The organism is Halomonas sp. NPDC076908 (assembly GCF_050269715.1).
GTDB lineage: Bacteria > Pseudomonadota > Gammaproteobacteria > Pseudomonadales > Halomonadaceae > Vreelandella.
The window spans coordinates 57,480-170,812 of the sequence record NZ_JBNNIW010000002.1; the positions used below are offsets into that span (position 1 = coordinate 57,480).

The following is a 113,333-nucleotide window of genomic DNA, read 5'->3' on the forward strand; positions in this document are numbered from 1 at the left end:
TATGGCCCAGCCGATGGCCTGCCCTGGAGCGATGATGAAGAACACATCGAAGCCCCACAACTAGCCCAAGCCGAAGAAGTGCTCGATGCCGCGGGTTGGGAGTTACACGATGATGGCCTGCGCTATAAAGATGGCCTGCCCGCTCGCTTTCATCTCAACTACCCCTCTAGCGATACCACACGGCAACTGCTCGCAGAGGTAAGCGCTGAGATGGTACGTCCACTAGGTATCGAGATGCAGCCTACCGGCCGCCATTGGGATGAAATCCAGCGTGAAGCGCTGCACCAAGACGCCATTTTGTTTGGCTTTGGCAGTCACAGCCCACAAGAGGTTTACTACCTTTTCCACAGCCAGCATGCCGGCAATGGTTATTACAACAGCGGTTTTTACGCCAACCCAGCCGTGGATGGCAACCTTGACGCCGCACAGACAGCTGAAAGTATCGAGCAAGCCAACCAATACTGGCGTGCGGCCCAATGGGACGGCACTTCAGGTTACGGATTGCGTGGCGATAGTAGCTGGGCTTGGTTGGTTAATCTTGAGCATGTCTATTTTGCCAACACCTGTTTAGATGTCGGCGAGCTTGGCGTAGCGCCTCACGGCCATGGTTGGCCAATCACCACCAACTTGCTTGATTGGCGCTGGACGTGCGATTGATAGCCTCTCAATTGCTGTCATGTCGATTACTACCATCGATAGCAAAGCGCCTGGCTCGCCTGGTGTTGGTGCTGCTGTGTGTGGCACTGGTCTCATTTGGGCTGATGATGGCTTCGCCGATTGATCCGATCGATGCTTATTTAGGCCCTCAGATGGCGCAGGTAAGCCCTGAGCAGCGCGAATTAATCGCCCAGCGCTGGGGATTTGATGCGCCGCCTGCAGCGCAGTTTGGCCACTGGTTACGGCAGTTAGTGAGTGGTGATTTAGGCTGGAGCCACATATATAACCAGCCGGTTAGCGAGGTCATTGGCCAGCGCTTTCAACGCTCAATTTCGCTATTAGGCGGCGCGTGGCTGTTGTCAGCGCTACTGGGATTTGGCCTAGGCGTAGTGGCGGGTGCCAAAGAAGGCTCAGCGCTGGATAAGGTGATCAGCACCTACGCCTATATCACCGCCTCCACCCCCGCGTTTTGGCTGGCGATACTCGCCGTGCTGCTATTCTCAGTCACCCTAGGGTGGACACCGACCTGCTGCGCCGGCCCAACGGGCACCTTAAGCCAAGATGTCAGCTTCGCGACGCGCTTGCATCATTTAGTGCTGCCAATCGCTACGTTGGCACTGTTGGGTATCGCCAATATCACGTTGCATACGCGCACCCGAATGCTTGAGTTAATGCGCTCAGAGGTTGCCACTCACGCTTTCGCTCAGGGCGCTACTCGGATGGATGTCGCCTGGCGACATGGCCTTCGGCATGCCAGCTTACCGGCGGTAACACTGGCATTTGCCTCGTTGGGAGAGCTGTTTGGCGGCTCGATATTAATTGAGCAGGTGTTTGCCTACCCTGGGCTCGGCCAAGCCACGGTGGCAGCAGGCCTGCGCAGTGACATACCACTATTGCTGGGTATTGCGCTGTTTACTGCCTTGTTTGTTAGCGTCGGTAATATGATCGCTGACACGCTCTATAGCGTTATCGACCCACGCATTAACGTGAGTGGCACATGAGACACTCCCAGCCACGTCTTCGTGCCGCGTTCAGTCTGGGCATCACCAGCCTGTTGGTAATCAGTCTGATCGCAAGTCAATGGTTGCTAGGCGATACGCCCCAGCAAATGCAGTTTGACGCCCGCTTAGCCCCTCCCAGTGTTAATCACTGGTTCGGCACCGATGCGTTAGGGCGCGAGCTCTGGACGCGGACCCTGGCAGGGTTGGCACTAAGTTTCTGGGTGGGCTGTTTAGCCGGCCTATTGAGCACGCTAATTGCGCTAAGCCTAGCAGTACTGGCGACGCTTTCACGCAGGCTGGATGCGCTGGTCAGTCTGTTGATCGATACGCTACTCAGCGTGCCGCATCTGATTCTATTGATGCTGATCGCCTTTGCCCTGGGCGGCGGTACACAGGCGGTGATTATTGCGGTGGCAGTTACCCACTGGCCCAGTTTGGCCCGCGTATTACGCGCAGAACTACTGCAGTTGCGGCAAGCGCCCTATGTGCGTATTTCGCGTGCTTTAGGTAAATCGCGTTGGTTTGTGCTCCATCGTCATTTGCTGCCTCATTTGCTGCCTCACTGCTTAATCGGTGCCCTACTGCTATTTCCCCACGCTATTTTGCATGAGGCGGCGTTAACCTTTTTGGGCTTTGGCTTAAGCCCAAGCCAGCCCGCCATTGGGGTACTACTGGCGGATGCGATGCGCTATTTAAGCGGTGGTTACTGGTGGCTGGGAGTCTTTCCAGGCTTGGGACTATTGCTGATGGTGCTTAGCTTTGATCGCCTTTCCAGCCACCTGCGCCGCGCGCTTTAACGCTTTTAAGAAAACACTGCTAGGAGGCTTGCCATGTTAACGATTGAACAGGTATCGCTACAGTTACCCATGTATGCCTCCTGGTGGAAGCGTGAATGGGCAACCTGTTTAGATGAGCTCTCGCTGTGCTTTTCAGCAGGCGAGGTACATGCGGTAGTGGGCGCATCAGGTGCCGGAAAAAGCCTGCTTGCCTACGCAATAATGGGCTTACTGCCAGCGTCAGCACAATTAAACGGACAGCTTCACTATCAAGGAGAACCACTTGATAAAACTCGCCAACGCCAGCTTCGCGGGCGCGAGCTTGCTCTGATTCCACAGTCGCTTAACGCCTTAGACCCGCTAGTACGCACCCAGCGCCAAGTAGCCTGGGCCGCACAGCGTGCCGGTCACTCATCGGCGGCCGCCTGGCACTCTGCTCAGCAAGCGTTAAATCATTACCAGCTAGATGCCCGTGCGCAGCAGGCCTATGCCCATGAGCTGTCCGGCGGCATGGCGCGACGCGTGCTGACAGCCATGGCCCATGTTAGCCAAGCGCAGCTAGTCATTGCTGACGAGCCCACCGTTGGCCTCGACCCAGAGCAGCGCCAGCGCGTACTGGATGCGCTACGAGGCCTTGCCGATCAAGGTAAAGCCGTGGTTTTAATTACCCACGATCTACGACATGCCCTGCCGATTGCCGACCGCGTTACCATCATGCGGCACGGCAAGCAGGTCGAGACCGCGACCGCTCGCGCCTTTCAAGGTATTGGCGGCTTGCTGACCCAAGCCTATTCGCAAAGCCTTTGGCTGGCACTGCCAGACAATAACTTCTCGACCAATGCGTTAGGCATGGCGCCTGAGATGCAAAAGGAGGCCAACGTTGCTTGAAGCACGAAAGCTAAGCTTTCAGTTTTCACCCAAGATGCCGCTGATCCAGACAGTCTCACTATCGCTGAACGCGGGAGAATGGATAGGCTTAAGCGGCGATTCAGGGGCGGGAAAATCAACGCTGGGCAAGCTATTGGCTGGCTATTTAGCGCCCCAAGCGGGTGAGATCACGCTGGATGGCGAAGTACTGCCTGCAAAGGGCTTGCAGCCTGTCCAGTGGCTACCGCAATCGCCAGAGCTGGCGGTTAACCCACGCTGGCGGGTAGGGAAGATCCTACGGGAAGCCTGGACACCCTCTGAGGCACAGTGCGAAGCGTTTGGTGTGCAAGCGAAATGGCTATCGCGCTTTCCACAATCATTGTCAGGGGGAGAGTTACAGCGTGTATGTGTGCTGCGTGCATTAGCGCCAGGGGTACGCTTTCTAGTGGCCGATGAAATTTCGACCATGCTTGATCCGATTACACAGGTAGAGCTTTGGCAGGCCTTACAACAAGAGGCCGAACAACGCCAGCTGGGCGTGCTGGTGATTAGTCACGATAGCGCGCTACTGGCGCGGCTTTGCACACAGCATTACCACCTAAGCGACGGTAAATTGAAGCAATACCCGTATTGCCAGGGCAGGTTGCAGGTTAGCTAGCACTTGCTTAGCCAACTGACTGGCGACGCTCAAAACGCCATAGGCCGAAAGCAATCATTAGCGTAATGCTGAGCAGCAACCAAGAGCCTAGGCTGACCCCTACCCAACCGGCCCAGCGCCAGAACGGCTCCAACCAGAAGCCGCCTAAACTAGCACCTACATAGTAAAACACCAGATAGAGCGCCGAAGCACTGCCCCGCGCACCGCGGGCATAACGCCCGACCCAACTTGACGCCAATGAGTGCGCCAGAAAAAAGCCGAAGGCATTAACACTTAAACCGACAATAATCATCAACAAGGAGTTCGACAACGTGATCGCCGTGCCCAGCATTAAAATAATCACGCCCACCATCATGCAGACGGCAGGCGAAAACCGTCCGGCTAAACGCCCGGAAATCATCGAACCGAAGGTACCACCCAGATAGGTCAAGAAAATCAGCCCCAGGCCGCTCGCGGCCAACTGATAAGGCTCGGCCGCCAGACGAAAGGTGATATAGCTGTATTGATTTATAAAGATTAGAAAATTGATGCCGCCCAAACAGTAAGCAGCGAGCAGTACTGGATTACGCAAGTGGCCAAATAAATCGCTTGCCGCTTTGCGCAGTTCGAAACGCTGGGGAGTAAAAGCCCGGCTATTGGGTAGTAAGCGCCAAAACACTACGCAGCCGATCAGCGTTATCACGCCTACCGCCAGAAAGGCGGCGGTGGGGCCTCCTACTTCAGCTGCGGCACCGCCTACAATGCGCCCACTAATACCGCCAAGTGAATTGGCACCAATATAGAGTCCCACGGCGCTTAGCAGCGCAGGCTTCTCAAACTCATCGCCCATCCAGGCAATCGCGACTGCAGGTAATCCGCCCAGCACAAACCCCTGTACCAGCCGCAGCAGCAGTAAACTTTCAAAGGTAGGAGCGAAGGCTAAGGCAAGAGAGCAGCCACCTGCTAGCAGCAGGGTAATACGCATGATGCCTTCGCGCCCAATAGCATCCGAGAGTGGTCCGAATACCAGTAGCGCCAAGGCCAATGAGAGCGTCGATACCGACATGAGGAGGCTAACACCCAGGGTAGAGACGTCGTAAGTCTCCTTTAACCCTGGCAACAGCGGTTGCGGCGCATACAGATTAATAAAAACAAGAAATGAGCCGAGGCAAAGCGCCAAGGTGGCGCGCCACCAGGCGCGCGTTTTGGCTTCGATCATGCCATTCCTAAAGTGAGACTAACGATTAGAAGCACTACTCAACTAAAAAACACTACCCTACTAGAAAACACTACCACCCAGCTGAGCCAAATGGGTTGGCTCCAGCGCACGCCGTGCTTGCCAGTAATGGCGACGCCAGTAACTATTATCCAGGCTGGAAATAATCACCCCTCGCGAGGTCGACGCATGAAGAAAATAGCCATCGCCCACGTAGATGCCCACATGGTTATAACGACCCGGGGGGTTGAAGAAAACCAGATCGCCCGCCTGTAGCTCTTGGCGGTCGATCTGGCGTCCCTTATGCACTTGCCCATCGGTGGAACGCGGTAACTCGAAATTAAAGGTATCACGATAAACATTGCGAACCAGCGCCGAACAGTCAATTCCTCGTTCTGAGGTACCGCCAATTCGGTAAGGCGTCCCTGCCCAGCGTTTATGCTGTGCCAGTAGCGCTTCGCGAACGACTGTTGGTGGCGGAACTTGCATGCTACGCAACTGGGCATTGATGGGGTCAACCGGCGACATTAGCGGATTAACGCCCTTCCCCATTCCCGGTAACGACATAGAGAAGTAGTTGTCTGGGGCCTGCATACTACTTTGGCGAGAAGAACCAGCACAACCAGCGAATAAAGCAGCTAAAAAACAAACACTTAAAACACGGACAGCGGTCACAGCGGGGCGTGGCAACGCAACCATGCGATTAACCTCGGAACATTAATGACGTGGGCGACATGAGAAAACTCATTTTTCTCAGCCATGGACTATAAGCTAGTTATCATATGTTTGGCGAGCGTCAATGTAATGTTCGTTGATCACCCGGCAACGTGTCGATATGCAGCGGCGCAAAATGGCGCGGTTTATTGCCGGGAAAATCGAGGCTCACCCATGGTCCAGCCAGGATCGGCGCGCCACAGATCCACGCCACCAGAGCCTGCCGGAAGCCCGCTAAAAAGCTCTCCCGCTCAGGGGTTTCGCCCATAAAAAACGAGAACCCGGCATACATTCCCATGGCATACTCCTGCCATCCGGAGTAGTGATCCGCCGCCAGTTGGTAGGCGCTATCCAGCACTTGCGCAAAGGCAGCACCATCCAGCCAGCCTAGCTGCCGCGCCGCAATGGCTAAATCGACCAACTGAGCAATATCCCAGGCAGCCATATCCACCTCATTACAGCCATCCTCATTGTCGCGTACACGGCATAGCCGCAGTAGATGATGGCGCTCATCCTCAGCACAATCGCCGGATTCAAGAATAGCGATCTCGGCATCCAGCCGCTCAGGGTTGAGGGTATAAGGCGCATAGTTAATCTGATACTCCTGACGATCCCCCGACTCGAGCATGTAGGTTAAAAACTCCTGCATGTCCTCAGCGCTGTTTAAGTGGTAGTGACTATCCACCCACTCGCGAATCTCGGCGCACTCGCGAGCGCTTTCGGGCTGAGGCTCACTCCACACCGCGCTGTTAAGAGGGCCTACCAATGACATGGCAGTGAAGTGGCTCAAGGTAGGGCGGCTGCCGGGTTCGCACCACGCATCGTGTCGCCAATCCAGCCAGTGAAACAGGCTGCCAGGGTCTTCCATGTGCCAGATAATTTCATTCACCAATGAGGCATGCTCAGGCTCGGGCAAACAGCTTTCCCAGGCAAACCACGCATCTAATAAGCGTTTGGCGTTGGGGTAAAAGCGACACAGGCAGCTACGTAGTGCACTGGCGTACCCCATGAGTGGCTCTCGCTCTAACAAGCCGCTGTCTAATGACATATGCAGGTAGAAGGCGAATTTTTCCGCCATATGAATCGTCGCCGCGTGGCGACTCACGCCTTTGACGGCGTTGCGCTGCTTTAACTCTTCAGAGGTTGGCTGCCCAAACCAACTTTGCGACGGCGGCAATACGCCGTGCACTGCGTCAGCAGCCAATTGATTAAGATGGTGTGCCTGGGCAGGCAGCCAGTAGCGCGCTAACGCCTCAGCGCCCTCGTCAGCATGCAGGCCCAACGACTCCTGTAGATACATCGCGGCATCAGCACGCTGCTCTTCCGGCAGCGCCGCTGAAGGGTCGATCTGACGCAGCATGACATCGGGCTCACGGACACTTGCTAACGCTAACAGCCAGTGATGGGAGGTATTGCGCCATTGGCGTATACGCGTTTGAGCAGCCTTACGGGTTGGCTCATCTAATAGCTCTCCCGGTGGTCGCTTCCAGGGGCTGTAGGCGCTATGCAAGAGTAACTGATGGCGCTCGCTAGGCGTTTTGCCACGCCGATCAATGCCGTCAAACAGGCTTTGCCCCCGACCATAACTTTTCAAAACGGCGTACCAGTCGTGATAGCGGCGACTAATCAAATCAGCGGCGTGTCCCGCCAAGTCATCGGCCTCCTCCTGGCTGAGCCAACCACAGCACGCGCCAGCCCAGGCGAGTTCCACTAAACGTAACCAGTCCCAGGCTGCCCACTCCAAAGGCTCACCCTGAGTAACAAACTTATTCAGTACTGGCGCATAGGGTGACCCTTCTACCACGCTGCGCTGCCACTCCATGCGCTGAGCGTTGTCCATGCTTAATAGCTCGCGGGCCTCGATATCCCAACGCTGTCGTTCCCCTTGAGCGCCTAACCAAAGCATCGCCCCGAGTAGCGCGTCACGATCATGCACATCCCACACGTGAGCAAGCCACTCAGTGGCATCAGGCCAGTCCGTTTGACTGGCGGGATAAACGATAATCGGCCGGAACAGTGCGCATAGCCGCCAGCTTTGCGCCTGGGGCTGATGGGGCCATAGCGGAGCGGGCGCTGGAAGCTTACCCAGTGCATTTTCTAGTGTCTCCCAGGTAACTCCCTCGCCCTCCGCTTCTAAATTGGCCAGCGCTTGGCAGGCATCGATAAAGCGATCATCGGCTCCCACTTCCCAGCCTCGTGCGCCTAATGCACGACGTAAATCCGCCAACCAAGCACGCAAATCACCGTAATCACTGGTAATACGCCGCGTTAAGTGGTGCGCCCACGACCGCGCTTGGTCAGCCTCTAACCAGCCAGCGGCACCGGCAAGCGCCGCCCACTCAAGCGCGCCTAACAAACGGTCGGCATGGCCTGCGGGCGCTCCCAGTCCATGGAACAGCTGTTCGGCTAGCTCGCCTCGGCTGGTAGTGCCTAATTGCAGCAGGCGCTGTTCAGCTGCCCCTGCATCGACCGTCAGCGGATGAGGGGTAAACGCCCAATCACACAGCACGAGCTGTTGAGCCCACCAAGCATTTAACGCGTCGATCAAGAGGCACCTCGAAAAAACAACTGTGTCACCAACAATAGGTCACCGACAGTGAGCCGGGATAAAGTTGCCTAGTGTAACGGAAAGTGGCGCGAACACCGATAGCCACCGTTATGCTGGGGTAAAACGACACCGCCCGGCACAAGGCCGGGCGGTTGTTGATAGCTAGTGAGTCACTAGCTACGCACTTCTGACCTTACTAATCACCCACAACAGCACGACAGAACCCACGGTCGCGGTGACCAGCGAACCGATAAAGCCACCGGCTTGTAAGCCTAAAAGAGTGAATAGAAAACCACCGATAAGCGCGCCAATGATACCAACACCTATATTACCTAAGATGCCAAAACCACCGCCGCGCATGATGTTTCCAGCAATCCAACCAGCCAGACCACCAATGATTAACCATGCAATAAAGCCCATATAGTCTCCTTACTATTTCAAGTGCTATTTCAAGTACTGGTACAAGTACTGGTTCAACGACTAATTCAAGTACGGGTTTTAACGACGTACGTTAGGACGTGTTTTACCGCCCGTCATGCTTGTTCTACCATAGCACACAGCGCTACTGTTCGGCGCCTACTGGTGAAGATGTTAGGCAACTCTTAAAGGAAAATTCATGATCCCCGATTCGCTCAAACAATTGCTTAAAAGCACACAAGGACAGCAAACGGCCAGTTGGGAAGGTCGTGATGTTGTGCTTTTTAATATGCCTTGGGGGGAGTTGGTGATCAGCCTGCAGGGCGCTCAGGTACTCCACTTCTGCCCAGCAGAGGACACTGACTGGCTATGGTTGACGCCCACCCCTCAAGCACTGCCAGGGGCTATTCGCGGTGGCATTCCGCTCTGCTGGCCGTGGTTCGCCGACGAACGCTACGCCGATGAAAGCCCTGAGCGTGACGGCCCGTTCCATGGCCTCGCCCGTCATGCTACCTGGCGGTTAGACGCCGTCGATGAGCACGCGGAGGGAATCGAAATTCACCTTTCCCCTGAGCAGCAGCTGCATACCCAGCTCACCGCGCGTTTGGTGGTTCAGGCCAACGCCCAGCGGCTAAACGTGGAATTGATTAGCGAAAACATTGGCGAAACGCCGGTTAAAACCAGCGGTGCACTGCACACTTACCTCGCCGTTGCGGATATTCATCAGTGCCGTTTAGAAGGCCTTGCCGGTGCACGTTACCTCGACAAATTGCGCGGCTTTGCTGAAAGCGAGCAACAAGGTACGCTTGCAGTAAACGGTGCCGTTGACCGCATTTACCACACCAATCAAGCCGTGCTACTTAATGATGGCCAACGCAGCCTGCGCATTGGCAAACAGTCCAGCGACTCCACGGTCGTTTGGCACCCCGATAGCGAGCTGCCCAGCGACACACCCGCCGAAGCAGCGCGCTATTTTATCTGCGTTGAAGCCGCCAATACGCGTTTAGATCCTGTCTGGCTAGTGCCCGGTGCCCAACATTTACTGGGTACGACACTTAGCCGCGGTTAACCGCTGGTTCATCAATGTGTTGTTATCATTGCTGATATCAACGGAGGGGAAAACCGCTTAAGGAGCGTATATGAGTCCACAGGACTGGCTGGAAGCAGCGACGTTGGCATTTAACTTAATCGGCATGGTGGTGTGTATAGCCGGTCTTACCCTGGCAAAAAAGATGACCCGCCGCTGGCCAGGCTATGTTATTGCGGTAATCGGTTTTCAAATCGCTACGATGCCGATGTTTTATCAACTGGTGTTAATGTTACGTCAGTGAAAGTCAAGCCAGTGAAGGTTAAGCCCCCTACCCTCTATTAATGGATAAAGCATGCTCCAGCCGTTAAATCGCGAACTGAGCAACTTGTTAGAGCGTGGTCGTGACCGCCAACTGCGCCTAGCGGTGACCGGCCTTTCACAAGCGGGCAAAACCGCTTTTTTAACCTCGCTGGTCAATCAGTTGCGCCATGCAGGCGTAGAGGCTCGTCTCGATTTACTGCCCGCCGCCCGCGAAGGCCGCCTGTTGGGCGCTCAGCGACTTAACCAGCCTGACCTGGGCGTACCGCGTTTTCCCTATGACCCAGGCATGGCCGCACTGCGCGATATACCACCGCGCTGGCCAGAACCGACCCGCGGCATTAGCGAATTACGTTTACAGCTACGCTACCGCCCGGCCCGTAGCGGCTGGTTTACCCCGGAAATAGCCCATCTCACGCTCGATCTGTTCGATTACCCTGGCGAGTGGCTGCTCGACTTACCGCTGCTGCAACACGATTTTTACAGTTGGAGCCAAGCCCAAGCACTTCACCAAGGTGAACAGCGGCGTGGCCTGTTCACTGAGTGGCTGGCGGCGGTGGAGCCACTTGACCCCGCTGGTGAAGCAGATGAAGCTCAGCTCGCGGCGCTTGCCGAAGAGTATGCCCAAGGCCTACGCCGCGCCAAGGAGGCTGGTTTTTCCGACCTGCAGCCGGGGCGCTTTTTGCTGCCCGGCGAGCTGGAAGGCGCGCCGGTACTACAGTTTTTTCCGCTGCCGCAGCTAAATGTTTCCAAAGAGACGCTGGAAGCACTGCCCACCAACAGCCTCTATGCCACCCTGGCGGCGCGCTTTCGCTACTATCAGCAGCAGGTGGTGAAACCTTTTTACCGCGATCATTTCCGCCGCTTTGACCGCCAAATCGTGCTGGTGGATGTGCTTGGCGCACTTAATGCCGGCCCAGAACGCTTTGAAGATCTCTCCCGCGCGCTGCGCCAGTTAATGCACAGCTTTGACTACGGTAAACGTAGTCTGTTAACACGCCTATTCGCCCCTAAAATTGACCGGCTGGCGATTGCCGCTACTAAAGCGGACCACGTGACACCCGACCAGCATGGCAACGTGGTACAGCTATTAGAGGCCTTACTGGCAGAACCACTCAAAGACCTACGCTTTGCCAACGTGCCTGTAAAAGCACTTTCGCTGGCCGCTATTCGCGCCACCGAAGCCCGTGAGGTCACCCACGAGGGTAAGCGCTCACCTGCATTACGCGGCACCACCCTGGAAGGTGAAGACGTCTTGGTCTACCCCGGCGATGTGCCCGCCCGCTTACCGACTGCCGATTTTTGGCAGCAGCAGGGCTTTGACTTCCCAGGCTTTCGCCCGATGCCCACCACCTCAGAAGCGCTGGATCATATTCGCATGGACGCCGCCATCGACTGGCTGATTGGAGATAAGCTCACATGACCACCCCACAGCCGCGCCGTCACTTTAAGCTGGACGATAAGCCGGAAGAAGCCGCTGAAGTTGCGGCCTCCCTGCGCCAGCGCGAAGCGTTTGCCGGTACCAGCGAGCATCATCCGCTAGCCCCGCTTCCTGAAGAGAAAGCCCTACCTGCGGCGACGTTAGGTACACCGCGCAAACGCCGCTGGGGGCTGCTATTTGCGCTGACAGGTGGCGCTGCCCTAGGCACCGCCGAGCTGATCACTGGCATACCCGATGCAATAGCGCAATCCCAGTGGCTAGCCATTGCCTGGCAGCTGTTCGGGATCAGCCTAATTGGTTTAGGGGGGCTATCGTTACTTAAAGAGTTGGGGCGTTTACGCCGTTTGAAGCGCCACGACAAACTGCGTACCGATCTTGCTGAGCTGCCACAGCGCTCACCCCAGCAAGCCCGCGCCATGGCCGAGCAGCTTAGGCGCCAACTTAAACTCGCCGATGATGACCCCCACTGGCTGGCCTTTCAGCGCGCCAATCAACCCCACCATAGCGGTGAAGAGATCCAAACCCTGCTGCGTTACCACCTACTGGCGCCTCGTGATCGTGAAGCCCAGCGCCTGATTACCCGCATGTCCGGCGAAACCGCGATTATGGTGGCAATCAGCCCGCTAACCCTGGTCGACATGGCGTTGGTAGCCTGGCGCAGCTTGGCGATGGTGGATCGGCTCTGCCGCCTTTATGGGTTAGAGTTAGGCTACGCCAGCCGCCTGCGGCTATTTCGCAATGTGTTGCACAATATGGCGTTTGCCGGTGCCAGCGAACTGGCCACCGACGCCAGTATGGATATGCTTTCCCTCGACTTGGCGGCGCGTCTTTCCGCTCGTGCAGGGCAAGGCCTCGCCACTGGGCTACTCAGCGCACGCTTAGGTCTTCGCGCCCAGCGGCTGTGCCGCCCGGTGCCTTTCACCGCTGAGGAGCAACCCAAAATCGCCGATCTTCGCCAAGACCTGTGGCGGCAGATCAAGAGGCTCGACAAGGAGACGGTACCGCAAAGCCGCTAACAAAGTGACCGGCGATGAGCCTCTTTTCGGCAACAAGATGGGATTCAACGCTATTTATCCTCATGATAGGAAGTTGGGATTGCATCCTCCAGTGAGGCGTAGTTAATGAACAATACCCATGATTCTGTATCATCCTCAGTAGAAAGCGATATGCAGACCGACTATGTCGTCGGTCAGGATAATATAAAGGGTCACTTTGGCCCGTTCGGTTTTGATATCCACAACCGCGTCTTTGTAGTTTCAGCGCTTGCCTCAGCCATCTTCATTGTCCTCACCCTGCTCTTCCCTGAGCAAGCTGGCGGCATTTTCCAGTCTATCGTGGCCTTCTCTACGGGCACGTTGGACTGGTATTTTATGATTCTGGTCGATTTCTTTATTCTGTTTTGCTTAGCGCTGGTTGTTCTCCCTTATGGTTCGGTCAGACTCGGCGGTGCAGATGCGCGGCCAGACCATAGCTACCTCTCCTGGTTTGCCATGCTGTTCACTGCGGGCATCGGCATCGGCTTACTGTTCTTTGGTGTGCTTGAGCCGGTTTACCATGCCAACGTCTCCCTCCCCCTTGGCATTCCATCTCCCTTCGGGGCCAACGGCGAACTAAACACAGCCGCTATTGCTGACGCCAGTGCCATGGGCCTTGCGGGCACCTATCTTCATTGGGGTATCCATGGCTGGGCGGTGTATGTGGTGATGGCACTGGCATTGGGCCTGTTTACCTATAACAAGGGCCTGCCCTTCTCGATTCGCTCGGCGTTCTTTCCCATCCTCGGTGAGCGTGTCTGGGGCTGGTGGGGCCATGTGATCGATATCCTGGCGGTGTTTTCCACCCTCTTCGGGCTGGCAACGTCCCTCGGGCTCGGCGCCCAGCAGGCCAATGCGGGGATGAACTTTGTCTTCGGCCTGGAGGTGAGCACCACTACCCAAGTCATTGTGATCTTCTTAGTTACGGCAGTCGCGCTGGTGTCAGTATGGCGCGGGCTTGAGGGTGGCCTGAAGAAGCTCTCTGAGATCAACATGATTCTGGCTGTTTTGTTCTTCTTTTTCGTGCTGTTCGCTGGCCCTACATTGCTGGCCCTCAGCGGCTTCTGGTCGGGACTGACTACTTATGTTACTGACTTTATTCCTCTATCCGCACCTTTCGGTCGTGACGATGACGCCTATCGCCAGGATTGGACTATTTTCTACTGGGCATGGTGGATTAGTTGGGCACCTTTCGTCGGGATGTTTATCGCTCGTGTATCGCGAGGCCGCACGGTGCGTGAATTTGTACTCTGTGTATTGTTGGTTCCCAGCCTGTTTATCTTTATCTGGATGGGCGTCTTCGGTTCAACGGCGCTTGAGCAACTTTATGCTAACCCCGCTGGCAGCTTGGTCAAAGAGTATGTGATCGATAATTATCGGCCTGAATTATCACTATTCGGCATGCTCAACGAACTGCCGCTGACCGGCCTGATGTCGACCCTGGGTATCGTCTTGGCACTGATTTTCTTTGTCACCTCTTCGGATTCCGGCTCGCTAGTGATCGATACCATCACCGCCGGTGGCAAGATTGATGCGCCAAGGCCTCAGCGGATGTTCTGGGCGATCGTCGAAGGTCTGATCGCCATTGTGCTGCTTATTGGCGGGGGCCTAACAGCGCTACAGGCTGGTGTCACCGCCACCGCGATTCCGTTCTCCATCGTGCTATTGCTGATGTGCTACTCAATTATCAAAGCGCTCAATGGCGAGCTACGCCTTATTCGCTCCTGAAAAGTGAAACGATCATGAAAAGCAAAACAGCCCTGCTGACTTGAGCAGGGCTGTTTTGTATTTCAATGCAGGATTACACGCTAAACCGCTTCTTCAGCCACTCGGCAACCGCGGCTTCACCATGATGGCCGATGCGCTCAGCGCCCTTTATACGATCAAACAATGCCGGATGGGCATTGGCCATTACCTGGGCTTCCCCTGCTAAAACGAGCATTTCGGTATCGTTAAGGTTGTCGCCAAACGCCAAACAGTCTGTGGGCGTTAAGCCCAACCGTTCCAGCAGTGCCGCTAACGCCACGCCTTTATTTACCCCACCTGCCATGATCTCCAGAGAATCAATTGTTGAGTAAGTAATATGCAGTCCGTTGCCGTGGGCCTCATGGGCTTGGTTTTCCAGTTTTTTTAGAGCAATGGGGTCGCCTAAATAAAGTACTTTCCCCACGCCATTAATGTCCATCTGCGAGGGTGGCACTACGTCGTAGGTGAAGCCGGTGGAAGCGTGAAGTGAGAGCAACTGCGGGGCTTCCGCATCAATATGCCAACCACTTTCACGATATAAGCTGAGCCGCACCTGTGGAGGCCGCGGAAGCTCAATCAGCGTCTTTGCATGCTCAGGATCAACGTGATTAGCAGCCAGTAAGGCGCCTTTCGGATCATGCACATAGGCGCCGTTAGTACTGATCAGGTGCGCGGGGATGTCCAACTGATCACAAAATACTTTCATATCGTGATAGTGACGCCCGGAAGCAAGGGCGACATGATGGCCCTGCTTCACCAATGCACGTAGCACGTCAACGGTGCTGTCGTGAAGCGTGTGATCGCTACCTAGTAGGGTGCCATCCAGGTCAGAAACAATCAGCCGGGGTGTCATAACGCGCTCCATCGACATGGGCATTTAGCTTAACCGATTCATTCGAGTGCATGTAAGCCTTTGACTCGCCGTTACCAGCGACGACTTCACCTAGCGACAATTGGCGCGGCCCTTGGGAATCCGTATAGTGGCACCCTAACTCTCGCCAACTGATTGAGCTCATGCTTCAGAATAACGCCATGCTTGCCCAGCTCAAGCAACAGATTCGTCAAACCACCCCCCGTGCTGAAGGGGTGATCAAAGCCACCGACAAAGGTTTCGGGTTTCTCGAAACCGATGACGGTGAATCTTATTTCGTGCCACCGCCCGCTATGAAGCTCGTGATTCACGGCGATCGGGTGGAAGCGGTTATTCACGATAACGGTGACAAAAAGTCCGTTGAGCCTGAAAAGCTGATTGAAGCTGGGCTTGATCGATTTGTTGCCCGCGTGCAGAAACGCGAAGGCCGGCTGGCGGTGGTACCCGACCATCCCTCCATCAAGAACGTGCTCAAATCACGTATTAAACGCAGCCTGGATGAAGACAGCATTGCTGACGGCGACTGGGTCGTGGCACGGCTGGTACGCCACCCGCTGAAAGCCGACGACCGCGCCTTCTTTGCCCAGATTGATGAGTTGGTTGCCAAAAGCGATGACCCAGCAGTGCCGTGGCGCGTGACCCTGGCGCGCCATGCGCTGGAGCAAGAGTGCCCAGATGCAGGCACCGACTGGCCGCTGATGGATGAAGGCCTTACTCGCGAAGACTTAACCGCTACCCCCTTCTTCACCATTGATGGTGAGAAGACCCGCGATATGGACGATGCGTTGCACATTGCGACGCGTGCCGAAGGCGGCTGGCAGCTTAGCGTGGCGATTGCCGACCCAACCGCTTACGTGGCAGAAGGTCATGCGGCTGATTTAGAAGCGCGCACGCGTGCCTTCACCGTTTACCTGCCCGGCCAGAATGTCACCATGCTGCCGGAGCAGTTAGCGGATGATCTCTGCTCGCTGTGGGAAAATCAGGAGCGCCCCGCGCTAGCCTGCACGTTGGATATCAATGCCGACGGCAGCCTAGGTGACTACCGCTTCTTCGCAGCCAATGTTAAATCCCACGCCAAACTCGTTTATGACAACGTGTCTGATTGGATCGAAGGTCAGGGCGACTGGGCCCCGACTGATGAGATTGCTGAGCAGCTCACTGCTCTGCGTGATTTGACCGAAGCGCGCACGGCTTGGCGCAACGAACACGCGCTGGTGTTTAAAGACCGCCCGGACTACGTGTTTGACCTGGACCCTGCCGGTAACGTGCTGGCAGTGCGCACCGAAGAGCGCCGCATTGCCAACCGCATGATCGAAGAGTCGATGATTGTGGCCAATGCCTGCTGCGCGGATTTCCTAGCCCAGCATATCGGCCACGGTATTTTTAACGTGCACCGCGCTTTTGAGCCGGAGAAAGCCGAAGCCGCTCAGGAGTTCCTGGCAGGCCAGGAGATCGTGGTTGAACGTGAAGCGCTGACCGAGCTTGCCCGCTACACCGAGCTGAAGCGTGCGCTGGAAAGCCGCGACGACGCTTGGCTGGATGCGCGCCTGCGACGCTTCCAGGGCTTCACCATGATGTCCGCCCAGCCCGGCCCGCACTTTGGTTTAGGTTTGGCTGCCTATGCAACCTGGACCTCGCCGATTCGTAAGTATGGCGATATGGTCAACCACCGCTTGATCAAGCGTGTGTTGAAAGGCGAACAGGCGCCTGCTGAGGCGACCCAGCAGCTCACCGAGCAGTTGACAGAGCGCCGCCGCCTGAACCGTATGGCCGAACGCGACGTGAAAGATTGGCTCTACGTGCGTTACCTGACGCCTGCCGCGCAGAACCAGGACACCTTTGAGGCCGAAATCATGGCCATCAATCGTGGCGGTATGCGCGTTCGCCTGCTGGAAAATGGCGCGACAGCGTTTGTGCCTGCCCCCTTGATGCACAGTGACCGCAGCAAAGTGGTGATTGACGATAAAGAGGGCCGCATTCAGATCGAAGGCGAAGAGCGTTACAAGCTTGGCGATCCACTTCGCGTAGTGCTCACCGAAGCGCGCGAAGAGACTCGCTCGCTGGTTGCTAAACCCGCTGCTTGAGCCTTGATCCATCAGCTATACCTGCTAGACCATCAGTGAAAAACAACCACGGCGCCTTTGGGCGCCGTGGTTGTTTCTATGCGGGCAGTCGCTTTTAGCGAGCCTGCTGGTGCTGTAAGAAGAAACGCAGCATCTCTTTCGTCGCATCTGGCCCCTTGGGGTCGGTGTAGCTTCCTTTTGCGCTGCCGCCCGACCAAGCGTGGCCCGCCCCGTGTATCCGCCACTGCTCCATTTGAGGTTGGCCCTTCGCATTGTGGTGTGTGGTACGCGTGTAGGTATGGCCATTCGCCACCTTGCCCTGCTCCACCGCCGCCCCAGCTTGGCGCGATGTGCTGTATTGAGCAGCTACCCGATCCGCATTGCTGGGGTGTACGGTGGTATCACGGTCGCCATGAAAGATGATCGCGGGCACTTCCGACGCCCAACCGCTTCCTTTCGCTTTACCACCGCCAAGAGGGCCCGAGCCGCCTTGCATTGCGCCGAGCGCATCGGGAAGACTCTGGGCCACGCCGTGTGGAAGCCCAGAATGCACGCATACCGCCGCAAACAGGTCCGGATAAGTCATTGCCAGCGTCGTTGCCATGGCCGCACCTGCTGAAAGCCCAGCCACATAAACGCGGGAATCATCAAGCCCATGGGTATCGATGATCTGGCGGGCCATCCCAGCAATGATCGCTGGCTCACCGCCCTCGCGCTGCTGATCTTCAGCTTTAAACCAGTTCCAGCACTTCGAGCTATTAGCGCTCATCGGCTGGGCGGGATAAAGCACGCAGCACAGCTGTTCTTCCGCTAGTCGGTTCATATCGGTGCCGGCAGCGAAGTCATCAGGGTTTTGCGTGCAGCCATGTAGCATCACCACTAAAGGCAGTGCCTGGCCGTGATAGCCACTGGGGAGAAATAGCTTGTAGTCGCGCGTGCCAACCTGATTGGTAAAACAACCGGCAGTGAATGCACCGGGCTGTGGCTCCTCAATGGTGCCGTGCGATGGCTCGGATTGCGTCATTCCGCCGCGAAATTTCATCCACTTATCGCGCCATGCAGCAGGCATTTTAATGTCGCCAGTTGTGAATGATCCCGTTGGCGACTCAGCAGGTTCAGGCTTCGATGCCGTAACCTCTTCATCGATAACCTCGCAGGTTCCGTCGAAGGTATTGCCTCCCGGGTAAGTATTATCCGATGTTTCTTCACCACACTGGGCGGGCGTGGCGCCCTGAAGGAGTGCCATGGCCTCGTGCAGCTTTCCTGCACGCGTGAGCCGCGTCGCTTCTTCCATTCGCTTTGTCATAGTGGCATCGATCATTTTCAATATCCTTATTCAATGATTGCGTGGTGAGTGATTAAGTAATGAGTGCGTTAGTGGTTCAGTGGATTCGATCCGCCAGAGCGGCCTTAACCGCTTTGCTGGCGTGCAGTGCGCCCAGCACGACCACCGACTCAATGGTGGCGCGAGCAAGCTCTGGCGTTACGTCGTCGGCAATACTGGCCATGCCCAACACCTGTATCTGCAACATCTCCCTTGCCGCCTGCAGAGCTTCCAGGTCTGCGCGGCTATAGTGCTCAAGCCCCAGTACGAAGGCCTTGCGGGTCACGGTCTCTCTGACCACCTCGGCATGGGTCGCCAGCTGATTACGGATGGCGGTGCGAATCAGATCGGTTCGATTGGAGTAGAATCCCTCCTGAACCAGCAGATCAATCTGGCCCAAATCAACAACCCCCAGGTTGATGGTTATCTTCTCGCTGGCGTCACCGCTCTTGCGACGTAGTTCATGCACACTCATGTCTAATTCCTCGTTGACCTGACAGCGCAATACGCTGTTAGATTTCTATCGCAGGCGTGATATCCGACGCTAACAACATCCCACTGGAATCCATACGCCATCCAAATACCATCCATATGGATGGAATATTAGTCTATTCGAGCTAATAGTCAACAAATAACCAATGACAGCGTTCCATAGACAGCTAGGCCATTAGAGGGGGATGGGATAGAAATATAGCGAGTTGGAAGCGGTGGGCTGGAAATAAAATGCCATATAAAAATAAAGGCGCCCCGAGGGGCGCCCTTATAGCGTGCAGCTAAACGTCGCTAGCTTACCAGCCAGTGACTTCTTTCAGCGCATCGCCGATTTCAGCCAAAGAACGTACGGTCTTAACACCGGCGTCTTCTAGAGCAGCAAACTTCTCGTCAGCGGTGCCTTTACCGCCAGAGATGATTGCGCCCGCGTGGCCCATACGCTTGCCAGGAGGAGCAGTCACACCGGCAATGTAGGAAACCACAGGCTTAGAAACGTTGGCCTTGATGTAAGCCGCTGCTTCCTCTTCAGCCGTGCCGCCGATTTCACCGATCATGACGATAGCTTCGGTTTTCGGGTCTTTTTCGAACATCTCAAGGATGTCGATGAAGTTAGAACCCGGAATCGGGTCGCCGCCGATACCGACACAGGTAGACTGACCAAAACCGTGGTCAGTGGTCTGCTTAACGGCTTCATACGTCAGCGTACCAGAGCGCGATACGATACCCACGCGGCCTGGCTGGTGAATGTGACCCGGCATAATGCCGATTTTGCATTCACCCGGGGTGATAACGCCGGGGCAGTTCGGGCCGATCAGGCGTACGCCTAGCTCGTCGCACTTCACTTTGGCTTCGAGCATGTCTAGCGTAGCGATACCTTCGGTGATGCACACAATCAGCTTGATACCGGCATTCGCCGCTTCAAGGATTGAATCTTTACAGAACGGTGCCGGTACATAGATCACGCTGGCTTCCGCGCCAGTTTTCTCTACCGCTTCTTTAACGGTGTTGAAAACGGGCAAACCGAGGTGCTCTTGGCCGCCTTTGCCCGGTGTAACACCACCGACCATCTTCGTACCGTAGGCAATCGCCTGTTCGGAGTGGAACGTACCTTGGCCGCCAGTAAAGCCCTGGCAGATGACCTTGGTGTTCTTATCGATCAGGATGCTCATTACTTGCCCTCCGCCGCTTTAACGACCTGCTGAGCCGCGTCGGTCAGACTAGTAGCCGCGATGATATTCAGACCGCTAGAGGCTAATTTCTCAGCACCCAATTCGGCGTTGTTACCTTCCAGACGTACGACCACCGGTACGTTGACACCGACCTGCTCAACGGCACCGATAATGCCTTCAGCAATCATGTCACAACGTACGATACCGCCGAAGATGTTAACCAGTACGGCTTTAACATTGTCGTCAGATAGGATGATCTTGAACGCTTCTGCCACGCGCTCCTTGGTGGCGCCGCCGCCGACGTCCAAGAAGTTAGCTGGCTTGCCGCCGCTCAGGTTAACGATATCCATGGTGCCCATGGCCAAACCTGCGCCATTCACCATGCAGCCGATGTTGCCATCAAGCGCTACATAGTTAAGCTCCCATTTCGCCGCATCAGCTTCGCGTGAGTCTTCCTGAGACGGATCACGCATTGCCTGCAGGTCTGGGTGACGGTACAGCGCGTTGCTGTCCAGTCCTAGTTTCGCGTCGAGGCAGTGCAGATTGCCTTCTTCGGTCACTACCAGTGGGTTAATTTCTAACAGCGCCAAGTCTTTGTCGTGGAACAATTGAGAAAGACCTAGGAAAATCTTAGTGAACTGCTTAATCTGGTCGCCTTTCAGGCCCAGCGCAAACGCCAGCTCACGCGCTTGGTATGGCTGTGCGCCAACCAGCGGATCAATTTCGGCTTTAAGGATTTTTTCAGGTGTTTCTTCTGCAACCGTCTCAATTTCTACACCGCCTTCGGTAGAGGCCATGAAGACCACGCGACGGGTAGTACGGTCAACCACAGCACCGAGGTAAAGCTCATCGGCGATGTCAGTGCAGGTTTCAACTAGAATCTTAGCAACCGGCTGACCTTTTTCGTCAGTCTGGAAGGTGACCAGGTTCTTGCCCAACCATTTTTCAGCAAATGCTTTGGCTTCAGCCGGATCTTTGATCAGCTTAACGCCACCCGCTTTACCGCGGCCACCGGCGTGAACCTGGGCTTTAACCACCCACATGTCACCACCGATTTTTTTACACGCTTCTTCCGCTTCTTCGGGGGTGTCAACAGCAAAGCCTTTTGACACTGGTAGACCGTAATCGGCAAACAGCTGTTTACCTTGATACTCGTGAAGATTCATCGATTCATGCCATTGGTTGCATGTGACTCGAACGATGATCAGTCTATTTATAAGAACGTTTATAACGACGTTCTTTCAAAAACTGATCATCCCCGTTCTTTCGATCTTTGCTGTTTATGGCAAAGCCGAAAGTGTTGCGCCACCTAACGGTGGCGCTTCGTTGTTGCTTACTGAATTATTTACGCTTTTTGCGATTGGCCATGTGAATAGCGTGGCCATCAACCGCTAGAGCTGCTTCGTGTACGGCTTCCGACATGGTCGGGTGCGCGTAGCAGGTCAGCGCTAGGTCTTCGGCACTGGAGCCGAATTCCATAGCAATCACGCCTTGGGCAATCATTTCGCCAGCGTGTTGACCCACGATATGCATACCGAGAATGCGGTCAGTTTCTGCATCAGCGATGATTTTGGCGCTACCTTCGGTGGCGTTGTTAGCCATGGCACGACCGCTGGCCGCGAAGGGGAAGGTGCCGGTCTTAACTTCGATACCTTTGGCTTTCGCGTCTTGCTCGGTCATACCAACCCACGCCACTTCCGGGTAGGTATAAATAACGCTAGGAATAGTGTCGTAGTTCATCTCGGCTTTATGGCCAGCGATGATATCAGCCACCATGATGCCTTCTTCAGAGGCTTTGTGCGCCAGCATAGGGCCACGTACACAGTCACCAATGGCGTAAACGCCCGGGACATTCGTACGGCACTGGTCATCAACAAAGATGAAGCCACGCTCATCCAGCTCAATGCTGACACCATCGGCGATGACGCCTTTGGTGTAGGGGCGACGGCCAACACAAACGATAAGCTTGTCGAACGTCATCTCTTGTTCGCCATTGGCATCGCTGTATTTAACAACGACTTCTTCGCCTTTGACTTCAGAACCGGTCACACGGGCGCCCAGCTTAATATCAAGCCCCTGCTTTTTGAGCAGTTTTTGAGTCTCTTTAGCGACGGTGGTATCCACCATCGGCAGGAAGGAGTCCATGGCTTCAAGTACGGTGACTTCAGAACCCAGGCGATTCCATACGCTGCCCAGCTCAAGACCGATAATGCCCGCACCAATGACACCCAAACGCTTAGGCGTTTCGGTGAATTCCAGCGCGCCGGTCGAATCAACGATCAGGCCTTCGGTCAGCGGCGTCGGCGGAATTTCAACCGGCACAGAGCCTGCGGCGATGACGATGTTCTCAGCGTCATAAGTCGTGGTATTGCCCTCAGCATCGGTAACTTCAACTTGCTTGCCCGAGGTGACTTTAGCAGTACCTTCAATAGCGGTGACGCCATTGGCTTTGAACAGACCAGAGATGCCGCCGGTCAAGTTCTTAACGATCTTGTCCTTGCGAGCAATCATCTTGGTGACGTCCATAGTGACGTCGCCTGCCTGAATGCCCATCTCATCGAAATCGTGCTTGGCTTCGACGAACTTATGCGACGCTTCAAGCAACGCTTTAGAAGGGATACAGCCAACGTTCAAGCAAGTACCGCCATGAACAACGTTGCCTTCTTTACCGATCCATTTCTCGACACAGGCCGCTTTCAGGCCCATTTGTGCTGCACGAATGGCGGCTACGTACCCGCCAGGGCCGGCACCGATAACGATCACATCAAACTTATCAGCCATGTTGGCTCCTTTAGCTTGCTGGCCACCCGCCCTGTAGGGCGAGTGGCTGTGTGCGATTGCAGATATATCCTGGATTATGCATTAGCGTACTTAACCAATATGACGCTTATGCTCTTTTTAGACGTCCAGCAACAAACGTGCAGGGTCTTCCAGCAATTCTTTAAGGGTGACCAAGAATTGAACGGCGTCTTTACCGTCGATCATACGGTGGTCATATGAGAGCGCCAGATACATCATCGGGCGAATCTCGACCTTACCGTTCACTGCCATCGGACGATCCTGAATCTTGTGCATACCCAGGATGGCGGTTTGCGGCGGGTTGATGATCGGCGTCGACATCAATGACCCAAAGGTACCGCCATTGGTGATGGTGAAGGTGCCACCGATCATGTCGTCCATACCTAGCTTGCCGTCGCGGGCACGCTTACCGAAGTCGACGATAGTGCGCTCGACGTCAGCAATTTTCATGTTGTCCGTATCACGCAGTACCGGTACAACCAAGCCACGGTCAGTGGAGACAGCAACACCGATATCCTGGTAGCCATGATAAACGATATCGGTACCGTCGATGGAGGCGTTCACATCGGGGTAACGCTTGAGCGCTTCAGAAGCTGCTTTGACAAAGAAGCCCATAAAGCCCAGCTTGATGTCGTGAGCTTTTTGGAAGGTCTCTTTGTACTGCGCACGCAGGGCCATGATTTCAGTCATGTCCACTTCGTTATACGTGGTCAGCATGGCAGCGGTTTGCTGCGCCTGAACCAAACGCTTAGCAATGGTTTGACGCAGACGACTCATCGGTACGCGCTTCTCAACGCGGTCACCTTCAGCCACGGGTGCAGCCGCCGCTTTCGCCGGTGCAGCAGATTTTGCACTCTTCTTAGCGGAGCCGTCTTTTACTGCTTTCTGAACGTCTTCTTTCAAGATACGGCCACCTTTCCCGGTGCCCTCAATTTTGGCAACGTCCAGGTCATGCTCAGCCACCATCTTACGTGCAGAAGGGGCTAGGATCTTGTCGCCCACTTTCTCATCGGCGCCATCATCATCGCTGCTATCTGCTTTAGCGGGCGCTGAATCGCCGCCACTATCTCCAGCGCTATCTCCGCCAGCACCTTCGGTGAAGATCGCCAGAACCGCTTCGGATTCCACCTGGCTACCCTCTTCGGCTTTAATTTCAGCCAGGGCACCATCGGCTGGGGCGACAACTTCCAGCACTACTTTATCCGTTTCGATATCGGCCAATACTTCATCACGCTTGACCGCTTCGCCAACTTTTTTGTGCCACGTTGCTACGGTGCCTTCCTGGATAGACTCAGGGAAGCTGGGCGCTTTTACATCGTGCTTTTTGCCACCACCGTTACCGCTGCTAGCAGGTGTTTCTGAAGCGGTCTCTTTCGGTGCTTCAGAAGCGCTTTCTTCTTTCTTACCGCTGTCGCCAGAGGCACTGCCTTCACCGATTTTGCCTAGCACTTGCTCTGACTGAACGGTATCGCCCTCTTCGGCCATTACGTCAGTCAGGGTACCCGCTTCAGGTGCAACAACTTCGAGCACCACTTTGTCGGTTTCGATTTCAACAATCAGCTCGTCACGCTCAACGCTGTCACCCGGCTTTTTATGCCACGCCGCCACTGTGCCTTCGGCAACGGATTCCGGAAAGGTTGGCGCTTTGATATCAGTAGCCATGTCGTTTCCCTTATGTATTCTCTAAATCCAGTGGCCGCTTATAGATTAAAAGCGTCTTCCACCAGCTGGCGCTGCTGTTCAGTATGGACGGACATATAGCCAGCTGCCGGAGCAGCAGAGGCAGGACGTCCTGCAAATTTCAAATCGCGTCCGAAGCCATCTTTCAGCATATCGGCCACTGCACGCATGTGGTGCTGACTGGAGTACCAGGCGCCTTGATTCAGTGGCTCTTCCTGACACCACACGATGTCTTCTACGTTGGTATAGCCTTTAAGCGCTTCCAGAAGCTCTTCTTTCGGGAAGGGATAAAGCTGCTCAAGGCGCAATATCACCGTATCGTGACGCTCATTCTCAGCGCGCCACGCAGCCAAGTCGTAGTAGACCTTGCCAGCACAGAGAACAACACGCGTGACCTTCTCAGGTGCAAGATCGGCTTGGTCAGCAAGTACCATATGGAACTTGCCGTGAGCCAAATCTTCCAGACTCGAAATCGCTTCTTTATGACGCAGCAGCGATTTTGGTGTCATCACGATAAGTGGCTTACGCAGCGGACGAATTACCTGACGACGCAGTAAGTGATAAATCTGCGCGGGGGTAGTCGGCACACACACCTGCATATTGTGCTCGGCACACATTTGCAGGAAGCGCTCTAAGCGCGCAGAGGAGTGCTCAGGCCCCTGACCTTCGTAGCCGTGCGGCAGCAGCATGGTTAAACCACACACCCGGCCCCACTTCGTTTCACCCGAGGAGATGAACTGATCCACCACCACTTGCGCACCGTTAAAGAAATCGCCGAACTGAGCTTCCCAGATCACCAAGTCATTGGGCGCAGTAGTTGAGTAACCATACTCAAACGCCAGCACCGCTTCTTCCGACAGGAAGGAGTCATGAATAGTGAAACGCGGCTGACTATCGGCCATGTTCTGTAGCGGAACATAGGTAGTGCCGTCTTTCTGGTTGTGCACCACCGCATGACGGTGGGAGAAAGTACCGCGTCCGACATCTTGCCCGGTAATACGAATCGGGTGACCTTGTTCCAGCAACGTGGCATAAGCCAACGTTTCGGCAAAGCCCCAGTTAAGTGCCAAACCACCAGCCTGCATCTTACGCCGGTCTTCATAAATCTTGGCAACTTGGCGCTGTACCTCGACGCCATCTGGAACCTCACACATGCGTGCGGCTAACTGCTGCAGACGCTTCATATCGAAGGTGGTGTCTGCATCACCTGACCACTCGTGGCCCAGGTAGGGTGCCCAATCGACAAACAGAGAAGCGTTCGGCTCTTGTACTAACGCATTAGCAACGTGATTACCCGCCACTAAATCATTGCGATAGGTTTCCACCATCTCTTTGGCAGCGTCTTCAGACAAAACGCCCTGCTCCACCAAGCGCTTAGCGTAAAGCGAGCGCGCAGAGGGATGGTCTTTAATTTTGGCGTACATCATCGGCTGCGTGCCTGACGGCTCGTCAGCTTCGTTATGCCCACGACGACGGTAGCAGACCAGATCAATCACCACATCTTTCTTAAACTGCTGGCGGTAATCGAGGGCTACTTGTGTGGCATGCAGTACTGCATCAGGGTCATCGCCATTGACATGGAAAATAGGCGCTTGAACCATCTTGGCAATATCAGTGCAGTATTCGGTGGAGCGTGCATCCTGCGGATGTGACGTGGTAAAGCCCACTTGGTTATTAATCACAATGTGGACCGTACCACCGGTTTTGTAAGCACGGGTCTGAGACATCTGGAATGTCTCCATCACCACGCCTTGACCGGCAAAGGCAGCATCGCCATGGACGTTGATCGGCAGTACTTTGCTGCCCTCTTCGTCGTTACGACGATCCTGACGCGCACGTACCGAGCCTTCGACTACCGGTGCGACAATTTCCAGGTGCGATGGGTTGAACGACATTGCCAAGTGAACTTCGCCACCGGGAGACATGACGTTCGAGCTAAAGCCCTGGTGATATTTCACATCGCCGGAACCGCGTTCAATGACTTTTTTGCCATCAAACTCGTCGATCAAGTCGGCTGGGTTTTTACCCAAAATATTGACCAACAGGTTGAGCCGACCACGGTGTGCCATACCGATGACCACTTCTTTGGTGCCGTAACCGCCAGCACGCTGGATAAGCTCATCCATCATCGGCACAAACGACTCACCACCTTCAAGGCCAAACCGTTTGGTACCTGGATATTTTGATGCCAGGTAATTCTCCAAACCTTCGGCGGCCGTCAAGCGCTCAAGTACGTGCTTACGCACGTCGGCGCTGAATTCCGGCGCACTGCGCACCGATTCAAAACGCCGCTGCAGCCAGCGTTTCTCTTCCGTATCGACAATGTGCATGATTTCACAGCCGATGGAACGGCAATACGTACGCTCCAACGCATCCACGATCTCACGCAATGGCGCTTTGTCGATGCCTAAAAAGAAAGAACCAGTCTGGAACTCGGTGTCCAAATCAGCTTTTGAAAGCTGATGAAACGACAGATCGAGATCAGGAACGGGGGTGGGATTACGCAGTCCTAGCGGGTCGATATTGGCCTTCTGATGGCCACGGAAGCGGTAGGCGTTAATCAGTTGCAGGACTTTCACCTGCTTTTTATTCTCGCCGCTATCGGCAGCGGCAACTACACGGCCCGGACGGCTTTCGCGCCCCAACTGGTAGAACTGATCACGAACTGGGCTTAGTGGGACATCGTGGGAGGCACTGCCCTCGGAAGATGGCAACTGATCAAAATAGCTGCGCCACTCTTCAGGGACAGAGTCAGGATCTGCGAGGTACTGCTCGTAAAGCGCTTCCACGTAGTGAACATTGCCGCCACTAACGTGAGAGGAACGCCACATCAACTCCATTATGCCTTGTTGCATCTCTCGGTCACCCTGCACTGATGGGGTGGTATCGGTATCGTCGCAAAATGCGGCGACATCGCTATTGCCCTGCCGGCGGGGCGGGACTTTTGCCGGCGGCGCCGACCTACGGCCGGTAGCCCTGTTCATCTAGCTATTCGTTATCTAACTATCTTTCAACTAGTCGTACTTCAACTAGCCATACTTCGATTAACGGGTCATTCGGTCTTTCGTATTCAGTTCATGCTCGAAAGCCGGTACCCAAGGCACCGGCTTTCAAACTTGTCTGATCAGCAATGCGACGTGACGCCGCACTGCGTGACAAACCCTATGATAACAAGCGAAGCGCCATGATTTAAGTGGCATTGTTACCCAACTTAAGTGGCACTCGCTTTTTTACTCATATGTCATAGGTTTAGGTAGCATCCGCAAGTAGCATTTCGCGGATTTTACCAATTGCCCGCGTGGGATTGAGGCCTTTTGGGCACACCGCCACACAATTCATGATGCCGCGGCAGCGAAACACCGAGAACGGGTCTTCCAGGTTGCTCAAGCGCTCACTGGTGGCCGTATCACGGGAATCGGCCAAGAAGCGGTACGACTGCAGCAGACCGGCCGGGCCGACAAACTTCTCTGGGTTCCACCAGAACGACGGGCAAGACGTTGAACAGCATGCGCATAGAATACACTCATACAAGCCATCTAGCTTGTCGCGTTCTTCCGGCGATTGCAGACGCTCAATGGCAGGTGCCGGGGTGTCGTTCTGCAGGTACGGCTGAATACGCTCGTACTGCTTATAGAACAGCCCCATATCGACAACCATGTCACGAATAACCGGCAAACCTGGCAGCGGACGCAGCACCAGCTTGTTGTTTTTCACAACATCTGACAGCGGTGTAATACACGCCAAGCCGTTTTTGCCGTTCATGTTCATACCGTCTGAACCGCAAACACCTTCGCGGCAGCTACGACGGAATGCCAAACCGCTGTCTTGTTCCTTCATCATATGAAGAACATCCAGCACCATCACATCGCGGCCTTTGGTATCGACCTGAAACTCCTGCATATAAGGTGCGGAGTCGGTTTCCGGATTGTAACGGTATACGGATACCTGAAGATTGGACATAGTGACTCCCTCTCGTCAATGCGGAGTTTAGTAGGTACGAACCTTAGGCTCGAACGTATCAACAGTTTTCGGCTTGAAATTAACGTCACGCTGCTTCAACTGCTTAGTTAGCGGGAAGTAGAGTGAGTGCTTCAGCCAATTGACGTCATCACGGTCTGGATAGTCGTAGCGCGAGTGGGCGCCGCGGCTCTCTTTACGCTCAAGGGCAGCGATCGCCGTCGCTTCTGCCACTTCCATCAAGTTATCAAGCTCTAACGCTTCTACACGGGCGGTGTTGAAGGCGTTGGACTTGTCAGGCAGGTAGGCGTTGGCGATACGCTCACGCAGCAGCGCTAGCTTGTCGACGCCTTCCAGCATGTTTTTCTCTTCGCGGAATACGCCGAAGGAGGTCTGCATGATTTCCTGAAGCTCAGCTTTTAACTCAGGAATGCTTTCGCCACCCTCAGACTCGTTCCAGCGTGTGATGCGCTTCATGGCCGATTCAATGTCAGACTCGGAAGCGTCCAGATACTCAATGCCTTCGTTCAGCGCGCCTTCGATAAACATGCCAGCGGCACGGCCGAAGACCACGAGATCCAGCAGCGAGTTACCGCCCAAGCGGTTAGCACCGTGAACAGATACACACGCCGCTTCACCGCAGGCAAACAGACCGTTAACGATATGATCGTTACCGCTGTCATCTTGGGTAATCGCCTGGCCGTGAATGTTAGTCGGAATACCGCCCATCATGTAGTGGCAGGTCGGTACGACCGGGATCGGGTCTTTTGCAGGATCAACGTGAGCAAAGGTCTTAGAAAGCTCAACGATACCGGGCAGACGCTTGCCAAGAACTTCTTCACCCAGGTGATCAAGCTTCAAGAAGACGTGATCGCCCTTCTCGCCGCAGCCACGACCTTCCAGAATTTCCATGACCATCGAACGAGCAACCACGTCACGACCGGCCAAATCTTTGGCGTTCGGCGCGTAACGCTCCATAAAGCGTTCGCCGTCTTTATTGATCAGGTAACCACCTTCACCGCGGCAGCCTTCAGTGACCAGTGTGCCCGCACCGTAAATACCGGTCGGGTGGAACTGCCACATTTCCATATCCTGCATCGGGAAGCCGGCACGCATGGCCATACCGATACCATCACCGGTATTGATCAAGGCGTTGGTAGTAGAGGCGTAGATACGGCCTGCACCACCGGTGGCCAGCACGGTTGCTTTGGATTTAACGTGGACGACTTCGCCGGTTTCGATGCACATGGCAATACAACCGACCACGTCACCGCTGGCATTTTTGACCAAATCAACCGCGTACCACTCATTCAGGAACACGGTATTGTTCTTTAAGTTGTTCTGGTAAAGCGTGTGCAACAGCGCATGGCCGGTACGGTCAGCCGCTGCACAGGTACGCGCCGCTTGACCACCTTCACCAAAATTCTTGGACTGGCCGCCGAACGGGCGCTGGTAGATGCGACCATTATCTAAACGCGAAAACGGCAGACCCATGTGTTCAAGCTCAAATACGGCTTTCGGGCCTTCAGAACACATATACTCCGCTGCGTCCTGGTCAGCGATATAGTCACCGCCTTTAACGGTGTCATACATGTGCCAGCGCCAGTCGTCATTCGGGTCGTCGGACGCGATCGCGCAAGTAATACCACCCTGTGCAGAAACAGTGTGAGAACGGGTCGGGAAAACTTTCGATAACACGGCCGTCTTCTTGCCGGACTTCGCCAGCTCCAAAGCGGCTCGCAGGCCAGAGCCACCGCCACCAATGATAATGGCGTCAAACGTCAGGCTACGCAGATTAGACATGTAATCAAGCTCCCCACAGAATTTGAATGCCCCACACCAAGTACACGAAAATGCCCAGAATAATGATTGCTTGGGCACTTACGCGTAGGCGAGTGGACTTGAGATAGTCAGTGGTGACGGTCCACAGACCGATCCAGGCGTGTGCTGCTAAGGCGATAAATGCCAGTAGCGAGAAGATACGCATCCACGTTTGATTGAACAGGCCGCTCCAAGCGTAATAATCAAGGTTCGGATTAAACAGCAGGTAGGCAACGATAAAGACGGTATAAAGAGCCAAAATCACCGCGGATACGCGCTGCATCAGCCAATCAGACAGCCCACTACGGCCAAAACTTGTGATGTTAGTTACCATACCCAAACTCCTGCCAGAATAATCAGAACAGCACTGACCACCACGGTGATCTGCGCTTTTTGTACGCCTCCCTCAAGGGTTACTCCGATGTCAGCATCCATTAGCAGGTGTTTAATACCGGCGACAAAATGGAATGCCAGAGCGGATAACAGTCCCCAAGCAATCAATTTAGCCAAAAAGTTATTGGCCAATACATTGCTAACGGCGTCAAAACCCGCCGGAGATGACAAAGACTTGCCCAGCGCCCAAAAAGCGAAAATCAGGCCAACGAACAGGATGACACCCGTGATGCGGTGTGTGATCGACGTCAATGCCGGCAATGGGAAATGGATAGTAGAAAGATCTAGGTTTACGGGTCGTTTGCTATTCACGGCTTTGTACACACTCTCTTGGCCCGCTCTGCGACAGTTCGGGCATGGCCCGAGCGGGGCGGTGGTTGCTGGAAGGGGCTCGGCCGTTGCCAAGTCGGGCACGACCACCTGCCGGTCGCGCGCCGTGGATTATAAGAACCTTCGGCCTCGCTTACAAACCGAACTCAGGCCTAACTCGACTATGGTGCAAGAAAAATGCCTTCATACTGAGTCGATTTTGCGCTGCAGCATGGTTATAGTGGCAGTAGATCAGCAGTTTTGTAAGCCTGTTAACATATCATGTTAACCTATTGCCGCTCTTCTGACACAACACCAATCACAACAATGATTGACACAACATTAATGGTAGGTCTTTTCATCGTATACAAAAATTATCCATAACAATAATCTCTGTACAACTCATAACTAGCGCTTCGGCTAATTGACAAAATGTCGCACACTTCTATAGTGGGCAGGCCTTTTCGCCGGCGCGGTATGCGCAACAACGACTTTACGTCCCAACCCGAATTCGAAAGGAGGCCAGCATGGCTGACAGGAAAGCGACATTGACGGTAGACGGTCTAGATAAACCGATCGAACTACCCATGTATTCCGGCACACTTGGCCCCGATGTTATTGATGTACGTGGCTTAGGCGCTGAAGGCCTGTTCACCTACGACCCCGGCTTTATGGCCACTTCTTCCTGCCAGTCCGCCATTACCTATATTGATGGCGGCAAGGGCGTACTGCTACACCGCGGCTACCCCATCGACCAACTGGCCAAAGAATCTAACTTCGTAGAGGTCTGCTACACCCTGCTGTTTGGTGAGCTGCCTAATGACGAGCAGTACGCGGATTTTGAATCGCGCATTCGTAACCACACGATGGTTCACGATCAAATCAATAACTTCTTTAAAGGGTTTCGTCGCGATGCGCACCCGATGTCTATTTTATGTGGCGTTGTAGGCGGCTTAGCGGCTTTCTACCACGATCATATGGACATCACTCAGGAAGAAGATCGCATCATCAGCGCGATCCGCTTGATTGCCAAAATGCCAACGCTGGCGGCAATGTCCCACAAATATAACGTGGGCCAGCCGTTCAACTACCCTCGCAACGATCTGAGCTATGCAGAGAACTTCCTCTACATGATGTTCAGCAATCCGTGCGAAGAGTACAAAATCAATCCTGTGTACGCGAAAGCCATGGACCGCATCTTTATGCTGCATGCGGACCATGAGCAGAATGCCTCTACTTCGACCGTACGCCTGGCTGGCTCCACGGGTGCCAATCCGTTCGCCTGTATTAGCGCAGGTATCGCGGCACTTTGGGGTCCCGCTCACGGCGGTGCCAACGAAGCTGTTCTGGCCATGCTCGACGAAATCGGTGAAGATTCCGAAGAGAATATCCAGCGCTTTGTTGATAAAGCCAAAGACAAAGACGATCCGTTTAAGCTGATGGGCTTTGGTCACCGCGTATACCGCAACTTTGACCCGCGCGCCAAAGTCATGAAAGAGACCTGCGACGAAGTACTTGCAGAACTCGGCATGGCCGATGACCCGCAACTCAAAATTGCTAAGCGCCTTGAGCAGATCGCTCTTGAAGACGAGTACTTCATTGAGCGTAAGCTGTACCCGAACGTTGATTTCTATTCAGGTATTATCCTGAAAGCGATGGGCATTCCGACCAATATGTTCACCGTGATTTTCGCGGTATCGCGCACGATTGGCTGGATCTCCCATTGGCATGAAATGCTCAGCGAAAGCTATAAAATTGGCCGTCCGCGTCAGCTGTATATTGGCCATGACAAGCGTGACTACCCGAAGAAATAAACTGCACTATGCATAATCGCAGTTTATAGCAACTTAAAAGGCCACCTCCGGGTGGCCTTTTGCATTGATAGCATTTAAGCCTAAGACCTTGTCAGGCGCTTACTAGCTTATCGCTAACCCAAGCATGGTCTTGTGTAAGCACGCCACCCAGCAGCCCCTTATTAATCGCTATGCATGCAATTGAACAACGCCCACCCTCTCGACTTCTGTGATGAGCAAAGATTGGAATATTCTGCTGTCATGAAAACACTAACGTTAGCCCTAATAGCACTTGACTTTTGAGTCGCGGCACATTGATAAATGTTTTCCACACTATCTGTGGATAACCCTGTTCACAACCACTTTAAAACGTCCCAGAATCGCCATGGGCAGTGGGTCAGCCTTAAATTGGTTATTTTTTGACCTATCATAAGCCATTGTTTTTAAAGAGTTTAAGTTCTGTTCAAGTTTTTTTGCGTCAACAACAAGGGGTTGTGCACAACCTTGAAAGCCAAATTGCAAAAGTGGACAAGTCAAGCACAAAATCGTCCAAGAAAAGCCGTTTTTGGCTTTTTTTGTAGGTGATTTTGTAAGCGATAGAAACGCAAATATCCAGCACATGAGAAAACTCATTGCTAGGAAAGGATGATCAAGAAGGGAGTAGTAAAGTGATGGCGTCCCATAGGGGGTTCGAACCCCTGTTACCGCCGTGAAAGGGCGGTGTCCTAGACCACTAGACGAATGGGACGTATAACAAGCTGCTTCACGAACTGCTACTAGTTACTAATTGGTGGAGCCTAGCGGGATCGAACCGCTGACCTCAACACTGCCAGTGTTGCGCTCTCCCAGCTGAGCTAAGGCCCCACATGTCGCGAAGACGGAGCGTATAATACTGATTATGCAGGTCTTCGTCAACAAGAAAAACGCCAATTCCTAAAGGTAAGAAATTGGCGTTAAAATCACGATCAATCGCGGTTAGGCAATGTCACGAAACTCTTTCTCAAAACGCTTTGCCTGCTTCTTCGATACGCCGCCCAACACCTCAATCGCGTTGCGCAGTCGCGCCCGGGTAACGTCAGAGCCTAAAATAGCCATCGCATCCATCACCGAGGTGCTGGACGTACTGCTGGTAATGGCAATAAACACCGGCGCCAGAAAGGCTTTCATTTTTAGCCCGAAGTGTTCAGACAGGATTTTCACTTCTGCTAGCAACGCTTCTTTATGCCAAGCCGGAACACCCTCAAACCGCCAGACAAGGAACTGCAGCAACTTAACCAGCTCTTCCTCATCCAGCGTCACGCTCGCAAACGATTCTTCACTTAACGCTGGCAAGCCAGAGAAGAAGTGCCCGGCTAACGGCATTACCTGAGAGAGCGTTTCGACTCGCGGACGCACTTGGGGCAGTATCTGCTTAATGTAGGCATCATTAAAAGCCCACTCCCGAAGCGCGCTCAATAGCGCATCGTCATCCAGGTCTTCACGGATATACACACCGTTCAACCAGGTAAGTTTCTCAAGATCAAAGACAGGCCCACCCAAGGAGACGCGCTGCACATCAAACTCAGCGATCATTTCTAACAGGTTAAATTTTTCACGCTCGTCAGGCATCGACCACCCCATCCGCCCCAAGTAGTTGGTAACGGCCTGAGGCAAAAAACCCATCCGACGGTAGTAGTTAATCGACGTTGGATTTTTTCGTTTCGAAAGTTTAGATTTATCAGGATTACGCAGCAGCGGCATATGGCAAAGCTCAGGCATTTCCCAACCAAAATACTCATATAACAGTTGGTGTTTAGGCGCCGAGTTAATCCACTCCTCCCCACGTAGTACGTGCGTAATCCCCATTAAATGGTCATCCACCACATTGGCTAAGTGGTAGGTGGGCATGCCGTCTGATTTGAGCAGGATTTGCGCATCCACCTGCGCCCACTCCACTTCAATCGTGCCGCGTAGCATATCCTTTACAACGCATACGCCTTCAGTGGGCACGTTCATGCGCACTACGTAGGGCCAGTCTTCCTGCTCACGGCGCGCTTGCTCTTCTGCACTTAACACCAGGTCGGCTGGCTTTAACGCTAGCTGTAGCCCCGCCGCCTTACGCGCTTCACGCAACTCATCTAGCTCTTCACTGGTGCGATAGCATTTGAAAGCATGGCCAGCGTCTAGCAACTGCTGAGCGTGCTGGGCGTAAATATCCCTCCGCTCGCTCTGTCGATAAGGGCCATGGGGGCCGCCCACATCCGGACCTTCATCCCACTCAAGCCCCAGCCAGCGCAAAGAATCGAGAATCATCTGCTCTGACTCGGGGGTAGAACGCACCCGATCAGTATCTTCGATACGTAGGATAAATTGGCCGCCATGCTGACGCGCAAAACATAGGTTGAAAAGCGCGATGTAAGCCGTACCAACGTGGGGATCCCCTGTCGGAGAAGGTGCGATGCGAGTACGTACGGTCATGAAAACGTCCTATTGGCAAATATGCATGGCGATATTATACGCACCTTAGGCGTAACCTACAGCGCCACGCAGGGAACAACTGAAGCAAGAAAGCGTCAGAGAAATTAACTCAACGTTATTTGTCCACTAATGCGTGCTAAAGCACAATCGCTTAGTATGGCACTGCAACAACCCCTTGAGTGCATACCTCAAGAGTGAGACAGACCAATAACGTATGTTCGTAGCGCCACCATTCCGGTGGAAGACATTCAACGAGCTTATTTAGCTCATTCATCAGGAATACGAAATGGAATCGCTAGGCTCACGTATCAAGCAACTAAGGCTTAGGGCCAAGCTCAATAAGGCTGCCCTTGCTCGTAAAGTTGGCGTGTCAGATGTCACCATTTCATACTGGGAATCCGGGGCGATTAAACAGATCGGTCACGAACGCTTGGTTGCGCTCGCAGACGCTCTAGACTGCTCCCTGGCGACACTATTGGAAGGTGATAGCGCTCCCGAGCTATTAACGTTGACCCATACTGGTCCCCTCCCCTGGGAGCAGGTACAGGCAACTACCATCAAGGTCCCCAGTCATTTACCCCTAAATATTGACTGGAAAGCACCTTGCGTCATGGTCACACCTGGTCCAGATACAGACTTTTCACCCGCTACCCCTGGTGATTTGCTGTTGCTTGGCCCAACACAGGTGTTTCATAAGGCAGGCCACTACGTAGTGCAACGTGACGAGAGCTTTGTCATTGAGCATTTCGCTAAAGCCCCCAGTGATACATCGATTCATGCAGTACTGTTAGCCCATTGGCATCCTGCCTAAAGCATCTACATCCCCGGACTCTCTAGCACTTCCACCTGGTCACGCGTTTGTCTTGGCTCACTCCCCACCAAGAAGCGTCGTGAGTAGGTGGCCACTTGGCCCAACCCATGGCGGGATTGTCTTACAAGCTCTCCCGCCAGGTGTTGGCCTTGATTGCCGATAAGCGCTTGCACACTTTGTGGCTGCACGCTGGCTTCCGCCACTTCAACCCGCACCACATAACCACCATCAGGTAAACCACTGCCCGAGCCAAACGGCCCCGCTGCAAAGATGCCATCTGCCACACCTGTGCGTGCCTGCCAGCGCACGCGGCTAATTTCCCGTTCAACGACAATTTGCAGCTGTGTACCATCGGGTAAGTTGGTTTCACCTTCGACCATCAAACGCCGATCTGTGCGTAGTGAAACATCCGTAGAGATAGTAACGTCAATGGGCTCTACTTCTGCCACTTGGGGTTCAGGGGTTGGTGCTTGCTCTGACTGGGTCGTGGAAACTGATTCACGAGGCGGCTCTTCTGTATCACTACAGCCAGCCAATAGCGCAACGGATACCACTACCACACTTACACTGTTTATTATATTGCGCATAACATCTCCTAAACATTACATGGCCTTCAGCTTAACACTGCTCAGCCGCCACCACATTGGAATAGCGCTTTTAACCACCGCCATTTGCCCACCTTCCGGTACAATGCGCTTATCGTGCTAACAAGATACTTTCAGGAGCTGGGGCTTTGGACATCATTTGGTGGGTGGCATACGTAGCATTGGGCGGTTTTGTCGGCATTATGGCAGGCTTATTAGGCATTGGTGGCGGTGGCATTATGGTGCCAATCCTCACCTCACTGTTCGTGCTGCAAGGCGTGCCTCATGAGCATCTTGCTCACTTGGCCTTAGGTACTGCAATGGCCGCTATTATTCCTGCTTCCACCGCCAGCCTGCTTTCCCATCACCGTCATGGGGCGGTTCGCTGGGATATCGTGCGCTTTATTACGCCGGGCATTTTAATCGGCACGTTTATGGCGACGTTTATTGCAGCACTGATCCCCACGCGCAGCTTAGCCATCTTTTTCGCCTGCTTTATGGTGCTAATGTCACTGCAAATGTTGGCGAATATCAAGCCCAAACCAAGCCGTGGGTTACCCGGCCCGCTGGGAGTCAGCGGTGTTGGCTTCGGCATTGGCAGTATTTCAGCGTTAGTCGCGATTGGTGGCGGATCATTAACAGTGCCCTTCCTGACGTGGTGTAACGTCAAACTCCCCCGCGCCATTGGTACTTCCGCCGCCGTTGGCTTACCCATCGCCATCGCCGGCGCACTGGGGTATATCATTAATGGTTGGGGTACAGTGGGACTACCCAGCGCGGCGCTAGGCTACGTTTATCTGCCCGCCCTACTGCTAATGGCCCCCTTCAGCATCCTCACCGCCCCCATTGGCGCCAAACTTGCTCACAAGCTGCCTGTCGCGCTGCTTAAGCGCGTATTTGCATTTATGTTAATGGGGTTGGCGTTACAGATGGTTTATGCGGTGTTTACGGCGTGAGGTGGGAACTATACAGGTAGGCTTGGTGAGTTTAGTCAAACCACGCGGAATACAAAGATTTAGACGAGATCGTCTAACTCGACATCTAGTGTTTTGGCGATTCGCTGGAGCACACTTAGCGAGCCGGGCTTTTTACCCGCCTCTATTTCAGAGAGATACCCTTGGCTGATGCCCACTTTCTCAGCCAGCTCGCCTGCTCGCAAACCACGGTGCTCACGATACACCTTGACTGGTGCAACACCTTCTAAAAGTGCCTCAACTACCGTTAAAGGAAAAGACTCTTCACCCCGCGCTACCACGGCGCTCGCCGCTTGAATATCAACTTGATCTTCCAACCGCTCCAGCAAAGCAAGATAGTCCTGCTCAGCCAATACCACCAACCGCTCGCCGGTTGGGGTATTAATAATTTGTGGCGCGCTCATGCTGCCTCCTATTGCCATCATTGGTAAACACTACCCCGGGCACCGATATTAATGATATCCAATACATCGCCATTTTCGTGGATGATCACCCGCCAATCACCTACCCGCAGCCGAATATAGTCACTGCCCTTCAATACCTTCACGTTGTTGCTCTGGCTTACCGGGTCTTCCGCGTAAGCCTTGATTTTACCCTGTATACGCTGTGACTCTGGCCGCGGCATGCGCTGCAAGACCTTTAAGGCGCTTTTTCGGTAAGTGATCGTCTTCATCACACTAATTATAGCTATGAGCTAACATAAAGCGATTAATTTTAGCTGCAGGCTAATTATTCCTTTATAAAATTGGCCTTTAAAATTTATCAGTACCCAATTTAGGGATGACGTGGGGCTTACACCATTATCCTAAGGCACATTAACAGTATTTTGATGAGATCTTGGGTGGAGCCTAACCTGCCCTGCGTTGTGAGTGCTGTGGCATATACCTCGCTATGTGCTGAACGCCCATTCTTACGTACAATAGCGCGCATACATCATGCCACCTCTCAGAAAGCCCTCAAGGTGTACCAAGATTTTTGGCACAACAGCCAATATCGCAGCTTGGTACACTGTGGGTACACCAAAGGCATTAATTACCGTATTTAGAGGCAATTTAGCTGTGCTTAATGCAGCTAGCGATATTATTAAATGACTAATTTATTTAAAGAAAATAGTGCAGATAGGGGCAGGCTTTTTTCAGTTGCACCCATGATGGATTGGACAACCCGCGATTTCAGGGCATTCGCACGCACCTTAACCAAGCGGACGCTGCTGTATACCGAGATGGTCACGACCGGTGCGATTTTGCACGGGACGCCCCGTGAGCGTTTTTTGGGTTACAACGAGGTGGAGCATCCGATTGCGCTGCAGTTGGGTGGCAGCGATACCGGTGAGCTTGCGGAGTGCGCGGCGATTACTGAGGCGTGGGGCTATGATGAGGTCAACCTCAACGTGGGTTGTCCGAGTGACCGTGTGCAGAACAATATGATTGGCGCTTGCTTGATGGGCTATCCCGAAAAGGTGGCCGATGCAGTGCGGGCGATGCAGGCGGCGGTGTCTATTCCAGTCACGGTAAAATGCCGAATTGGTATTGATGACCAGGATGAGGACGCCGACCTTGAGCGCTTTATCGCTATTGTGGCTGATGCAGGGTGCGAGGTGTTCACCGTACACGCTCGTAAGGCGTGGTTGCAGGGTTTATCGCCGAAACAGAACCGCGATGTACCGCCGCTTAATTACCCCCGCGTTCACCGTTTAAAGCAGAGCCGTCCTGAGCTACATATCGGCATTAACGGCGGGTTTAAAACCCTGGCGGAGTGCCAAAAGCAGCTTACCCATGTGGATAGCGTGATGGTCGGCCGTGAGGCGTATCAAAACCCTTGGCTGCTAGCCGGTGTTGATGAACAACTGTTTGGTGAAAAAGGCCCTGCGGCGAGTCGTGTAGAGGCCGCAATGGCATTCCGGCCTTATATTCAGCAGCGCTTGGATGAAGGCGCGAAGCTGAATCATATTACCCGCCACCTACTGGGTTTATTCCAGGGTTGCCCTGGCGGCAGGCGCTTTCGGCGTCACTTGTCAGAATACGCCCATAAAGAAGGCGCAGGGTTGCGCCTATTTGATGAAGCATTAAGCTTGGTGAGAGAGTTAGAAACTCAAGATGAACAGCCCGCCATCCATCCCGCTTAAACACAGATAGGTCAATATTCTCGTTTAAGCGGTCAGGTAGCGAGCCATGTCAGGTGTTTACGAGCCCTCTTTCACGCCCTGGGCGATACGGTCGCCCACGTCTTTATCGATATTGCGCCAATACTCGAACGCACGCTCAAGCACGGGTTCGCTAACACCCGCCGAAAGGTGGCCGACTACGTTAGACACTAAGCGGTCACGCTGAGCATCGTCCATCACTTCACGCACCAGCGTATGGGCTTGGCCCCAGTCGTCGTCATCTCGGCGCAGGGTATAGGCAGTGCGTACGAAGTCGCCGCTTACTTCCCAGGTATTATCCATCGGGTAGCGCTCGGCATCGGCTGATGGGCCGCCTTTCGAGTTAGGTGCATACACCGGGTCTGTCACATTGCGCATCCGCATAGCACCATCTTTGGTGTAGCTGTGCACTGGTGATTTTGGCGAGTTCACAGGGATCTGCTTATAGTTCACCCCTAGTCGTGCGCGGTGGGCATCAGCGTAGGAGAACCCACGCGCCAGCAGCATTTTGTCTGGGCTTAAGCCAGTACCCGGTACCATGTTGTTAGGCTCAAATGCCGCCTGCTCAATCTCAGTGTGATAGTCCGTTGGGTTGCGATCCAGAATCAGCTTACCCACTTCAATCATCGGGTAATCACCATGCGGCCACACTTTGGTTAAATCGAAGGGGTTGTAGCGATAGGTTTTGGCTTCATCGAAAGGCATGATCTGCACTTTCAATGTCCAACTGGGGTGATCGCCATTCTTTAGGGCATTGTAGAGGTCGCGAGTATGGTAGTCAGCATCGGTGCCAGCCATCTCTTCGGCTTCTTCCTGAGTAAGGAAGTCAATGCCCTGATCAGTTTTGAAATGGTACTTAACCCAGAACCGTTCGCCCTCGGCGTTAATCCACATATAGGTATGGCTAGAGTAGCCATTCATGTGGCGCCAGGTTTTTGGAATACCCCGGTCACCCATCAGCCAGGAAACTTGGTGAGCCGACTCAGGCGAGAGTGTCCAAAAATCCCACTGCATATCGTGATCGCGCAAATTGGTGTCAGCACGGCGCTTTTGCGTGCGGATAAAATGCTGAAACTTCATGGGGTCACGCACAAAAAATACCGGCGTGTTGTTCCCCACCATGTCGAAGTTGCCTTCTGTGGTGTAGAACTTGATTGAGAAGCCGCGTGGGTCACGCCAGGTATCCGGGCTGCCTCGCTCACCTGCCACGGTTGAAAAGCGCATTAGCGTTTCAGTTGTTGTACCCGGTTGGAATACTGCAGCCTTGGTGTACTTACTCACGTCGTGAGTGACTTCAAAACGCCCAAAGCCGCCGCCGCCTTTAGCGTGTGGCTGACGCTCAGGGATGCGCTCACGGTTAAAGTTGGCCATTTGCTCAATTAAATAATGGTCATTGAGCAAAATCGGCCCATTTGGCCCTATGGTGAGAGAATGTTCGTCACTGGTAACCGGTATACCCGCATCTGTTGTGGTGTGCTTAGGTCTATCGCTCGTCATCGTTATTCCTCCATGTCACGGTAGGCGTGGCGCTTCAACACCACGCGTTCGAGTACGATGAAAGCTTGGCTATTTGTTTTATTTTTTCTCATTTTAGTAGCCGCTAACAAAGCCCACTCATAGGTATAGTCAAGCCGACGCAAACTTGCCATCTATAGCGGTTAGGCATTACCTATCAAGGCAGTAGCTTTTTTTGATGAGATTCAAGGCTAATACAGCGAATCAGGTGGCGGAACCAAACTTGAGTTAAAGCTTTCGACAGCGGTTTCCGCTTCTTCAATCTCGTCAAACCGAGCGATATGAAATAGCGCCTCGCCTTCGTTCGCGAGCGGCAAGCGACTCATCCCAATTACAATGCCATCCGCAACGGCGAGCACTTCGCCTTCGTCATTACCAAAGGGGTCAGCCACTTTACCTAACACTTCCCCTTTCGCGACACGTGCGCCCAGGCGAACCTTGGGCCGCATAATGCCGTCGATAGGCGCGCGCGCCCAGCTTGAGCCATTGGCAAGCTCAGCCGGTGCTGGCGTGCGGCGACGCTGCTCGCCGGTCAGCATGCCTAAACGGCGCATCACACGCAGTACGCCGCGAACGCCAGGGGCAATGGCCCACTCATCAAAACGCAGCGCTTCGCCTGCTTCATAGGTGAGCACTGGAATCCCACGCGTCTGGGCGTAGTGGCGCAAGCTGCCTTCACGTAGTTCTGCGTTCAACACAACGGGAGCTCCGAAAGCATCGGCCATGCGCTCGGTTTCGCTGCCAGGCCGAAGCTGGGCTCGAATTTGCGGCAGGTTAGTGCGATGAATAGCTCCAGTATGCAGGTCAATAATATGCGTGGCGTGATCAACAATTTGTTCGCGAAACAGAGCCGCGATGCGCCCACCTAATGAGCCTGACTCGCTGCCTGGAAAACAGCGATTCAGATCCCGTCGGTCAGGCAAATAGCGGGTTTGTTGCAGGAAGCCAAATACGTTCACAACGGGCACAGCAATCAGTGTGCCACGAATACTATTAATCGTTTTGGCGCGCAGCACTCGGCGAACAATTTCTACCCCATTGATTTCATCGCCATGGATACCTCCACATACCAGCAACACCGGACCCTCCTTACGGCCATGGACCACCTCGACGGGAATGTGCAGCGGGGTATGGGTATATAAACGCGCAACGGGAACGTCAACTTGTAAACGCTGGCCGGGCATAATCGTATGCTCGCCCAGTTGAAAAGGAGCTCGCGCCATTATGGATATCCTATTTTTACACTGATCTTTTCGCGAAATTGCTATGCGTATTGGCTGTTGTCATCGCCAGTTTATACGCCTACCACCGTTAAATAACGAATTTGATAACCTAGGATATGCCATCAATCAATTATCCATACAGTTTTGAATGTAAAACTTGTCCGCTTGAGATAAAATATGACCACTAAGTGTCAATCATGAGGTTACTTTTCAATGGCAAGAAAGACCAAAGCTGAAGCTGCTGCTACTCGGGAAGCACTGCTCAATGCTGCTGAAGAGGTATTTTTTGCCAAAGGCGTAGCACGCACATCCCTTGAGCAGATTGCTCGCCATGCAGGTCTCACTCGTGGGGCAGTTTACTGGCATTTTAAAAATAAAGGTGATCTGTTCATGGCACTGGTTGAACAGGTACGCATGCCTTTCCAGTCGCTAATGGAAGAAGTAAACAAAGCTGACACTGAAATTTCGCCATTAGAATCCATCCGCCTAGCTTGCCATGCTGGCTTAGTACGGCTTGAACAGCCCTCATATCAACGCATCCTATCGATTCTGCTGCACCGCTGTGAGTTCTTCAGCGATATTAATCCACTTGAAATGCAGGATAAGATTGGCAACGAGTGTTTCGAGGAGATGCTGTCGGTGTTTGAGGTAGCTCAACAGCAGCAGTTACTGCGCGAAGACCTTAGCCCCGCCGTCGCCACGCGCATGATGCAGACTATGCTAGGCGGTCTCTTTCATGACTGGCTACGCAACCCAGGTGCTTATTCAATTCGTGAGCGTGGCGGTGAGTTAATTGATGCCTCTATTCGAATGATGCAGCGCTAAAAGAGAGTCAATACTTCTTTGCTGCAATGCAGCAAGTGTGCGTATACTCAAGTAATTACTAACAAGTAGTTACTAACACTAGCTGCTATCAATTAGTGGCTGTCCGTTATTAGCTGCAGGTTATTTACGAAGAGTGTGAGCACACTATGGATGCACTGGAGTTTATCCGCGTACGCGAATTGGAAGTGGCCGTTCGTATCTGGAACCCTAATGCCCCCCGTACTCTTATCGCTTGGCATGGTCTTGCCCGTCACGGCGGTGATTTTAGTGCATTAGCAAGAGAATTAGGCAGCGAATGGCGTATTCTTGCCCCTGACACCCCTGGCCGCGGGCTTTCCAGTTGGTCACTCTTTCCTGCTCACGACTATCTTTACAGCCACTATATTACAGTGGCGATCGCCCTGCTCGATCACTTCAAACTGGAAAGCGTTGACTGGCTGGGCACCTCAATGGGCGGCTTATTAGGCATGTTAATTGCCGCCGACCCGCAGCATAGCTCGCGCATTTCCCGCCTAATACTCAATGATGTAGGGCCGGAGTTAAGCAAACAGGGCTTGATCGCTCTTGCCAGTTACTTCGGTGTCACTCACCGTTTTTCATCGTTTAGCGATCTGCAACAAGAGCTTGAACAGCACTACGCAAGCTTTGGTATTTCCAGTGATTCGGCATGGCGAGAGCTGGCGCTGAACAGTGCGCGTAGGCTGTCAGATGGCAGTTGGAGCTATCATTTTGATCCACGCATTGGCGAGCAGTTTGTGCATGATACGCCACGGGACACCTGGGCCGATTGGGCCAGCATTCGCTGCCCTATCATGGTCATTCGTGGTGAAGAGTCGACACTTTTAGATGTCGAAACACTGCCTCGTATGGCTGAAAAGCAGCCCGAACTCGTCACCCTAACGGTAGCTCACTGCGGCCATGCGCCCATGCTGGACAAACCTGAACAGGTCGACCCCGTTCGCGCCTTTTTAAACCGCCCCGTCCCCAGCCCGGTTGCTGGCAGGTCAACGCACAGCGCCACTGGCTGGCAGCGTGCGGTGCAGTGGCTGGTGCAGCAGTGGCGTCGGTGGTGGAAATAGCTAGGCAGACGTATCACTAAGCTGCCCAGCTATGCAGCCCTAGTGCGAAGCAGAATAACGCCCTGAAGAGCGATCCTTTTGACTTAACCGCAGTTTACTCAAACGTGTGCGTGTTTCCAGATACTCCTGTTCAGACACGCTGCGATAAGCCCCTTCAGCGGGCAAGTATTTCACCAGTACACGACGCTCCCCTTGTACCGGCAGTGCATTCGCTTTGCTAAGCAGCTTCACCGCAGCACCATTAGGTTCATTATCGAGCACTGCAAAGGCCACTTCCCCACCACCTTGACGCTCTGTGACCACTACGGTTTCGCCCAATAAGCACCGCCGTGTGAAAGGGCGATAGCGATGCAGCCCACGGTGCAGCGCTTGACAAAGCACCGCCGCCACTGGCGAAGCGATCACTAGACTACCCCACAACACCAGCACCCCTACGGGGATACGCAGCAGGCCAAGCGGCAGCAAGCTTAGTACCAGCATTTCAATTGCCAGGGTGAGTGCACCCGCGATAAGCATAATGATAGTTAGCGCAAGCGTTGCAGGCACCCCTGCAAAACCCAGTGATACCAACGTACTGGCAAGGTGATCCTCCTTTAAGCTATCCCGCTCAAACAGTTCTAGCGGGGCGATGCGAATAATCACTAATAGCCAATAGAGGGTTAGCAGCCCGAGTAAGAATGTGAATACAATGCTCGGGAATTGCATAGCAGCGTGGATTACATGTTGCATGGCGTCTCCTCCCCCGGTACTTAGCCGGCGATGTATTATATCTTTCAGCTTAGTCTACGTTAGCTTAGAGACGCCACCTTTCCCTTGACCTTCGTCATTGAGAGACAAAAGAGAGACAAAAAAACGGGTGCCACCTAAGGTGACACCCGCTCTTTTTAACACTCTAGCTTAATCGTTAAGCACTAGTGATGATCGTGCTCCAACGCAGGTTTTGAGGGTTCATGCTGATCCCCTTTTGTCTTGCGACTCAACCAATCGGAGGCTGTCGCGATCATGGCGTAGAAGCTGGGAATAAACAGACTACCCAGGGTGGCCACCGAGAACATGCCCATAGCGACCGTTGTACCAATGTGGTGACTACTCACGTCGCTGGCACCGGTGGCTAAGGCTAACGGCAGCGTACCAAAGATAAACGCCAGCGAGGTCATCACAATTGGCCGGAAACGCAGTTCCGCTGCAGTAATAGCCGCCTCTCGGATTGTTTTACCCTGCTCTTTGCGCTGTAGCTCAGCAAACTCAACGATCAGGATCGCGTTCTTCGCTGCCAACCCGACCACCACCAGCATACCAATTTGCACATACACGCTGGTGTCCAAGCCGCGTAGCGCAATCCCGCCGATAGCACCCAGGAAAGCAAAGGGTGTCGCGGTCAATACCGCCAGCGGCAGCGACCAGCTTTCATACTGAGCGGCCAGAATCAAGAAGACCATTAACAGCCCGAAGACAATCGCCAACGTTGCCGCATTGCCCTGGTTGGCTTCCTGGTAAGCCGTCCCGGTCCAGCCCATGCCCCAGTTAGCGCCTAGTGTCTCTTGAACGATTTCCTCCATCGCCTCAATCGCCTGAACAGAGCTATAGCCGGTGGCAGGACCACCCTGGAACTGGGCACCCGCATACACGCCGAAACGCGATACCACGGCTGCTCCCGTTTGGCGTTCAAGTTCGACAAACTCCGACAGCGGGATGCGCTCACCATTACCGCCGCGCACATAAACACTGCTGAGATCCTCGGGCGTTTTGCGGAACTCATCTTCGTTTTGCAGATAGACCTGGAAGTTACGGTTTTGGTAGCTGAAGTAGTTCACAAAGCCGTTACCAAAGGTATTAGCAAGCGTCGACGTAATGTTCTCCAGCGCCACGCCGTAACTTAATGCTTTCTGCTGATCAATGTTCGCGCGGTAAGACGGTACGTTAACGTTGAACGTTGAGAACACTCGGTTTAAGGCAGGATGCTGATTAGCCTTCTGCATAATTTGCAGCGAAGCCTCATACAGCTCACGTGTCGATGCGCCATCAAAGGACTGCAAGTAGCCGGTAAAGCCGCCTGTCGTCGAAAGCCCCATAATGGGCGGCACGTTAAACGCCATCGCTGAGCCACCATCAATGCTGGCACCCAGCCCCATAATCTGCCCAACAAGACCATCCGCCGTCAGCTCACGCTCCTCCCAAGGGTGCATGTTGACGAACATAACGCCGCGCGCCGTATTCACAGCCCCCGAAAGAATGTCGTAACCCGCCACAGCAGAGGAGTATTCAACACCGGGGATTTTTTCAACCTCAGCACTGAGTTTCGCCATGTAGCGCTGTGTACGATCAAGCGATGCCGCATCCGGCAGCGATACGCTCACCAACACGACACCCTGGTCGGTTTCCGGCACCAGCGTTGAAGGCGTATTGGCATACAGCCAGTAAGAGCCAGCCCCTGTTGCCACCGTCAGCGCAATCGCCAGTACCCAAAAACGCACTAAGCCTTTTACCAGCCACATATAAACGGCGGTAATACCGGCAAACATACGATCAAATAGGCGCAGCGGCGTATTCACCGCACGCTTGAACGTAGACTGACCGGCACCGGCAATTTTATGCTTGATAAAAATAGCTGACAGGGCTGGCGTAAAGGTCAACGCCATGACCGCCGAAAGCCCAACAGAGAGCGCTATGGTAAGTGCAAACTGCTGGTAAATTTGCCCTGTAAAACCACCCAAAAAGGCCACGGGTACAAACACTGCCGCCATGATTAGCGACGTTGCAATAACCGGTCCGCCAACTTCCTTCATCGCTCGGATGGTGGCATCGCGAACGCTGATATCCTCTTCTTCACTCAGCACGCGCTCGACGTTTTCCACCACCAATATGGCATCGTCGACCACAATGCCTATCGATAGCACCAGCGCAAACAGCGTCAACAGGTTGATCGAGAAACCGAACAGATAGAAAAATGCGAACGTACCTATGACCGATACCGGCACTACCGACATGGCAATAACCGTAAAGCGCCAGTTCTGCAGGAAAATAAACAGAATGACGATAACGATCAGGAAAGCCTCTATAAAAACTTTCAACACAGTACTGACTGAGGCATCAATGAATAGCGTCGTGTCGTAAGGGGTAACATATTCAAGCCCCGGCGGAAAACGACTCTCCAGACCATCCATGGTAGCGCGCACCGCATTGGCGGTTTCTAAAGCATTAGCGCCAGGCTGCTGGTTGATAATAATCGGCGTCATGGTCGAGCCGTTCAAACGCGCGTCGATACCATAAAAAGAAGCGCCAAGTTCAATACGCGCCACGTCTTCTAAGCGCAGCGATGACCCATCAGGGTTAGTGCGTAGATAAATATTACGGAAATCATCAGCGTTGTTGAGTCGGCCACCTGCCGTAATGGTATAGGTGTAGGCACGTGGTTCGCTCTGCGGCGTTGAAGCTAAACTACCGGCAGGTATTTCAGTATTTTGCGAACGAATAGCCGTCGCAACTTCACTCGGTGTAAGGTCGTACTGCGCCAGCTTATCGGGATCCATCCAAATCCGCATGGCAAATTCACCGCCGCCCAATACCTCGGCATTGCCCACCCCAGGCACTTGGCGTAATTCATCCAAGATATTGAGTGTGGCGTAGTTCTGCATGTAGACGTTGTTGTAGTCACCGTTAGGTGAGGTTAACGCTAACAGCATCAAAATAGAGTCTGAACGCAGCTCAACGGTCACACCTTGAGACTGCACGGCCTCAGGGAGCTGTGAAAGCGCTCCTTGCACACGGTTGTTAACGTTGATGGTATTAATATCGCCATCGGTGCCGATGTTGAAGGCCACGCTCAGGCTCATAATGCCGTTATCAGCGCTGTTTGAGGTCATGTAAAGCATGTCCTCAACGCCGTTAATGGCCTCTGCAAGCGGTGCAGCGACGGTTTGAGCAACGGTTTCCGCATCCGCGCCGGGGAACTGCGCCTGCACCGATACCGTGGGCGGCACCACACTGGGGTACTGCTCAATGGGCAGCACGCGCATGGACATGACGCCCACCAGTGTCACGATAATTGCCAATACGGTGGCAAAGATCGGACGGCTAATGAAGAAGTTAGAGAAATTCATTATTGAGCACCCTCTTCTCCTTCAGCGGGCTGGCCACCGGCTGCCCCCTCTTCCATCGCTTGTGCTGCTTGCGCCTGTTGCTGCGCTTCTTCCTGCTCAGCCTCTGCCACAATGGCTTCAGCATTGCCATTAAAGGGCAACGCTTCAATCACCATGCCCGGCTCTAAACCAGCGGTGTCGCCTACAATAACCCGCTCACCCGGTGCTAAGCCTTCACGGATAATCTGCCACGGGCCAGCAACTTCACCCAACACCACGGTTCTTGCCCGCGCTTTATCGTCTTCATCCAGCACAAAGACCTGGGGGCCCATTAGCCCTTGCGTCACGGCAATTTCGGGCACTGCCATGACATCAAAGCGCTGTAACCCTTCGATGCGCACACGCACAAACTGCCCGGGCAGCACAGTAGCGTCAGGGTTTTCAAACGTTGCCGACGCCTGCACCGTACTGGTGCCGCTATCCACTCGTGAACCTAGGAAGTCTAAGTGCCCTTCAAGCTCAAAATCGCTGCCACCACTCACGCCCGGAATACTTAACAGCGCACGAAGGTCAGACAAATCACTGCCATCGCTGAGTTGCCGACGCAGCTCAAAAGCGTCTCGCTGAGGCAGTTGAAAGCGCACCTCTAGCGGATCAAGGGGGGTAATCGTGGCAAGCTCGGTACCCGATGTGACCAAATTACCCACGTTCACCTGGCTTAAACTGATCATGCCGGACACAGGTGCCGTCACCTGTGAATAGCCAAGATCCAGGTTGGCACTGGTTAAGGCCGCCTCTGCTTGCGCTACGCTCGCCTGAGCGACACGCTGATCAGCCAACGCTTGGTCATACTGTTGGCGACTAACCGAGTTTTGGCTCAATAACTGTTCAAAACGCTGGGCATCGCGCTGGGCACGGAAAAGCTCAGCACGGGCGCTTTGCAGATCTGCATCACGCTGATTAACCGTTGCTTGATAAAGATCCGGCTCGATGGTGTAAAGCTGATCGCCCTCTTCCACTAGCTGACCGGGCTCAAAGTGACGCTCTTCCAGAAAGCCATCTACCCGCGCGACCAGCGTTACTTCGCTGTCACTGCGTAACAAAGAAGGGTAGGACTTATTCAGCGGGATATTTTGGCGAGCCATTTCTGCCACTTCGACTTTATGGGGTGGGGCCTCTTGCTCGGCACCCTGCTGCGGTGTCTCGGCTTGATCTTGACCACAGGCCGCGAGTGCCAGCGCGGCGACGAGCGTTACCAAGCTCGCTCGGCGTGATTGAATCATCTTCTTCATACGTTGAATTCCCATATGTCTTTTTGAAAGTCGGCTAATAGCACATACGCACCTGAAGCATGTTCAGGTTAGCGTCATCACCTGCCAGGCTGGGGCGGCACACCAATGTCGAGCGCGCGCTGATAGCGGTCATTGTCACCGCTCTCTGGCAAGGTGAAATTAACGCTATCACCGGTTAACCAAGCATTAACTTCCTCTATGGCTTGTACATCTAAAAGCCCAGCCTGCTGACGTAGTGAGAGCAAGTTCACCACGTAGTCGTAGCGGGACTCGGCATAGTTAGCGATGGCGTTATAGAGGTTTTGTTCGGCGTTCAGCACATCAACGATGTTGCGGGTGCCCACTTCGTAACCTGCACGGGTGGCTTCAAGGGCGCTGCGGGTTGAGACAATAGCCTGCTGGCGGGCTTCGACGGTTTCCACATCGTTACTGACTTGGGTATAGAGCGAACGCACCTGCTGAATGGTGGTGCGGCGCTGTGACTCAAAATCATACTGGCTGCTTTCCAACTGATAGGTGCCCTGACGAATGCTGGCACTGGTACTGCCGCCGGTATAAATCGGCAAATTAGCGCTCACGCCTACTTGGCTGGAGGAGTCTCTACCTGACGTACCGTCGACATCGCTGCCAGCAAGCTGGTAGTTGCCAAACGCTTGAAATGTGGGCATCCGGCCAGCACGGGCAATGTCGACACCGCTACGTGAAATCTCAATACCGGCCCGCTGCGCCAATACCTGAGGGTTTAGCTCAATGGCTTGTTCTACCCAGTAATCGCGGCTACTAGGCTGGGGGAGTGCAATTGGCATGCTGTCCCCTAATGCGTCAATGCTGGCGTAACGCTGACCGGTCAGCTGTTCTAACGCTTCAAAAGCAACCTGAAGATTACTCTCTGCGGCAATGCGGTCTGCTCGTGATTGATCAAAAGTGGCGCGCGCTTCTTCTACTTCGGTAATCGCAATCAAACCGACTTCGAATTGCTCACTAGCTTGCTCAAACTGACGGCCAATCGCCCGCTCTTGGGCTAGGCGCGCTTCAAGCACCTCATGGGCGCGAAGAATATCGAAATAAGCGCTAGCCACATCGATTAACAGCTGCTGCTCAGTGGCGGCTAGCAAATACACCTGTTGATCAATTTGACGTTCAGCCTGGGTTACCTGTTGACGTGTCACTTCATCAAATAGCGTTTGCGTCGCTTCAAGAGAAAGCGAGGCGGTGTTGTAACGATCATCACTGGTCCCAAAACTGCCAATCTCTGTGCCAGGATCACCAGTACCAGCGCCCAAACGAGAGGAAGTCTGACTTTCATACTGCTGGTTATGTGCCGCGTTACCCGTCGCACTCACCTGGGGTAATAACCCGCCCCGTACAATATCCCTGCCCGCTTCAACGCCTAAATATTCCGAACGCGCAGAGGCCAGCGCAGCGTTATTATTTAACGCATCACGAGTAATCGTAATCAGGTCGGCAGCTTGAGCGGGCAACACGAAGGAAGCCGTAAAAACCGCCAATAGTAAGGGTCGTAAAGGGGCATTGACTGCCCAGTGTGCCAGTCGCATGGGATTGCCTCTAGGTATTGACGTCAGAATGGCAAACGTACTAAGTCACTTAAAATACAGTCACTTAAAATACAGTCACTTAAAATACAGTCACTCAAAGTACGGTCACTCAAAGTACGACGCCATCAAGAAAGATGAGCATTATAGTTACATTCATGTATGTATGCTAGCCTTGAACAATCTAAAATTGTGTGTACAGCCTATTGTCAAGTCGCTTGCTACATACCTTAGCCAAAAGTATCGCCAAGGTGACGATACTTACCGCTAAAATGATCATAGTTTAGTTTTCCTCTGTCGGAATTCCCGCGCCTCAATCCCCCACTTATTCAGCCGCGACGCGAGCGTTGTCGGCTTTATACCTAATAATTCCGCGGCGCCACCAGCCCCCGAGACTTTCCCCCTTGCCTGCGTTAAGGCGGAAATCGTACTTTCCCGCTGTTGCTGACTTAACGCATGTTCGGTTAATAAGGCCGCAGCACTATTCACCGTATTCTCGCGAGCATCTGACGTTAGAGCACTTGAGTGTTTTAATGAGCGTGGTGGCTCACCTAATAGAAGATCATCAAATACCAGCCGCCGATCCTGGGTCACAATGACCTGCCGCTCAATAACGTTTTCCAACTCACGGATATTGCCCGGCCATGGGTAGCGCTGCAAAATTTCAAATTGTGCGGGGGGAATGCGCACTCCCGGCTTATTAAATTTCAGGCAGGCCCGGTGTAAAAAGTGTCGCGCCAGCAGCGGCACGTCTTCAATGCGATTGCGTAACGGTACCGAATCAATTGGGAATACATTAAGCCGGAAATAGAGATCTTCACGGAAACGCCCTTCATCAATCATTTCACGCAGCTCGCGGTTGGTAGCAGCAATCACGCGTACATCTACTTCCCGAGTACGGTTGTCGCCCACCCGTTCAAACTGCTGATCCTGCAATACCCTCAGCAGCTTGCTCTGTAGCTCTAGCGGTATCTCGCCCACCTCATCCAGAAATAGCGTGCCGCCGTGGGCCAGCTCGAAGCGGCCGGGGCGGTCTTGCACCGCACCGGTAAAAGCACCTTTTACATGGCCAAAAAACTCGCTTTCAAACAGGTCTCGCGGGATAGCGGCGCAGTTGACGCGAATAAGCGGCCGGTCACTGCGCGTACTGCCCGCATGAATGGCCCGGGCAATCAGCTCTTTGCCAGTGCCGGACTCGCCGCTAATCAGTACGTTGGCACTGGTCGGTGCGACCATCTCTATCTGCTTAAGGAGTTTTGCCACGGCAGGGCTATTGCCCACAATATCGCGGTGGTTAAGCTCCGCTTTTATCTCTTCTTGAAGGTATTCGTTCTCTAGCTCTAAGCGCTGCTTGAGGGTCTCAACTTCAGCCAGCGCATCGCGCAGTTGCTGCTCAGCGCGCTTACGTTCACGTATATCGCGAAACAGCACCACCGCCCCCACTAAACGTCCCATCTCAAAAATGGGCGTACTGGTGTACTCAACGGGTATCGCTTCACCGTTTTTGTGCCAAAACACTTCGTTATCGACGTGATGCACTTGGCCATCGCTAAACGAGGCATGAATGGGGCACTGCTGTACCGGAAAATGGCTGCCATCAGCGTGGGTGTGGTGAAACATTATATGTGCATCGTGGCCGACCATATCATCGGTACTCCAGCCCAAAATACGCTCGGCAGCTGGGTTGACAAAGGTGGTTTTGCCCTCGGCATCCAAGCCATAAATACCCTCCCCTGCGGCGCTAAGAATTAGCTGGTTCTGCTTTTCAATCCGCTCAAATACCTGCTCGACCCGCTGCCAGCCTACTTCCCCCTGACGATGCTGGCGACCCAGCTCTGCTTTGGCCCGCTGCTGTTCAGCCTTGTTGCGATCAATCAGCGTTAATAGCAGTTGCGAGGTGTCATCAATGCGCTGAGCGTACACCTCGACTCGGTATGGCTGGCGCTGCATATCGAGCAGTACTAAATCGTCCGACCAGGCCGTATTCCGTGCCAGCACTTCATCGGTAAAACTCACCCAGAGTGGCAGAGAAGCACTTAAGCGATGGCTAAACGGGGTGACTAATGGCAGCGGGTCATCAATGCAGAGCCATTGACATGCCGCTTGATTGGCCGCTACCAGTTGGTCTTTAAAGGGGTCGACGACCATCATCGCCAGCGGTGCATAGCCGCCCATCAGTGCAGAATCCATTACTGATGAATCAGCAACACGGCGGACTTGTTCAGCACGCATTGGGCGCTCCTCATGGCTCAAAGACGACATCTCTGCATAACCATTCAATTCCCGCGCCATTTACGATTTTTCGTCAATAAAACAACGAAATATCGTTATTTACGATTTTTCGTAGCTAATTCACTTCACCGAAAGTGCTGCTCAAAATAACTCTTAATTATTTAAAAACAATTACTTAAAAATCAAATAACCAAGTTGGCACACAAATCGCAATGACCACAGTAACGCCGCATATGTTGCTATTTCGCACCAAGACGGCGCAGCCATCTGTTTTTTTGCTCCTGTGAGGTGAACGTCCATGAAAGACAACAACGACCACAGCAGTCTCGGGAACCCGTTCGATCACCGTCAATCTCTTATCCATGGAGGGCATTGTGATTGTCACGACTGCCAGCCTTCGACTAAATCTATCATTACATCGTCCCAGGCAGGGCCTTCATCGGCACCCACCGATAGCGACGCGATGATGGATCGAATGGTTGAAAGCGCCTTAGTGCGCGGCATGTTTGGCCATAGTGATATGCATCGCCGACAGTTTATGAAACTGGTGGGCGGCGGCACGGTCGCCGCAGCGCTGGCAAGCCTGCTACCCATGGATGCGATTAAAGCAGCAGTTAAAGAAGATTTGGGGCCTTTGGAAAAGACCGAGTTGGATATCGGCTTTATCCCCATCACCTGTGCCACGCCGATCATCATGGCCCACCCCATGGGCTTTTATGAGCGCTACGGCCTGAATGTAAATGTTATTAAAACCGCAGGCTGGGCACTCATCCGCGATAATTCGCTTAATGACCGCTTTGATGCCGCGCATATGTTGTCACCTATGCCACTCGCCATGAGCTTGGGCGTAGGCTCGTCACAGCGCTCTTTTATTACCCCGGCGATTGAAAACATTAACGGTCAGGCGATCGTTTTACATAATGATCATCAGGATAAACGCGACCCTCAGCAATGGAAGGGTTTTACGTTCGGCGTACCGTTTGAGTACTCCATGCATAATTTCTTGTTGCGTTACTACGTTGCCGAGCATGGCTTAGACCCCGATCAGGATATTCAAATTCGCGTGATCCCGCCCCCGGAAATGGTTGCTAACTTACGGGCAGGCAACATTGATGGCTTTTTATCGCCCGACCCGTTTAACCAGCGTGCGGTATTCGAGCGCATTGGCTTTATTCATGTGCTCACCAAAGATATTTGGGACGGCCACCCCTGCTGCGCTTTTGCCACTAGCGCCACCTTCGCGCGTGAAAACCCCAATACTTATGGTGCCCTGTTGCGGGCGATTATCGACGCAACCCAGTACTCATCCGACCCGGCCAATCGCTCCGAGATCGCCGAAGCGATTGCGCCCACCAACTATCTCAACCAGCCCGTCACGGTCATTGAGCAGGTGCTGACCGGACGCTATGCCGACGGTTTAGGTGAAGTGCAAAACGTGCCTGACCGCATCGACTTTGACCCATTCCCCTGGCACTCCATGGCAGTGTGGATTCTGACCCAGATGAAGCGTTGGGGTTATATCGAAGGTCATGTGGATTATCAGCAGGTAGCCCGTGATGTGTTCCTAGCAACCGAAGCCCGCGATGTAATGCGCGAGTTAGGCTACGACGCCCCTGAAGAGACCTCACGTAACTACGAAATCATGGGAAAAACCTTCGATTACACCCAGCCCGACGCCTATCTGCAAAGTTTTGATATTGGCAGGAGCTAACCATGGATCGCACAACGACCGAGTGGAAATTAAGCCTCAATCTACGTGCTGGCCTATTGGCGGTAGTTATTCTAGCGCTGCTATTAGGTCTTTGGGAGGGCCTTAACCGGGTGCCCATCCTAGGTGGCGGGGCCGAGTTAAGCGAATATGAAATGCTGCTCGGCGGTGCCGATGAGACCGCCAGCGTCCCGCCCCCTTCCGCCATTATGGTGCGCGCCTGGGAGCAGCTTTCCGATCCGTTTTACGACGCCGGACCCAACGACAAAGGCATTGGAATCCAACTGGGCTATTCGCTGTATCGGGTACTGGCGGGCTACTTAATGGCGGCCGCCGTGGCCATCCCGATTGGTTTTCTGATTGGCATGTCGCCCCTGATGTATAAGGCGCTGAACCCATTTATTCAGGTGCTGCGCCCTATCTCACCGCTCGCTTGGATGCCGTTGGCGCTATTTATCATCCGTGATGCGGAAGCCTCGGCGATCTTCGTGATTTTTATCTGCTCGATCTGGCCAATGCTGTTGAATACCGCCTTTGGGGTCGCCGGGGTAAGGCAAGACTGGGTCAATGTCGCCCGTACCCACGAGCTGTCGTCATTGAAAACCGCCTTTAAGGTCATTTTGCCCGCCGCTGCGCCAACAATTTTAACCGGCATGCGAATCTCGATTGGCATCGCCTGGCTGGTGATTGTCGCCGCCGAGATGCTCGTGGGCGGTACTGGCATTGGCTACTACGTGTGGAATGAGTGGAACAACCTGGATCTTACCAGTGTGATCTTCTCGATCTTGATGATCGGTATCGTCGGCATGCTGCTGGATATGTCGCTGGCCTATGTGGCGCGCTTTGTGACCTACGCAGAATAAATCAAGCGAGCGAACACAAAGAGCAACCACGAGGAGTTAAATCATGAGTCACGCTTTTGTCGAAGTTCAGCAAGCCGCCAAACGGTTTCCTGGCAGCACTAAAGATGCAGCGCCGCTTACGGTATTTGAAAACGTTAGCTTCCAACTGCAAAAAGGCGAGTTCGTTTGCATCATTGGCCACTCTGGCTGCGGCAAGTCGACCATTATGAATGCCCTGGCCGGGCTAGATCAGTTCTCCGATGGCTCCATGGTCATGGAAGGCAAAGAGATTAATGGCCCAGGACTTGAGCGCGGTGTGGTGTTTCAAAACTACAGCTTGCTGCCATGGCTGACCGCCCTTGAAAACGTCCGTTTCGGGGTTCGCGCCCGCTGGAAAGAGTGGAGCGAACGCGAAGTGACCGACCACAGCATGAAGTACCTGGAGATGGTGGGGCTAAAGGAAGTGGTAAGCCGGAAGCCCTCCCAGCTTTCTGGCGGTATGCGCCAGCGGGTGAGTATCGCCCGCGCCTTTGCCACCAAGCCTAAATTGCTGCTGCTTGATGAGCCGTTTGGCGCCCTGGATGCGCTTACCCGCGGGGTGATTCAGGATGAGCTGGTCAAAATCTGGACCCACGACCAGCAAACCGTGTTCATGATCACCCACGATGTGGATGAGGCGATTCTGCTCGCTGACCGGATTTTCTTGATGACCAACGGCCCCGAGGCACGTATTGCGGAAGCGGTGGAAATTGACCTGCCGCGGCCACGCAATCGCGCCGAGATCGTCAAGCACCCCAACTTCTACACCATCCGTAATTACCTGGTCGATTTTCTGGTCAATCGCTCAAGCGATCTACGCGTCCAGGAGAACGAACCTAAAGGCTTGCGCTACCCAACGCGGGTTAATCCGGCCAAGATCGATCAGCCGATCGATAGCAGCGCTCCCCCACACGAAGAGAAGTTAGTTAAGTTCATACCCAAGGAGATTCGTCATGGATAAGCTCGAAATGCGTCACACTCTGCTCGCCGCCAAAGCGCGTAAAAAAATGAGCTGGGACGATATCGCTAAAGCAGTCGGCATGTCGCCGGTCTGGGTCGCCTCCGCCTGCTACGGCATGAATAGCGCCAGCAAAGAGGTGGCGCATCAAATGTGTGACGCGCTAGGGGTAGAGAGCGACGTAGCCGATGCTTTGGTGGCCTTCCCCACCAAAGCATGGGATGAAGCGATCCCCCAAGACCCGTTCGTTTATCGTCTGTATGAAGTGGTCGGCGTTTACGGCGAAACTCTAAAAGACGTCGTCCAGGAGAAGTTTGGCGACGGCATTATGAGCGCCATCGACTTCGCCATGGAGGTCGACAAAATCGAAGACCCGAAAGGCGACCGCGTACTGCTAACTCTGAACGGTAAGTTCCTGCCTTATAAGTCCTGGTAATTCGACGCTTACAACGCTACTTACAGTGACGCCGCCCCAACCAATTGGCTGGGGCGGCGTTTTTTTATGCAGCTGTTCGCGCGGTTAGCTCAGCCGCTTCTCAATCAGGCTTTCTAGTTCAAGCTGGTCATCGTGGAAGCGACGGATGCCTTCCGCCAGCTTATCGTTGGCCATGGCATCTTGGTTATGCCCCCAACGGAAAGCGCCCTCGCTTAGCGGCTCAGCGGCCTTGCCACTGCCATCGCCAGTGCGAATTTGCGCACTTACGTTACCTTGTGTCGCGTCCAACTCCTCCAGTAACGCAGGCGAGATGGTTAACCGCGGGCAGCCTGCCAAGGCAAGCACCTGGCCGGTGGTGCGGAAGCTCGCCCCCATCACCACGGTTTCATAACCGCCCTGATTGGCGCGCTCGCACACGCCTTGTACAAACTGAACGCCCGGGTCGTTTTCCGGGGTGTAGTCGTTGCCGGTCTCTTTTTTGTACCAATCAGTCACCCGACCCACAAACGGCGAAATTAGAAATACGCCGGCATCAAAACAGGCCTGAGCTTGGGCGTCGCTAAACAGCAGCGTCAAGTTACACTGAATATTTTCCCGCTCAAGTACCTCAGCCGCACGAATACCTTCCCAAGTAGAGGCCAGCTTAATTAACACGCGGTCACGTGATACGCCGCGGGCGTCGTACAGCTCAATTAACTCATGGGCCTTGGCAATACTGGCTTGGGTATCAAACGACAGCCGGGCAGCCACTTCAGTGGAAACACGCCCCGGCACTACCGCTGAGATTTCACTGCCCATGGCGACGGCCAAGCGATCCACCGCATGTTTGACTTGATCTTCACGATTACCGCCCAAGGCTTTAACGCTGCTCAACTCTTCATCAATCAACGCTTGATAACCTGGCAAGCTAAACGCCTTAAGCAGCAGTGACGGGTTGGTCGTCGCATCTTGCGGCTGGTAACGACGAATAGCGTCAAGATCGCCGGTATCAGCGACGACAAGCGAATGTTGCTTTAATTGTTGCAGCTGGCTCGTCATAAAATCTCCTTATATGCTGTTAAGCGCCGCCATGGCGTTGTTCAAGTGCTGCGCAATAGCGTGCATAAACCTGTTGGTAAGCAGCCACCCGTTCTGGTTGAGGGTCAGCGAGCGACTGCGCATCCAGATGGACTAAACGTTCACACAGCGCTTCCAGCGTTACGCCCTCTGCGCGCTGGTCGCACCAAGCCGCCTGAAGCGCGGCACCCAAGGCGGCCGCATCGGTAATCTCAGGGCAAATTACCTGAGTCCCAGTGATGTCAGCCACCATCTGCCGCCACACGTGGCTGTTAGCGCCGCCACCGATCAAACGAATCTGGCTTGCACCAGCGGTTAAATCACCCAGTAATTCTAGCCCATAGCGTAGCCCGAAAGTGGCCCCTTCCACCACGGCCCGGCACAAATTAGCCTGGGTAGTGTTTAAACTGGTCAGACCAAGAAAGTCCGCCGAGGCATCAGGCAACATAGGTACCCGCTCGCCGTTAAAAAAGGGCAGTACGGTAACGCCTTGAGCACCTATCGGCGCGCTTGCTACTTTATCGCTAAACGCGGCTAGGTCTAAACCAAACAACTCGCGCACCCGGGTGGTGGCCGAGGTGACATTCATAGTGCAAATCAGTGGCAGCCAGCCGCCCGTGCTGGAACAGAAATTGGCCACCATGGCGCTATCGCACTCAACGGGGGTGGCCGAGTAGGCGCAGACCGTGCCTGAAGTACCTAAACTCAGCGTAATCAGTCCCGGGGTGATATTGCCGGTGCCAATAGCGCCGAGCATATTGTCACCACCCCCGGAGGAGACCACCACTTGATCGCCAAGCCCCAACTCACGAGCCACCGCCGGACGGACAACCCCCACCGGCTCGTGAGCTTCAAGTAGCCGGGGCAGCACCCGTGTTGGGTCTAACTCTGGGGCAATCTCTGCAAATACCTCTAATTGCCAGCAGCGTTTACGGGTATCAAAGTAGCCGGTACCCGAGGCATCGCCAGCTTCGGTAACTCGCTCCCCGGTTAACCAGTAATTAAGGTAGTCGTGGGGTAGTAACAGGCTTTCGATTCGCTGATAGGCATTGGGATGTTGCTCGCGTAGCCAAGCGACTTTGGACGCTGTATAGCCGGTTTGCAGTACCAGACCCAGCTTCTCAAGGCAGCCTGCCTCGCCGCCTAAACGGGCGACCAGGTCGGCGTTCTGAGCACTGGTTTCGGTGTCGCACCATAGCTTGGCAGGGTAAACCGGGGCGCCATCGGCATCGAGTGCCACCATGCCGTGCTGCTGCCCGGAAACGCCGATGCCGCGTACCTGGCTTGCCAATACGCCGGCTTTGTCGAGGGCGGCAAAAAACGCCCCCTTTAACGCCGCTAACCATTCGGCGGGTGCCTGTTCACGGCGGCCATTTTCACCTTCATCCAGGCGATGGGGACAGCTTGCTTCAGCGAGAATGACTCCCCGCTCAACGTCCACCACCACTACCTTGGTACTCTGGGTACCGCAATCTACCCCGATATACATCACAACGTTCCTTTGGATGACGCCAGACCCTCTAGCGTAGCGCGTGCACCACGTTCATGCAGCGCCGTTAAGGCAGTTAAGTACGCCTCAACAAAACGGTCATTATCAATTAAGTCGCCAAACAGTTCGCGGTTTTCGATAAACGCCGTAGGTCGTGCTCGATTCTCAGCAGCAATCACCATTAGCGGTGCTTTCAATCGATCGACAATCTCAATCGGCTTGCCCTGCTCATCCAGGCCTTCTGCGTAGCGTGCCCAACTAGCCACCACGGCAGCACTACGGTAGATTTCTCCACCCTGAGCCAACTGCTGGCGAATGACCGGCACCAGCCATTTAGGAATGCGATCCGAGCTTTCAGCACATAACCGTGCCAAGGTATCTTTAATTTGTGGGTTGGCAAAACGCTCAATCAGCGTTAAGCGATAGTTTTCAAGATCAACCCCTGGCACCGGCGCCAATGTCGGCGTGCCCTCTTCGCGCATATAGCCCAGCAAAAAATCAACGAACAGAGGATCTTGGCACACCTCATGGGCGTAGCGGTATCCGGCTAAATAACCAAAATAGGTCAGCGCCTGATGGCTGGCATTGAGTAGGCGCAGCTTCATCAACTCGTACGGCTCTACATCCTCAACGACTTGAACGCCTACCTTTTCAAACGCCGGGCGGCCAAGGGGGAAGTGGTCTTCCAACACCCACTGGGTGAAGGGCTCGCAGACTACCGGCCAAGCGTCCTCTACGCCAAAACGCTGGGCGAGTTCCTCAATATCCGTGGGCGATGTTACCGGCGTAATGCGATCCACCATGGCGTTGGGAAACGCCACCTCACTGGCAAGCCAAGCGCCTAACTCGGCATCCCGCGCCCGAGCGTAAGCGCCAAACATACGTTTGGCGACATCACCATTGCTTTGAATATTATCGCAAGACATCACGGTAAATGGCGCAATGCCACGGGTGCGGCGGCGGGCAAGGGCTTCCACCACTAGCCCGAAACTGGTGGAAGGTTGAGCAGGGTTGACAAGATCCGCGCACACCTGAGGGTTATCGAGATCAAACTCACCACTTACCGGGTGAAAATTATAGCCACCTTCCGTCACCGTTAGCGACACAATGCGAATCGCCGGATCGGCCATCTGCTCAATCACCGCTTCGGTTTCTTCCGGTGCAAACAGGTAATTCAGCATGCTGCCAATCACTCGCGGCTCGTACTGACCGTCGGGGTGCTTCACCACCAAGGTATAAAGATAATCCTGCGCGGCCAGCGCCTGCTGCATGCGTTTGTCGCCAGGCATTACGCCTACACCAATAATGCCCCAATCCAGCGCATCACCTTGGTTCATCAACGCATCGACATACATGGCTTGATGGGCGCGATGAAATCCCCCTACCCCAATATGCACAATGCCAGGCGTTAGCGCATTCCGGTCATAGCCAGGCGTGGCAACATCGGAGGACAAATTGCCCAGGTTGTGGTTATTAAGTTGGGTCATGGGTGCTCTCCAAGCCAAGGCATACTCGGCACAATGGGGATGATTGAAAGCGAAGGTGTCGTATGCGGATCAGGTTCGAGTGTTATGGCCGCCTCAGCTCATCCAATTGCCGCCATCGACATTGAGGGTTTGGGCGACCACGTAATCACTGTCCTGGCTGGCTAAGAACACGGCGGCTCCGGTGTGATCTTCCGGCTGGCCCATGCGGCCGAATGGCACCGCCTCACCGACTAAACGCTTCTTCTCGCCGAGCGGGCGGTTCTCAAACCGGGCAAACAGCGCGTCGACTTCCTCCCACATCGGCGTATCCACCACACCGGGGGCGATGCCGTTAACATTGATACGGTGTTTGATTAAATCTAACCCGCTGGATTGGGTAAGGCTGATCACCGCAGCCTTACTGGCGCAGTAAACGCTTACCAGCGCCTCGCCACGGCGGCCTGCCTGGGAAGCCATATTGATAATTTTGCCACCCTGGCCACGAGCCACCATTGAGCGGGCAACCGCCTGCAGGGTGAAAAACATGCCCTTGGCATTAACCGAAAACTGCTTATCAAAGCTTGCCTCAGTAACTTCAAGCACCGGCGCCATATCAAACACTGCAGCGTTATTGACCAAAATATCGATACCACTGAAACGGCTTGTTACCGCCTCGACCATGGCGTTAATCGACGTCTGATCGCAGACATTCAGTTCAACGCCCATGACTTTTTCGACAGGCGCTTGCTGGCTCAGGGTTGCTACAGCTGAATCGATTGCCGCTTGATCAATATCGGCCACCACCACGCTGGCGCCTTCAGTTAAGTAACGCTGGGCGATGGCTAAACCGATGCCCCGAGCGCCACCAGTAATCACGGCGATTTTATTGGTTAGTTTCATCGTAATGCTCTCGTTAGTGCGCAGCGCTGGAAGCAGTGGATTGCCACTCATTTACCAGAGCTTCCAGGCCATTCATATGCTCTAAAACTCGCCAGGCACCGGCCTGAATAAGGCGCGCTGACTGCTCTGCATCCACATGGCTAGCGCCGACAAAACCAATCACACACATGCCTGCCGCGCGGGCGGCGGTCACCCCCGCTACGCTGTCTTCCACCACTAGGCAGTCCCGCGGCACTTGGCCAAGCTGGGAAGCTGCTAACTGGTAAAGTGCGGGGTCTGGTTTGGGATTCGCGACCTGTTCGGCGGTAAAAATGGGCACCTCGCCAAAGGCATCGGTTAAGCGTGTGCCTGCAAGCGATGCCACTACACGACTACGCCGACTGTTGGAAACCACCGCTTTGCTCAATGCGATGCTACGCACCGCCCTCTCGGCTCCCTCAATCGCTTTAAGCTCCCGCGCCAAGCGAGACTCAATAGCGGTATCCATCTGCTCGGTGGCATCAGATGGCAGCGTGTAGCTGCTTAACTGTTCGAGATGACGCAAAATATTAGCGGTGGTCATGCCCAATGCCTGGCTAAGCAACTTGGCAACATCAAGGTCTGGCAACCAGCGGCTGAGGTACTCCACCAGAGTGCCTTCAGCTAGCGCTTCGCTATCGACCAGCACACCATCACAGTCGAAGATCACCATCTTCATACCAACTCCTCAGATGAGGAGCCTGGGGCGCGATTATCGTGGCGTGTCAGCCCTGCAAGGGGATGCTGCTGCAAGCTTGTCAATGCCAAGCCGTTGCCATCGAACAGGTGGGCCCGCTCAGGGGCAAAGCCAAAACGCACTGTGTCATGCACCCGGTATGCCACATCGCCATCGGCCATAATGGTGACTAACGCATCGTCCATCTGAACGTAGAGCGAGGTTTGTCCGCCCAGGCGTTCAAGCACTTTGATCTGCCCGCTCAACGGCCCCTGCTCATCCAGCACCAAGTGCTCAGGACGGATACCTAACTCAAGCGCGGCATTGTCATTTAGCTGCTGACCATTCACCGGTACACTGCGCTCGCCGCCACCTGGTAGACGAATCACGACGCCATCGGGAGTAACGCTTGCCAGCGATACATTGAGGAAATTCATTTTTGGCGAGCCAATAAACCCCGCCACAAAACGATTGCGCGGATGGTGGTAGAGCGCCATGGGCGAGCCCACCTGCTCAACAACGCCATCGTGAAGCACGACGATTTTATCCGCCATGGTCATCGCTTCGATCTGGTCGTGGGTAACGTAGATCATGGTGGCGTCCAGTTCATCGTGCAGGCGCGCTAACTCGATACGCATCTGCACACGCAGGGCGGCATCCAGGTTGGAGAGCGGCTCATCGAACAGGAAGATGCTGGGGTTGCGCACGATGGCACGGCCAATGGCCACCCGCTGGCGCTGACCGCCGGAGAGCGCTTTGGGCTTACGGTCTAACAGCGGCTCAAGCTGAAGAATCTTGGCTGCTTCCAGTACCTTGGCACGGCGCTCCTCTTTGGGCACGCCCGCCAGGCGCATGCTGAAGCCCATGTTGCCCTCTACCGTCATGTGCGGATAAAGCGCATAGCTTTGAAACACCATGGCGAGACCACGGTCTGCAGGACCAACATCATTGATACGTTGGCCATCGATCAAAATATCGCCATCGGTAGCGCTTTCCAGACCGGCGATCATGCGCATCAAGGTCGATTTACCACAGCCAGAAGGACCAACGAAAACCACAAATTCGCGGTCATTCACCTCAAGGTCGATGCCCTTGATCACCTCGGTATCACCAAAACGCTTGGTAATATTGTTCAGTTGTAGTGTTGCCATGAGGAAAATCCTTTACTTGACGGCACCAAAGGTCAGGCCACGTACCATTTGTTTTTGGGTCATCCAGCCGAGTATTAAAATGGGCGCAATCGCCATGGTGGATGCTGCTGACAACTTGGCCCAGAACAGCCCCTCAGGACTTGAGAACGAGGCGATATAAGCGGTTAATGGAGCGGCTTTTGAAGAGGTTAGATTGAGACTCCAGAACGCCTCGTTCCAACTCAAAATGATCGACAACAGCCCCGTGGAGGCGATGCCTGGCAGCGTTAGCGGCAGCAGTAGAAAGCACACCTCCTGCAGCGTCGTGGCACCATCCATGCGTCCAGCTTCAAGAATGTCTTTAGGCATATCTTTAAAGAAGGTGTAGAGCATCCACACTACAATCGGCAGGTTCATCAGGGTGTAGATGATGATCAAACCGGTGCGGGTGTCGAGCAGGCCAACATCGCGGAAAATCAGATAGATCGGCACCAGTACCCCAACCGATGGCAGCATCTTGGTAGAGAGCATCCACAGCAAGGTGCCTTTGGTGCGTTTGGTAGGTAAAAAGGCCATGGCATAAGCACAGGGGATGGCAATTAACAGCGCGAAGAAGGTAGAGCCAAAGGCCACCGCCACGCTGTTAAGGGCAAACCGCGCATAGCCTGAGCGCGCCTGCACCGCCTGATAGCTTTCCAGGGTGGGCGAAAAAATCAGCGTAGGGTCGGCAATTGCCGCTGTTTCGGTTTTAAACCCGGTCAATATCATCCAGAAAATCGGAAAAAAGATGACCAGGGCAACCGACCAGCCCAGCACCGTGATAATGGCCCGCTTGGTTTGTGCTGACCGCCACCCCGTTACCGAGCGCGGCGCAGCCGTTTTGGAACCTAATGTTGTCATCGAAGTGCTCCCAAGACACAAGTGCCGGTCTAGTCTTCCAGGTTTTTGGCCACCATACGGACCAAGAAGATCGCCACGATATTGGCAAGGATGATCGCAATCACCCCACCGGCGGACGCAGTGCCCACGTCAAAATCGAGTAGCGCACGGATATAAATCAGGTAGGCCAGATTGGTGGTCGCTAAACCAGGGCCACCCGAGGTCGTCACAAAAATTTCTGCGAAAATAGTCAGCAGGAAGATCATTTCAATCATGACCACCACGCTGATCGCACGTCTTAAGTGCGGCAGGGTAATAAAGAAGAAAATAGCGATCGGCCCCGCGCCATCCATACGTGCCGCTTCTACCTGATCTTCATCCAGTGACTGCATGGCGGTGAGTAGAATCAACAGCGCAAAAGGTAGCCACTGCCAAGCGACGATAATCACAATGGAGGTCAGCGGTAGCGCCGAAAACCAATCCAAGGCAGGCAGTCCAACGGATTCAAACAGCCACGCCAGCACGCCGTTAGAGGGGTGCATCATCATGTTTTTCCACACCAGGGCGCTGACGGTGGGCATGACAAAAAAGGGCGAAATCGCCAACACACGGGCAACCCCTCGCCCGGCGAAATCCTGCTGAAACAGCACCGCCAGTAAGGTGCCGCCAATGACCGTAATCGCCAGCACTGACCCGACCAGCAGCAGCGTGTTGCCCATGGCCTTCCACAGCGCGGGGTCTGTTAGCAGATATTCGTAGTTTTCCACCCCGGCAAAACCGGCCATGTCGGGCATTAGCAGGTTGTAGTACTGGAAGGAGAACCATAGCGTCATGCCTAACGGCACAATCATCCATAGCAGTAGTAGCGTGACGGCTGGCGCTTGAAGTGAAAGCGTTCTCAGCCCGCCGACGGTACGGCCGGAAGCACGGGTTTTAGTCATGGGATTACCTGCGAAATACGAGGCTCTTTACGGATACGGCTAGACAACATCGATAAAGCGCCTGCCCACACTGTTAATAGCCAGGTGAACAGGCAGGCGCTGATTGCTTTTAACGTTCGATGTAGCCCGCTCGCTGCATCGTGCGTTCAGTGGCACGCTGGGCGTTGTCTAACGCCTGTTCAACCGTGGTGTCACCGGTTAACGCAGCGGCGATGGTTTGGCCTACTTGAGTACCAATCGATTGAAACTCAGGGATGTTGACTGTCTGTACGCCAACGTAAGGATTTGGCTCTAGAGTAGAGTCATTGGGGTCGGTTTCTTGAATGGCGCTGAGTACGAAATCTGCAAACGGCGCCGCTTCGGTGTACTGCTCATTGGCATAAGTCGATTCACGTGTGCCGGGAGGTACATTGGTCCAGCCTTGGGTTTCACCCACAAGCTCAATGTACGCTTCTGATGTGGCCCAGGTGATGAATTCAAGCGCCGCTTCCTGATTCTCGGAAGATGCCGGAATAGCGAGCGCCCAAGACCATAACCAGTGTGAGCCTTTGGGTGTTTCTGCTATCGGTGCTGGAGCGAAACCTAAACTATCCGCCACATCGGACTCATTTTCGTCAAACAGCTTACCTGCGGCTGAAGTGGCATCCACCCACATGGCACAGTTACCGCGTGCGAACAGCGCCAGGTTTTCGTTAAAGCCGTTAGAGCTCGCCCCTGGCGGGCCGTAATCGGTTAGCAAGTCGACATAAAACTGAATGGCGTTTACCCACGGCTTCGAATTGAGCTCAGGGTTCCACTCCTCATCAAACCAGCGGCCACCGTAGGTGTTCACAAGCGTGGTGAGGAAGGCCATATTCTCACCCCAGCCCGGCTTGCCACGTAAACAGATGCCGGCCAAGCCATCTTGAGTGCCGTGTAGCTCGCCTGCCCACTCGCGTACCTCTTCCCAGGTAGGCTGCTCGCTCATCTCAATGCCCGCTTCTTCGAACAGATCCGTACGGTAGTACATCATTGAGCTTTCAGCATAAAACGGCAGTGCGTGTAGTGTGCCATCCAGGCTTAAACCATCGCGCACGGAGGCCAGCAGATCGTCTTCGTTGTAGTTGCCGGGCAGGTTATCCAGCGGTGACAGCCAGCCGCGCTCTGCCCAAATAGGCACTTCATAAGTGCCGATAGTCATGACGTCAAATTGGCCGCCACCGGTGGCAATATCAGTGGTCATACGCTGGCGTAGCACATTCTCCTCAAGCACTACCCAGTCAAGGGTAATGTCGGGATGCGCTTCTTCAAAAGCCTCTGTGAGGCTCTGCATAATCACCATATCGTTATTATTAACCGTGGCCACGGTAATCGACGTTTGTGCCTGGGCGTGTCCCGCCATGAAAATGGCGGCCGCTAACGTAGTGACGGGCAAGTGACGTGCGAGTCGCATAAAGCACTCCTATGGGCATGTATTGGCATTGTTGTCGCCTTGATCTTTTTGATCATCAACCGAACAAATGATCGTACTTAAGCCAAAAAAAAGCAAAGCCCATGGGCTTAGACTTTACGCTAACTCATTAGCTTTGACGTATGTTGCGGCGCACGCACTAACACCTTATAGCGCCTCAACAATCTGGCGTGCCGCCACCTCATCGGTCACTAATCCTTTAAGCCAACCACCGCGCAATGCGGCATGAATCGCCGGGGCTTTTTCGCGGCCACCGGCAATGGCCACCATAAGATGCTCACTAAAGTACGCTAAGGGCAGGCTGGTAACCCGATGTGTAATCGAACAATCAATTACCTCGCCATTGCTGTTCAGCGGCCAGCCAAGCAGCTCGCCTACCGCTTTAAGCCCCAACAATTCATCCAGCTCACTTTCGCTAATAAAATGATCTTGAAATAGCGTTGCCTGACGATCAATGCGCCCAACGCCAATAAACGCGGCCTCTGACTCTTTGGCTACTTCGGCGATGGCCTTAAACAGTCGCTGCGTTAGCATCGCCTCTTTTTCAGCCAGCGATTCCGCCACGACGGGCGCGGGCAGTAAAAAGCGCTCGCCACCGGTTTTATCCGCCATAGCCATGACTGCATCGTAGCGGTTGGCCGAACCGTCCCGGGCCACATTACCTACCAGCGAAACAAACCGGTGCTGAGGTCGCTCAACGCGGCTAAGTGCCTCCACCGCTGCCCTTACCGAACGCCCGGTACCCAACGAAAGCGTGAGCGGTTCACTACGCTCTACCCATTGAGCAATGCGCTCGGCGGCGGCCACTGCCAGGTAAGAAGCAGCGCTGTCGAGTGCCTGGTTATCTGCCGGAACAACTTCGCAGTAGGTCAAACCAAAATGATCCCGTAGTGTGCTAGCCAGCGCCATGCAGGACGAAATAGGATGATCAATATGTACTTTCACCAGCCCTTCCTGACGGGCAAGCGCCAGCAAGCGCTGTACCCCCGGGCGCGATACGCCCAACTGGCAGGCAATCTCATCTTGAGTCATTCCGCCCACATACGACATCCAGGCAGCCCTAGCCGCCTGATCCAGCTTTACCTCAAACTTATCCATTCAACGGCTCTCTTATTGTTGACCAGTGCCACCATCATACAAAGCTAACGCCGCGACCAGAAGTCATCTATTCGTTACCATATAGGTAGCCTCCTCCCCACCATGGATCGATTAGCTGGAGATAGCGTATGTATAAAATGGCCTTTTTTGTTCCCGTAGACGCTGCCGAAAGCGTAAAACAAGCCGTGTTTGAAGCCGGAGCAGGCAGTATTGGTGATTATGAAAACGTTTGCTTTCAAACCCGCGGCACAGGCCAGTTTCGACCAACGGAAGGTGCCAACCCTCATATTGGCGCGGTTGGCAGCTTGGAAAGTGTGGAAGAGTTTAAAATCGAGATGGTCTGCGATGAAGCGCATATACACGGTGCCATCGCGGCACTAAAGCTTGCCCACCCCTATGAAGAAGTCGCTTATGATGTTTGGTTGCTGGCTGACCTGTAACAGCCTCTTGAAACATTCCAGATGGATCAGGCGCTACCAAAATAGCGTTCGCGATCTTCAGGGGTCACTATGCTGATATGAAGCGGAAATTCATTGTGTGGGCGGTCAGTGTAAAAGTGCCGTAGCGTGCGTTCAATGGTAGTGAAGGCAAGTTCATCCCAGGGAATCTCATGCTCTTCAAACAGCGCGACTTCGAGACTTTCTGGCCCAGCGCTAAAGCCACCGACAAGCTCTGCGCGAAAAATCATATACACCTGATTGATATGCGGTAGGTCAATAAGCGTATAAAGGTTGGCTAGTTCGACCTCGGCACAGGCCTCTTCCCGGGTTTCTCTAGCCGCCGCCTGTTGGGTCGATTCAGCGTTTTCCATATAACCAGCAGGCAGTGTCCAGTAACCTTTGCGCGGCGCAATCGCACGCTTGCAGAGCAACACTTTGCTACCGCTAACCGGCAGGGTACCGGCTACAATGCGCGGATTCTGATAATGAATAGTACTGCAGGCATCGCACAGGTAGCGTGGGCGATCATCGCCTTCAGGAACGCCAAAACGTACTTTATCACCACAGTGGCTACAAAAATTCATCGCGTACTCTCAACGGCTAGTGAATAGAAGCCTCGACGCGCTTGACGTCAATGACCGCTGCTGGGTAAAAGAGAACAAAGCTATTGGATGCCCCATGTTAGAGAAACTCCGCAAACAGCTGCAACAACTGACGCCTCAACGCTTGGATCACATCGTGATGCCCGAGGCGGCCGTGCTGTTGCCGATTGTTGACCGTCCAGCACCCACTTTACTATTTACCCGTCGTGCCAGCCACTTGAGCACCCACAGCGGCCAAGTGGCGTTTCCAGGCGGCAAGCGCGAGCCCTACGACACCGACCTTTACGCCACGGCGCTACGTGAAGCTGAAGAGGAGATTGCCCTTGACCCACAGCTTGTGCAACCGCTGGGGCGGCTGTCTGATGTCATTTCACTGCATGGCATTCGCGTAACCCCATGGGTAGGCATTATTCCACCCGACCTACCGCTGATTGCCGACCCTGGTGAATTAGACGCCATCTTTGAAGTGCCGCTAAGCCACTTTTTGGATGATCATCGCACCCATACCGATGTGATTACCGTGGATGGCGTTGCCCACTATGTGCCTAGCTACCATGTTGATGGCCATGTAATCTGGGGGCTGTCGGCGATGATGCTGGTCGAGCTATTAGCCGAAGGCTTTGGGATGCCGATTGATTTATATCAGCGCCCCTTAGGCCCACTGCGCCACTACCCTGAACGTAAAAGCCGACTGTCTAATCCCGCAGCGAACTCTCCCCGTTCGACGCCATCGAGATCCAACAAATGACCCCCAGTGTTAAGACATTTACGCCAGTGCTACAGCCATCGACCCAGGTGAAGCTTGTCGATGCGCTGGTTGAGCAGGGTTGGTACGTCGGGCGCGGGGTAATCGACCTAAGGCTTTGCGAAGCGCTGAATAGCGAGGTTCTGCATAGAGCAGCGTATAACGGCCTGGATGAAGCGGGCATTGGCCGTGGTCAGCAGCATCTGCTGCGTAAAGATATCCGGGGCGATGCCATTCACTGGCTTGATCGTGAAAGCGCCGCTCAACGGCGTTATCTAGAGGCTATGAGCGAACTACAACAGGCGCTTAACCACGCGCTGTTTTTAGGCCTATTTGAGTATGAAGCCCATTTTGCCCACTACCCGCCTGGGGCTTTTTATCAGCGCCACCTGGATAGTTTCCGTGGCCGCGCTAACCGCATCATCTCTACCGTCGGCTATTTAACGCCTGACTGGCCTAGCGATGGCGGCGGTGAAATGGTTATCTACCACCCGGACGACCCCAGCCAAGAGGTCGCCCGGGTAGTACCAGAGGCAGGTACCTTTGCCTGTTTCTTATCAGAAAAGATCCCTCATGAAGTGCTGCCCACCCGCTGCCCTCGCTCCAGCATTGCGGGCTGGTTCCGACGTAATGCGTCGCTGGGTGGCGTACTTGATCCTGCGCGCTAACCATGACGCAGCCAGATCAACAGGCGCTGTATGCGCGTATCGCGGCCTTGGAGGCGCAAAACAGAGCGCTCGAAGAGGAGAAGTGCCACTACCAGTGGTTAGCGGAAAGCACGACCGATCTGATTTCCCGCCATGCCCGTGATGGCACCTTCCTTTACGCTTCCCAAGCGGCACGAGAGTTAATCGGCTATGAGCCCGACGAGTTGCTGGGCGTCTCTGCCTATCGGCTTTTTCACCCGGACGATTTAAGCGATCTGCTCAATAAGTCGCCGCGCGTTTACTACCGCGATGGCTTTTATCAGCACACCTACCGCTTTCGCGCCAACGCTGGCCACTATGTGTGGTTTGAAACCACTAGCCGTACGCGCCGCGACCCGCACACAGGTGAGCTGCTGGATATTCTCTGCGTCTCGCGTGACGTGGGTTTACGCAAAGCAGGTGAAGCCCAAGCACGTCGCCACCAAGAGCAGATTGCCCACGCCAATCGGTTAGCGATCACGGGCGAGCTGGCCTCCAATATTGCCCATGAACTCAATCAGCCTTTGGGTGCGATTGCCAACTATGCTAATGGGGCGCTGCTAAAAGTTAACAACACGCCGACGCTTGCTGCCTCTGAGCTCACGCTGCCACTTACCCGTATTGATGAACAGGTCCAGCGCTTGGCTGAGCGCCTGCGCCATATTCGCAGTTTTGTACGCAAAGGTAGCACTCAAGTCAGTGCGATTTCGCTTAGCGAGACCATTAATGCTGCCTGCCAGCTATGCGAATGGCAATTCCAACAAGCGGGTCTTCAGATCATAGTCGAGCTGCCTGGCGTGCTACCAAGAGTGCATGCTGACCCTGTCGCCCTTGAACAGGTGCTAATCAACCTATTGCTAAATGCACTGGAGGCTAGCCGTCACGTCACGACGGCTAAGCAGGTGCTGCTTAGCGCCGAATATATCGACACCCGCCAAGTGAGCTTCAGCGCGAGTGATCAAGGTGCGGGCGTAGCTGATAACCAGCAAACGGCTATCTTTGAACCCTTTCATACCACCCGCAATGAAGGATTAGGCATGGGCCTTGCCATCAGTCGTTCGTTAATGGAAGCCATGGGCGGCTCGCTTTCACTAGCTGAGCCGTTACAACCGTCAAAGGGGCGGTTCTGCGGCGCATGCTTTGTCGGTACACTGCGCAGTGAAGAGATGCCAACCCGAAAGACAGGACACACACCGTGACAACCTCTGCTCATGCTCCAAGCGCTGCGCCCTGCATTGCCATTGTGGATGACGATCAGGCGTTACGTGATTCACTGGTATGGTTATTAGAATCGGTGGGGATGACAACTTACGCCTACGCTGACGGCGAAAGCTTTCTTGCGGCAGCTAGTGATGACGTTGACGTACTGTTGCTGGATGTCCGAATGCCTGGGATGAGTGGCTTACAGGTTCAGCAGCTGTTGGCTGACCAAAAAGCGATGCTTCCGGTGATTATGATGACCGGCCATGGCGATGTTCCCATGGCGGTGGCCGCATTAAAAAATGCGGCGTTCGACTTCATTGAGAAACCGTTTAACCATCAGCAGTTGATCGATACTGTTCAGCAAGCGCTGGCACTCTCTCACCATCAGCGCGATGCAGCGCAACAATACGCCCTGCTACAGCAACGCTATCAAGCCCTACGGCCCAAAGAGCAGCGCATTGTTTTACACGTGGCGGAAGGCATGACCAGCCGTGAGATTGCTGAGCACATGCAGATCAGCGTCAAAACGGTAGAGGTGTATCGGCTGCGCGCCATGAAAACAATGGCGGCAGCCAATTTAGCTCAATTGGTAAGGCAAGCGGTGGCACTCAGGCTAGTCACCGCCTTACCACCTAACACCCTATTATCTTAGCGGCTGCAAACGCTTAAATCAGCGGAACCACTAACCCATCTGAGCGCTCTAGGGTCTCACGTACTTGCTCGTAATCCACTACACGTGGTGAGCCATCTTCGTGCTGTTCAACAAGGCTAATCAATTCCAGCAAAGTGCTCATGCCCTCTTCTTGCTCGCTTAATGCTGCAAATGATTGAACATGCGGCGTACCCTGCTCATCCCAGCCTAACTTTATCGATTCATCAATAATATTCACCTGGGTGCCATCAGGAATGCGTCCAAAAATTGATTCGATATCCTCAGGGTACATACGAATGCAGCCACGGCTGGCGCGCATTCCAATACCATCAGGCTGGTTAGTGCCATGAATCAGGTAGCCAGGGATATCCAACAAAATGGCGTGACGCCCCAAGGGATTGTCTGGACCAGGGGGAACAACCGCTGGTGCAGGGTCACCCCTTTCAGCGGCTTCTTCACGAATAGAGCGCGGCGGATACCAAGCCGGATCTTGCAGACGCATTCTAGTATGGGTGATGCCCAACGGCGTATTGTAGCCATCTCGGCCTATGCCTATGGGATACGTTTCTACACGCGGCGTTTCGCCTGCAGCCACTTCGGGGTAGTAATAAAGACGTAGCTCAGCGACGTTAATGACGAGCCCCTTTCGCTCTTCATCAGGCAGAATATGTCGTGCAGGAATCGTCACTTCTGTGCCCTCGCCTGGCACCCAAATGCTCACATCAGGGTTAGCAAAGCGAATTTCGTCATAGCCAACGTTATGTTCCCGGGCAATATCGACAAGCGTGTCGTCTGCGCTTGCGGTCACTGTATAAATACTGCCTACGATGCTGCCTTCTTCAGGCAACGGATAGTGACCCTTAGGCCAATCATCGCTCTCTGCGGTTGCCACAGTGGCAAACAGCCACGTGCTCAGAGCAATGCCGCCTACCAAAAGCTGCTTGATACGCTGAAATGGTAGGGAACGCTCAGGGGATATTGTCATCAGGTCTCCTTATTATGTGGCAGCTACTTAATAGGCTATTTGATGGGAATATGCCCACACCAGCGCGGCAGGTCAACAGGGCAGAGTGCCGCATCAATCTTACAGGGATTTTCGGAGAACGACTTTTGATCAAGAAAAATGAAGTTTTTTTGGGTAGGCATCGGTCAAGCCACAGCCTGCACCGTTAAGGACTTATTACTTTTTTAGCTATAAAACAGACCCACTCCAAAGCTCTATTCGTTAGTTTTTTTAATGGATTAGTTGAAATTATGAACATAGCGTCTAAGATGTAAGAGTCTTAGCGCAGTGAAGCGCAAGCAAGTATAAGTAAAGCATCAGCACAAATAGCTAATGTAATTGCTTATGAAATTTCAGGAATAATAGTAGTGCTGTACTAAGCAGCATAAGCAAAGACTGCTATTAATTTGTTTAGGCCAGAATGTGGATATATTCAGCCTTAATGCAAGCGCAAGGAGCAAGTAAAATGAAAATGATCAAATCAGCAGTTCTCGGTACACTTATGGTTCCTGCCTTCATGTTCGCTGCAGGTTCTGCAAGCGCACAAGAAAGCACCGTTGGTATGGAAGCCACCTACCTGACGAACCAGCCTGCAAACACCTTCTATGCAGACTCCTTGACCGGTAACAATGTCAAAAGCTCTGTAGAAGATGACGAAAATATCGGCACCATCAATGATCTTATTATCGATGAAGATGGCCAAATTAACGCAGTGATCGTTGGCGTTGGCGGTTTCCTTGGTATGGGTGAAAAAGATGTGGCCATTGAGTGGGATTCACTTGAGCTGACCAAAGACGAAGACGGCGATGATTACGTTATTCGTGTAAATGCGTCACAAGATGCACTTGAAGAAGCTGATGAGTATGAGCGCAACTAATTAGTTAGCGCTTAGCCCTAAAAGCCCTGGCATCTGCCAGGGCTTTTTTATTGCGCCCAACATAATTAAGCACACACAAATCAATTTCAAAATGATTAAAAAATACCGCCCCATTTAGACAATAGGACGGCACCATAACTTATGTTATTAAAATCTTAAAGTTAGCCTTTTAATTTAGCGGTCATACTAATGTCCGCATTTAGAACCTTAGAAACTGGACAGTTGGCTTTAGCAGTCTCTGCGGCTTCCTGAAACGCTGCGTCGTCTGCACCGCTTATTGATGCAACCACATCCAGGTGAATTTTAGAAATATCAAAACCTGCATCGCTCTGGGAAAGCGTTACTTTAGCGGTAGTTTCAATAGCGTCAGCGGTATAGCCTTTCTCACCCAAGATCATTGAGAGAGCCATTGAGAAACAGCTGGCGTGCGCCGCACCGATCAGCTCTTCTGGATTAGTGCCTTTTTCATCCTCAAAGCGCTTGCTGAAGGAGTACTTGGCATCTAATACGCCACTTTCAGTTGAAACGGTGCCCTTACCATCCTTGAGTCCACCTTCCCAACGTGCGCTAGCTTTACGATCCATGAACAACTCCTTGTGCGTAGCCAATATACAAAACATGTTGTCAATCAAGTCATGAAGGCGATTGCCATCACGACTACCTACCCAGAGTAGCTGATTTTCAACCATTCTGCCGACCCAAGCTTTCTCCATGGCTTCCATCGCTCTGGGTTCAGACGTAAGCTAGTTAGCTATCTAATCGAATTCCCTTAAAAATTAAGGACCCGCCATGTCATCGGCTGATGCGCTGCGCTTAATACTGCTCTCTTCACTATGGGGCCTGTCATTTATTTTCATGCGCGTTGCTGCCCCTGAGTTTGGCGCGGTGCCATTGGTATTCGTTCGTATGGGAATTGGTGCCCTACTGTTAATGCCGTTACTTATCAGCCTGCACTACCTTCGGCTTATCTGGGAGCATAAAGGGCCGCTGTTATTTTTGGGCATTGTGAACCATGTGCTGCCTTTTTCATTGCTTGCACTCGCCACCACGCGCTTGGAAGCTGGCTTCACGTCACTGATCAACGCCACGACCCCTATTTTCACTGCGCTGCTTGGTGCCCTGTTTTTCGCCACCGCCATACAGCGTCAGCAGTATCTGGGGCTAGCGTTGGCGCTGCTTGGCGTTTATGTACTTTCTGCTGATAGGTTGGACTTTGCCTTGGGTGGCGACGGCTGGTTTATTTTAGCCGTACTGGGAGCAACGTTTTGCTACGGCATTGCGGGCAACTACTCCAAAACGCGCCTTAGTCACCTACCCACCCGAGTGCTGGCAGCGGGTAGCAGTGCGATGTCGGCGTTGGTGCTGCTGATACCCGGAATTTTGCTCTGGCCAAGCGACCCCATTAGCCCATTAGCCTGGGGTAATGCGTTGGCCTTGGCGGCGCTAAGCACCACGCTGGCATTTCTACTCTACTTTGGTTTGCTCGCCAGCGCAGGGGCTACTGCCACCTCCACAGTGACTTTTTTGGTGCCGGTCAGCGCGCTGCTGTGGGGCTATTTACTGCTTGATGAGACGCTTACGGTGCAGATTATTGCCGGCATGGTGATTACCCTGATCGGCACAGCCATTGCGACAAAACTACTGCGCTTTAAACGCCGCGGAGCGTTGGTTTCACCGCGTCCCCCACACGAATAACGCTTTCCACGCCAGCAAGTAGCGTAGCGTTCTGGCCAAAATGTGCGCCTTTTAGTGCCGGCTGGGTGTTCAACGCTAACAGGGTTTTTAACGGCTCAGCGGGCTCTGGCACCGCCGCCGTTTGCTGGTCAATGGTGGTGATTTTGCAGCGTTGGCAGGGCTTACGTAGTGCTAACTGAAAAGCACCATTTTGTTCAGAAAGCGATGACCAGCGATCTTCCGCCCACGCCTGGTCACTCGCAATCACGATATTAGGCCGAAACCGATTCATGGGCACCGCAGACTGGCCACTATCCAACAGCGCTCGGTTCAGCGCATCCAGCGATCCTGTCGTGGTGATTAAAAAGGGATAGCCATCGGCGAAATAGGTATGTGCCGCCCCACCGTCGAGAAAATCCGCTTCCACCGCACGCTTAAACTCACTGGCAAAACGAACCAGGCTAAGCCCTTGTGCCTGCTCCCCCAAGGCATCGACCAGCCAACGCGAGACCTCTTCGCTCTCAGGTAGCGCTTTGCAGTGATCATTCCACACACTCACCAAGCGCAGATTACCTTTAGGTTCAGTCAACGGAACGTTCAATGGTGAAACGTTAGGATGCGACAGCACCAAGTGCTCGTCGGTCAGTGCAACCTCAATGGTGGCAAGCGCTGGCAGTTGGCGCTGGGTAACAAAGCGCTGCTGGGCATCCACCAGCATCCAGCGGCGGTCCCAGGCTAGCCCGTGCTCTTCCAGCACGCTCTGGTAAACGCTAATGCCTTTTAGTGACTTAACGGGGTAAATGTTGAGTTGAGTAATCTTCACGACGGCCTCGCGACGAGTAAAACGTCTACTTTAGCCAGTCTGCTGCCAAGCAGCTACCGTGAACTCCGTTTATGGCCCTGGGCTTATGGTGCTAGGCTTATGGCACTAGGCTTATGGCACTAGGCTTATGGCACTAGGCTTTTGAGTCATCGCTTATGAATCATCGCTACGTGACAGCGTCATGCCCACTTCAATGCGATAGCCTAAATCCAACACCTTCTGGGTAGCCGGTTCACCGCGAACACGCGCTAACAGCTCCTTAGCTGCCGCTTCTCCAATGGCTTGGCGTGGGGTAATTACGCTGGCAAGCCTGGGCGTCATGACTTGGCCCACATCGTGGCCGTGAAAGCCTGCCAGTGCCATGCGCCCGGGTACGTCAATACCACGTCGTTGGCACTCGAAATAAGCACCGACCGCCACGTCGTCATTGGTACAAAACACCCCGTCTGCCTCGGGATAATCGGCAATCACCTGTTGCAGCAGTGCCGCCCCCACACTGTACGAGGAGCGCTGAGTGCTCTGCAGTGTAACGGGCGTTAAACCGTGCTCTTCCATCGCCTGACGATAGCCCTTCTCCCGCTGTCGGGTACGTTCATCCAACCGCACCGCCAGGTAAATCACCTGACGACGGCCATGCCGAATCATCTCACTCACCATGTCATACGCGGCTTGAACGTTGTCGTAACCCACGGCCTGATGGAGCGGAGGCCGGTGCGTGTCCATGATTTCGACAATCGGGATACCGGCGGTTTCCAACATGCGCAGGCTACGCGGCGTATGGTCACGGTCAGAAAGAATTACTCCATCGACATTGTAGGAGAGCAGCGATGCCAAACTGCGCTCTTCAAGTTCAGGGCTATAGCCATAGTGCGAGAGCATTAGGTGATAACCCGCTGGCTCCGTCAGCGCTTCAATACCAACGATCACATCGGCAAATACTTGGTTAGTCAGTGACGGCACCAATACGCCAATCGAGTGGCTGGTTGCCCTTGAGAGCAAATCTGGCGCACGGTTGGGGATATAACCAATCTGCTCGGCAATTGAAAAAATGCGTTCGCGAAGGGCTTCTGAAACTGTTTCAGGGTCGCGCAAGCAGCGGCTTACCGTCATTTTGGTAGCCCCTACGTGGTCGGCAATGTCTTGTAGAGTGGGGCGTTTTTTCTTCAAAGTGTTACCGCCTTATGCAACGAGGAAGCATTGAGGCCCACCCTAGCGAATGAAAGACCTCAATGCCGATCCCTCCTTTTAGCTTAGCGAGCGGCTGGGTATCGCTAACGAGGCAGCAAATTGTTTAACGATCTCCTTAGGCGACAAGATAATGGAGGCACGAAATGCCTCATCTTCGCTCGGGGGCTCCAAGTCGGTCAGTTGACTGGCCAACATGCTATCGCCTTTAAAGAAGTGGCCTGGTCGCGCTTCAAGACGCTGCAACAGCAGCTCACGACTGCCTTCTAGATAGAGAATACGCAGCGCTGGGTCACCTTCACGCAGCCGTTCGCGGTAGCGTTTTTTCAGCCCCGAACAGGCAATCACCAGCGAGGCATCCCGTGCCCGATACTTTTCAAACAGCTTGGCCAGCGTATCTAGCCACTCACGGCGATCATCGTCATTGAGCGGCGTGCCGTTCGCCATTTTGGCTACATTGGCAGGCGAGTGATGGTCATCGCCGTCAATAAACGTGGTTGCCCCTAATGTGACAGCGAGTTGACGGCCGATGTGAGACTTCCCTGAGCCTGATACTCCCATTACCAAAATACGATGTGAGGGGTACTTCACAGCGGCGCTCCTATTAATTACCACGAACCTTAATTGCCACGCACGGCAGTAAGGTCAGGCAGCCAAGTGACGATACCGGGGAAAGCAATCAGTATCACCAGCACAACTAAAAGGGCTGCATAGTAAGGCAACATGGCTTTGACCAGCGATTCCATTGAGACTTTACCGACGCCACAGCCCACGTATAGGCAAGTGCCTACGGGCGGCGTTAATAGTCCAATACCTAATACAAATGCCATTAGTACGCCGAAGTAAGCTGCATCAACACCTACGGAGGTGACAATTGGTGCCAGCATGGGCGCCATAATGACCATCGCAGGGGTTAAGTCCATGACAAAACCTACCAGCAGCAGTAAGGTCGCCACAATCAATAACAGCAAAAAAGGCTCTTGCGTGATGGCCTGCACTTGGCGCACCAGCGTTTGCGGCACCATATTAATCGTTAAGAACCAAGCAATCACCGTCGCAAATGCCAGCAGCATCATCACCATACCGGTTAAACGTGCGGTACGAATCAGCATGCCACCTAGCTCTTTAAGCTTGAATTCGCGATAAACCACCAGCGAAATGGCGAGCGAATAGAGCAGCGCAGCGACAGCGGCCTCAGTAGCTGTAAATACCCCACCAATAATACCGCCAATGACAATCACCGGTAGCACTAGCGCAAGCCAAGCATCCTTGAAGGCTTTCCATAGGCGATCCCAACTGAACTGGCGCACTCCGCCGCCCTGCTTACTGGCGAGAATGTAAGTAGTCACCATCAGCGCAAAGCCAATCAACAGGCCAGGAATGATACCGGCGATAAACAGGCGGCTGATGGATGTTTCAGTCACAATGCCGTAAAGAATCAGCGGAATCGATGGCGGGATAATGATCCCAATGACCGATGAAACGGTATTAATCGCCGTGGCGTTAGCCGCGGTATAGCCCTGCTGCTTCATAGAGGGGATCATCATCGCCCCGGTCGCCGCCGTATCTGCCACCGCTGAACCACTAATCCCACCAAAGAACATTGACCCGGTAATCGCTACCTGCCCTAATCCGCCACGCATAAAGCCAACCAGCGCACCGGCCAGCTCCATCAAACGGCGCGCGATGCCGCCATTGCTCATGACCTCACCGACCAAAATAAAGAAAGGGATCGCTAACAGCGGAAAGCTGTTCACACCACGGATAGACTGCTCAATCATGATCGACAGCGGAATATCGGAAAGCACCGCCATGACCAGCGCGGCAACGCCAAGCCCGAAAGCGATCGGCAACCCGATAACAATGGAAGCCATTAAAATAGCCAGAAAAATCCATAGCATGATTAGCGCTCCTGCTCAGGTTGGCGAATGACGCTCAGGCTGACCCACATCCGCCAAACCGATACCGCCGCAATAAAAGTGACGCACAGCACCAGTGAGAGGCTCAACACACTCAACGGTACGCCCATAATCGCCGAACGCCCGCTTGAGCGGGTTAACACTTGATAGCCTCCCCACATCATTACCACCATCAAACCGGTGATAATCAGGTGCTGCAGCAGATAAAGCATATGCGCCAAACGCAGCGGCAGGCGTCGCACTAATGCATCGACGGCAATATGCTCGTAGCGCGAAAACGCAGCAGCGGCACCTATAAACACCAGCCATATAAAGAGCATGCGTGCCAGCTCGTCGGCCCACGGCAATGAGTGATTGAACAGCGAACGGCCCACCACATTGCTGGACACCGACACGATCAGCGCGACTAAAATCGCACCGATCAGATACTCCATCGCTAAGGTCAGCCAGCGAAACGGGGCTGGTCCTTGCCGAGTATCGGTATCGATTTCCAATAGTTTGCGGTTGGGGTCATCAAGATACACCGACGGATCTTCAAGCGGTGTAGATGCACTAGGTGGCATCGAGGTATTAGGAGGCGTAGCGGAGGGTGACATAGAAGCTCCAAGAGCACTGACACACCGGGCAGGCACAATGCCTGCCCGGTGTCGCGCTAACCGTTAGGTTTAGTTGCTGCTGTCTTCAACAATTTGTTGAATGTCAGCGATCAGATCTTCGCCAATACGCGGCGACCACTCTGCATAAACCGGCTGAACGGCCTCTTGGAAAGCGGCTAGCTGCTCATCGTTCAGGCGAGTAATTTGCATACCGCGCTCTTCTAGCTGGTCACGTGACCAATCATCGTATTCAGCGGAGAGCTGAATTTCGTAGTCGGCAGACTGACGCGCCGCTTCTAATACAAGCTCTTGGTACTCAGGTGCCATACGGTCCCAGGTGCGCTCAGAAAGCATCATGATAAACGGCGTATAGACATGGCGCGTTTCAGTACCGTAATCCTGCACTTCGTTGAAGTTAGAGGTCAGGATGGTGCTCCAAGGATTTTCCTGGCCGTCGACAACGCCCTGCTCCATGGCGGAGAACAGCTCACCAAAGGCCATCGGCGTTGGGTTAGCGCCGAGCGCTTGCCAAATTGCTAGGTGCACCGGGTTTTCCATCGTGCGTACGCTTAAACCACGCACATCCAAACCAGCCACATCTTCCGGTGCCTCTACCGGGCGAGCACTGTTGGAGAGCTGGCGATAGCCATTCTCAGAGAAAGCGAGTGCCTTAAGACCAGTGCCTTCAAAAGCGTCGAGCATTCCCTGGGCTACATCGCTCTGCATTACGGCCACAGCAGCTTCGCGGCTTGGTAGTAGGAACGGCAAATCAAAAGCGGCCAATTCAGCCACATAACCAGTGGTAGCCGAACTAGAAGGATAAGTCATATCCAGGGTGCCAGTTTGCAGCATTTCCAGCATTTGCACGTCATCGCCCAACTGACTGTTAGGAAAAACGTTAACGGTGATACGCCCGTCGGTGCGCTGCTCAAGAATTTCACCAAAATACTTGCTTGAAAGAAACTGCGGCGAGCTTTCCGCCAGGCCAATGCCCATGCGTAGCGTATGCGAACCGTGGTCAGCCACTACCTCGCCTTCAATTCCAGGTGGATCAGACAGTTCTGGACTCTGGGCATGGGCCATACCGAAGGTCAGAGTGGTCGCGCCGACCAGGGTGAGCGTGCTGCGCCAAATAGCTGTCATAGCGTTATCTCCAAATACTGATTGTTGTTAATGGCTTTGTTTTCAAAAACTGAGTTGTTAAAAGCTGTGTTGTTAAAAACAGGGTTGTTGATAACTAATAAAATGACCGGCTTTTTGTTACCGGTAACATTGAATAAGCAAAGGCTAGCGACCGGCTAGAGGCGTGTCAAAGCAAAACTGCCAACTTACGACCAACGTCTAGGGATAGCTACTCGACGCTTCGCACGCTACATTAGGTCATGTATTTCGGATCGGAACCCAGGCTTGTGCAACCATCTTGCAGCGAATTAGAACTCGATCACCAGCTTTGCTTTGCGCTTTACTCAACGTCATTAATGATGACCAAAGTGTATAAACCGCTGCTCAAAGAGTTGGGGCTTACTTACCCCCAATACCTTGCCATGCTTGTCCTGTGGCAGAATGATGGCATTACCGTAGGCACAATGAGTAAGCGCCTACTAACTGACCCAGGGTCTTTGACACCCCTGCTCAAGCGGCTTGAAGCCGACCAGTTGTTGAAGCGTAAACGCAGCCATCTGGATGAACGTGTGGTGGAGCTATTTCTCACCGATAAAGGACGTGCGCTTAAAGAGCAGGCTTACAAAATCCCCAGCTGTGTAGTGCATGCGAGCGAGCAGTCTGTAGAGGCCCTCACCACCCTGAAAGAGGACTTGGTCAAGCTGCGCGAAAATTTGCAAAAAAACCAATAGCGCCTAGCCTCAGAGTTAAGAGAAAAAAAGATTAAATATTTATCTTGCGCGCAAAATAAAGCTACACTAAATTATAGATGCGCATTATCAAAGATTCAGATTCAAAACAAAAACGTTGCTAACAGGAGATTCAAAATGTCGACGACTAATATCGAAAACGTTATTTATCGCGCCCATGCTACCGCTACGGGCGGTCGTGAAGGACACGCAAAATCATCGGATGGTGCGTTGGACGTCAAACTAAGCACCCCAAAAGAGCTTGGTGGTGCAGGCGGCGATGGCACCAATCCTGAGCAGCTCTTCGCTGCTGGTTATTCAGCCTGCTTCCTAGGCGCACTGAAGCACGTGGCCAGCCAGGAAAAAGTGAAGCTTCCCCAAGATACCCAAATCGACGGCCATGTAGGTATCGGTGCGATTCCTACCGGCTTTGGTATCGAAGTTGAGCTAAAAATCAGCCTGCCTGGCCTGGAAAAAGACGCCGCTCAGCAGCTAGTCGATAAAGCCCACATCGTGTGCCCCTACTCCAACGCCACCCGTGACAATATTAATGTCACCCTGACGTTGGTGTAAGCTTAATAATTAGCGAATCATTAACCACCTCGCTGTCATGGCGCGGTGGTTTTCTATTTATAGGAGAGCATGATGAGCGACACCACCTACACACCCCCTACCGTTTGGAAATGGCAACCTGGCAATGGCGGTAAATTTGCCAATATCAATCGCCCCATTGCGGGCCCCACCCATGACAAAGCGCTGCCCGTGGGCAAGCACCCTCTCCAGCTCTACTCACTGGCCACCCCCAACGGTGTCAAAGTCACCGTGATGCTAGAAGAGCTATTGGAAAAAGGGATTCAGGGCGCTGAGTACGACGCGTACCTCATAAACATTGGCGAAGGCGACCAGTTCGGCAGTGGTTTTGTAGCAGTGAACCCTAACTCTAAAATTCCTGCATTGATGGATCACTCGACCAATCCGCCTCAGCGGGTGTTTGAGTCGGGTGCCATCCTGCTTTACCTAGCGGAAAAATTTAACGCTTTCTTACCCAGCGACCCGGCAAAACGCACCGAATGCCTCTCTTGGCTATTCTGGCAAATGGGTAGCGCACCAATGTTAGGCGGCGGCTTCGGGCATTTTTACGCTTACGCGCCGGAGAAGTATCAGTACCCCATCGACCGCTACACCATGGAGGTGAAGCGCCAACTTGATGTACTCGACCGCCACCTGGCCGAAAACCGCTTTATGGCGGGCGATGAGTACACCATTGCCGATATGGCGATTCACCCTTGGTATGGCGCGCTAGTGAAAAATCGCGTTTACGAAGCGGCTGAATTTTTGGAAGCCCATACCTACAAGAACATTCTGCGCTGGACTGAAGAGATTGATGAACGTCCCGCCGTTAAACGTGGCCGTATGGTCAACCGCTCTTTTGGCGAGCCGCACGAGCAGTTGCATGAACGTCATGATGCCAGCGACTTTGAGCTTCGCACGCAAGATAAACTGGCTGACGGCGAGTAACTAGTCACCCAAAAAAGGGCCTACGCTTGAACTCTCAGCGTAGGCCCCGGTGCAGCATCAATACTCCAAGCCGAGTACTGTTTAATGAGAAAAACTAAACTGACTCAATCCGCGAGTTATTCAACGCGTAATTCCAAACTCGATAGAAGTAGAAAATATACCCTAAACCAAAGGTGACCAGCGAAATCAACATCCATAGGATGATATGGCCGATATTGCTGAACAGGTTGATATCGCAAACCATTTTTCGCTCGACGCCAGTGCTGGCATCAACTAGCGATGTACGATTGATGACAAACCGCGCAAACGAATAGGGAAAGAAAAATAACGCTATGCCAAACGTGATAATACTCAACACCACCCAGACAAGTAGATGGCCAATGATATCTAGAATGGAGAGGTCTGCTTTGATCTTCACAGGTTGCCCTTAGTATGCGTGGAAAGCGGCAGAGAGTAACACCGCAAGCCCCAACCGTGAATTATAAATTAATATAAATTAGGGAAGCTGCCGTTTACTCTCCCACCACTCGGCATAGGAACTGTTATGGGGCGCCAAACCGCCTTCATCGGGGGCGTCATCATCCCACCATACCGGGCCACGCTCGCCGAGGGCTTCTTTAGCGCTATGCACCGCGTTGCGGGCTTGTCGCAGCGCGTCTTCATCATCTTGCTGCTGGACTGTTCTGACCGCCCTGCGGGCTTTCATCAATGCTTTGATATGGGTTCGCTTTTCGTCTTCATCTAAACGCGGGTCAGTGCAGCGCCAAAGCCGATTTTTGGCGACGAAGTAACGCCCATCTGGGGTATGGGGGTACTTGTTAGCCATAAGCAATACTCCTGTCCCGTTGGGCGCTTCTACTCACCTCACCTCATTTCACCTAACCTAACCGTTTAGAAGCGCTTAGATAGCGTGATAGAACCGAATTTATCCTGCTCTTCCTGGCCGTCAAATTCCCGCGAACGCTGTACTGCCGCGTAGGTGACTTGCCAATCTTCCCAGGCCAGCGCCAGCCCTGCTGATACGTCGCCTACCCACTCTTTGCGATCAACCGAGTGGCTATTTCTAAACGTATTGCCGTCAAGCGTCAGGTTTTGCGCCATGTAGTAACCGTCTACGCTGGCAAACAGGTACCACTGCCACCCCTCTTTACCGGTCATATGGTGGCGGCTGCCGGGGTTGGGCGTTAGCGTAGGAATACCGGGGGCTTCATCACCCCAACGCACGCTATAGCCGGCGCTTGCATAGGTATAGAGGTTACCCAAAGCGGCGCTGACGCTGGGGCCATGGGAAAACTGCTTACCGATCAATGGGGAGCTATGCCACCACTGGCGACGCATGGCGACGTTGACGATGGCTTCATCGCCAAGCTGGTTATCCCAACCGCTGGGGCGGTCGCTGTCGGTGATGCGGTGCACTTCACGTTGAATGCTATCGGCAAGCGACGAAGGCCCTACTAAACCAATATCCAGGTGCAGGTCAGTCGCTTGGCGCCAGCTACCCATGGGCACATCTTCGTAAAGAGAGATACCACCGTAAACAATCCCAGCGTAGGGGCGATCATCTTCAATCAGTCCACGCTGCTCAATATTGTTTGGCGTATAAATCTGATGCACCAAACGAAAAGCTGCCATATCAGCGCTGCCAATAAGGCTGTCGGGCAAAGCGGTGGCCAAGCGTTGCGTCCAGCTTTGTGCTTCAGGCTGAAACGTCCAATTGAGCTCAAAGCCACTGGTAAAGTGGCCATCATCGCTGCTGGCCATGCCATCATTTGCGTGCTTAATCGAGAGGACACTATCGTCGGCTTGTGCCAGCGTTGACAGCAGGGTTACTACAGCCACTAGCGGTAGCAGCTGCCATCGTAGAGGGGAGGTACCTTTCATTGCTCGTTCCTTGAGATTTTCCTAGGAAGTGTTTTTTTGGGACTGTTTTCTGAGGCCACTTTTGAAGAACATCAACAAACATTGTTGATTGTATGTAATTGTGCAAAAAGATAGCAAGCATACTTTTACTGTCTTCTACAGAAAAGAGCTAAGTCACCAACATCAAAGGGTGGCTCGTAGGCCACCCCTTCTGCTGTCATTTGTTTAGATTTATTAGCGTAGTCGACTAGACGAAAGTTGGTAGGCTAATGGCTTAGTTGAATCACTATCTGTCGCGCAGCAGCCACTGCGGAGTGATTTCATGTTGGCCGTTTTCATCGGTAATAAACAGCGATCCTTCGCTGATCATTACTGCCCAGTTAATCGCCCGAGGCAGGTCTTTAGCGATAATCGCTAGGGCCTCTTGTGGCAGCCCCGCCACATGCACATTTTTCAGTGATGCCACGCTGGGCAACACTTTACTCTCCCATTGATCTACCCGGCCGTAAGCAAGTAGCGACACGCGCTCTGCCCTACGTGAGCACCAGGTAATCCGCTCGGCATCGGGCAAACCCACTTCGATCCAGTGCAGTAGGCGACCGTCTAGGCTTTTCTCCCACAGTGCCGGTTCATCTACATCTGAAAGCCCACGCCCGAAGGCCAGCGTCTCGCTGTACCACAACACATAAGCAAGCAAGCGCGCGGTCATGCGCTCTTCGGTCTCTGACGGATGGCGAGCTACGGTAAAGCGCAGCGTTTCATACACCCCGCGATCCAGATCGGTCAGATTGATATCAACTTTGTAGGGTGTTGCGCTAAGAGCCATGAAAATGTCCAAACGAAATTTGCGTCAGTGTACCCGATGGTGGGTGTCTCTGGTGAATAGTCTGACAGGTTAAGCTTTGCGGTGATCGTCCGTGACTGTACCATTTTTCAGCGTATCGGCCTCGTGCATGGGCTCATGCCATGGCTCTTTGAGCGCGGCTTGATACCAAGCTTGCATTGCGGGCAGCGCTAGCAAGCGCTCGACATACGCCTGGGACTTCTCGCTAACCGGCAAGCTGAATGTCTGCACGCGAAAGGCCACAGGGGCGTAAAACGCATCTACCGCGGAGAAGGTTTCACCCGCTAAAAACGGCCCGCCAAAGCGCTCAAGCCCTTGCTGCCATAGCGCATCCACGCGTGCCACATCGGCCTTGAGATTGGCCGATAAGCTATTCAATTCCACTCGCATGCCGCAGTTCATTGGACACTCGCCGCGCAGGGCGCTAAAGCCGCTGTGCATCTCTGCTGTAGCTGAGCGCGCCCAGGCGCGGGCGGCCTTATCACTCGGCCAGACATTAGCGTGCTGCTCGGCCAGATACTCGACTATCGCCAGGGAGTCCCACACCGCCAGTTCGCCTTCGTCCGTCACCTCCACCAGGCAAGGCACTAAGCCTGAAGGGGAAAAGCGGGTAAAGGTGGCATGACTCGCGCCAGTGCCCCCTTCAAAGGGCATCAGGTGTTCGTTAAACGGAATCTCCAGCGCTTTCATCAGCACCCAAGGGCGCAGCGACCAAGAAGAGTAATTCTTGTTGGCAATATAGAGATCAAACATGCAGCGCTCCTTATGTGGGAAATCGAATTAGCCGATCAATTAGGCAGCCACCTTAACGTGCTGCCTGAGCCAGTGTATTACCGCCTAGTCCCATTAATACGCCACCACCAATGCGCTGTATGAGCTGGGAGGAGCCATGGGATTTTTGTAACCACTCACGCAACGGGCTGGCCAACAGCACCACCACAACATCCGCTGATGAGAACAGCACATTAGTGGCGATACCTAGCCAGAGCAGTTGCCACGCTACCGGCATAGCGCTCTCGGGCTGCACAAATTGAGGCAGAAACGCGACAAAGAAAAGCGCGGTTTTAGGGTTGAGCACCTCCACCAAAAAGCTGTCGCGAAGCACGCGTTTAGTGGTTGCCAGCGGCACCTCATCATTATGGGCACGAATGCCCTGCTGCCATAGCCTCAGACCCATCCAGAGTAAATAAAGCCCACCGATGATTTTCATGGCGATATAAGCAGGCGGAATCGCTGCAAACAGCAGCGCCAAGCCCAATGCGGCCGCCACCACATGAACGTAGCAGCCCATATGCACACCCATGACTGCTAACCATCCTGCTCGTCGGCCGCGCCCCAGGGTTTGCGCTGCGGTGTATAGCATTGCAGGCCCAGGTAGGTAGGCAAAACCAAGTGTGGCGATTAGAAAAGCGGCCCATTGCATTATGGCTATTCTCATGAAGTCGGCAGTTAGCCTTTGAGAATAAAACGGGGGTGGCGCATGCGCCACCCCCTAAATAAGTAAAACTGGAATGAATAGCGGATCAGAAGCTGGGCTTGCGTTTCTCAACAAACGCCGACATGCCCTCTTTCTGCTCTTCACCGGCGAAGCAGAAGGCAAACAGGCTGGTCTCCAGCGCTAATGCGCTGTCCAGGTCTTGATCCATGCCATCGTGTACGGCTTGTTTGGCACCGCGCACGGATTGCGGCCCGTTGCCTTTGAGCTGCTTGGTTAACTCTTCAACATAGTTTTCTAGCTCAGCTTGCGGCATTACCCGGTTCACCAAGCCAATACGCAGTGCCTCTTGGGCATCAATTTTGCGCCCGGTCGTGACCAGGTCAATCGCCATGGCGGGGCCGACGCGGCGCGGCAGGCGTTGAGTGCCACCGAAGCCGGGGATCACGCCCAAGAGTACTTCTGGCTGCCCAAACACCGCGTTGTCGCTGGCTACTGCCCAGTCGCAGGCCAGTGCCAGTTCGCAGCCGCCGCCAAGGCAAAACCCATTAACGAGCGCGACCACCGGCACGGGTAACGTTTCTAAGCGTTTAATGGTGCGCAGCGCCTGGCTTGCGAAAGCACGGGCTTCCTCGGGTGTTTTATCGCGCATTTCCGTGATATCAGCCCCGGCAACAAACGACTTTTCACCGGCGCCGGTAATTAGCACGGCGCGCAAATGGGGATGCGCCTCTAGCTCGACAATGTGTGATTCCAACGCGCTTAGCACCTCGCTATTCAGCGCGTTAAGTGCCTTAGGACGGTTAATCGTCAGGCGCACTACACCGTCGTTATCAATTTTCTCAATGACTGCGTCGCTCATGCTGGCTCCTTAATTGTTATTACGCATTAAAGTGAATACCTAACAACCCTAGCGAACGCTTGGTTGGTAGGCAATCACTTCTTTTGTCGAGCCTAGCGGCGTTGACGATGTTATTCGTATATATGGAAGCCGCGACCGCTTTTACGGCCCAAATAGCCCGCATCGACCATACGCTTTAGTAACGGGCAGGGGCGATATTTAGGGTCGCCAAAGCCTTCTTGAAGCACTTCCATAATCGCCAAGCAAACGTCTAAACCAATCAAATCGGCCAGCGCCAGCGGCCCCATGGGGTGGGCGGCGCCTAGTTTCATCGCTTCATCAATCGCTTCAGGAGTGGCGGTTCCTTCTTGAACGATAAACGCGGCTTCGTTGATCATCGGCACCAGCAAGCGGTTAACCGCAAAGCCCGGCGCATCGCCAATCGGCACAGCGGTTTTGCCCAGTGCCTTGGTGAGCGCCTCAATGCGGGCAACGGTGGCATCGGAGGTCTGCTCGGCACGAATCACTTCCACCAGTTTGAGCACCGGCACCGGGTTGAAAAAGTGCATGCCCACCACCCGCTCCGGGCGCTCACACACGGCGGCCAAGCGCGTCAGCGAAAGCGACGAGGTGTTGGAGGCTAAGATAGCATCGTGGCTTAAGTGGCTAAGGTCACGAAACAGCTTTTCCTTGAGCGCGGGCTGTTCTGGCGCGGCTTCAATAATAATGCTGCAGTCGCTGAGGGCTTCTAGCGCCGTGGTGGTGGAGAGCCGCGCTAGGGCATCACGCTTGTCGGCTTCGCTGATTTTTTCTTTTGCGACCAGCTTGCCAAGCCCTTTATCAATAGCGGCCTGGGCGCGGGTTAGCTGCTCGTCGGCCACGTCGTAAAGACGCACGGTGAATCCACTAGCCACCACAACTTGGGCAATCCCCTGCCCCATGGTACCGGCGCCCACTACGCCTATATGTTGGTCATTCATAGCTCTGTTCCTTTGATTAGTGCTGCTTGGCTTCTTCGCGCAGAACAAACTTCTGAATCTTGCCGGTAGAGGTCTTGGGCAGCTCGCTGAAGATGATCGTCTTCGGCACTTTGTAGCCCGCCAAGTGTTCACGACAGTGGGCGATAATATCGGCCTCGGTCACTTCTCCATAGCCAATTTTCAGCTTAACGAAAGCACAGGGCGTCTCGCCCCATTTTTCGTCGGGCTTCGCGACCACAGCGGCCTCTTCTACGGCAGGATGGCTATAAATAGCGTCTTCCACTTCGATGGTAGAGATGTTTTCACCGCCGGAGATAATAATGTCTTTAGAGCGATCTTTGATCTCGATGTAACCATCGGCATGCCAAACCGCTAAATCTCCCGTATGGTACCAGCCCCCTTCCAATGCATTGGCGGTGGCGTCCGGGTTTTTCAGATAGCCCTTCATGACGTTATTGCCGCGCATTAAAATTTCGCCGATAGTCTGGCCATCTTTGGCGACCGGCTCCATGGATACAGGGTCGGCCACACAGAGCGCTTCCAGCATGTGGTAACGCACGCCTTGGCGGGCCTTAATTTTTGCGCGCTCTTCCAGCGGGAGTTCATTCCACTCCTCACGCCAGGCACATACCGTCACCGGGCCGTACACTTCGGTTAGGCCATATACGTGGGTCACCTCAATACCCAACTTTTCAACCCCGGCAATCACTGAGGCAGGCGGCGCTGCGCCGGCGGTGGTCACTTTCACCGGGTGATCGAACTCACGTTTATCTTCAGCGGGCAAATTCACCAAACCATTAAGGATGATCGGCGCTCCGCTGAAGTGAGTGACCTTTTCATCAGCAATCAGCTGCATGATTTTCTTGGGGTCGACCCGGCGCAGGCAGACATTCACCCCGGCGTTGGCGGCGATCGTCCAGGGGAAGCACCAGCCATTGCAGTGGAACATCGGCAAGGTCCACAGATAGATAGGGTGGTGGGGCATCGCCCACTCCATAATATTACTGACTGCATTGAGGTACGCGCCGCGGTGGTGATACACCACGCCTTTGGGTTTGCCAGTAGTGCCGGAGGTATAGTTAAGCGAGATCGCATCCCACTCATCGTCAGGCAGTTGATAGGCGAAGTCAGCATCGCCCTCGTTGAGCAGCGTTTCATACTCAATATCACCAATACCTAGGGTTTCGCCGAGAAACTCTCTATCAGCCACATCAATAATCAGCGGCTTGTGTTCAAGTTTGGCAACGGCTTGCTGAATAACGTCGGCGAATTCAGGGTCGACCAAAATAGCTTTCGCTTCACCGTGTTCCAGCATGTAGTTAATGGCTTCGGCATCTAGGCGAATGTTTAAGGTATTAAGCACGCACCCGGCCAAAGGCACACCAAAATGCGCCTCAAACATAGCGGGGATATTGGGCAGCATCGCCGCCACGGTTTGGCCCGGCTGAATACCACGCTTTTCGAGCGCTGAGGCAAGCTGGCGGCAGCGCGCCCAGGTTTCACCCCAGGTGCGACGAGTGCTGCCATGCACCATGGCGGGATAGTCGGGATAAATCGACGCCGAGCGCTCGATAAAGGTTAGCGGCGAAAGCGGCACGTGGTTGGCAGTTGTTTTGGGTAAGCCTTGCGCAAAGATAGAGGTCATGGTCGGCTCCTGAATTTTGTTAATGTTATTGCAAGCATTGGCTTTAAAATCGTTTTAAATGATTATTTTAAATAACTGTTTTAATAGTGTAGAAACAGCACCGCCGCCTCAAGGGGCGGCGGCGAGCAACTAAAAATTAGCGTTAATGAACCTCAAATTCGCTTAAACACTGCATGCCTGCCTCAATCACCGCACGCTGTGCACGGCCTACCGGCAGCCACTGATTAATCGCAAATTCGGCGCTGCGCATCTTGGCAGTATAGAAGGGATCGTCACTGCCGTTGTTAAGGGCTGCCTGGACACTAAGCGCCGCTTGGCCCATCTGCCAAGCGCACAGCACATGACCCGCCAAGGTAAGAAACGGCGTAGCGTAGGCCTGCACTGCGTCTGGGCCGGTTTCAGAGTCACTGCCTTGTTTCAGCACCAACGCTTGAGCGGCTTTTAAATCGTCAAGCCCTGCGGCCAAACCACTGCCCAGCGCTTTCAGTGCGGGGTCGGCATTGAGCTGCTCCACAGTGGCAGCCACGTCGTGCAACAGCGCAGAGAGCGCCTCGCCGTTATCGCGCTGGAGTTTACGGCCCGCCAAATCAAGCGCCTGAATACCGTTTGTGCCTTCGTAGATGGGCGCAATGCGTGCATCGCGCAGCAGCTGGGCAGCGCCGGTCTCTTCGACGTAGCCCATTCCGCCATGCACCTGAATACCCATGGAGGCGATATCCACCGCTTGATCGGTTGAAAAGCTTTTAATGACCGGAATAAGAATATCAGCGCGGGCCTGAGCGGCAATGCGGGCATCGTCACTCTCCGCGTGGCGGGCAGTATCCAGCTCGGCAGCGCAATAGAGGGCCAAAGCACGCAGCGCATCGGTACGCGAGCGCATTGAAAGCAGCATACGGCGGACGTCTAAATGATCGCTGATACTGCATTCAGAACCGCCGCGGGTTTTCGGTGCGCGCCCCTGACGACGCTCCAATGCGTAGGCAAACGCATGTTGGCAGGCACGCTCGGCCACGCCAATGCCCTGAATACCGACTTTGTGGCGCGCCTCATTCATCATGGTGAACATGTGGTTAAGGCCACGCCCCTCTTCACCCACTAAGTAGCCAATCGCGCCACTGTTTTCGCCAAAACTCAACGTGCAGGTAGGTGAACCATGAATTCCCAGCTTGTGCTCAATCGATGCGCAGATCACATCGTTGCGTTCGCCCAGCGAGCCGTCGTCATTCACCAGGAACTTAGGTACTAAAAACAGAGAAATGCCTTTATTGCCTTCCGGCGCATCGGGCTTGCGGGCGAGCACAAGATGGATGATGTTTTCGGCGGCGTCATGTTCGCCCCAGGTGATATAGCTTTTCTGGCCACTGATGCGATAGTGGTCGTTTTCAGGCACGGCGCGGGTGCGCACCTGGGAGAGATCCGACCCCGCTTGGGATTCGGTAAGGTTCATGGTGCCGGTCCAGGTGCCTTCCACCAGCTTGGGCAAATAGGTCGCTTTAAGCGCATCACTGCCGTGATGGGCCAGTGCTTCAATGGCACCAGCGGTCAGCATGGGGCAGAGACCCAGCGCCATATTGGCACCGTGAAGCATCTCTTGAACGGCACTGGCAACCACTTCGGGCAGGTTCTGACCGCCTAGCGCTTCGGATACACCAATGCCGTTCCAGCCACCCTCCACATAAGCTTGGTAAGCTGACGCGAAGCCTTCTGGGGTGGTTACGCTGCCGTCAGCATGACGCTTCGCGCCCTGACGATCACCAGTTGCATTGAGCGGCCCCCAGACATCTCCCGCAAGTTTTGCGGCCTCTTCAAGCACCGCCTCAACCAAGTCGGGTGTGGCCTCTTCGAAGCCCGGCAGGCTAAGCGAGCGATGTGCTAATAACTCTTCGAGCACAAAGCGCAGATCGCGTACCGGCGCAGCGTAAACATTCATGGCAAAACCTCAGTGCTAAGGAATAATAAACAAAATAGTGAAAATATTACCCGCGATAGTAGATTCACTACTTTTGTTACACCATTAGCCCATGGTCTCACCTATGCCATTATTGCCTTACGTTTACCTGCTCCACATCATCGTAGTAAGCGATATGGCTTTCATCTTCTGCAGGAGGTCCGACCACCGGCTCTGCGGCATCCACATCCCATACGGCATCGGATAAGTCTTCCAGGTGCTCATGTTCCAGCGCACCTTGTAGCAGCTCTTCGGTGACGACTAACTCAGCACCTGCCGCAGACATCGGTGTGGTAGGTGTAAACGGGGCCACGGGGATCGGCGCTGGGCGCACGCTGCGTCGCCAGGAGAAAAACAGTAAGAAGAAGAGACTTAACGAGCCGAAAGCCCAGAATAACCCTGCATCGCCCATGGCGGTCATCACTGGCGAGATCATTAGCGGGCTGATGGTGGCGCCAATCGAGTTAATCAACAACAAGCCTTGGCTCATCCGCACCAGCGCTCCCGCCGGAGCGCGGTCGGCAGCGTGGCTAACAGCGACGGGGTAAAGCGCAAACACACCGCCACCCAGTAAGAACAGCAGCACTGCCAGTAGCGGCGTAGAAAGGGGTAGCCAGAGCATCGCCGCCGAGATCATTACACAGAAACCACTGATACCCATCAGCACCATCTGACGATCGTGGCGGTCCGACCAGCGGCCAATCGGATACTGCAGCAGCATGGCACCCATAATCACCACGGCCATCATCTGCCCTACCTGGCTCACGCTCATGCCATTGCGCTGTAAATAGAGCGGCAGGAGCGTATAAGCAGCCGCCACCACCATGCCCGAACCCAAGCTGCCCATTACGCCCGTGGGGGTGAGTGTAATCAAGCGATGAGGGGGGAGCGGTTCAGCATGTTCGATAATCGGCGATACGCGAGGAATCATTGCCATCGGCAGCACAGAGAGCGACGCTAGCAGACCAATCACCATAAAGGGAGCAGTTACGCTCATGGCATTAGTCACGCCAAGCAGCAATTGCCCCAGCACTCCGGCGCCGTAAAGCGAAATCATATATAGCGCCAGCAGGCGGCCACGTACCTTTTGATCGCCTGCCGTCAGCAGCCAGCTCTCAATCACCAGATAAACGCCCACCGTGGCCCAGCCACCGATCAAGCGCAGTACAAACCAGGCCCAGGGATCAAAGAACAAACCTTGCAGCAGCACCGTCACGGCAACTAACGAAGCAAAACTGCCGTAAGCACGGATGTGGCCAATGCGCAGCAGCAGGCGATCATTCACCAACGCGCCCAACGCCAGGCCGATAAAGTAAGCCGACGAGACGATACCGATGACCGTCGCTGACTCACCGGCGGCATCTAAGCGCACAGTAATTAAGGTGGCAAGAAAACCGTTGCCGATCCCGAGAATGAATAGCCCTAAAAGGGGCGCCAGCGCCATGGCTAGCAGTTGCCGCGACATGAAAACCTCAACTTGACTAAAAGTGGTGAAAACAGGAGCGAAAAACAGCAGTGAAACACACGATTAAGCGTCTTCACAGGGCCCGTTATCTCACCTGGCACACCGGATCAGGCTAAGATATTGGCGCGCAATTATTGCCCTCAAGTGGGCAAAGTCAATGCTTTTCTAACGTAGCCGTTATTCACGTTAGCGTTTTGTGTAGAATAACCGTGTCTGATCCAGGAAATTCAACTGCAAAGGTATTCTTTTGTGCCCACCAGCGAAAGGTCTGTTCACTAAAAAAGCTGATATGCGTTGGGTCACTAATATAGTGCCAGCGGGTAAAGGCGTTATGGGATGACACTCGTTTGGTCATCAGGCCAAGATAGCCACCAGGCACAAGCTGCGCCGATAATTGAGCCAGCACCTGGCCGGGCTGCGACAAGTGCTCAATCACTTCCGTGGCAGTGATAAAATCGTAGGCCTGGGAAAGTACTGAAGGGTCGCGGGCATAAAAAGGGTCGTAAATGGCCACCGGATAGCCCTGCTCTGCGAACATAATCGACAGCGTCGGCCCTGGCCCAGAACCAAAATCCAGCCCACGACTTCCAGGTGTTAACTTCGCCAGCAATGGGGTAAATAAACGCCCTAAAAAGCGTCGGTATCCCGTATCATGCGGCGAGTTTTGATGCTTATCGTATTCGGCCTTTTCAGCAACGGCGCTCAAGTGATGCTCTGGGGGCACAAATACCAGCTTGCACGTGGCACACTGGTAGTAGTCACGACGGCGATCCTGGTGGTAAAGCGCAGTGGTGGATTCCGCACATAGCGGACAGCGGCGCATCATCGTATTCTCTGACTTAACGTTATGTATTAAGGAAAGTGGCATGCTATCAGGTTTGGATCATCTTGTTGTTACTGTGACCGACATGAGTCGCGCAGTGGATTTTTACTCACGTGTTTTAGGCTTAGATGTACGTTATCGCGATGCCCAGCGGGTCGATTTAATGCTCGGTGATACAGCGTTGCGCTTACATCAAACGGATACCGATATTGCCCCCATCTCAGCTACGCCTACCCCTGGCAGCCTGGATTTATGCCTGCGCTGCCTGCTACCGCTAGACGAGTTCAAGCAGCATTTAGACGCGCTGGGTGTAGACGTCGAGCTAGGACCGGTTGCCCGTCAAGGGGCTAATGGACCGATTGAGTCGCTTTACCTGCGCGACCCGGATGGCAACCTGTTAGAAATCTGCCGGCCTGCGGCGCGTTAATAGCGTCTGCCTTGCTGAGATTGAAAGCGCCACTCAAGCTGACAGATCTAGTTCGGCGATGTTAGTCCGGCAACTAATTCCAGAAATGCAGTCCAGCAATGAAAGCATTACTGAAAGGAAACGTTATGCGAGATAACACCAATGATGCGCCAATTCAAGGCCAAGTAGTCAGCGAAGAGCTTAACCAGAAACCCGACACAACGATGGCCATGATTATTTATGCGCTGTATCTGGCAAGCTTTTTGGTAGGTTTTACATCGTTTATTGGTGTCGTTATGGCGTATGTCTATAAAGGCAAAGGCCCAGCTTGGCTGGATGAACACTACCGCTATCAAATTCGCACGTTTTGGATGGGCTTGGTGTACGGGATCGTTTTTTCGACACTAACACTGATACTGATCGGTTACCCGCTACTGCTAGCGCTAGCGGTGTGGTTCATCGTTCGCTGTGTTAAAGGGTTTAAAGGGCTGCAAGAGAAGCGCGCGCCCGATAACGTAGACACCTGGCTGTTTTAAGTATGAAGCAACACACAGATGAAACCAGAGGGTTCTTTTCCCAAGCCAATGCGATCAGTTGGTTATGGCGCGTGCTATCACGCTGGCCGCTCTCGAGACTTTGGCGTATCTCGTCATCGCTGGGACCACTGGTGTACCGCTTTAGCAAGCGCGAGCGAAAAGTAACCGATATTAATCTTAACGCTGTGTATCCCACGCTAAGCGTACAAGAGCGTAAACTATTGGCTCACGATAGCCTCCGCCACTCTACTGCCACGATGCTAGAGCTTGGTTACGCTTGGATGGCAGAACCTAATCAAGTGGAAGCCAGTATTTTAGCGGTTCATGGTCGCGAAAAACTTGATAACGCTCGCGCTGAAGGGCGTGGCGTGATTGTGCTCGCCCCTCACTTCGGTAACTGGGAGGTGCTCAACTTCTGGCTATCGAGCCATTTTCCGTTTACCGCCATGTACGAGCCGCCCAAAATCAAGGCGTTAGACCCAGTAATTCGTCATGGCCGTGAGCGTATGGGGGCGAGCTTAGTGCCCACTAACCCACGCGGGGTCGCGGCACTGCTCAAAGCGCTGAAGCGCAGTGAAGCAATTGGTATTTTGCCCGACCAGGAGCCCGATTGGGGCAGTGGCGCTTTCGCCCCTTTCTTTGGCCGCGACGCCTACACAGCCACCCTACTGCCGAAGCTGGTTGCTCGCACTCAGGCCCGGGTGGTGACAGGAGTCGCACTTCGTATACCTGGCAAGGGCTTTCAAATCCACTTTTTGGACGCCGATGAGCGCGTCTATAGCAACGATGATGTCGTCTCGGCCACTGGCGTTAATGCCTGCGTGGAAACAGCCATCGCCTTAGACCCCAAGCAGTATCAGTGGGAGTACAAGCGTTACCGTAAAGTCGTGCAAGAGCAGCAAAAACTGCCCGACTTCAACGATTATCGGCTTTATTAACCAGAGCTTACTAATGACGCAAAACGAACTATCGCGCGATGAAATCCGCCCACCGCAGATTGTCTACGCACTTTACTTGGCGGGGCTTGTGACGGCCAATATCACGCTACTGATTGGCGTTATTGTTGCCTATGTGTATCGCCGCGAAGCCGCACCGTGGCTGCAGCAGCACTACCGTTATATGATCCGTACCTTCTGGATCGGCACCCTGTATGCCTGCGTTGCCTTTTTGCTCAGCATTGTGATGGTTGGCCTACTAGTCTGGCCACTGCTCGCCGTCTGGCTGGGCGTGCGCAGCGTGCTGGGCTGGATTAATGTGCGTAAAGGCCAGCCACCTGCCCGCCCCGCTAGCTGGCTCTGGTAAGCCACCCTTTATTCACTGCTATGACGGGCGTAAACATCATCTAATCGCTCAATATCGTCTTCGCCTAAATAGCTACCTGACTGCACTTCAATCAGTTCAAGCGGAATTTTACCGCTGTTTTCCAATCGATGGAGAACGCCAATCGGAATATAGGTGGACTGGTTTTCGCTGACTAAAAAGCTGCGTTCCCCCACAGTGACCTGGGCGGTGCCACTCACCACTATCCAGTGTTCAGCGCGGTGGTGATGACGCTGCAGCGATAATCGCCCACCGGGCTTAACGGTAATGTGCTTTACCTGATAACGCTCGCCGTGATCCATCGCTTGGAAGCTACCCCAGGGGCGGTGCATAAGTGGCGCTGAGCGTGGTTCACTACGCTCCGCGATTGTAAGCGCGGCCACCAGTTGCTTAACCTGCTGCGCCTGATCGCGATGGGCCACCAGCACGCTGTCCGATGTCTCCACCACGATCATATCTTTTACCCCGAGCGTGGCCACCAAACGGTGTTCGGCGATCACTAACGAATCCTGCGTATCGGTCAGCCAGGTATCGCCTTTGGTACCGTTGCCCGCTGCATCCGTCTCTAAGGTTGCCCATAGCGCATCAAAGCTGCCGATATCGCTCCACTGGGCGGCTAGCGGCACCACCGCAGCATGCTCGCAGTGCTCCATCACGGCGTAATCAATAGAGTCGGCTGGGCAGCGGCTAAATGCCTCTTCACCCAGGCGCAGAAAATCCAAGTCGCGATGCGCACTGCTCACGGCCTCCTCGCAGGCTGCAAGCATTGCAGGCTGAAGTCGCTGTAGCTGTTCTAAATAGCTTGAAGCGCGCAGCAGAAACATGCCGCTATTCCATAAGAAATCGCCGCTTTCCACTAATTCAGCGGCGCGCTTGGCATCGGGTTTTTCAATAAACGCTGTCAGGTGGTGGCCGCCTTGCAGCGGAGCACCACAGGCAATATAGCCATAGCCGGTTTCAGGCTGGGTGGGCACCACCCCAAACGTGACTAAATAGCCTGCTTCAGCTAAAGGTTCGGCGAGCGACACGCTGTGCTGAAATGCGCCAACATCACCAATCACATGGTCTGCTGGCAGCACCAGCAGCAGCGGATCTTCCCCTCCTTGGCTTGCCAGCAATGCCGCACAGGCAATCGCAGGTGCAGTGTTCCGACCTTCAGGCTCTAGCACCAAAGTGGCGGTTTGATTCATTTCACGCAGCTGTTCAGCCATTAAAAAGCGGTGGCTATGGTGACCCATTAACATTGGCGCCGCGCTAGATAAGCCGGTTAAGCGGCTGAGCGTTTGCTGCAGCAAGCTTTGAGATGAGGTTAAACGTAAAAACTGTTTGGGCATCTGCTCGCGGGAGAGCGGCCAAAGCCGAGTGCCGCTGCCACCACTTAAAATGACGGGCTGAATCATGGTTCCATCCTTATGGTCGTCCTTGCTCGCCAAAATCAGCCTGCAGCCAGTGGCGCAGTTGGCTCATTCTTGGCGCACTTGAAGCCTGGTCAAACAGGGGCACGGTGCCAGACACAAATCCACGGGCCATAAACGGTGCCAATAACGCTGGGTCGCCGCTAATGATATGCACGGGCACCGCCAAGCTGGCATCGTCACCGGTAATCAACGGTGCTGCCTGGTGGTCACCAAGTATTATCATTAGCGTGTTGTCATCGACGACCCGCTCAGCCCAGCGGCCGGTTACCTTAACAGCGTAGTCCACCGACCAGGCATAGTGATCGCGAACACGTTCGATGTCTTGCCATAACACCTCAGGCGGGTCGCCCGCATTTGCCCAAGGGGCAAAGATGCGGCCATCTTCAATTAACGACCAATCTTCTATCACCGGCAAAATCGGCGTCCAGGGTGCGTGGCTGGAAATCAGTGCCAGCTGTGCAAACACTGGCGTATCACCTAGTAAATGGCGCTGAGTGTAATCAAAGGTAAATTGATCCGGCATGGTTACCCAGTTAAGTGATGGCCCGGCGTAATCGATATCCTTGGCCGCCGCGATTTGATCAAACCCGTAAGCCTCACCTTCCGGCCACGCCATCGTGATCGCGGGCATGACACTCAGCGTGCGCTGCCCCGTGGCACTAAAATCATCAATTAACGTTGAGTGTTCGCTGTTCAACATCAGCCGGTACCATAGCTGATTATCGATCCAGCGGCCGCTTAGCGCCGTCGCATGGGCAAGCCAGGATTGCCCGCCACGAATCGGCGCTTTTAACATACCAGACACCACATGGAGATCACGCTCCTCAAAGCGCTGCTGCATGTCGGCAAGGGTGGGCAGCAGCACATCCGCATAGCGCGGGGTGTCCAACGCTGAGATACCGTAGGACTCAACAAAGGTGAGCAGCACATTGCGCCCCTCAAGCCCAGGCAAGGCCTGCGCCTCAATAGGCGATGTTGCTAACTGTTCACTGAAGGCTAAGCGCGCAGCATGGGTATCGGTAATTTGCTGCCATTGAAAGCGAGTGGTGTTCACAATTGGCAAGCGGGCATTATCCACTACCCGCACGCCGTTAAGCTCAAGTGCCGCCAAGGTGGTAGCAAACACCAGCATCGCCAAGGCGACAGCTCCAGACAGGCGTTTCACTGAGTAGGCAACGGTCGGAAGCAGCAGGCGTAGCATGCCCGCTATCGTGGCTAATAGCATGACAACCATAGCTATTATTGCGCTAACGGCGATCAGTTGGCCTAAATTACCCTCAAGCAGATGGTAAATAGAACGCAGCAAGGGGATATCAAGGTAAAGGTTTAATGGCCGGGCGAAGGCCATATGAGTGGCCGCCGTCCCCACGTTTGCTAGTGTGGCCAGCACTACCCAGCCAACCAACACTGCCGCAAACCAAGCACGCAGGAGACCGCGTGGCAGAAGTAACATCAAGGGCGCAATAACGAGCGCTTCCCAAGCTAACCAAAAGCTGCCTATTTCACCGTAACGCCACCAAAGCGGCGCGATGAGTAAAAAATTCAGCACCAGTACCGTTAATAATAATCGACGCATTACATTCTCTTTTATGCCTTCGTTAGCTTAAAGTGTCACTGTTATGACTAGTCAGTGCTTGACCTGATGAGGGTTAACCTAAAGAGCAAGGAATAAAACTGCTGGAAATAGCAAGAATCATGTACTGTCATAATTGATCGTATAGTTATTGTGTAAAAATTTCACGCTTTGCTTGGCCTTGTAATCTCTGTTTAACAGGCCTTCACCCGAAAGGATCTCGCCCATGCGTTTCAACGGTGTCGCTAAATGGCATGCTGGTAGGTGGATGGTTTTACTTAGTTGTACGGTAGTCTCTGCCGCGTTTGCTGAAGACGACAAACATTTCAGTACGGTCATTGAGCGCGCGCAAGAACTTGCTGAAGCGCCTTATCAAGCCCCCGAAGAGTCGCTGCCTCACGCACTGCGTGAGATCAACTACGATACCTACCGGCAAATTCGCTTTAACCCCGAGCATGCCTACTGGCAAGAGGAGAGCCCCTTTAGCCTGCAGCTGTTTCATAGCGGCTTTATCTTTCAAACGCCGGTTGTTCTCCACGTTATTGAAAATGACACTGTTAATCCGCTGCCCTACTCAGCCGACGATTACTCTTACGATGGTGATGCCCAAGCTCTCAAAGAGCAGGACTTAACCGGCAGTGACCACGCAGGCTTTCGTCTGCATTACCCGCTAAACAACAATGATTACAACGACGAATTTGCGGTGTTTCTTGGCGCGAGCTATTTCCGTATCGTGGGACGCGACCAAGCCTACGGATTATCCACCCGCGGGCTAGCCATTGATACGGGCTCTGCTGAAGGAGAAGAATTCCCGTCGTTCCGCGAATTCTGGCTCTACAAACCCAGTTCAGACGCCGAACAATTTGAGCTGCTGGCGTTAATGGACAGCCCCTCCCTCAGCGGTGCCTACCGATTTATTATCCAGCCTGGTGAAGACACCCAGGTAGAAGTGGAAGCCGAGCTATTTGCTCGGGAAGATGTTGCTAAGCTTGGCGTAGCGCCCCTGACCAGCATGTTTACCTATGGCGACACCAGCCGCGAGCGGCCAGATGATTTTCGCCCACAGGTTCATGACTCCGACGGGCTATTAATACACACCGGTAGCAACGAGTGGATATGGCGCCCGCTAAGCAACCCCGAAAATGTGCATACCTCCGCCTTTGTAGACGAGTCGCCCCAAGGGTTTGGCTTAATGCAGCGAGAACGGGACTTTACCCGCTATCTTGATGCAGAAGCCCACTACCATCGCCGCCCCAGTCAGTGGGTCGTACCCATCGATGAATGGGGGCCTGGTCATGTAGAGCTTGTGGAAATCCCGACCCCCGATGAAACCCATGACAACATCGTGGCTTATTGGGTCGCGGACGATACGCTCAACGCTGGTGAGTCTCGCCGTTTGCATTACCTTACTCATACCCTTAATGGCCAGCCAGAGGCACATACGCTTGGCCGCGCCATTCGCACCCGCCATGGCAGTGCCGCAGGGCCAGGGCAAACAGATTCAGCGGTAGGTGAGCAGCGTCAATTTATTGTCGATTTTCAAGGCGGTGTCCTTGAGGATTTAGCGGCCGACCAACCCGTGGAACTGGATATTTCCATTCAAGATGGTGATGTATTACTCCCCCAGGTAACGGCGCTGCCCGACAACGCTTGGCGCGCCAGCTTTCGCCTACCACCAAGCGACACCCCTGCTGATGTTAGCTTACGGCTGACCTTAAATGGCGAGCCGGTCAGCGAAACGTGGAATTACGTGTGGTATCCAGATGCCTAATACAGGCGCCATAACGCTTCCGATTCCCTGGTTTAGGACGCACCGGACTTTTCTTGTCAAGGAGTCCAGTTAATGCGCCGCCTCTATTTTCAGCGTCTGCGCAGCGCGGGGGGGCTTGCCCGCTCACTGTTTATTTATTGGCGGCCAGGGCGTCAGCGCGGTCTGCAACGTCTGTATCGGCCGTTTATCCAGCCTGGTACTGTTGCTTTTGATATAGGCGCACACCTGGGTGACCGCAGTGCCGCCTTTCATGCCTTGGGCGCAAGAGTGGTCGCCCTTGAACCCCAGCCCGATCTGGCCAAGTGGTTTAAGCGCTTAGTCAACCAACCTACCATCACGCTGCTGCCACTGGCGGCTGGCCCCTCAGCAGGTTTTGCTGAGATTGCAATCAGCCCCAGCAATCCGACGCTTTCAACTCTGGCCACCGAGTGGCGCGAACAGATTGGCGAGCGCAATGCGGGCTTTAGTCAGGTACGTTGGGAGCAGCTACTGAAGGTTCCTGTTACCACGCTAGATGCACTGATTGAAGAGTATGGCGAGCCTAGTTTTATCAAAATAGATGTTGAAGGCTTTGAGGCTGAGGTGCTGGCAGGACTAAGCAGCCCCGTCGCGGCGCTTTCGGTGGAGTTTGTATCGGGTGCACTAGAGGTTAATCAGGCCTGTGTAGAACACTTAAGCCGCCTTGGCGAGTACCGCTATAATGTGGTGGCAGGCGAACAACGCCATTTCCGCTGGAAAGAGTGGCAAGCCCCCCAAGCCATTACCGAATGGCTCGCTACCGGCGCCAAAGAGCTTCCCTCGGGTGATCTTTACGCCTGCCGCGCCGATCACCCCTTGGTTAAGAATTTAATTCCCAATAATGTTGAATAGTTAAAGGCCTGTCACTCCATGACTCACCACTGGCAAACGCTTACCGCTCCACAGCTTGCTGACTTCGCCCAGCGTGACCCGGTGGCCGTGCTGGTGCTTGGCGCTGTTGAACAGCATGGCACGCATCTTCCCTTAGCCACTGATCTGACCATTGGCGAAGGCTTGCAGGCGGCTATGTTGGAGCAGCTTGATCCTTCCCTTGATGTCATCTGCCTGCCGCCAATTGCCGTGGGGGCCAGCGATGAGCACGCAAGCTTCCCCGGCACGCTTAGCCTGCCTGCTTCGCTTTCGATTGCCACCCTAGAAGCCTATGGCGATAGTCTTGCCCGCGTGGGTATTCGCCGCTTGGTATTGTTGAACAGCCACGGCGGCAATAAAGCGGTGATGGACCTGGCAGGATTAACGCTGCGAAGGCGGCATGGTATGCGCGTGGTTAAAGCGACCTACACACGGCTGCCGGCATTGGAAGGTGCGATTGTTGCTGATGAGCTGCGTTACGGCTTACACGGGGGGCTGCTCGAAACCGCGATGATGCGCTATTTGGCACCTTCGCTTGTGCAGCTCGAAAGCTATCAGGCCACACCGCCTGCTGCACCTGAGGGCGATGCCTTAGTGAGTGCCGAAGGTGCCGCCGCCTTTGCCTGGTTAGCAGAAGACTTGAGCACCCACGGCGTGGCTGGCGACGCCACCCACGCTAGCGCTGAATTAGGCGAGCAGTTGGTGAAGCACTATGCTCGTCAGTTAGCGGCAGTGGTGACGGAAACCGCCCACCTACCACCGCTAACCAACTAAACTCGCTTCACAAGAGGGAGGCAGCTTTAGCTCGCGTCCGTTTTGCGCTTAACGCTGGCCACTGAGCACATCTTCCAACAGATGCCCGCCGCGAGTGGCTTTGGCATTTAGATAGCGCTGATTCTGGTCGGTCACACTGCCATACAGCGCTTGCCGAGATACCACCTCAATACCGCCTTGACGTAGCGCCTCCATCTTTAATGGGTTATTGGTCAGCAGTTGCACCTGATCGATCTTGAGCGCGTTGAGCATATCCACCGCCACCGCATACTGGCGCTCGTCGTCACCAAAGCCAAGTACTTGATCCGCATCAACGGTATCCAAACCACCATCTTGCAAGGTATAGGCACGCAGCTTATTGGCTAAGCCGATACCGCGCCCTTCCTGGGCTAAATAGAGCAACACGCCACCGCCCATGGACTGAATATCCGCCACCGCATTGCGTAACTGCTCGCCGCAGTCGCAGCGCAGGCTGCCAAACAGGTCGCCGGTCAAGCAAGCAGAGTGCATTCGCAGTGGCACCGCACTGTCCCAGCTTTCTTGCTGGCCAATCACCACGGCGACATGCTCGCGCAGCCCGTCAGGTTCGCGGAACAGCACAAAGCGGCTGTCTGCAGCGTCTTCCAAGGGAATGTGCGCTTCGCTCACCCGCTTGAGCATACCCTGTGCACCAGCTAGGCACTGCTCTGCATCCTTGGCGTCCACTTCCAGCAGCCGCCCTTCCGCTAACTGCTGCTCAATGCCCGCTAGCGCTTTATCGCTGACAAAGGCACACAGCGCAGCGGGAATTAGCAGAGCGCGACGCATAAGCGTAACGGCACCCAACTCGGCTAGCCCAGCAGGCTGTAAGTCACTAAGTAACTTATTAGCGGGGGGCGGAAGGGACTCAGCAGTGGCTAAACCGTGCAGTTCGCTGGTGCTAATACGCGTCGCTAACGGCAGGCTTGCCGCGTCATCTTTAATCATCGTTCCCATGGCCGCTAAGCGGTGCCGGGTAAGAATTAATGACGGCCTAGCACCTGCCGTTTGGGCAAGCATTTCGACTGATTCACTGCCTTCCAGTGCTTGTACTAGCAAACGCTGGCCATCCGCATTGATCACCACTGGCAAACCGCGGCGGATATCGAAAATAGCTCGTTCAATCTGGTACATATAGGCCTCCTGGCTTCCTGGCGTGGGGGACGTTATGCGCTTGCGCTGAATTGGTCTGGCCCGCATGATAAAGCGGATTTTTAAGCGCGGAGGCGTCATGCCCGACTCCAACGGCAACACTAGTGTTATCGATAAAGAGAGTGGTATTACCCAAGCGGATGCCTGGCAATGGCTGCTGGCCATTCGCCACCAACGCAGTTGCGCCGTGGCAATTGAGCTGCTGCCCAACGGCAAGTGGCAAACGGCCGAGACGGTGACCGCTGAAACGCGCGAACTTTTGGCCTGCCTGACACCGCTGGCCAGCCAACCTCAATGGGTTGTCGCTCAGTTGGGACAGAGTCTTGACGGCCGCATTGCGACGGAGTGCGGCCACTCCCACTACATCAACGGTCATGAAAGTTTGGTGCACCTGCATCGACTGCGAGCCCTGGCCGACGCCGTAGTAGTCGGTGCTGGCACCGCTAGTGCAGACAACCCCCAGCTCACGGTGCGCCACGTAAGCGGTACTAACCCAGCCCGGGTAGTGCTTGACCCAAGGGGACGTATTCCAAACGAATTGGCACTGCTGTGTTCGGACACCGCCCCAACGCTGCACATTGTAGGGCCGAATGTGGCGCTGGCGGCGGCTCATGCCCATGTTCAGCGCTGTGTACTGCCGTTGAATGCCAACGGTCAGTTCAGCCCTGCCGATGTTATCTCCCTGTTGGCGAAAAAAGGCTTGCCTCGTGTGCTGGTTGAAGGTGGCGGCATCACGGTCTCTCAATTCATCGAAGCCAACACTGTCGACAGGCTGCACCTGCTGGTGGCGCCACTGCTGATCGGCTCTGGCAGGCCGGGGCTTCAAATGCCCCCTATTACGACCCTTGAGAGTGCGTTGCGCCCGCCCACGCGCAACTTCCGCTGCGGCGACGACACCCTGTTTGACATGCTGCTGAGGAACGCTGCCACCTGATGGCTGAGCGTTCTCGCGACGGCTTAATGCCACCCAGATGCCCGGCAGACTCGCTAGAAACACCAGTACACCATAGGCCAGCGACACCGCCACACCCTGGGCGGGCGGTAAGCCAACCAACGCCCATACGCCCGCGGCGACCCCTTCACGAAGGCCCCAACCCGCCACCGAAAAAGGAATCAGCATGGCCAGCAGCAGTACCGGGGTTAATGCGAGCACCTGTAGCGCTGGCAACTCAACCCCAATAGCCCTTGCCGCGCACACCATCACCAAGCCATAACTAACCACAATGACCAGTGACGAAAGCAACTGCCGTGGCCACACGCCGCGCTGCAGCAGGCCACGCTTTACGTCTCTGGCTAAGGCTTGGCACCAGTTCGGCAGTTGCCCAAGCCAAGTGCCAAAACGTTGGCGCAACAGCAGCCCACTAACGATTACGAGAATGAACCCTACCGCAACACTCAAGCCAACCGCGGTCACCAGCCCCACCCCCAAGGCGCTATGCCAGAGCGGCGAAAGTAGCAGCGCCGTTAATGTTAGCAATCCCACGGCAACCTGCCCCGAGGCACGCTCAATAATCACCGCGCGCCAAGCGCGACCACGGGACTGAGCCTGAGTAGCATGCCGATGCGCCCGGCCTGCATCGCCTAGTACGCCACCGGGCAGTAGCTGATTGACCAGTAGCGCCAGGTAATACTCACGCAGGGCGTAAGCAAAGCGCAGCGGTACATCGATAAGCCCAGCCGTGAACTGCCAACGCCAGGCACAGAGCATAATTTGTAACGTACTAATGGCGAATGCCAAGGCCACCCAGGCAGCAGACAACCGCTGAACTTCAGCCATTATCTCCTGAGGCTCCACCCATAGCGCCACCGCCGCTAATAAGGCAGTGCTAACCATACTGCGGCGAAGCCACGGCCTGTTTAAGCGAGTACGCCAACGCTCAACAGGCCCCATAGGCTTACGCCTCTTTCCTAGGAGAGCTAAAGAGGGGTACCGCAAATAGGTCACGGTGACCCACCCAAACACCCAATTCGCCTTTTGCGACTGATTGCTGGCGCTGTTGTAACCAAGTGGCAATACGCGCAGCGGCGTCAGGGGCTTGCTCTGTTGCAGCTTCTGCCCAGCCTTCCAACAGTGTCATCATTAATGGCTGTTGGTCACGGTTACCTGCAGCGAGTTGCCAGGGAGTGACGGCTTGCTCGACGCGATAATTGGCCTTCTCCAAAGCCTCAACCAAGGCATCGTGAGCCTGACCACCCAATGCATCGCCCAACCCTTTATCGCGCTGCTGGTGAGCAATGAACATGGCAAGTAGCCAGTGATCTTCGTCATCTAGCACCGGTTCGCCTTGTGGATCGATAAAGTGCCACCCGTCAGTCACACTTAACGCTATTAACAGCCCCTGGTGCTGCTCACAGCAGCGCTTCACTAATACGTCAATCCACTGCTGTGAGACCAAATCCAACAGTGCTGACGCGGTGACTAAATCAACACCGTCTAACGGTATTTTTTCAAGCGCTTCAAGGGAACCACAGTGTGTCTCAACCCTCACCGGCTGGCCTTGGGCATCGCGTAAATTACCCACTCTCTGCTGGGCTTGTTCCAGCAAAATAGTGTCATGATCAATTAGCTTCCAGCGCTGAGGACCGCCCAGGCGCGGAGCAAGAAAACGCATATTGCTGCCCCGCCCGCAGCCTAAATCGGCCACTCGAGGTGTTTGGGTACGTGCGTTCAACCACTCATAAGCTAACTGAGCAATAGGCTGGCTTCGCGAGGCGAAATCAGCCTCTTCACGCAGCGTCAGCCAATCCGCAGCAAACTGGCTACCAGCACGCAGGGCTGAGTTAGGCTGGGCTGAGTTAGACTTGGTTAAGTTAGACTGGGCTGTTAATGCCTCAGCAAATGCAGCGCCCGCTGCCTGCCAGTCGTTTAGTTCATCGCGGGCTTTAGCAGCCCCTTGGCGCAGCTGGTGGCGTAATTCAGCGTCATGGCAGAAGCGACTCAAGGCATCCTGCAGCGCCTCGCTATCGCCGGGTTCAACGCTTAACCCGGCACCAGCAGGCAAGGTATCGCGCAATGCACCGCCGGTAGTGGTAATCACCGGCAGGCCGTGGGCCAGGGCTTCGGTGATGACCATGCCGTAGCCTTCATACCAGGAAGGTAGTACCAGCGCATGGGCGTGCCGGTAGGCCGATTCAAGCGTTTCGCTATCGCACTCGCCGTGTAGATAAACACGGGTTTGCAAGTCATGTTGCTCAATCAACTGCGCTACCCGCTGTGTAAACTCAGGGTCACGCGCGGCGCCATAGCAGTCACACTGCCAATGCTCCCCTGCTACACCCGCTAGCGCCTTAACCAGAACGTCCTGGCCTTTGCGCGGCGTTAGCGTTGCCACGCAGAGTAAGCGCAGCGCCTCTCCAGCTTCAGCCGCAGGACTCATTGGCGCTTGGGCCACGCCCGGCTCAACCACGGTAACATTAGCGCTGAGGGGTAAACCGTAATGGGCAGCCAGCTCCGGTAAGCGCCGGGCGGTAAAGTGACTGGTGACAATAATGCGCGCTGCAGAGGCAAGTGCGCTGAGCTCGCTACGGTGAAAGCGCTGCTGATCGACAGCATCCAGGCCTAGCTCGTCGCCTAGGGGGTGATGTAGCAATGCCGTTATTTGCAGACGCTGCGCATGCTGAGCGACAACTGCTGGCAGCGCTCCCATGGCAAGGCCATCGATGACTACCGCGGCACCTTCCGGTAACGCTTCTAGCGCTTGTGAAAGCGCCGCTGCCGCCTCGGCATCCGCATCGGGAAACCGACCGGCAAGGCCTATCACATCAATATCCCAGCCCTGGTCACGCAAGGCCGAGACAATGTGCGCATCATAGAGATAGCCGCCGGTGCGCTGTGCAGGGTCACCGGCAACCATTAAGGTGAACCGCTGACTCATAGCGCGCCTTCGTAGCTGGCCCAGGCCACATGGGATTCGTGCAGTTTGATCTCCATATGGGTAATACCCTTGGCGGTAGTGCCCATTTTTCCTTCACCAATAGCGTTGGCAAGCTGGTCGAAAATCACCTTGGCCATAAACTCAGTGGTAGTATTTTTGCCCTTAAACTCAGGCACTTCATCCAGGTTGCTGAAGTTATAGCCTGACAGCACCGCCTTGACCGTTTCACTGGCCAAGCCGATATCGATCACCAGACCATCTTCATCCAGTTCTGGACGCTGGAAGACAACATCGACCACGTAGGTCGCCCCGTGGGTGCGCTGGGCAGGACCGAAAATTTCGCCCTTAAAACTATGGGCAATCATAAAGTGGTCACGGACACATAAACGGTACATACAAACTCCTAAACAGTGATAAGTGAAACGGATAGTGTGAAATAGGTAAGCGCGTTATGAGGGATCATGTAGGCAGTAACGCAGGCGGTGACAAAGCGCCGTGCTCTCAGGGCCAAATAGTTTCGGGGCAAGTGTGGTCAACTGTGCGAAGTCACTTTCATCGCTGATCAGCGCATCCAATCGCTCATCTGCCAATAGACTCAGCGCTAACGCTAAGCGGCGTTGATAATCCCAACGGGGGCGCAATTTGGGCGGCAGCTGGCCGACTTGACTGGCTTTTAGCGTGAGCCGTTGGGAGTGAAAAGCGCCTCCCAACGGAATCGACACATTGCCTTCGCCAAACCAGCTCATCTCGATAATGCGACCTTCACTGCCGACGACTTCAAGCGCTTGGCGTAGCCCTTCAGGATGGCCGCTGGCATGAATCACGCAGTCTTGGTCTTGAGGCGCGTGCTCGGAAGTGCAAAATGCGATGCCTAGTTGCTCGGCAAGCTGGCGACGTTCAGGGTTAATATCGACTAAATGCACGTCAACGCCGGGTATCTGAGCACACAGATACGCGACTAGCGTGCCGACAACTCCCGCACCAATCACACAGATCCGCTCACCCAGCATGGGCTCGGCGTCCCATACACCGTTAATCGCCGTTTCCATATTAGCAGCCAAAACAGCACGCTTGGCGGGCACGTTAGCGGGCACTTCAAGCACCGCCGTGGCAGGCACGACGTAGTAATCTTGGTGGGGAAAGAGACAAAAAACGGTTTTATGCAGCAGGTTATCAGGCCCGTATTCGACCTGCCCCACGCTGCAGTAACCATATTTAACCGGGGCAGGAAACTCGCCCGCTTGAAAGGGTGCCTGCATGCGTGAAAACTCGCTTTCAGGCACGCGACCGTTGAACACCAACGATTCGGTGCCACGGCTAATACCGCTGTACAAAGTGCGTACTAGCACTTCATCCTGCGCAGGATGAGCGAGTGTTTCACGCCGTAGCTCGCCTTCTGCCGGGTTAGTTACCCAAAAAGCAGTGGCGCAGAGCTTGTAGCCGTCCGAATTGCTTTTTCCAACTTGGCTTTCACCAACCTGGCTTTCACCAATCGGGTTCCTACCAACATCGTCAGGCGCCATCATGGCTATTCCTTTTCATTATGAGCTCACGCGCAGTGGGCTCTTTTTCATTCCGTTGAACATGGCGAAGTACCCTGGCACCGCCTATCAAGCAGGCATCGCGCGACAAACGTCTTAACACGGTTCCAATCGGAGTTGTCACATGCAGGACGGTTTGCACTTGGTCTCACCTTCTTCAGAGTAGCGTCTGAAAAGAAAATATTCGATTACCTATTTTAAACACTTGATACTGAGCGCTGTCTTTTCACTGTCATGTGGACAACCCTACCTTCTTCTACAAGAATGGTACATATAAAAATAGTTGCATCATTTATCTTAACTGCGGTCAGCGACACCGCTACGTGAGTCACCATGCCGCACTTTTTGAATATTTCGTCTTACTCCATACCGAAGCGGCTTTATAGCGTAGGTGAGCTACTCCTAGGCGGCTTGCTATTAGCCTTAATCGGCAATGTACTGCCTCAACTGATGGCTACTTCTGTCAACTGGTGGGTGACGGGGTTGTCCTATGTATTTATTGCAACGCTGGTGCTTATTTACTGGCCCTATGGCCCCCTGGGATGGGCAAACCGCGTCACCCTAACGCGTGCGGTGCTGGTCGCGCTACTGACAGGCGCGCTGGTTGCCAATGCCTTTGTAGCGGCCATTTGGCAGTGGCTATCTATCGCCGTTATTGCGCTTATGCTGGACGGTGTCGATGGCTGGATAGCAAGACGGACGAAAAGCCACTCGCTGTTCGGCGCTCGCTTTGATATGGAGCTGGATGCGTTGCTGATTTTGCTGCTGTGCGTGGGATTATGGCGGCTAGAATCCTTGGGCCTGTGGGTAGTGTTGATTGGGGGGATGCGCTACCTATTTGTGGCCGCCAGTTGGCAGTTCACGTGGCTCTCCCAGCCGTTGTTTGAAAGCTTCCGGCGCAAAGCGGTGTGTGTCTGGCAGGTGGTGGCGCTGCTGTTAGCGTTAACGCCGCTCACCTCCCACCTTTTTGCCACCCTGCTGGCCGTTAGTGCGTTGATCTCGTTAACCTATTCGTTTGGGTTCGACGTGTGGTGGTTATATCGCAAGCGCCAGCATTAGGCTGGCGCACTTTCACCTCTAGCTATCACAATCCCTACCTCCACCTACCTCTCACAATCACTTTATTGCCCATTCATAAGCAGTACTTGCCATGGATTTTCTTAAAAACGATATAGATATCATAAAATGTAATTATGGAATAAAAGATATATTTAATATTCTTTTTGTGAATATCAAATATTTTCAAGGAATCGATACCGCTCGCTATGAATATTCAGCAACTGCGCATCGTACGCGAGACAGTGCGTCAGCACTTTAGTCTTACTGAGGCCTCTAACGCGCTTTACACCTCTCAATCGGGAGCAAGTAAGCACATTCGCGATTTGGAAGAAGAGCTTGGCGTAGAGCTATTTGAACGGCGAGGCAAACGCATTCTGGGCCTAACTGTGGCAGGCAGCACACTGATCGACTGCATCGAGCGTATTTTGTTGGATGTCGAAAATCTTAAGCGTTCTGCGCATC

At 54.0% G+C, this 113,333-nt stretch carries 106 protein-coding genes, 2 tRNA genes and 1 pseudogene (2 of these 109 cut by a window edge); 41 read left to right on the forward strand and 68 right to left on the reverse strand.

Annotation, left to right across the window (positions count from 1 at the left end; translation table 11 throughout):
• The 5 genes in view from ACQKE4_RS01410 to ACQKE4_RS01430 are tightly spaced (at most 33 nt apart) and all read left to right on the forward strand, a layout consistent with a single transcriptional unit that may run on beyond the window.
• Positions 1–657: the 3' portion of an ABC transporter substrate-binding protein gene (locus ACQKE4_RS01410; protein ID WP_427386561.1), read on the forward strand. It extends 936 nt beyond the left edge of the window; 657 of the gene's 1,593 nt are visible here — the last part of the coding sequence; the start codon falls outside the window, past its left edge; it ends in the stop codon at positions 655–657.
• Positions 648–1,658: an ABC transporter permease gene (locus ACQKE4_RS01415; RefSeq protein WP_427386562.1), complete on the forward strand. Its 1,011-nt coding sequence runs from the start codon at positions 648–650 to the stop codon at positions 1,656–1,658. The genes ACQKE4_RS01410 and ACQKE4_RS01415 overlap by 10 nt, the downstream gene beginning before the upstream one ends.
• Positions 1,655–2,455, forward strand: a complete 801-nt coding sequence (locus ACQKE4_RS01420) for an ABC transporter permease (protein WP_427386563.1) — start codon at positions 1,655–1,657, stop codon at positions 2,453–2,455. Before ACQKE4_RS01415 ends, ACQKE4_RS01420 begins: the two co-directional genes overlap by 4 nt.
• Before the next feature lie 33 nt (positions 2,456–2,488).
• The gene (locus tag ACQKE4_RS01425) at positions 2,489–3,322 is read left to right on the forward strand and encodes an ATP-binding cassette domain-containing protein (protein ID WP_427386564.1); all 834 of its coding nucleotides are present in this window, start codon (positions 2,489–2,491) and stop codon (positions 3,320–3,322) included.
• Positions 3,315–3,959 carry an ABC transporter ATP-binding protein gene (locus ACQKE4_RS01430; RefSeq protein WP_427386565.1) on the forward strand — a complete coding sequence of 215 codons (645 nt, stop codon included), beginning with the start codon at positions 3,315–3,317 and terminating at the stop codon, positions 3,957–3,959. The genes ACQKE4_RS01425 and ACQKE4_RS01430 overlap by 8 nt, the downstream gene beginning before the upstream one ends.
• A gap of 7 nt (positions 3,960–3,966) precedes the next feature.
• Here the strand turns inward: ACQKE4_RS01430 and ACQKE4_RS01435 are convergent, their stop codons facing one another.
• The 4 genes from ACQKE4_RS01435 to ACQKE4_RS01450 form a co-directional block, all read right to left on the reverse strand.
• Positions 3,967–5,157 (reverse strand): MFS transporter, encoded by a 1,191-nt coding sequence (locus tag ACQKE4_RS01435; RefSeq protein ID WP_427386566.1) that lies wholly within the window; start codon positions 5,155–5,157, stop codon positions 3,967–3,969.
• Between the two features lie 60 nt (positions 5,158–5,217).
• Positions 5,218–5,748 (reverse strand): C40 family peptidase, encoded by a 531-nt coding sequence (locus ACQKE4_RS01440; RefSeq protein ID WP_427386567.1) that lies wholly within the window; start codon positions 5,746–5,748, stop codon positions 5,218–5,220.
• Between the two features lie 202 nt (positions 5,749–5,950).
• Positions 5,951–8,416 (reverse strand): DUF1266 domain-containing protein, encoded by a 2,466-nt coding sequence (locus ACQKE4_RS01445; protein ID WP_427386568.1) that lies wholly within the window; start codon positions 8,414–8,416, stop codon positions 5,951–5,953.
• A gap of 177 nt (positions 8,417–8,593) precedes the next feature.
• Positions 8,594–8,836 carry a GlsB/YeaQ/YmgE family stress response membrane protein gene (locus ACQKE4_RS01450; protein ID WP_427386569.1) on the reverse strand — a complete coding sequence of 81 codons (243 nt, stop codon included), beginning with the start codon at positions 8,834–8,836 and terminating at the stop codon, positions 8,594–8,596.
• A gap of 196 nt (positions 8,837–9,032) precedes the next feature.
• Here ACQKE4_RS01450 and ACQKE4_RS01455 point away from each other — a divergent pair, with 196 nt between their 5' ends.
• The 5 genes from ACQKE4_RS01455 to ACQKE4_RS01475 all read left to right on the forward strand — a co-directional run bounded on the left by ACQKE4_RS01455 (position 9,033) and on the right by ACQKE4_RS01475 (position 14,384).
• A complete protein-coding gene (locus ACQKE4_RS01455; RefSeq protein WP_427386570.1) occupies positions 9,033–9,902 on the forward strand; it encodes a D-hexose-6-phosphate mutarotase in 870 nt (289 codons plus the stop codon).
• Positions 9,903–9,972: 70 nt separating this feature from the next.
• Positions 9,973–10,164, forward strand: coding sequence for a hypothetical protein (locus ACQKE4_RS01460; RefSeq protein WP_427386571.1), 192 nt, complete (start codon positions 9,973–9,975; stop codon positions 10,162–10,164).
• Between the two features lie 51 nt (positions 10,165–10,215).
• Positions 10,216–11,604 (forward strand): YcjX family protein, encoded by a 1,389-nt coding sequence (locus tag ACQKE4_RS01465; RefSeq protein WP_427386572.1) that lies wholly within the window; start codon positions 10,216–10,218, stop codon positions 11,602–11,604.
• Positions 11,601–12,638: a YcjF family protein gene (locus ACQKE4_RS01470; RefSeq protein ID WP_427386573.1), complete on the forward strand. Its 1,038-nt coding sequence runs from the start codon at positions 11,601–11,603 to the stop codon at positions 12,636–12,638. The genes ACQKE4_RS01465 and ACQKE4_RS01470 overlap by 4 nt, the downstream gene beginning before the upstream one ends.
• Positions 12,639–12,743: 105 nt before the next feature.
• The gene (locus tag ACQKE4_RS01475) at positions 12,744–14,384 is read left to right on the forward strand and encodes a BCCT family transporter (protein WP_427386574.1); all 1,641 of its coding nucleotides are present in this window, start codon (positions 12,744–12,746) and stop codon (positions 14,382–14,384) included.
• 73 nt (positions 14,385–14,457) lie between these two features.
• On the opposite strand, the gene ACQKE4_RS01480 is transcribed toward ACQKE4_RS01475, so the two are convergent.
• The gene (locus ACQKE4_RS01480) at positions 14,458–15,255 is read right to left on the reverse strand and encodes an HAD family hydrolase (protein ID WP_427386575.1); all 798 of its coding nucleotides are present in this window, start codon (positions 15,253–15,255) and stop codon (positions 14,458–14,460) included.
• 161 nt (positions 15,256–15,416) lie between these two features.
• Here ACQKE4_RS01480 and ACQKE4_RS01485 point away from each other — a divergent pair, with 161 nt between their 5' ends.
• The gene (locus ACQKE4_RS01485) at positions 15,417–17,357 is read left to right on the forward strand and encodes an exoribonuclease II (protein ID WP_427386576.1); all 1,941 of its coding nucleotides are present in this window, start codon (positions 15,417–15,419) and stop codon (positions 17,355–17,357) included.
• 94 nt (positions 17,358–17,451) lie between these two features.
• On the opposite strand, the gene ACQKE4_RS01490 is transcribed toward ACQKE4_RS01485, so the two are convergent.
• The 11 genes from ACQKE4_RS01490 to sdhC all read right to left on the reverse strand — a co-directional run bounded on the left by ACQKE4_RS01490 (position 17,452) and on the right by sdhC (position 31,283).
• Positions 17,452–18,657, reverse strand: coding sequence for an extracellular catalytic domain type 1 short-chain-length polyhydroxyalkanoate depolymerase (locus tag ACQKE4_RS01490; protein ID WP_427386577.1), 1,206 nt, complete (start codon positions 18,655–18,657; stop codon positions 17,452–17,454).
• 61 nt (positions 18,658–18,718) lie between these two features.
• The gene (locus ACQKE4_RS01495) at positions 18,719–19,135 is read right to left on the reverse strand and encodes a CopG family transcriptional regulator (RefSeq protein WP_427386578.1); all 417 of its coding nucleotides are present in this window, start codon (positions 19,133–19,135) and stop codon (positions 18,719–18,721) included.
• Between the two features lie 313 nt (positions 19,136–19,448).
• Positions 19,449–20,321 (reverse strand): succinate--CoA ligase subunit alpha, encoded by an 873-nt coding sequence (gene sucD, locus ACQKE4_RS01500; RefSeq protein ID WP_176303737.1) that lies wholly within the window; start codon positions 20,319–20,321, stop codon positions 19,449–19,451.
• Positions 20,321–21,487, reverse strand: a complete 1,167-nt coding sequence (gene sucC, locus ACQKE4_RS01505; protein WP_290837044.1) for an ADP-forming succinate--CoA ligase subunit beta — start codon at positions 21,485–21,487, stop codon at positions 20,321–20,323. Before sucC ends, sucD begins: the two co-directional genes overlap by 1 nt.
• A 175-nt stretch (positions 21,488–21,662) precedes the next feature.
• The gene (gene lpdA, locus ACQKE4_RS01510; RefSeq protein ID WP_427386579.1) at positions 21,663–23,102 is read right to left on the reverse strand and encodes a dihydrolipoyl dehydrogenase; all 1,440 of its coding nucleotides are present in this window, start codon (positions 23,100–23,102) and stop codon (positions 21,663–21,665) included.
• 117 nt (positions 23,103–23,219) lie between these two features.
• Positions 23,220–24,782: a 2-oxoglutarate dehydrogenase complex dihydrolipoyllysine-residue succinyltransferase gene (gene odhB / locus ACQKE4_RS01515; protein WP_427386580.1), complete on the reverse strand. Its 1,563-nt coding sequence runs from the start codon at positions 24,780–24,782 to the stop codon at positions 23,220–23,222.
• Between the two features lie 38 nt (positions 24,783–24,820).
• Positions 24,821–27,655 (reverse strand): 2-oxoglutarate dehydrogenase E1 component, encoded by a 2,835-nt coding sequence (locus ACQKE4_RS01520; RefSeq protein ID WP_427386688.1) that lies wholly within the window; start codon positions 27,653–27,655, stop codon positions 24,821–24,823.
• A 394-nt stretch (positions 27,656–28,049) separates the two neighbouring features.
• The gene (locus ACQKE4_RS01525; protein ID WP_290837036.1) at positions 28,050–28,760 is read right to left on the reverse strand and encodes a succinate dehydrogenase iron-sulfur subunit; all 711 of its coding nucleotides are present in this window, start codon (positions 28,758–28,760) and stop codon (positions 28,050–28,052) included.
• Positions 28,761–28,787: 27 nt separating this feature from the next.
• Complete coding sequence (gene sdhA / locus ACQKE4_RS01530; protein WP_427386581.1) at positions 28,788–30,560, reverse strand: succinate dehydrogenase flavoprotein subunit; 1,773 nt, start codon at positions 30,558–30,560, stop codon at positions 28,788–28,790.
• Between the two features lie 4 nt (positions 30,561–30,564).
• On the reverse strand, positions 30,565–30,912 hold the full coding sequence (sdhD, locus tag ACQKE4_RS01535; RefSeq protein ID WP_290669496.1) for a succinate dehydrogenase, hydrophobic membrane anchor protein: 348 nt from the start codon (positions 30,910–30,912) through the stop codon (positions 30,565–30,567).
• Positions 30,906–31,283, reverse strand: a complete 378-nt coding sequence (gene sdhC, locus ACQKE4_RS01540) for a succinate dehydrogenase, cytochrome b556 subunit (protein WP_290669801.1) — start codon at positions 31,281–31,283, stop codon at positions 30,906–30,908. The genes sdhD and sdhC overlap by 7 nt, the downstream gene beginning before the upstream one ends.
• A gap of 524 nt (positions 31,284–31,807) precedes the next feature.
• On the opposite strand from sdhC, the gene gltA reads away from it, so the two are divergent.
• On the forward strand, positions 31,808–33,094 hold the full coding sequence (gene gltA / locus ACQKE4_RS01545) for a citrate synthase (RefSeq protein WP_427386582.1): 1,287 nt from the start codon (positions 31,808–31,810) through the stop codon (positions 33,092–33,094).
• A gap of 312 nt (positions 33,095–33,406) precedes the next feature.
• Here gltA and ACQKE4_RS01550 read toward each other — a convergent pair whose 3' ends face one another.
• The 4 genes from ACQKE4_RS01550 to gltX all read right to left on the reverse strand — a co-directional run bounded on the left by ACQKE4_RS01550 (position 33,407) and on the right by gltX (position 35,530).
• Positions 33,407–33,694 carry a hypothetical protein gene (locus ACQKE4_RS01550; protein ID WP_290669490.1) on the reverse strand — a complete coding sequence of 96 codons (288 nt, stop codon included), beginning with the start codon at positions 33,692–33,694 and terminating at the stop codon, positions 33,407–33,409.
• 51 nt (positions 33,695–33,745) lie between these two features.
• Positions 33,746–33,821, reverse strand: a tRNA-Glu gene (locus tag ACQKE4_RS01555).
• 40 nt (positions 33,822–33,861) lie between these two features.
• Positions 33,862–33,937 (reverse strand) — tRNA-Ala (locus ACQKE4_RS01560).
• A 111-nt stretch (positions 33,938–34,048) separates the two neighbouring features.
• A complete protein-coding gene (gltX, locus tag ACQKE4_RS01565) occupies positions 34,049–35,530 on the reverse strand; it encodes a glutamate--tRNA ligase (protein WP_427386583.1) in 1,482 nt (493 codons plus the stop codon).
• A gap of 286 nt (positions 35,531–35,816) precedes the next feature.
• On the opposite strand from gltX, the gene ACQKE4_RS01570 reads away from it, so the two are divergent.
• Complete coding sequence (locus ACQKE4_RS01570) at positions 35,817–36,341, forward strand: helix-turn-helix domain-containing protein (RefSeq protein WP_427386584.1); 525 nt, start codon at positions 35,817–35,819, stop codon at positions 36,339–36,341.
• Positions 36,342–36,346: 5 nt separating this feature from the next.
• Here the strand turns inward: ACQKE4_RS01570 and ACQKE4_RS01575 are convergent, their stop codons facing one another.
• Positions 36,347–36,928 (reverse strand): hypothetical protein, encoded by a 582-nt coding sequence (locus ACQKE4_RS01575; RefSeq protein ID WP_427386585.1) that lies wholly within the window; start codon positions 36,926–36,928, stop codon positions 36,347–36,349.
• A 146-nt stretch (positions 36,929–37,074) separates the two neighbouring features.
• Here ACQKE4_RS01575 and ACQKE4_RS01580 point away from each other — a divergent pair, with 146 nt between their 5' ends.
• Positions 37,075–37,881 carry a sulfite exporter TauE/SafE family protein gene (locus tag ACQKE4_RS01580; RefSeq protein ID WP_427386586.1) on the forward strand — a complete coding sequence of 269 codons (807 nt, stop codon included), beginning with the start codon at positions 37,075–37,077 and terminating at the stop codon, positions 37,879–37,881.
• 59 nt (positions 37,882–37,940) lie between these two features.
• Here the strand turns inward: ACQKE4_RS01580 and ACQKE4_RS01585 are convergent, their stop codons facing one another.
• On the reverse strand, positions 37,941–38,303 hold the full coding sequence (locus ACQKE4_RS01585; RefSeq protein WP_427386587.1) for a helix-turn-helix domain-containing protein: 363 nt from the start codon (positions 38,301–38,303) through the stop codon (positions 37,941–37,943).
• Between the two features lie 17 nt (positions 38,304–38,320).
• Positions 38,321–38,572, reverse strand: a complete 252-nt coding sequence (locus ACQKE4_RS01590) for a type II toxin-antitoxin system RelE family toxin (protein ID WP_290834726.1) — start codon at positions 38,570–38,572, stop codon at positions 38,321–38,323.
• Between the two features lie 414 nt (positions 38,573–38,986).
• On the opposite strand from ACQKE4_RS01590, the gene dusA reads away from it, so the two are divergent.
• Positions 38,987–40,024, forward strand: coding sequence for a tRNA dihydrouridine(20/20a) synthase DusA (gene dusA, locus ACQKE4_RS01595; RefSeq protein ID WP_427386588.1), 1,038 nt, complete (start codon positions 38,987–38,989; stop codon positions 40,022–40,024).
• Positions 40,025–40,081: 57 nt separating this feature from the next.
• Here dusA and ACQKE4_RS01600 read toward each other — a convergent pair whose 3' ends face one another.
• Both ACQKE4_RS01600 and ACQKE4_RS01605 read right to left on the reverse strand, forming a co-directional pair.
• A complete protein-coding gene (locus ACQKE4_RS01600; RefSeq protein ID WP_427386589.1) occupies positions 40,082–41,539 on the reverse strand; it encodes a catalase in 1,458 nt (485 codons plus the stop codon).
• Between the two features lie 209 nt (positions 41,540–41,748).
• Positions 41,749–42,780 (reverse strand): succinylglutamate desuccinylase/aspartoacylase family protein, encoded by a 1,032-nt coding sequence (locus tag ACQKE4_RS01605; protein WP_427386590.1) that lies wholly within the window; start codon positions 42,778–42,780, stop codon positions 41,749–41,751.
• A gap of 213 nt (positions 42,781–42,993) precedes the next feature.
• Between ACQKE4_RS01605 and ACQKE4_RS01610 the strand changes: the two genes are divergently transcribed.
• Together ACQKE4_RS01610 and ACQKE4_RS01615 are read left to right on the forward strand one after the other, a co-directional pair.
• Positions 42,994–43,605: a TetR family transcriptional regulator gene (locus tag ACQKE4_RS01610; RefSeq protein ID WP_427386591.1), complete on the forward strand. Its 612-nt coding sequence runs from the start codon at positions 42,994–42,996 to the stop codon at positions 43,603–43,605.
• 146 nt (positions 43,606–43,751) lie between these two features.
• Positions 43,752–44,684 carry an alpha/beta fold hydrolase gene (locus ACQKE4_RS01615; protein ID WP_427386592.1) on the forward strand — a complete coding sequence of 311 codons (933 nt, stop codon included), beginning with the start codon at positions 43,752–43,754 and terminating at the stop codon, positions 44,682–44,684.
• A 39-nt stretch (positions 44,685–44,723) separates the two neighbouring features.
• Here the strand turns inward: ACQKE4_RS01615 and ACQKE4_RS01620 are convergent, their stop codons facing one another.
• The 5 genes from ACQKE4_RS01620 to ACQKE4_RS01640 form a co-directional block, all read right to left on the reverse strand.
• The gene (locus tag ACQKE4_RS01620; RefSeq protein ID WP_427386593.1) at positions 44,724–45,413 is read right to left on the reverse strand and encodes a hypothetical protein; all 690 of its coding nucleotides are present in this window, start codon (positions 45,411–45,413) and stop codon (positions 44,724–44,726) included.
• A gap of 182 nt (positions 45,414–45,595) precedes the next feature.
• On the reverse strand, positions 45,596–48,784 hold the full coding sequence (locus ACQKE4_RS01625; protein WP_427386594.1) for an efflux RND transporter permease subunit: 3,189 nt from the start codon (positions 48,782–48,784) through the stop codon (positions 45,596–45,598).
• Positions 48,784–50,055, reverse strand: coding sequence for an efflux RND transporter periplasmic adaptor subunit (locus ACQKE4_RS01630; protein ID WP_427386595.1), 1,272 nt, complete (start codon positions 50,053–50,055; stop codon positions 48,784–48,786). The genes ACQKE4_RS01625 and ACQKE4_RS01630 overlap by 1 nt, the downstream gene beginning before the upstream one ends.
• Positions 50,056–50,132: 77 nt before the next feature.
• Complete coding sequence (locus tag ACQKE4_RS01635) at positions 50,133–51,611, reverse strand: TolC family outer membrane protein (protein ID WP_427386596.1); 1,479 nt, start codon at positions 51,609–51,611, stop codon at positions 50,133–50,135.
• Positions 51,612–51,884: 273 nt separating this feature from the next.
• Positions 51,885–53,840, reverse strand: coding sequence for a sigma-54 interaction domain-containing protein (locus tag ACQKE4_RS01640; protein WP_427386597.1), 1,956 nt, complete (start codon positions 53,838–53,840; stop codon positions 51,885–51,887).
• Positions 53,841–54,138: 298 nt separating this feature from the next.
• On the opposite strand from ACQKE4_RS01640, the gene ACQKE4_RS01645 reads away from it, so the two are divergent.
• From ACQKE4_RS01645 to cynS, 4 genes are read left to right on the forward strand one after another with little or no spacing between them, the layout of a single operon-like run.
• Complete coding sequence (locus tag ACQKE4_RS01645) at positions 54,139–55,551, forward strand: ABC transporter substrate-binding protein (protein ID WP_427386598.1); 1,413 nt, start codon at positions 54,139–54,141, stop codon at positions 55,549–55,551.
• Positions 55,552–55,553: 2 nt separating this feature from the next.
• Positions 55,554–56,411, forward strand: a complete 858-nt coding sequence (ntrB, locus tag ACQKE4_RS01650; protein ID WP_427386599.1) for a nitrate ABC transporter permease — start codon at positions 55,554–55,556, stop codon at positions 56,409–56,411.
• Positions 56,412–56,454: 43 nt separating this feature from the next.
• Complete coding sequence (locus ACQKE4_RS01655) at positions 56,455–57,390, forward strand: ABC transporter ATP-binding protein (RefSeq protein ID WP_427386600.1); 936 nt, start codon at positions 56,455–56,457, stop codon at positions 57,388–57,390.
• Entirely contained in the window at positions 57,383–57,823 is a 441-nt protein-coding gene (gene cynS, locus ACQKE4_RS01660; RefSeq protein ID WP_427386601.1) for a cyanase, read from the forward strand. The genes ACQKE4_RS01655 and cynS overlap by 8 nt, the downstream gene beginning before the upstream one ends.
• An 84-nt stretch (positions 57,824–57,907) precedes the next feature.
• On the opposite strand, the gene tal is transcribed toward cynS, so the two are convergent.
• The 10 genes from tal to ACQKE4_RS01710 form a co-directional block, all read right to left on the reverse strand.
• On the reverse strand, positions 57,908–58,861 hold the full coding sequence (gene tal, locus ACQKE4_RS01665) for a transaldolase (RefSeq protein WP_427386602.1): 954 nt from the start codon (positions 58,859–58,861) through the stop codon (positions 57,908–57,910).
• Between the two features lie 19 nt (positions 58,862–58,880).
• Positions 58,881–60,368 (reverse strand): xylulokinase, encoded by a 1,488-nt coding sequence (gene xylB / locus ACQKE4_RS01670; protein ID WP_427386603.1) that lies wholly within the window; start codon positions 60,366–60,368, stop codon positions 58,881–58,883.
• Positions 60,368–61,855: a mannitol dehydrogenase family protein gene (locus tag ACQKE4_RS01675; protein WP_427386604.1), complete on the reverse strand. Its 1,488-nt coding sequence runs from the start codon at positions 61,853–61,855 to the stop codon at positions 60,368–60,370. The genes xylB and ACQKE4_RS01675 overlap by 1 nt, the downstream gene beginning before the upstream one ends.
• 93 nt (positions 61,856–61,948) lie before the next feature.
• On the reverse strand, positions 61,949–62,734 hold the full coding sequence (locus tag ACQKE4_RS01680; RefSeq protein ID WP_427386605.1) for an L-iditol 2-dehydrogenase: 786 nt from the start codon (positions 62,732–62,734) through the stop codon (positions 61,949–61,951).
• A gap of 13 nt (positions 62,735–62,747) precedes the next feature.
• Positions 62,748–63,431: an HAD family hydrolase gene (locus ACQKE4_RS01685; RefSeq protein ID WP_427386606.1), complete on the reverse strand. Its 684-nt coding sequence runs from the start codon at positions 63,429–63,431 to the stop codon at positions 62,748–62,750.
• On the reverse strand, positions 63,428–64,579 hold the full coding sequence (locus ACQKE4_RS01690) for an ABC transporter ATP-binding protein (RefSeq protein ID WP_427386607.1): 1,152 nt from the start codon (positions 64,577–64,579) through the stop codon (positions 63,428–63,430). Before ACQKE4_RS01690 ends, ACQKE4_RS01685 begins: the two co-directional genes overlap by 4 nt.
• Positions 64,580–64,591: 12 nt before the next feature.
• Complete coding sequence (locus tag ACQKE4_RS01695; RefSeq protein ID WP_427386608.1) at positions 64,592–65,458, reverse strand: carbohydrate ABC transporter permease; 867 nt, start codon at positions 65,456–65,458, stop codon at positions 64,592–64,594.
• 29 nt (positions 65,459–65,487) lie between these two features.
• A complete protein-coding gene (locus tag ACQKE4_RS01700) occupies positions 65,488–66,378 on the reverse strand; it encodes a carbohydrate ABC transporter permease (RefSeq protein WP_427386609.1) in 891 nt (296 codons plus the stop codon).
• Positions 66,379–66,487: 109 nt separating this feature from the next.
• Positions 66,488–67,810, reverse strand: a complete 1,323-nt coding sequence (locus ACQKE4_RS01705) for an ABC transporter substrate-binding protein (protein WP_427386610.1) — start codon at positions 67,808–67,810, stop codon at positions 66,488–66,490.
• Positions 67,811–67,975: 165 nt separating this feature from the next.
• Positions 67,976–68,926: a sugar-binding transcriptional regulator gene (locus ACQKE4_RS01710; protein ID WP_427386611.1), complete on the reverse strand. Its 951-nt coding sequence runs from the start codon at positions 68,924–68,926 to the stop codon at positions 67,976–67,978.
• Positions 68,927–69,054: 128 nt separating this feature from the next.
• Here ACQKE4_RS01710 and ACQKE4_RS01715 point away from each other — a divergent pair, with 128 nt between their 5' ends.
• Positions 69,055–69,366: an NGG1p interacting factor NIF3 gene (locus ACQKE4_RS01715; protein ID WP_427386612.1), complete on the forward strand. Its 312-nt coding sequence runs from the start codon at positions 69,055–69,057 to the stop codon at positions 69,364–69,366.
• Positions 69,367–69,392: 26 nt separating this feature from the next.
• Here ACQKE4_RS01715 and ACQKE4_RS01720 read toward each other — a convergent pair whose 3' ends face one another.
• Complete coding sequence (locus ACQKE4_RS01720; protein ID WP_427386613.1) at positions 69,393–69,950, reverse strand: NUDIX hydrolase; 558 nt, start codon at positions 69,948–69,950, stop codon at positions 69,393–69,395.
• Between the two features lie 94 nt (positions 69,951–70,044).
• Here ACQKE4_RS01720 and ACQKE4_RS01725 point away from each other — a divergent pair, with 94 nt between their 5' ends.
• The 4 genes from ACQKE4_RS01725 to ACQKE4_RS01740 are packed head-to-tail and all read left to right on the forward strand — an operon-like array spanning position 70,045 to position 73,254.
• Positions 70,045–70,716, forward strand: a complete 672-nt coding sequence (locus tag ACQKE4_RS01725; protein ID WP_427386614.1) for a CoA pyrophosphatase — start codon at positions 70,045–70,047, stop codon at positions 70,714–70,716.
• On the forward strand, positions 70,713–71,381 hold the full coding sequence (locus tag ACQKE4_RS01730) for a 2OG-Fe(II) oxygenase (protein ID WP_427386615.1): 669 nt from the start codon (positions 70,713–70,715) through the stop codon (positions 71,379–71,381). The genes ACQKE4_RS01725 and ACQKE4_RS01730 overlap by 4 nt, the downstream gene beginning before the upstream one ends.
• Before the next feature lie 2 nt (positions 71,382–71,383).
• Complete coding sequence (locus ACQKE4_RS01735) at positions 71,384–72,598, forward strand: sensor histidine kinase (RefSeq protein ID WP_427386616.1); 1,215 nt, start codon at positions 71,384–71,386, stop codon at positions 72,596–72,598.
• Entirely contained in the window at positions 72,595–73,254 is a 660-nt protein-coding gene (locus tag ACQKE4_RS01740; RefSeq protein ID WP_427386617.1) for a response regulator transcription factor, read from the forward strand. The genes ACQKE4_RS01735 and ACQKE4_RS01740 overlap by 4 nt, the downstream gene beginning before the upstream one ends.
• Before the next feature lie 13 nt (positions 73,255–73,267).
• On the opposite strand, the gene ACQKE4_RS01745 is transcribed toward ACQKE4_RS01740, so the two are convergent.
• Positions 73,268–74,239, reverse strand: a complete 972-nt coding sequence (locus tag ACQKE4_RS01745) for a L,D-transpeptidase family protein (RefSeq protein ID WP_427386618.1) — start codon at positions 74,237–74,239, stop codon at positions 73,268–73,270.
• A 484-nt stretch (positions 74,240–74,723) separates the two neighbouring features.
• On the opposite strand from ACQKE4_RS01745, the gene ACQKE4_RS01750 reads away from it, so the two are divergent.
• On the forward strand, positions 74,724–75,134 hold the full coding sequence (locus tag ACQKE4_RS01750; RefSeq protein WP_427386619.1) for a PRC-barrel domain-containing protein: 411 nt from the start codon (positions 74,724–74,726) through the stop codon (positions 75,132–75,134).
• A gap of 161 nt (positions 75,135–75,295) precedes the next feature.
• Here the strand turns inward: ACQKE4_RS01750 and ACQKE4_RS01755 are convergent, their stop codons facing one another.
• Positions 75,296–75,718 (reverse strand): OsmC family protein, encoded by a 423-nt coding sequence (locus ACQKE4_RS01755; RefSeq protein ID WP_427386689.1) that lies wholly within the window; start codon positions 75,716–75,718, stop codon positions 75,296–75,298.
• Positions 75,719–75,923: 205 nt separating this feature from the next.
• On the opposite strand from ACQKE4_RS01755, the gene ACQKE4_RS01760 reads away from it, so the two are divergent.
• Positions 75,924–76,829, forward strand: a complete 906-nt coding sequence (locus ACQKE4_RS01760) for a DMT family transporter (protein ID WP_427386620.1) — start codon at positions 75,924–75,926, stop codon at positions 76,827–76,829.
• Here ACQKE4_RS01760 and ACQKE4_RS01765 read toward each other — a convergent pair.
• The 6 genes from ACQKE4_RS01765 to ACQKE4_RS01790 all read right to left on the reverse strand — a co-directional run bounded on the left by ACQKE4_RS01765 (position 76,783) and on the right by ACQKE4_RS01790 (position 82,474).
• A complete protein-coding gene (locus ACQKE4_RS01765) occupies positions 76,783–77,631 on the reverse strand; it encodes an MOSC domain-containing protein (protein WP_427386621.1) in 849 nt (282 codons plus the stop codon). The genes ACQKE4_RS01760 and ACQKE4_RS01765 overlap by 47 nt on opposite strands.
• Positions 77,632–77,784: 153 nt before the next feature.
• On the reverse strand, positions 77,785–78,798 hold the full coding sequence (gntR, locus tag ACQKE4_RS01770) for a gluconate operon transcriptional repressor GntR (protein ID WP_427386622.1): 1,014 nt from the start codon (positions 78,796–78,798) through the stop codon (positions 77,785–77,787).
• A 78-nt stretch (positions 78,799–78,876) separates the two neighbouring features.
• A complete protein-coding gene (locus ACQKE4_RS01775; protein WP_427386623.1) occupies positions 78,877–79,407 on the reverse strand; it encodes a gluconokinase in 531 nt (176 codons plus the stop codon).
• A gap of 29 nt (positions 79,408–79,436) precedes the next feature.
• Entirely contained in the window at positions 79,437–80,717 is a 1,281-nt protein-coding gene (locus ACQKE4_RS01780) for a TRAP transporter large permease (protein ID WP_427386624.1), read from the reverse strand.
• A 2-nt stretch (positions 80,718–80,719) separates the two neighbouring features.
• Positions 80,720–81,331: a TRAP transporter small permease gene (locus ACQKE4_RS01785; protein WP_295713509.1), complete on the reverse strand. Its 612-nt coding sequence runs from the start codon at positions 81,329–81,331 to the stop codon at positions 80,720–80,722.
• Between the two features lie 69 nt (positions 81,332–81,400).
• A complete protein-coding gene (locus ACQKE4_RS01790; RefSeq protein WP_427386625.1) occupies positions 81,401–82,474 on the reverse strand; it encodes a TRAP transporter substrate-binding protein in 1,074 nt (357 codons plus the stop codon).
• 239 nt (positions 82,475–82,713) lie between these two features.
• On the opposite strand from ACQKE4_RS01790, the gene ACQKE4_RS01795 reads away from it, so the two are divergent.
• From ACQKE4_RS01795 to yghU, 3 genes are all read left to right on the forward strand, one after another.
• The gene (locus ACQKE4_RS01795) at positions 82,714–83,184 is read left to right on the forward strand and encodes a MarR family winged helix-turn-helix transcriptional regulator (protein WP_427386626.1); all 471 of its coding nucleotides are present in this window, start codon (positions 82,714–82,716) and stop codon (positions 83,182–83,184) included.
• Between the two features lie 135 nt (positions 83,185–83,319).
• The gene (locus ACQKE4_RS01800) at positions 83,320–83,754 is read left to right on the forward strand and encodes an organic hydroperoxide resistance protein (protein WP_295713518.1); all 435 of its coding nucleotides are present in this window, start codon (positions 83,320–83,322) and stop codon (positions 83,752–83,754) included.
• Positions 83,755–83,826: 72 nt separating this feature from the next.
• Complete coding sequence (yghU, locus tag ACQKE4_RS01805) at positions 83,827–84,699, forward strand: glutathione-dependent disulfide-bond oxidoreductase (protein ID WP_427386627.1); 873 nt, start codon at positions 83,827–83,829, stop codon at positions 84,697–84,699.
• A gap of 94 nt (positions 84,700–84,793) precedes the next feature.
• Here yghU and ACQKE4_RS01810 read toward each other — a convergent pair whose 3' ends face one another.
• The 12 genes from ACQKE4_RS01810 to ACQKE4_RS01865 form a co-directional block, all read right to left on the reverse strand.
• The gene (locus ACQKE4_RS01810; protein ID WP_022520517.1) at positions 84,794–85,117 is read right to left on the reverse strand and encodes a DUF6693 family protein; all 324 of its coding nucleotides are present in this window, start codon (positions 85,115–85,117) and stop codon (positions 84,794–84,796) included.
• A gap of 78 nt (positions 85,118–85,195) precedes the next feature.
• Positions 85,196–85,525 carry a hypothetical protein gene (locus ACQKE4_RS01815; RefSeq protein ID WP_295713526.1) on the reverse strand — a complete coding sequence of 110 codons (330 nt, stop codon included), beginning with the start codon at positions 85,523–85,525 and terminating at the stop codon, positions 85,196–85,198.
• Positions 85,526–85,590: 65 nt separating this feature from the next.
• The gene (locus ACQKE4_RS01820) at positions 85,591–86,580 is read right to left on the reverse strand and encodes a lipid A deacylase LpxR family protein (protein WP_295713530.1); all 990 of its coding nucleotides are present in this window, start codon (positions 86,578–86,580) and stop codon (positions 85,591–85,593) included.
• Positions 86,581–86,845: 265 nt separating this feature from the next.
• Positions 86,846–87,385, reverse strand: coding sequence for a YaeQ family protein (locus ACQKE4_RS01825; RefSeq protein ID WP_039859297.1), 540 nt, complete (start codon positions 87,383–87,385; stop codon positions 86,846–86,848).
• A 69-nt stretch (positions 87,386–87,454) separates the two neighbouring features.
• Entirely contained in the window at positions 87,455–88,156 is a 702-nt protein-coding gene (locus tag ACQKE4_RS01830) for a glutathione S-transferase family protein (RefSeq protein ID WP_295713535.1), read from the reverse strand.
• Positions 88,157–88,208: 52 nt separating this feature from the next.
• On the reverse strand, positions 88,209–88,826 hold the full coding sequence (locus tag ACQKE4_RS01835; protein WP_427386628.1) for a LysE family translocator: 618 nt from the start codon (positions 88,824–88,826) through the stop codon (positions 88,209–88,211).
• Positions 88,827–88,926: 100 nt separating this feature from the next.
• Positions 88,927–89,700, reverse strand: a complete 774-nt coding sequence (locus tag ACQKE4_RS01840; protein ID WP_295713540.1) for an enoyl-CoA hydratase/isomerase family protein — start codon at positions 89,698–89,700, stop codon at positions 88,927–88,929.
• 110 nt (positions 89,701–89,810) lie between these two features.
• Positions 89,811–90,659: a 3-hydroxybutyryl-CoA dehydrogenase gene (locus ACQKE4_RS01845; protein WP_295713542.1), complete on the reverse strand. Its 849-nt coding sequence runs from the start codon at positions 90,657–90,659 to the stop codon at positions 89,811–89,813.
• A gap of 16 nt (positions 90,660–90,675) precedes the next feature.
• Positions 90,676–92,304, reverse strand: coding sequence for an acyl-CoA synthetase (locus ACQKE4_RS01850; protein ID WP_427386629.1), 1,629 nt, complete (start codon positions 92,302–92,304; stop codon positions 90,676–90,678).
• Positions 92,305–92,446: 142 nt separating this feature from the next.
• Complete coding sequence (locus tag ACQKE4_RS01855; RefSeq protein WP_427386630.1) at positions 92,447–94,234, reverse strand: acyl-CoA dehydrogenase; 1,788 nt, start codon at positions 94,232–94,234, stop codon at positions 92,447–92,449.
• Between the two features lie 109 nt (positions 94,235–94,343).
• Positions 94,344–95,717: an MFS transporter gene (locus ACQKE4_RS01860; protein WP_427386631.1), complete on the reverse strand. Its 1,374-nt coding sequence runs from the start codon at positions 95,715–95,717 to the stop codon at positions 94,344–94,346.
• 181 nt (positions 95,718–95,898) lie between these two features.
• The gene (locus ACQKE4_RS01865) at positions 95,899–96,543 is read right to left on the reverse strand and encodes a class I SAM-dependent methyltransferase (protein WP_427386632.1); all 645 of its coding nucleotides are present in this window, start codon (positions 96,541–96,543) and stop codon (positions 95,899–95,901) included.
• 40 nt (positions 96,544–96,583) lie between these two features.
• Between ACQKE4_RS01865 and ACQKE4_RS01870 the strand changes: the two genes are divergently transcribed.
• The 4 genes from ACQKE4_RS01870 (at position 96,584) to ACQKE4_RS01885 (ending at position 98,784) form a co-directional block, all read left to right on the forward strand.
• Positions 96,584–96,967, forward strand: coding sequence for a VOC family protein (locus tag ACQKE4_RS01870; protein WP_427386633.1), 384 nt, complete (start codon positions 96,584–96,586; stop codon positions 96,965–96,967).
• Positions 96,968–97,092: 125 nt separating this feature from the next.
• Entirely contained in the window at positions 97,093–97,482 is a 390-nt protein-coding gene (locus tag ACQKE4_RS01875) for a DUF4870 domain-containing protein (protein WP_295713563.1), read from the forward strand.
• 2 nt (positions 97,483–97,484) lie between these two features.
• Positions 97,485–98,420, forward strand: coding sequence for a lysophospholipid acyltransferase family protein (locus tag ACQKE4_RS01880; protein ID WP_295713566.1), 936 nt, complete (start codon positions 97,485–97,487; stop codon positions 98,418–98,420).
• A 13-nt stretch (positions 98,421–98,433) separates the two neighbouring features.
• Positions 98,434–98,784, forward strand: coding sequence for a DUF4870 family protein (locus tag ACQKE4_RS01885; protein ID WP_427386634.1), 351 nt, complete (start codon positions 98,434–98,436; stop codon positions 98,782–98,784).
• Positions 98,785–98,792: 8 nt separating this feature from the next.
• Here ACQKE4_RS01885 and ACQKE4_RS01890 read toward each other — a convergent pair whose 3' ends face one another.
• Positions 98,793–100,202 (reverse strand): mannose-1-phosphate guanylyltransferase/mannose-6-phosphate isomerase, encoded by a 1,410-nt coding sequence (locus ACQKE4_RS01890; protein ID WP_427386635.1) that lies wholly within the window; start codon positions 100,200–100,202, stop codon positions 98,793–98,795.
• 10 nt (positions 100,203–100,212) lie between these two features.
• Positions 100,213–101,796: an alkaline phosphatase gene (locus ACQKE4_RS01895; protein WP_427386636.1), complete on the reverse strand. Its 1,584-nt coding sequence runs from the start codon at positions 101,794–101,796 to the stop codon at positions 100,213–100,215.
• Between the two features lie 223 nt (positions 101,797–102,019).
• On the opposite strand from ACQKE4_RS01895, the gene ACQKE4_RS01900 reads away from it, so the two are divergent.
• The 3 genes from ACQKE4_RS01900 (at position 102,020) to ACQKE4_RS01910 (ending at position 105,226) form a co-directional block, all read left to right on the forward strand.
• Complete coding sequence (locus ACQKE4_RS01900; RefSeq protein WP_427386637.1) at positions 102,020–103,564, forward strand: glucan biosynthesis protein; 1,545 nt, start codon at positions 102,020–102,022, stop codon at positions 103,562–103,564.
• A 72-nt stretch (positions 103,565–103,636) separates the two neighbouring features.
• On the forward strand, positions 103,637–104,434 hold the full coding sequence (locus ACQKE4_RS01905; protein WP_427386638.1) for an FkbM family methyltransferase: 798 nt from the start codon (positions 103,637–103,639) through the stop codon (positions 104,432–104,434).
• Positions 104,435–104,452: 18 nt separating this feature from the next.
• The gene (locus ACQKE4_RS01910; RefSeq protein ID WP_427386639.1) at positions 104,453–105,226 is read left to right on the forward strand and encodes a creatininase family protein; all 774 of its coding nucleotides are present in this window, start codon (positions 104,453–104,455) and stop codon (positions 105,224–105,226) included.
• A 48-nt stretch (positions 105,227–105,274) separates the two neighbouring features.
• Here the strand turns inward: ACQKE4_RS01910 and ribA are convergent, their stop codons facing one another.
• Complete coding sequence (gene ribA, locus ACQKE4_RS01915) at positions 105,275–106,378, reverse strand: GTP cyclohydrolase II RibA (protein WP_427386640.1); 1,104 nt, start codon at positions 106,376–106,378, stop codon at positions 105,275–105,277.
• A gap of 97 nt (positions 106,379–106,475) precedes the next feature.
• Between ribA and ACQKE4_RS01920 the strand changes: the two genes are divergently transcribed.
• On the forward strand, positions 106,476–107,330 hold the full coding sequence (locus tag ACQKE4_RS01920; RefSeq protein WP_427386690.1) for a RibD family protein: 855 nt from the start codon (positions 106,476–106,478) through the stop codon (positions 107,328–107,330).
• 54 nt (positions 107,331–107,384) lie between these two features.
• Here the strand turns inward: ACQKE4_RS01920 and ACQKE4_RS01925 are convergent.
• The 4 genes and pseudogenes from ACQKE4_RS01925 to ACQKE4_RS01940 all read right to left on the reverse strand — a co-directional run.
• Positions 107,385–108,287: pseudogene (locus ACQKE4_RS01925) on the reverse strand (lysylphosphatidylglycerol synthase transmembrane domain-containing protein); the annotation flags it as partial.
• Between the two features lie 4 nt (positions 108,288–108,291).
• Positions 108,292–110,271 (reverse strand): glycosyltransferase, encoded by a 1,980-nt coding sequence (locus tag ACQKE4_RS01930; RefSeq protein ID WP_427386641.1) that lies wholly within the window; start codon positions 110,269–110,271, stop codon positions 108,292–108,294.
• Positions 110,268–110,666 carry a 6-pyruvoyl trahydropterin synthase family protein gene (locus ACQKE4_RS01935; protein ID WP_427386642.1) on the reverse strand — a complete coding sequence of 133 codons (399 nt, stop codon included), beginning with the start codon at positions 110,664–110,666 and terminating at the stop codon, positions 110,268–110,270. Before ACQKE4_RS01935 ends, ACQKE4_RS01930 begins: the two co-directional genes overlap by 4 nt.
• 54 nt (positions 110,667–110,720) lie before the next feature.
• A complete protein-coding gene (locus ACQKE4_RS01940; RefSeq protein WP_427386643.1) occupies positions 110,721–111,797 on the reverse strand; it encodes a zinc-dependent alcohol dehydrogenase in 1,077 nt (358 codons plus the stop codon).
• Positions 111,798–112,145: 348 nt separating this feature from the next.
• On the opposite strand from ACQKE4_RS01940, the gene ACQKE4_RS01945 reads away from it, so the two are divergent.
• Complete coding sequence (locus ACQKE4_RS01945; RefSeq protein WP_427386644.1) at positions 112,146–112,871, forward strand: CDP-alcohol phosphatidyltransferase family protein; 726 nt, start codon at positions 112,146–112,148, stop codon at positions 112,869–112,871.
• Between the two features lie 206 nt (positions 112,872–113,077).
• Positions 113,078–113,333: the start of a CysB family HTH-type transcriptional regulator gene (locus tag ACQKE4_RS01950; protein ID WP_427386645.1), read on the forward strand. Its footprint extends 677 nt past the window's final position; the window shows 256 of its 933 coding nt (coding positions 1–256); the start codon lies at positions 113,078–113,080; its stop codon lies beyond the right edge, outside the window.

What these genes read in the sequence shown, in the direction of transcription:
- ACQKE4_RS01420 (WP_427386563.1), top strand. Translation starts at nt 1,655, where the DNA reads ATGAGACACTCCCAGCCACGTCTTCGTGCCGCGTTCAGTCTGGGCATC.
- ACQKE4_RS01425 (WP_427386564.1), top strand. Translation starts at nt 2,489, where the DNA reads ATGTTAACGATTGAACAGGTATCGCTACAGTTACCCATGTATGCCTCC.
- ACQKE4_RS01435 (WP_427386566.1), bottom strand. Translation starts at nt 5,157, where the DNA reads ATGATCGAAGCCAAAACGCGCGCCTGGTGGCGCGCCACCTTGGCGCTT.
- ACQKE4_RS01440 (WP_427386567.1), bottom strand. Translation starts at nt 5,748, where the DNA reads ATGCAGGCCCCAGACAACTACTTCTCTATGTCGTTACCGGGAATGGGG.
- ACQKE4_RS01450 (WP_427386569.1), bottom strand. Translation starts at nt 8,836, where the DNA reads ATGGGCTTTATTGCATGGTTAATCATTGGTGGTCTGGCTGGTTGGATT.
- ACQKE4_RS01455 (WP_427386570.1), top strand. Translation starts at nt 9,033, where the DNA reads ATGATCCCCGATTCGCTCAAACAATTGCTTAAAAGCACACAAGGACAG.
- ACQKE4_RS01460 (WP_427386571.1), top strand. Translation starts at nt 9,973, where the DNA reads ATGAGTCCACAGGACTGGCTGGAAGCAGCGACGTTGGCATTTAACTTA.
- ACQKE4_RS01465 (WP_427386572.1), top strand. Translation starts at nt 10,216, where the DNA reads ATGCTCCAGCCGTTAAATCGCGAACTGAGCAACTTGTTAGAGCGTGGT.
- ACQKE4_RS01470 (WP_427386573.1), top strand. Translation starts at nt 11,601, where the DNA reads ATGACCACCCCACAGCCGCGCCGTCACTTTAAGCTGGACGATAAGCCG.
- ACQKE4_RS01475 (WP_427386574.1), top strand. Translation starts at nt 12,744, where the DNA reads ATGAACAATACCCATGATTCTGTATCATCCTCAGTAGAAAGCGATATG.
- ACQKE4_RS01480 (WP_427386575.1), bottom strand. Translation starts at nt 15,255, where the DNA reads ATGACACCCCGGCTGATTGTTTCTGACCTGGATGGCACCCTACTAGGT.
- ACQKE4_RS01485 (WP_427386576.1), top strand. Translation starts at nt 15,417, where the DNA reads ATGCTTCAGAATAACGCCATGCTTGCCCAGCTCAAGCAACAGATTCGT.
- ACQKE4_RS01490 (WP_427386577.1), bottom strand. Translation starts at nt 18,657, where the DNA reads ATGATCGATGCCACTATGACAAAGCGAATGGAAGAAGCGACGCGGCTC.
- ACQKE4_RS01495 (WP_427386578.1), bottom strand. Translation starts at nt 19,135, where the DNA reads ATGAGTGTGCATGAACTACGTCGCAAGAGCGGTGACGCCAGCGAGAAG.
- sucD (WP_176303737.1), bottom strand. Translation starts at nt 20,321, where the DNA reads ATGAGCATCCTGATCGATAAGAACACCAAGGTCATCTGCCAGGGCTTT.
- sucC (WP_290837044.1), bottom strand. Translation starts at nt 21,487, where the DNA reads ATGAATCTTCACGAGTATCAAGGTAAACAGCTGTTTGCCGATTACGGT.
- lpdA (WP_427386579.1), bottom strand. Translation starts at nt 23,102, where the DNA reads ATGGCTGATAAGTTTGATGTGATCGTTATCGGTGCCGGCCCTGGCGGG.
- odhB (WP_427386580.1), bottom strand. Translation starts at nt 24,782, where the DNA reads ATGGCTACTGATATCAAAGCGCCAACCTTTCCGGAATCCGTTGCCGAA.
- ACQKE4_RS01520 (WP_427386688.1), bottom strand. Translation starts at nt 27,655, where the DNA reads ATGCAACAAGGCATAATGGAGTTGATGTGGCGTTCCTCTCACGTTAGT.
- ACQKE4_RS01525 (WP_290837036.1), bottom strand. Translation starts at nt 28,760, where the DNA reads ATGTCCAATCTTCAGGTATCCGTATACCGTTACAATCCGGAAACCGAC.
- sdhA (WP_427386581.1), bottom strand. Translation starts at nt 30,560, where the DNA reads ATGTCTAATCTGCGTAGCCTGACGTTTGACGCCATTATCATTGGTGGC.
- sdhD (WP_290669496.1), bottom strand. Translation starts at nt 30,912, where the DNA reads ATGGTAACTAACATCACAAGTTTTGGCCGTAGTGGGCTGTCTGATTGG.
- gltA (WP_427386582.1), top strand. Translation starts at nt 31,808, where the DNA reads ATGGCTGACAGGAAAGCGACATTGACGGTAGACGGTCTAGATAAACCG.
- ACQKE4_RS01550 (WP_290669490.1), bottom strand. Translation starts at nt 33,694, where the DNA reads ATGTGCTGGATATTTGCGTTTCTATCGCTTACAAAATCACCTACAAAA.
- gltX (WP_427386583.1), bottom strand. Translation starts at nt 35,530, where the DNA reads ATGACCGTACGTACTCGCATCGCACCTTCTCCGACAGGGGATCCCCAC.
- ACQKE4_RS01570 (WP_427386584.1), top strand. Translation starts at nt 35,817, where the DNA reads ATGGAATCGCTAGGCTCACGTATCAAGCAACTAAGGCTTAGGGCCAAG.
- ACQKE4_RS01575 (WP_427386585.1), bottom strand. Translation starts at nt 36,928, where the DNA reads ATGCGCAATATAATAAACAGTGTAAGTGTGGTAGTGGTATCCGTTGCG.
- ACQKE4_RS01585 (WP_427386587.1), bottom strand. Translation starts at nt 38,303, where the DNA reads ATGAGCGCGCCACAAATTATTAATACCCCAACCGGCGAGCGGTTGGTG.
- ACQKE4_RS01590 (WP_290834726.1), bottom strand. Translation starts at nt 38,572, where the DNA reads ATGAAGACGATCACTTACCGAAAAAGCGCCTTAAAGGTCTTGCAGCGC.
- dusA (WP_427386588.1), top strand. Translation starts at nt 38,987, where the DNA reads ATGACTAATTTATTTAAAGAAAATAGTGCAGATAGGGGCAGGCTTTTT.
- ACQKE4_RS01600 (WP_427386589.1), bottom strand. Translation starts at nt 41,539, where the DNA reads ATGACGAGCGATAGACCTAAGCACACCACAACAGATGCGGGTATACCG.
- ACQKE4_RS01605 (WP_427386590.1), bottom strand. Translation starts at nt 42,780, where the DNA reads ATGGCGCGAGCTCCTTTTCAACTGGGCGAGCATACGATTATGCCCGGC.
- ACQKE4_RS01610 (WP_427386591.1), top strand. Translation starts at nt 42,994, where the DNA reads ATGGCAAGAAAGACCAAAGCTGAAGCTGCTGCTACTCGGGAAGCACTG.
- ACQKE4_RS01615 (WP_427386592.1), top strand. Translation starts at nt 43,752, where the DNA reads ATGGATGCACTGGAGTTTATCCGCGTACGCGAATTGGAAGTGGCCGTT.
- ACQKE4_RS01620 (WP_427386593.1), bottom strand. Translation starts at nt 45,413, where the DNA reads ATGCAACATGTAATCCACGCTGCTATGCAATTCCCGAGCATTGTATTC.
- ACQKE4_RS01625 (WP_427386594.1), bottom strand. Translation starts at nt 48,784, where the DNA reads ATGAATTTCTCTAACTTCTTCATTAGCCGTCCGATCTTTGCCACCGTA.
- ACQKE4_RS01630 (WP_427386595.1), bottom strand. Translation starts at nt 50,055, where the DNA reads ATGAAGAAGATGATTCAATCACGCCGAGCGAGCTTGGTAACGCTCGTC.
- ACQKE4_RS01635 (WP_427386596.1), bottom strand. Translation starts at nt 51,611, where the DNA reads ATGCGACTGGCACACTGGGCAGTCAATGCCCCTTTACGACCCTTACTA.
- ACQKE4_RS01640 (WP_427386597.1), bottom strand. Translation starts at nt 53,840, where the DNA reads ATGCGTGCTGAACAAGTCCGCCGTGTTGCTGATTCATCAGTAATGGAT.
- ACQKE4_RS01645 (WP_427386598.1), top strand. Translation starts at nt 54,139, where the DNA reads ATGAAAGACAACAACGACCACAGCAGTCTCGGGAACCCGTTCGATCAC.
- ntrB (WP_427386599.1), top strand. Translation starts at nt 55,554, where the DNA reads ATGGATCGCACAACGACCGAGTGGAAATTAAGCCTCAATCTACGTGCT.
- ACQKE4_RS01655 (WP_427386600.1), top strand. Translation starts at nt 56,455, where the DNA reads ATGAGTCACGCTTTTGTCGAAGTTCAGCAAGCCGCCAAACGGTTTCCT.
- cynS (WP_427386601.1), top strand. Translation starts at nt 57,383, where the DNA reads ATGGATAAGCTCGAAATGCGTCACACTCTGCTCGCCGCCAAAGCGCGT.
- tal (WP_427386602.1), bottom strand. Translation starts at nt 58,861, where the DNA reads ATGACGAGCCAGCTGCAACAATTAAAGCAACATTCGCTTGTCGTCGCT.
- xylB (WP_427386603.1), bottom strand. Translation starts at nt 60,368, where the DNA reads ATGTATATCGGGGTAGATTGCGGTACCCAGAGTACCAAGGTAGTGGTG.
- ACQKE4_RS01675 (WP_427386604.1), bottom strand. Translation starts at nt 61,855, where the DNA reads ATGACCCAACTTAATAACCACAACCTGGGCAATTTGTCCTCCGATGTT.
- ACQKE4_RS01680 (WP_427386605.1), bottom strand. Translation starts at nt 62,734, where the DNA reads ATGAAACTAACCAATAAAATCGCCGTGATTACTGGTGGCGCTCGGGGC.
- ACQKE4_RS01685 (WP_427386606.1), bottom strand. Translation starts at nt 63,431, where the DNA reads ATGAAGATGGTGATCTTCGACTGTGATGGTGTGCTGGTCGATAGCGAA.
- ACQKE4_RS01690 (WP_427386607.1), bottom strand. Translation starts at nt 64,579, where the DNA reads ATGGCAACACTACAACTGAACAATATTACCAAGCGTTTTGGTGATACC.
- ACQKE4_RS01695 (WP_427386608.1), bottom strand. Translation starts at nt 65,458, where the DNA reads ATGACAACATTAGGTTCCAAAACGGCTGCGCCGCGCTCGGTAACGGGG.
- ACQKE4_RS01700 (WP_427386609.1), bottom strand. Translation starts at nt 66,378, where the DNA reads ATGACTAAAACCCGTGCTTCCGGCCGTACCGTCGGCGGGCTGAGAACG.
- ACQKE4_RS01705 (WP_427386610.1), bottom strand. Translation starts at nt 67,810, where the DNA reads ATGCGACTCGCACGTCACTTGCCCGTCACTACGTTAGCGGCCGCCATT.
- ACQKE4_RS01710 (WP_427386611.1), bottom strand. Translation starts at nt 68,926, where the DNA reads ATGGATAAGTTTGAGGTAAAGCTGGATCAGGCGGCTAGGGCTGCCTGG.
- ACQKE4_RS01715 (WP_427386612.1), top strand. Translation starts at nt 69,055, where the DNA reads ATGTATAAAATGGCCTTTTTTGTTCCCGTAGACGCTGCCGAAAGCGTA.
- ACQKE4_RS01720 (WP_427386613.1), bottom strand. Translation starts at nt 69,950, where the DNA reads ATGAATTTTTGTAGCCACTGTGGTGATAAAGTACGTTTTGGCGTTCCT.
- ACQKE4_RS01725 (WP_427386614.1), top strand. Translation starts at nt 70,045, where the DNA reads ATGTTAGAGAAACTCCGCAAACAGCTGCAACAACTGACGCCTCAACGC.
- ACQKE4_RS01730 (WP_427386615.1), top strand. Translation starts at nt 70,713, where the DNA reads ATGACCCCCAGTGTTAAGACATTTACGCCAGTGCTACAGCCATCGACC.
- ACQKE4_RS01735 (WP_427386616.1), top strand. Translation starts at nt 71,384, where the DNA reads ATGACGCAGCCAGATCAACAGGCGCTGTATGCGCGTATCGCGGCCTTG.
- ACQKE4_RS01745 (WP_427386618.1), bottom strand. Translation starts at nt 74,239, where the DNA reads ATGACAATATCCCCTGAGCGTTCCCTACCATTTCAGCGTATCAAGCAG.
- ACQKE4_RS01750 (WP_427386619.1), top strand. Translation starts at nt 74,724, where the DNA reads ATGAAAATGATCAAATCAGCAGTTCTCGGTACACTTATGGTTCCTGCC.
- ACQKE4_RS01755 (WP_427386689.1), bottom strand. Translation starts at nt 75,718, where the DNA reads ATGGATCGTAAAGCTAGCGCACGTTGGGAAGGTGGACTCAAGGATGGT.
- ACQKE4_RS01760 (WP_427386620.1), top strand. Translation starts at nt 75,924, where the DNA reads ATGTCATCGGCTGATGCGCTGCGCTTAATACTGCTCTCTTCACTATGG.
- ACQKE4_RS01780 (WP_427386624.1), bottom strand. Translation starts at nt 80,717, where the DNA reads ATGCTATGGATTTTTCTGGCTATTTTAATGGCTTCCATTGTTATCGGG.
- ACQKE4_RS01785 (WP_295713509.1), bottom strand. Translation starts at nt 81,331, where the DNA reads ATGTCACCCTCCGCTACGCCTCCTAATACCTCGATGCCACCTAGTGCA.
- ACQKE4_RS01790 (WP_427386625.1), bottom strand. Translation starts at nt 82,474, where the DNA reads ATGACAGCTATTTGGCGCAGCACGCTCACCCTGGTCGGCGCGACCACT.
- ACQKE4_RS01795 (WP_427386626.1), top strand. Translation starts at nt 82,714, where the DNA reads ATGTATTTCGGATCGGAACCCAGGCTTGTGCAACCATCTTGCAGCGAA.
- ACQKE4_RS01800 (WP_295713518.1), top strand. Translation starts at nt 83,320, where the DNA reads ATGTCGACGACTAATATCGAAAACGTTATTTATCGCGCCCATGCTACC.
- yghU (WP_427386627.1), top strand. Translation starts at nt 83,827, where the DNA reads ATGAGCGACACCACCTACACACCCCCTACCGTTTGGAAATGGCAACCT.
- ACQKE4_RS01815 (WP_295713526.1), bottom strand. Translation starts at nt 85,525, where the DNA reads ATGGCTAACAAGTACCCCCATACCCCAGATGGGCGTTACTTCGTCGCC.
- ACQKE4_RS01820 (WP_295713530.1), bottom strand. Translation starts at nt 86,580, where the DNA reads ATGAAAGGTACCTCCCCTCTACGATGGCAGCTGCTACCGCTAGTGGCT.
- ACQKE4_RS01825 (WP_039859297.1), bottom strand. Translation starts at nt 87,385, where the DNA reads ATGGCTCTTAGCGCAACACCCTACAAAGTTGATATCAATCTGACCGAT.
- ACQKE4_RS01830 (WP_295713535.1), bottom strand. Translation starts at nt 88,156, where the DNA reads ATGTTTGATCTCTATATTGCCAACAAGAATTACTCTTCTTGGTCGCTG.
- ACQKE4_RS01835 (WP_427386628.1), bottom strand. Translation starts at nt 88,826, where the DNA reads ATGCAATGGGCCGCTTTTCTAATCGCCACACTTGGTTTTGCCTACCTA.
- ACQKE4_RS01840 (WP_295713540.1), bottom strand. Translation starts at nt 89,700, where the DNA reads ATGAGCGACGCAGTCATTGAGAAAATTGATAACGACGGTGTAGTGCGC.
- ACQKE4_RS01845 (WP_295713542.1), bottom strand. Translation starts at nt 90,659, where the DNA reads ATGAATGACCAACATATAGGCGTAGTGGGCGCCGGTACCATGGGGCAG.
- ACQKE4_RS01850 (WP_427386629.1), bottom strand. Translation starts at nt 92,304, where the DNA reads ATGACCTCTATCTTTGCGCAAGGCTTACCCAAAACAACTGCCAACCAC.
- ACQKE4_RS01855 (WP_427386630.1), bottom strand. Translation starts at nt 94,234, where the DNA reads ATGAATGTTTACGCTGCGCCGGTACGCGATCTGCGCTTTGTGCTCGAA.
- ACQKE4_RS01860 (WP_427386631.1), bottom strand. Translation starts at nt 95,717, where the DNA reads ATGTCGCGGCAACTGCTAGCCATGGCGCTGGCGCCCCTTTTAGGGCTA.
- ACQKE4_RS01865 (WP_427386632.1), bottom strand. Translation starts at nt 96,543, where the DNA reads ATGATGCGCCGCTGTCCGCTATGTGCGGAATCCACCACTGCGCTTTAC.
- ACQKE4_RS01870 (WP_427386633.1), top strand. Translation starts at nt 96,584, where the DNA reads ATGCTATCAGGTTTGGATCATCTTGTTGTTACTGTGACCGACATGAGT.
- ACQKE4_RS01875 (WP_295713563.1), top strand. Translation starts at nt 97,093, where the DNA reads ATGCGAGATAACACCAATGATGCGCCAATTCAAGGCCAAGTAGTCAGC.
- ACQKE4_RS01880 (WP_295713566.1), top strand. Translation starts at nt 97,485, where the DNA reads ATGAAGCAACACACAGATGAAACCAGAGGGTTCTTTTCCCAAGCCAAT.
- ACQKE4_RS01885 (WP_427386634.1), top strand. Translation starts at nt 98,434, where the DNA reads ATGACGCAAAACGAACTATCGCGCGATGAAATCCGCCCACCGCAGATT.
- ACQKE4_RS01890 (WP_427386635.1), bottom strand. Translation starts at nt 100,202, where the DNA reads ATGATTCAGCCCGTCATTTTAAGTGGTGGCAGCGGCACTCGGCTTTGG.
- ACQKE4_RS01895 (WP_427386636.1), bottom strand. Translation starts at nt 101,796, where the DNA reads ATGCGTCGATTATTATTAACGGTACTGGTGCTGAATTTTTTACTCATC.
- ACQKE4_RS01900 (WP_427386637.1), top strand. Translation starts at nt 102,020, where the DNA reads ATGCGTTTCAACGGTGTCGCTAAATGGCATGCTGGTAGGTGGATGGTT.
- ACQKE4_RS01905 (WP_427386638.1), top strand. Translation starts at nt 103,637, where the DNA reads ATGCGCCGCCTCTATTTTCAGCGTCTGCGCAGCGCGGGGGGGCTTGCC.
- ACQKE4_RS01910 (WP_427386639.1), top strand. Translation starts at nt 104,453, where the DNA reads ATGACTCACCACTGGCAAACGCTTACCGCTCCACAGCTTGCTGACTTC.
- ribA (WP_427386640.1), bottom strand. Translation starts at nt 106,378, where the DNA reads ATGTACCAGATTGAACGAGCTATTTTCGATATCCGCCGCGGTTTGCCA.
- ACQKE4_RS01920 (WP_427386690.1), top strand. Translation starts at nt 106,476, where the DNA reads ATGCCCGACTCCAACGGCAACACTAGTGTTATCGATAAAGAGAGTGGT.
- ACQKE4_RS01930 (WP_427386641.1), bottom strand. Translation starts at nt 110,271, where the DNA reads ATGAGTCAGCGGTTCACCTTAATGGTTGCCGGTGACCCTGCACAGCGC.
- ACQKE4_RS01935 (WP_427386642.1), bottom strand. Translation starts at nt 110,666, where the DNA reads ATGTACCGTTTATGTGTCCGTGACCACTTTATGATTGCCCATAGTTTT.
- ACQKE4_RS01940 (WP_427386643.1), bottom strand. Translation starts at nt 111,797, where the DNA reads ATGATGGCGCCTGACGATGTTGGTAGGAACCCGATTGGTGAAAGCCAG.
- ACQKE4_RS01945 (WP_427386644.1), top strand. Translation starts at nt 112,146, where the DNA reads ATGCCGCACTTTTTGAATATTTCGTCTTACTCCATACCGAAGCGGCTT.